Origin of the sequence: Bifidobacterium bohemicum DSM 22767 (assembly GCF_000741525.1) — a bacterium.
Taxonomy (GTDB): domain Bacteria; phylum Actinomycetota; class Actinomycetes; order Actinomycetales; family Bifidobacteriaceae; genus Bifidobacterium; species Bifidobacterium bohemicum.
On the sequence record NZ_JGYP01000002.1, the window covers coordinates 519,043 to 634,385 of the forward strand.

88 protein-coding genes, 3 tRNA genes and 4 pseudogenes (2 of these 95 only partly in view) are annotated in these 115,343 nt (G+C 58.4%); 41 read left to right on the forward strand and 54 right to left on the reverse strand.

Annotated features, from left to right (window positions below; genetic code table 11):
- From BBOH_RS04395 to BBOH_RS04425, 7 genes are all read right to left on the reverse strand, one after another.
- Positions 1-1,389, reverse strand: the 5' portion of a protein-coding gene (locus BBOH_RS04395; RefSeq protein WP_035140219.1) for a S9 family peptidase. 1,152 nt of this gene lie to the left of the window's left edge; only the first 1,389 of its 2,541 coding nucleotides appear in the window; it begins with the start codon at positions 1,387-1,389; its stop codon lies off the left edge, out of view.
- Positions 1,390-1,466: 77 nt separating this feature from the next.
- The gene (locus BBOH_RS04400; protein WP_237743129.1) at positions 1,467-2,819 is read right to left on the reverse strand and encodes an App1 family protein; all 1,353 of its coding nucleotides are present in this window, start codon (positions 2,817-2,819) and stop codon (positions 1,467-1,469) included.
- 121 nt (positions 2,820-2,940) lie between these two features.
- Entirely contained in the window at positions 2,941-3,372 is a 432-nt protein-coding gene (gene gcvH / locus BBOH_RS04405; RefSeq protein WP_143242458.1) for a glycine cleavage system protein GcvH, read from the reverse strand.
- A gap of 183 nt (positions 3,373-3,555) precedes the next feature.
- Positions 3,556-5,220 carry a L,D-transpeptidase gene (locus BBOH_RS04410; protein ID WP_052118215.1) on the reverse strand — a complete coding sequence of 555 codons (1,665 nt, stop codon included), beginning with the start codon at positions 5,218-5,220 and terminating at the stop codon, positions 3,556-3,558.
- 46 nt (positions 5,221-5,266) lie between these two features.
- Positions 5,267-6,436 carry an NAD(+) diphosphatase gene (nudC, locus tag BBOH_RS04415; RefSeq protein ID WP_033521914.1) on the reverse strand — a complete coding sequence of 390 codons (1,170 nt, stop codon included), beginning with the start codon at positions 6,434-6,436 and terminating at the stop codon, positions 5,267-5,269.
- A gap of 8 nt (positions 6,437-6,444) precedes the next feature.
- Positions 6,445-7,299 carry an alpha/beta fold hydrolase gene (locus BBOH_RS04420; RefSeq protein ID WP_033521912.1) on the reverse strand — a complete coding sequence of 285 codons (855 nt, stop codon included), beginning with the start codon at positions 7,297-7,299 and terminating at the stop codon, positions 6,445-6,447.
- A gap of 85 nt (positions 7,300-7,384) precedes the next feature.
- Positions 7,385-8,011, reverse strand: coding sequence for a DUF4916 domain-containing protein (locus tag BBOH_RS04425; protein WP_033521910.1), 627 nt, complete (start codon positions 8,009-8,011; stop codon positions 7,385-7,387).
- A gap of 136 nt (positions 8,012-8,147) precedes the next feature.
- Between BBOH_RS04425 and trxA the strand changes: the two genes are divergently transcribed.
- The 3 genes from trxA to BBOH_RS04445 all read left to right on the forward strand — a co-directional run bounded on the left by trxA (position 8,148) and on the right by BBOH_RS04445 (position 12,156).
- Positions 8,148-8,492, forward strand: a complete 345-nt coding sequence (gene trxA / locus BBOH_RS04430) for a thioredoxin (RefSeq protein WP_033521908.1) — start codon at positions 8,148-8,150, stop codon at positions 8,490-8,492.
- A 350-nt stretch (positions 8,493-8,842) separates the two neighbouring features.
- The gene (locus tag BBOH_RS04435; protein WP_033521906.1) at positions 8,843-9,823 is read left to right on the forward strand and encodes an aggregation-promoting factor C-terminal-like domain-containing protein; all 981 of its coding nucleotides are present in this window, start codon (positions 8,843-8,845) and stop codon (positions 9,821-9,823) included.
- 575 nt (positions 9,824-10,398) lie between these two features.
- On the forward strand, positions 10,399-12,156 hold the full coding sequence (locus BBOH_RS04445) for an MDR family MFS transporter (RefSeq protein WP_044098212.1): 1,758 nt from the start codon (positions 10,399-10,401) through the stop codon (positions 12,154-12,156).
- 147 nt (positions 12,157-12,303) lie between these two features.
- On the opposite strand, the gene BBOH_RS04450 is transcribed toward BBOH_RS04445, so the two are convergent.
- From BBOH_RS04450 to BBOH_RS04500, 13 genes and pseudogenes are all read right to left on the reverse strand, one after another.
- Entirely contained in the window at positions 12,304-13,140 is an 837-nt protein-coding gene (locus BBOH_RS04450) for an HNH endonuclease family protein (protein WP_081930331.1), read from the reverse strand.
- A 250-nt stretch (positions 13,141-13,390) separates the two neighbouring features.
- Entirely contained in the window at positions 13,391-14,200 is an 810-nt protein-coding gene (locus BBOH_RS04455) for an aldo/keto reductase (RefSeq protein ID WP_044098213.1), read from the reverse strand.
- Between the two features lie 437 nt (positions 14,201-14,637).
- A complete protein-coding gene (locus BBOH_RS04460; protein WP_033521902.1) occupies positions 14,638-18,528 on the reverse strand; it encodes a thiol reductant ABC exporter subunit CydD/CydC in 3,891 nt (1,296 codons plus the stop codon).
- Positions 18,529-18,678: 150 nt separating this feature from the next.
- Positions 18,679-19,001: pseudogene (locus BBOH_RS08535) on the reverse strand (substrate-binding domain-containing protein); the annotation flags it as partial.
- A 299-nt stretch (positions 19,002-19,300) separates the two neighbouring features.
- Entirely contained in the window at positions 19,301-20,818 is a 1,518-nt protein-coding gene (gene araA, locus BBOH_RS04465; RefSeq protein ID WP_033521898.1) for an L-arabinose isomerase, read from the reverse strand.
- A 190-nt stretch (positions 20,819-21,008) separates the two neighbouring features.
- Positions 21,009-22,640, reverse strand: a complete 1,632-nt coding sequence (locus BBOH_RS04470) for a xylulokinase (RefSeq protein ID WP_044098132.1) — start codon at positions 22,638-22,640, stop codon at positions 21,009-21,011.
- Positions 22,641-23,079: 439 nt separating this feature from the next.
- Positions 23,080-23,892: a copper homeostasis protein CutC gene (locus BBOH_RS04475; RefSeq protein WP_237743130.1), complete on the reverse strand. Its 813-nt coding sequence runs from the start codon at positions 23,890-23,892 to the stop codon at positions 23,080-23,082.
- 220 nt (positions 23,893-24,112) lie between these two features.
- A complete protein-coding gene (locus BBOH_RS04480) occupies positions 24,113-25,318 on the reverse strand; it encodes a homoserine kinase (RefSeq protein WP_035140222.1) in 1,206 nt (401 codons plus the stop codon).
- Positions 25,319-25,504: 186 nt separating this feature from the next.
- Positions 25,505-26,828: pseudogene (locus BBOH_RS04485) on the reverse strand (homoserine dehydrogenase).
- 178 nt (positions 26,829-27,006) lie between these two features.
- Complete coding sequence (locus BBOH_RS04490; RefSeq protein WP_033521896.1) at positions 27,007-28,719, reverse strand: diaminopimelate decarboxylase family protein; 1,713 nt, start codon at positions 28,717-28,719, stop codon at positions 27,007-27,009.
- A gap of 286 nt (positions 28,720-29,005) precedes the next feature.
- On the reverse strand, positions 29,006-29,455 hold the full coding sequence (locus BBOH_RS09560; RefSeq protein WP_420305093.1) for a DALR anticodon-binding domain-containing protein: 450 nt from the start codon (positions 29,453-29,455) through the stop codon (positions 29,006-29,008).
- Positions 29,441-30,967: pseudogene (locus BBOH_RS04495) on the reverse strand (arginine--tRNA ligase); the annotation flags it as partial. The gene BBOH_RS09560 and the pseudogene BBOH_RS04495, both read right to left, overlap by 15 nt.
- A 299-nt stretch (positions 30,968-31,266) precedes the next feature.
- Positions 31,267-31,340 (reverse strand) — tRNA-Arg (locus BBOH_RS04500).
- Positions 31,341-31,598: 258 nt separating this feature from the next.
- Between BBOH_RS04500 and BBOH_RS04505 the strand changes: the two genes are divergently transcribed.
- Entirely contained in the window at positions 31,599-32,228 is a 630-nt protein-coding gene (locus BBOH_RS04505; RefSeq protein WP_033521892.1) for a CYTH domain-containing protein, read from the forward strand.
- Positions 32,229-32,315: 87 nt separating this feature from the next.
- On the opposite strand, the gene BBOH_RS04510 is transcribed toward BBOH_RS04505, so the two are convergent.
- The 3 genes from BBOH_RS04510 to BBOH_RS04520 form a co-directional block, all read right to left on the reverse strand.
- Positions 32,316-33,278, reverse strand: coding sequence for a tetratricopeptide repeat protein (locus tag BBOH_RS04510; RefSeq protein WP_033521890.1), 963 nt, complete (start codon positions 33,276-33,278; stop codon positions 32,316-32,318).
- A gap of 131 nt (positions 33,279-33,409) precedes the next feature.
- Entirely contained in the window at positions 33,410-34,411 is a 1,002-nt protein-coding gene (locus BBOH_RS04515) for a DUF8094 domain-containing protein (protein ID WP_033521888.1), read from the reverse strand.
- Positions 34,408-35,994, reverse strand: coding sequence for a hypothetical protein (locus tag BBOH_RS04520; RefSeq protein ID WP_033521886.1), 1,587 nt, complete (start codon positions 35,992-35,994; stop codon positions 34,408-34,410). The genes BBOH_RS04515 and BBOH_RS04520 overlap by 4 nt, the downstream gene beginning before the upstream one ends.
- A 93-nt stretch (positions 35,995-36,087) precedes the next feature.
- On the opposite strand from BBOH_RS04520, the gene BBOH_RS04525 reads away from it, so the two are divergent.
- The gene (locus tag BBOH_RS04525; protein ID WP_081930333.1) at positions 36,088-37,056 is read left to right on the forward strand and encodes an FKBP-type peptidyl-prolyl cis-trans isomerase; all 969 of its coding nucleotides are present in this window, start codon (positions 36,088-36,090) and stop codon (positions 37,054-37,056) included.
- Between the two features lie 290 nt (positions 37,057-37,346).
- On the opposite strand, the gene nucS is transcribed toward BBOH_RS04525, so the two are convergent.
- The 10 genes from nucS to BBOH_RS04580 form a co-directional block, all read right to left on the reverse strand.
- Positions 37,347-38,129: an endonuclease NucS gene (nucS, locus tag BBOH_RS04530; protein WP_033521950.1), complete on the reverse strand. Its 783-nt coding sequence runs from the start codon at positions 38,127-38,129 to the stop codon at positions 37,347-37,349.
- 373 nt (positions 38,130-38,502) lie between these two features.
- Positions 38,503-38,856: a F0F1 ATP synthase subunit epsilon gene (locus BBOH_RS04535; protein ID WP_081930334.1), complete on the reverse strand. Its 354-nt coding sequence runs from the start codon at positions 38,854-38,856 to the stop codon at positions 38,503-38,505.
- Positions 38,856-40,355 (reverse strand): F0F1 ATP synthase subunit beta, encoded by a 1,500-nt coding sequence (gene atpD, locus BBOH_RS04540; RefSeq protein WP_033521884.1) that lies wholly within the window; start codon positions 40,353-40,355, stop codon positions 38,856-38,858. Before atpD ends, BBOH_RS04535 begins: the two co-directional genes overlap by 1 nt.
- Before the next feature lie 8 nt (positions 40,356-40,363).
- Positions 40,364-41,311, reverse strand: coding sequence for a F0F1 ATP synthase subunit gamma (locus BBOH_RS04545; RefSeq protein ID WP_033521882.1), 948 nt, complete (start codon positions 41,309-41,311; stop codon positions 40,364-40,366).
- A 3-nt stretch (positions 41,312-41,314) separates the two neighbouring features.
- Positions 41,315-42,943 carry a F0F1 ATP synthase subunit alpha gene (atpA, locus tag BBOH_RS04550; RefSeq protein WP_033521880.1) on the reverse strand — a complete coding sequence of 543 codons (1,629 nt, stop codon included), beginning with the start codon at positions 42,941-42,943 and terminating at the stop codon, positions 41,315-41,317.
- 80 nt (positions 42,944-43,023) lie between these two features.
- The gene (locus BBOH_RS04555; RefSeq protein WP_033521878.1) at positions 43,024-43,851 is read right to left on the reverse strand and encodes a F0F1 ATP synthase subunit delta; all 828 of its coding nucleotides are present in this window, start codon (positions 43,849-43,851) and stop codon (positions 43,024-43,026) included.
- Positions 43,852-43,904: 53 nt separating this feature from the next.
- Positions 43,905-44,423, reverse strand: coding sequence for a F0F1 ATP synthase subunit B (locus tag BBOH_RS04560; RefSeq protein ID WP_033521875.1), 519 nt, complete (start codon positions 44,421-44,423; stop codon positions 43,905-43,907).
- Between the two features lie 62 nt (positions 44,424-44,485).
- The gene (atpE, locus tag BBOH_RS04565; protein WP_033521873.1) at positions 44,486-44,713 is read right to left on the reverse strand and encodes an ATP synthase F0 subunit C; all 228 of its coding nucleotides are present in this window, start codon (positions 44,711-44,713) and stop codon (positions 44,486-44,488) included.
- Between the two features lie 129 nt (positions 44,714-44,842).
- On the reverse strand, positions 44,843-45,655 hold the full coding sequence (gene atpB, locus BBOH_RS04570) for a F0F1 ATP synthase subunit A (protein ID WP_044098133.1): 813 nt from the start codon (positions 45,653-45,655) through the stop codon (positions 44,843-44,845).
- A gap of 356 nt (positions 45,656-46,011) precedes the next feature.
- Positions 46,012-47,055, reverse strand: a complete 1,044-nt coding sequence (locus tag BBOH_RS04580; RefSeq protein ID WP_033521867.1) for a homoserine O-succinyltransferase — start codon at positions 47,053-47,055, stop codon at positions 46,012-46,014.
- Between the two features lie 178 nt (positions 47,056-47,233).
- On the opposite strand from BBOH_RS04580, the gene BBOH_RS04585 reads away from it, so the two are divergent.
- The 7 genes from BBOH_RS04585 to BBOH_RS04615 all read left to right on the forward strand — a co-directional run bounded on the left by BBOH_RS04585 (position 47,234) and on the right by BBOH_RS04615 (position 50,524).
- A tRNA-Met gene (locus tag BBOH_RS04585) sits at positions 47,234-47,307 on the forward strand.
- Positions 47,308-47,565: 258 nt separating this feature from the next.
- Positions 47,566-47,835, forward strand: coding sequence for a hypothetical protein (locus BBOH_RS04590; RefSeq protein WP_033521865.1), 270 nt, complete (start codon positions 47,566-47,568; stop codon positions 47,833-47,835).
- A complete protein-coding gene (locus tag BBOH_RS04595; RefSeq protein WP_033521863.1) occupies positions 47,835-48,209 on the forward strand; it encodes a hypothetical protein in 375 nt (124 codons plus the stop codon). Before BBOH_RS04590 ends, BBOH_RS04595 begins: the two co-directional genes overlap by 1 nt.
- Positions 48,203-48,619, forward strand: a complete 417-nt coding sequence (locus BBOH_RS04600) for a hypothetical protein (RefSeq protein WP_033521861.1) — start codon at positions 48,203-48,205, stop codon at positions 48,617-48,619. The genes BBOH_RS04595 and BBOH_RS04600 overlap by 7 nt, the downstream gene beginning before the upstream one ends.
- On the forward strand, positions 48,612-49,631 hold the full coding sequence (locus BBOH_RS04605) for a polymorphic toxin type 44 domain-containing protein (protein ID WP_033521859.1): 1,020 nt from the start codon (positions 48,612-48,614) through the stop codon (positions 49,629-49,631). The genes BBOH_RS04600 and BBOH_RS04605 overlap by 8 nt, the downstream gene beginning before the upstream one ends.
- The gene (locus BBOH_RS04610) at positions 49,585-50,010 is read left to right on the forward strand and encodes a hypothetical protein (protein ID WP_143242449.1); all 426 of its coding nucleotides are present in this window, start codon (positions 49,585-49,587) and stop codon (positions 50,008-50,010) included. The genes BBOH_RS04605 and BBOH_RS04610 overlap by 47 nt, the downstream gene beginning before the upstream one ends.
- 151 nt (positions 50,011-50,161) lie before the next feature.
- Positions 50,162-50,524 carry a hypothetical protein gene (locus tag BBOH_RS04615; RefSeq protein ID WP_033521856.1) on the forward strand — a complete coding sequence of 121 codons (363 nt, stop codon included), beginning with the start codon at positions 50,162-50,164 and terminating at the stop codon, positions 50,522-50,524.
- A gap of 123 nt (positions 50,525-50,647) precedes the next feature.
- On the opposite strand, the gene BBOH_RS04620 is transcribed toward BBOH_RS04615, so the two are convergent.
- On the reverse strand, positions 50,648-51,067 hold the full coding sequence (locus BBOH_RS04620; protein ID WP_033521854.1) for a hypothetical protein: 420 nt from the start codon (positions 51,065-51,067) through the stop codon (positions 50,648-50,650).
- Between the two features lie 104 nt (positions 51,068-51,171).
- Positions 51,172-51,816, reverse strand: coding sequence for a hypothetical protein (locus BBOH_RS04625; protein WP_033521851.1), 645 nt, complete (start codon positions 51,814-51,816; stop codon positions 51,172-51,174).
- Positions 51,817-52,641: 825 nt separating this feature from the next.
- Here BBOH_RS04625 and BBOH_RS09230 point away from each other — a divergent pair.
- The 3 genes from BBOH_RS09230 to BBOH_RS08540 all read left to right on the forward strand — a co-directional run bounded on the left by BBOH_RS09230 (position 52,642) and on the right by BBOH_RS08540 (position 54,113).
- Entirely contained in the window at positions 52,642-52,938 is a 297-nt protein-coding gene (locus BBOH_RS09230) for a hypothetical protein (RefSeq protein WP_237743132.1), read from the forward strand.
- A gap of 192 nt (positions 52,939-53,130) precedes the next feature.
- Positions 53,131-53,292, forward strand: a complete 162-nt coding sequence (locus tag BBOH_RS09235) for a hypothetical protein (RefSeq protein ID WP_237743133.1) — start codon at positions 53,131-53,133, stop codon at positions 53,290-53,292.
- A 245-nt stretch (positions 53,293-53,537) separates the two neighbouring features.
- Positions 53,538-54,113 (forward strand): Rep family protein, encoded by a 576-nt coding sequence (locus BBOH_RS08540; RefSeq protein WP_074428559.1) that lies wholly within the window; start codon positions 53,538-53,540, stop codon positions 54,111-54,113.
- A 345-nt stretch (positions 54,114-54,458) separates the two neighbouring features.
- On the opposite strand, the gene BBOH_RS04650 is transcribed toward BBOH_RS08540, so the two are convergent.
- Positions 54,459-55,691, reverse strand: coding sequence for a tyrosine-type recombinase/integrase (locus tag BBOH_RS04650; RefSeq protein ID WP_033521845.1), 1,233 nt, complete (start codon positions 55,689-55,691; stop codon positions 54,459-54,461).
- Positions 55,692-56,376: 685 nt separating this feature from the next.
- Here BBOH_RS04650 and BBOH_RS04655 point away from each other — a divergent pair.
- Entirely contained in the window at positions 56,377-56,916 is a 540-nt protein-coding gene (locus BBOH_RS04655) for a hypothetical protein (protein ID WP_052118214.1), read from the forward strand.
- Between the two features lie 297 nt (positions 56,917-57,213).
- Positions 57,214-58,524: a guanine deaminase gene (guaD, locus tag BBOH_RS04660; RefSeq protein ID WP_033521843.1), complete on the forward strand. Its 1,311-nt coding sequence runs from the start codon at positions 57,214-57,216 to the stop codon at positions 58,522-58,524.
- 788 nt (positions 58,525-59,312) lie between these two features.
- Here guaD and BBOH_RS04665 read toward each other — a convergent pair.
- From BBOH_RS04665 to BBOH_RS04680, 4 genes are all read right to left on the reverse strand, one after another.
- Entirely contained in the window at positions 59,313-62,696 is a 3,384-nt protein-coding gene (locus BBOH_RS04665) for an adhesin isopeptide-forming adherence domain-containing protein (protein WP_052118213.1), read from the reverse strand.
- Between the two features lie 133 nt (positions 62,697-62,829).
- Entirely contained in the window at positions 62,830-63,876 is a 1,047-nt protein-coding gene (locus BBOH_RS04670) for a hypothetical protein (protein ID WP_044098134.1), read from the reverse strand.
- A gap of 235 nt (positions 63,877-64,111) precedes the next feature.
- Positions 64,112-64,303 carry a hypothetical protein gene (locus BBOH_RS04675; protein ID WP_033522292.1) on the reverse strand — a complete coding sequence of 64 codons (192 nt, stop codon included), beginning with the start codon at positions 64,301-64,303 and terminating at the stop codon, positions 64,112-64,114.
- A gap of 26 nt (positions 64,304-64,329) precedes the next feature.
- Complete coding sequence (locus BBOH_RS04680) at positions 64,330-65,163, reverse strand: nicotinamide mononucleotide transporter (RefSeq protein ID WP_052118231.1); 834 nt, start codon at positions 65,161-65,163, stop codon at positions 64,330-64,332.
- A 417-nt stretch (positions 65,164-65,580) separates the two neighbouring features.
- Between BBOH_RS04680 and BBOH_RS04685 the strand changes: the two genes are divergently transcribed.
- Entirely contained in the window at positions 65,581-66,696 is a 1,116-nt protein-coding gene (locus BBOH_RS04685) for a zinc-binding dehydrogenase (RefSeq protein WP_052118230.1), read from the forward strand.
- Positions 66,697-66,924: 228 nt separating this feature from the next.
- On the opposite strand, the gene BBOH_RS04690 is transcribed toward BBOH_RS04685, so the two are convergent.
- Positions 66,925-68,136 (reverse strand): MalY/PatB family protein, encoded by a 1,212-nt coding sequence (locus BBOH_RS04690; RefSeq protein ID WP_033522290.1) that lies wholly within the window; start codon positions 68,134-68,136, stop codon positions 66,925-66,927.
- 109 nt (positions 68,137-68,245) lie between these two features.
- On the opposite strand from BBOH_RS04690, the gene BBOH_RS04695 reads away from it, so the two are divergent.
- From BBOH_RS04695 to BBOH_RS04720, 6 genes are all read left to right on the forward strand, one after another.
- Complete coding sequence (locus tag BBOH_RS04695) at positions 68,246-70,714, forward strand: serine/threonine-protein kinase (RefSeq protein ID WP_081930365.1); 2,469 nt, start codon at positions 68,246-68,248, stop codon at positions 70,712-70,714.
- Positions 70,715-70,791: 77 nt separating this feature from the next.
- Positions 70,792-71,766, forward strand: a complete 975-nt coding sequence (locus BBOH_RS04700) for a DsbA family protein (protein ID WP_033522288.1) — start codon at positions 70,792-70,794, stop codon at positions 71,764-71,766.
- A 215-nt stretch (positions 71,767-71,981) separates the two neighbouring features.
- Positions 71,982-72,058 (forward strand) — tRNA-Thr (locus BBOH_RS04705).
- 300 nt (positions 72,059-72,358) lie between these two features.
- Complete coding sequence (locus BBOH_RS04710; protein WP_033522287.1) at positions 72,359-73,819, forward strand: aggregation-promoting factor C-terminal-like domain-containing protein; 1,461 nt, start codon at positions 72,359-72,361, stop codon at positions 73,817-73,819.
- Positions 73,820-73,968: 149 nt separating this feature from the next.
- Positions 73,969-75,066: a 16S rRNA (adenine(1518)-N(6)/adenine(1519)-N(6))-dimethyltransferase RsmA gene (rsmA, locus tag BBOH_RS08785; protein ID WP_044098135.1), complete on the forward strand. Its 1,098-nt coding sequence runs from the start codon at positions 73,969-73,971 to the stop codon at positions 75,064-75,066.
- A 211-nt stretch (positions 75,067-75,277) separates the two neighbouring features.
- Positions 75,278-75,907, forward strand: coding sequence for a LytR C-terminal domain-containing protein (locus tag BBOH_RS04720; RefSeq protein ID WP_033522285.1), 630 nt, complete (start codon positions 75,278-75,280; stop codon positions 75,905-75,907).
- Positions 75,908-76,103: 196 nt separating this feature from the next.
- Here the strand turns inward: BBOH_RS04720 and BBOH_RS04725 are convergent, their stop codons facing one another.
- Entirely contained in the window at positions 76,104-77,522 is a 1,419-nt protein-coding gene (locus tag BBOH_RS04725) for a CCA tRNA nucleotidyltransferase (protein WP_033522329.1), read from the reverse strand.
- Between the two features lie 380 nt (positions 77,523-77,902).
- Between BBOH_RS04725 and BBOH_RS09405 the strand changes: the two genes are divergently transcribed.
- The 6 genes from BBOH_RS09405 (at position 77,903) to BBOH_RS04755 (ending at position 89,941) form a co-directional block, all read left to right on the forward strand.
- Entirely contained in the window at positions 77,903-78,736 is an 834-nt protein-coding gene (locus BBOH_RS09405; RefSeq protein WP_179855863.1) for an NUDIX hydrolase, read from the forward strand.
- Positions 78,733-81,453 carry a DUF6049 family protein gene (locus tag BBOH_RS04735; RefSeq protein WP_143242490.1) on the forward strand — a complete coding sequence of 907 codons (2,721 nt, stop codon included), beginning with the start codon at positions 78,733-78,735 and terminating at the stop codon, positions 81,451-81,453. Before BBOH_RS09405 ends, BBOH_RS04735 begins: the two co-directional genes overlap by 4 nt.
- The gene (gene murJ, locus BBOH_RS04740; RefSeq protein WP_074428594.1) at positions 81,450-84,044 is read left to right on the forward strand and encodes a murein biosynthesis integral membrane protein MurJ; all 2,595 of its coding nucleotides are present in this window, start codon (positions 81,450-81,452) and stop codon (positions 84,042-84,044) included. Before BBOH_RS04735 ends, murJ begins: the two co-directional genes overlap by 4 nt.
- 134 nt (positions 84,045-84,178) lie before the next feature.
- Positions 84,179-86,419 carry a protein kinase family protein gene (locus tag BBOH_RS04745; protein WP_143242491.1) on the forward strand — a complete coding sequence of 747 codons (2,241 nt, stop codon included), beginning with the start codon at positions 84,179-84,181 and terminating at the stop codon, positions 86,417-86,419.
- A gap of 757 nt (positions 86,420-87,176) precedes the next feature.
- The gene (locus BBOH_RS04750; protein ID WP_081930367.1) at positions 87,177-88,583 is read left to right on the forward strand and encodes an aminotransferase-like domain-containing protein; all 1,407 of its coding nucleotides are present in this window, start codon (positions 87,177-87,179) and stop codon (positions 88,581-88,583) included.
- A gap of 329 nt (positions 88,584-88,912) precedes the next feature.
- On the forward strand, positions 88,913-89,941 hold the full coding sequence (locus tag BBOH_RS04755; protein WP_074428597.1) for a D-alanine--D-alanine ligase family protein: 1,029 nt from the start codon (positions 88,913-88,915) through the stop codon (positions 89,939-89,941).
- A 229-nt stretch (positions 89,942-90,170) separates the two neighbouring features.
- On the opposite strand, the gene BBOH_RS04760 is transcribed toward BBOH_RS04755, so the two are convergent.
- Positions 90,171-90,926, reverse strand: coding sequence for a rhomboid family intramembrane serine protease (locus BBOH_RS04760; protein ID WP_044098136.1), 756 nt, complete (start codon positions 90,924-90,926; stop codon positions 90,171-90,173).
- Between the two features lie 219 nt (positions 90,927-91,145).
- Between BBOH_RS04760 and BBOH_RS04765 the strand changes: the two genes are divergently transcribed.
- Positions 91,146-91,361, forward strand: a complete 216-nt coding sequence (locus tag BBOH_RS04765) for a hypothetical protein (protein WP_033522281.1) — start codon at positions 91,146-91,148, stop codon at positions 91,359-91,361.
- 291 nt (positions 91,362-91,652) lie between these two features.
- Complete coding sequence (locus BBOH_RS04770) at positions 91,653-92,069, forward strand: sterol carrier family protein (RefSeq protein WP_033522279.1); 417 nt, start codon at positions 91,653-91,655, stop codon at positions 92,067-92,069.
- A gap of 148 nt (positions 92,070-92,217) precedes the next feature.
- On the opposite strand, the gene BBOH_RS04775 is transcribed toward BBOH_RS04770, so the two are convergent.
- Positions 92,218-92,589 carry a DUF3073 domain-containing protein gene (locus tag BBOH_RS04775; RefSeq protein ID WP_033522277.1) on the reverse strand — a complete coding sequence of 124 codons (372 nt, stop codon included), beginning with the start codon at positions 92,587-92,589 and terminating at the stop codon, positions 92,218-92,220.
- A 154-nt stretch (positions 92,590-92,743) separates the two neighbouring features.
- On the opposite strand from BBOH_RS04775, the gene trpS reads away from it, so the two are divergent.
- Positions 92,744-93,913, forward strand: coding sequence for a tryptophan--tRNA ligase (gene trpS, locus BBOH_RS04780; RefSeq protein ID WP_237743135.1), 1,170 nt, complete (start codon positions 92,744-92,746; stop codon positions 93,911-93,913).
- A 125-nt stretch (positions 93,914-94,038) separates the two neighbouring features.
- Here trpS and BBOH_RS04785 read toward each other — a convergent pair whose 3' ends face one another.
- The 3 genes from BBOH_RS04785 to BBOH_RS04795 form a co-directional block, all read right to left on the reverse strand.
- Positions 94,039-95,886, reverse strand: a complete 1,848-nt coding sequence (locus BBOH_RS04785) for a threonine/serine exporter family protein (RefSeq protein WP_033522275.1) — start codon at positions 95,884-95,886, stop codon at positions 94,039-94,041.
- Between the two features lie 226 nt (positions 95,887-96,112).
- A complete protein-coding gene (locus tag BBOH_RS04790; protein WP_052118227.1) occupies positions 96,113-97,672 on the reverse strand; it encodes a polysaccharide deacetylase family protein in 1,560 nt (519 codons plus the stop codon).
- Positions 97,673-97,924: 252 nt separating this feature from the next.
- Entirely contained in the window at positions 97,925-98,986 is a 1,062-nt protein-coding gene (locus BBOH_RS04795) for an ATP-binding protein (RefSeq protein WP_081930338.1), read from the reverse strand.
- An 809-nt stretch (positions 98,987-99,795) separates the two neighbouring features.
- On the opposite strand from BBOH_RS04795, the gene BBOH_RS04800 reads away from it, so the two are divergent.
- Positions 99,796-100,155 (forward strand): PadR family transcriptional regulator, encoded by a 360-nt coding sequence (locus tag BBOH_RS04800; RefSeq protein WP_033522273.1) that lies wholly within the window; start codon positions 99,796-99,798, stop codon positions 100,153-100,155.
- A 44-nt stretch (positions 100,156-100,199) separates the two neighbouring features.
- Positions 100,200-100,886 carry a hypothetical protein gene (locus BBOH_RS04805; RefSeq protein ID WP_152595391.1) on the forward strand — a complete coding sequence of 229 codons (687 nt, stop codon included), beginning with the start codon at positions 100,200-100,202 and terminating at the stop codon, positions 100,884-100,886.
- 140 nt (positions 100,887-101,026) lie between these two features.
- Here BBOH_RS04805 and BBOH_RS04810 read toward each other — a convergent pair whose 3' ends face one another.
- The 6 genes from BBOH_RS04810 to BBOH_RS04835 all read right to left on the reverse strand — a co-directional run bounded on the left by BBOH_RS04810 (position 101,027) and on the right by BBOH_RS04835 (position 109,540).
- Complete coding sequence (locus BBOH_RS04810; RefSeq protein WP_033522269.1) at positions 101,027-101,779, reverse strand: ABC transporter ATP-binding protein; 753 nt, start codon at positions 101,777-101,779, stop codon at positions 101,027-101,029.
- A gap of 80 nt (positions 101,780-101,859) precedes the next feature.
- Positions 101,860-103,530: an ABC transporter permease gene (locus BBOH_RS04815; protein ID WP_033522312.1), complete on the reverse strand. Its 1,671-nt coding sequence runs from the start codon at positions 103,528-103,530 to the stop codon at positions 101,860-101,862.
- Positions 103,531-103,685: 155 nt separating this feature from the next.
- Entirely contained in the window at positions 103,686-104,990 is a 1,305-nt protein-coding gene (locus BBOH_RS04820; RefSeq protein ID WP_033522310.1) for an ABC transporter permease, read from the reverse strand.
- A gap of 467 nt (positions 104,991-105,457) precedes the next feature.
- A complete protein-coding gene (locus tag BBOH_RS04825) occupies positions 105,458-106,732 on the reverse strand; it encodes a Fe-S-containing protein (RefSeq protein ID WP_033522267.1) in 1,275 nt (424 codons plus the stop codon).
- Positions 106,733-106,871: 139 nt separating this feature from the next.
- Entirely contained in the window at positions 106,872-107,516 is a 645-nt protein-coding gene (locus tag BBOH_RS04830; RefSeq protein WP_033522308.1) for an iron transporter, read from the reverse strand.
- 122 nt (positions 107,517-107,638) lie between these two features.
- Positions 107,639-109,540: an FTR1 family iron permease gene (locus BBOH_RS04835; RefSeq protein WP_052118224.1), complete on the reverse strand. Its 1,902-nt coding sequence runs from the start codon at positions 109,538-109,540 to the stop codon at positions 107,639-107,641.
- 598 nt (positions 109,541-110,138) lie between these two features.
- Between BBOH_RS04835 and BBOH_RS04840 the strand changes: the two are divergent.
- Positions 110,139-111,333: pseudogene (locus BBOH_RS04840) on the forward strand (ATP-binding protein).
- A gap of 358 nt (positions 111,334-111,691) precedes the next feature.
- On the opposite strand, the gene BBOH_RS04845 reads toward BBOH_RS04840, so the two are convergent.
- Positions 111,692-111,937, reverse strand: coding sequence for a hypothetical protein (locus tag BBOH_RS04845; protein ID WP_033522265.1), 246 nt, complete (start codon positions 111,935-111,937; stop codon positions 111,692-111,694).
- Positions 111,938-112,433: 496 nt separating this feature from the next.
- Here BBOH_RS04845 and BBOH_RS04850 point away from each other — a divergent pair, with 496 nt between their 5' ends.
- The 5 genes in view from BBOH_RS04850 to BBOH_RS08260 are tightly spaced (at most 54 nt apart) and all read left to right on the forward strand, a layout consistent with a single transcriptional unit that may run on beyond the window.
- On the forward strand, positions 112,434-112,919 hold the full coding sequence (locus BBOH_RS04850) for a YwqH-like family protein (RefSeq protein WP_033522264.1): 486 nt from the start codon (positions 112,434-112,436) through the stop codon (positions 112,917-112,919).
- Positions 112,919-113,224 (forward strand): hypothetical protein, encoded by a 306-nt coding sequence (locus BBOH_RS04855; RefSeq protein WP_033522262.1) that lies wholly within the window; start codon positions 112,919-112,921, stop codon positions 113,222-113,224. Before BBOH_RS04850 ends, BBOH_RS04855 begins: the two co-directional genes overlap by 1 nt.
- 32 nt (positions 113,225-113,256) lie before the next feature.
- Entirely contained in the window at positions 113,257-113,544 is a 288-nt protein-coding gene (locus tag BBOH_RS04860; protein ID WP_033522260.1) for a hypothetical protein, read from the forward strand.
- A gap of 54 nt (positions 113,545-113,598) precedes the next feature.
- The gene (locus BBOH_RS04865) at positions 113,599-114,771 is read left to right on the forward strand and encodes a hypothetical protein (protein WP_143242495.1); all 1,173 of its coding nucleotides are present in this window, start codon (positions 113,599-113,601) and stop codon (positions 114,769-114,771) included.
- A gap of 11 nt (positions 114,772-114,782) precedes the next feature.
- Positions 114,783-115,343, forward strand: partial view of a hypothetical protein gene (locus BBOH_RS08260; protein ID WP_052118223.1) — the 5' portion only. Its footprint extends 63 nt past the window's final position; only the first 561 of its 624 coding nucleotides appear in the window; its start codon is at positions 114,783-114,785; its stop codon lies off the right edge, out of view.

The window sequence follows — 115,343 nt, forward strand, 5'->3', positions numbered from 1 at the left end:
ATCGCCGACCGGTTTGACCTCGCGGAAGTTCCAAGGTCGCCCCGCCTGAAAATCAGCGAGCGCCTGGGCTTTGGTCATTACCGCGATGTGGGGCAGACTTTCGGCACGGTAGCTGAGAACCACGAAATGACGATACATGCCGATGCCCTCAATGACAAGCCCTCTCATATCCCGTAATATCGCGGGGTTTGCGCCATTGCGGTATGCGGTATTGATGGGTTTGGTCGAAGCGCCCGGTTCAACTGCATCCCCCAACCGACAACCATAAGGCGAGCCTTGTGCGACCACCACCCCCTCGTCGAGGGTATAAGGTGGCTTATGTGCATTCAGGTCGATCACATCGACTTCAAAATTCGGATTCCGGGCATTGTGGAATACCAACGCAAGTGGAATATCGGCGGCAAGCTTTCCGTCCGCCGTATCGTCACCGAGACACGGGTCGTCAACCGAACCGCTTCCGCGGTCAGCATCCGCCTCAAAACGTGCGAAACTGACATCGTATTCGATGCCTTCGCGACGCCGGATGAACGGCGTGAAAACGCCCTCGGGTTCGTCGGCAGGCAGCATGAGCACTTCGCTGGTGGTCTTTGAAGCCACGCTGATGACGATGTCGCGTTCATCGAAACTCATACCCACATCCACGGCGAAGCGCTCATCGGGTTCACGGAACACTTCCACATCGTCGCGCACGGGAGTGCCCACACGATGACGGAGAACGAGGTAGGGGCGCCAGGCATCGTCGGGCATCACATAGAAAACCCAGCGTCCGTCAGGCGTCAGACATGCTCCGGCGGCAGCGCCTTCGATCACCTCGCTCGACTCACTCTCGGTCTTCAGGTCACGGATGCGATAGTCATAACGCTCGTTGCCGGCCAGGTCAACACCGTAAAGCATCCAGCGGCCGGTCTTATCGAAATCCAACCCACCGATATTGAAGAAGTCGTGCCCTTCCGACTCTTTGTTCGGATCGAAGACCACTTGTTCGTCCGGCATCGCCCCGGGCGCATCGGCGGCGTTTACCTGCGGCGGATCCCAGTCGTCAGGGCTTGAAACGGGCCTACGGCACTGAATGGCGTACTGTTTGCCTTCGACCACACGCGTGAAGTACCAGTAACCGTCAATGCGGGTTGGCACCGACATGTCCGTTTGCTTGACGCGAGACTTAAGCTCTTCAAACAGGGTCCGTTTCAAATCGGCGATACCCTTCGTGCGATGCCGAAAATACGCATTCTGTTCAGCCACGAACCGTTGAAGATCAGGCGACTGCTTGTCGCGCATCCAATCGTAGGGATCCACGAACGTGTCACCATGAGCCGCACGCGGACTTGGCACATGCTTGGCAACGGGGACTTGTGAACGCTCGGAAGGGTCATGCATATCGTCTGTCATAAATACCAGACTATACCGTGATCTCACTAAATCACGCACATATCATGCAAGTGTGTCATGCGAAATTGTCGTATTGTTCAGTCAAGCACGTGGTGCAGATACGGTAGCATGGTGCGCATCAGGTTCGCGCCGGTGGTTCCGGTGAACACCGGTACGTCAACCACCGGCATGGGTTGGGTGGAGGTCAATCCCCTCGAGCTCAAGAGCGATGTCTCCCGTGGACCAAGCGAACGGATTGCGATGGCGAGGACCCGTCCGGGGTGACGGTGCGCGATTGTGGCATAAGTAGTGGGATCGCGCTGTCCATCATCCCCAATGAGAATGAATCGCATGTCGGGAAAATCCTTCATAAGCTGCTCGGCGAATTCGAGCTTGTGCGCCACGGCCGTGGGTGCGAAAGTCTTGGAACCTGGGTCGAAGTCCCTCAAAAGCAGAGGTCCGGCAGGAAAACCATGTTCACTGATGAAATGACGGATCACGCTTTCGACGTTCCACGGGGAAGTCGAAAGATAAAAGAACGGAGCGTCGGGCAGCATATCGCTCAACTTCGCATAAAGGGCGCTCATTCCAGGTACCGCATTACGTTTACGGGGATTCGTGAGCAGAAAGTTATAGGCGGCCTTCAACAGACTCGGGGCGTTGGTGACCATGATGGTGTCGTCCACATCGGAGATGATGCCGACTTTGGTGCCCGGCGCAATGACATAGAAGTCTGCGCTGACCGGCATTCTGTGCTCGACGGCGTATTGAACCCTATGCGCTCCGGGTTCAAGCCCTTGCTCCGCTATCAGCTCCAAGTAGCCCGAAGCATCGGAAACGGCACATGGACGGCCACCATCGAGTGGGGTTTTTGCCTGTCCCCCATCGTCCGGATCGCCGATCTGCACCGTTGCGGATGGAACGTCGTCTATGGCGACACGCACCCGTACATTCGGAGCAGGCACCGCCAGCATACCGTGGATGCCTCGCAGCACCGCTCCCGACTTGCTGCCCCGAGGAGCCATCAGCGTACGACAGATAAAACGCACATGGTCGTCGGTGCCGTAACCCGTGTACGAATCGACCTTCGGATACCAGCCCAGACCACGCGCCATTTTCATGCCGAACCGCATCCAAAGATCGAATGTAGCGTCAGCGACATGATGCGCGATGTGCGCAAACGGGATCGCGTTCGCCCGCTTCGGGTGCGCAACTGCAGTGGCGGAGCCGAAGGGCACGCGCGCTCTGTGCAGACGGATGGGCACCGTCGGCATATCAACCGCAGCGAGATGATCCTCCTGCCGCTCAGGGTCTTGTTCACCATCGAGAGATGTACGATCGCGAATCCGACGCGCCGCCCCGGCATCGTCTCCAGCTTCGACAGACGCATCATATCCGCCGGTCTGTCCGGTCAAAACATCATCATCGGCAGGCGCCAAAGAACGGCCCATGAGCTTTCCGCCTTTCCACCTCGAATGTCATACCAATCCGGTTCAATCTCCATGCTTCCCCCGATTGGCGACCTGAAACGAATGGATTCACCGTAGAGAGCAGACAACGGGAATGACCGTCCTAGTTGACGCTCTTGACCATCTGCGCGTACCGCGCCGCATCCATCAGCTCAGGCTCATCGTCCGAAGGCTCGATCTTGAGTATCCAGCCCTCACCATACGGGTCGTTATTGACGATGGCGGGGTCGTCGGCCACATCACCATTGACGTACAGTACAGTGCCGTCCACGGGGCAGACGAGCGATTGTACGGCCTTGGCGCTTTCCAACTCAACGACCTCGTCGCCGGCGCGAACCTCATCGGAAGGCTCAGGCAAATCGACGTACACCAATTCGCCCATCTGATTCGCGGCGTATTCCGTGATGCCTATGGTCAACAACCCATCCACGTCCTCGACCCATATATGATCGGCGCTATACCGCAACTGCGCCGGCACATCCAGACTGGCTGCGGCACCGGGAAATTCATCGGGCTGGCGTGGGGAATCATCCATCTTGTTTTCACTCATATCACCAAGGATAACGCATGACCCAGCCCATCATACGCACAATCGGAAAGCGCTTGCCCATCTGGATCGACCTGTCCGGTTCGGGACCCTATGCGGACCCAGCCAATGCCCATGTTCCCGTTTTCCTGGACACCGACGATCCAAGGACAGGCTCGGCCACATACGGGATTACCTAACCGGGCCTGAAGGCTGGGATCCGACAACCTCGACCAGAGTGCCCTTCGGACAGTTTTCATAAATCCATCGCGCATCCGCATCATACATATTGATGCACCCATGTGAACCTTGTCCCGGCGCATCGCCGTGCGCGATGCCGTCCGGGTTCCAATAAGCCGCATGGAAAGCGACGCCCCCGTTGAAATAACTGACCCAATTGACACCGGGGGTGACGACGACGCCGGAGCGGGTGGCAGTCCGCATGTCCTGAGTCGCATATCGCAGATATATCAAGAATGTGCCGTTCGGCGTCTCATATTCGCCGGTTTTGCCAGTGCATACCGGGAAGGTCTTCTGCGCGACATCATCCTGATAGACCGTGGCCGTCTGCTTGGTCTTATCGACGACCACGCGCGTATGGACCTCGGTCTGTTTGACGTCGAACTTGGTGATGTCGGCGGGAATTTGGACGCTCACGCCCTGAGCGTCCGTCACGGCGTCGTAGATCTGGTCCAGGACCGAATCGCAGTCTTTGACCCTCACGCCGTTGACGCCTTTGACGGAGGTGAGAATGACCTTGCCCGAATGATCCACCAGATCCTGCTGGGCGACTATGTCGTGGTTGAGCTGCCTGGGCACCTCAGCGTTGAGGTAATGCGAAATGGCCGGCTTGTCGAAGTCAAGCGAAATCCGGCCTTTAAGTAGGTCGGCCTCGGGTTTGATCCAACTGGCGACGACCTCATGCGGCACAGTGACGCTGCCCGTATCGCCGTCGGTCACCACGATGTCATGCTCAAAACGTTTGTTGGCCTCGGCGGCCGCCTGTTGCGCGGCATCGAGGGATATCGGCATGTCAATAGTCTCATAGGACACTTGGGCCCGCCGTACGTCACTCGGATCGGAAAGAGCGGCCGCTATGGCACGCCCAACCGGCGCCGTCCGCGGGATGCGTCCTCCATGGCCCTCGGAAGCCACAAAGACGCCCTTGCCTCCATCGAACGTAATGGACGAGGGCATGGCCGCATCATGCTCCGCGGCAAAATGCTTGTTCAGATAGCCGTTCAAGACATAGGAATCGGTTCTACCCACCAAGCCGACGGACCGCCGGCTGAACGGATTGATCTCCACAAAAGCGTTGTCGCGTTTGACTCCCATAAGGTTCTTGACCGTCTGGTTCTCATCCACCGTGACGCCCAAATCCTTCAGGCCGGCCGAAACCGAATGTCCATCGGCATCAGCAAGAACGATCTTCGACCCCTTCGCCTGCCGTGCGACGATCTGCCTAAGCTCATCAGAGGTTTTGCCTGCGACGTTTTGGCCGCCGATGGTCACGCCGGGCGCAGCCTTGTCTTTATAATACATATGAGCGCCAAGAATTCCCAACGCACATACAACCAACAGCAACGCCACCACGGAACCTACAATGACGGCTATCCTCTTTTTTGTATTATGCGCAATGACGGGTCCACCCAAAGGACCGAGCTCATCGTCGTCGGTCGTTTCCATTTCGGGCACAAAACCGGCTTCTGCGAACATGCCGCCAGCGTCGTCAACCCTCTCTGCTGGGACGTCTGCGGCAAAAGGGGAGGCGGGGCTGACAGGGTTGTTTACACCAGTTGAACCGACGGCATTGTTGGCAAAGCCTCCGAATTCAGGCGCATCGAATCGTTCAGACATGGTTCCTTCTCACATTGCTATTACAGGCATAGTGTAGCGCAAGGCCTCAATCACCGAAATACATCGGCAGCTCACCGCCGTACCACTGCTCCAACATGACACGCGCTATGCTCGAAGGCCCCGGCACCACAATGGCGCCCGATTCAAGATCACGCCGGAAATCCTCACGGGTGAAAAAGCGCTCCTCGATGGTTTCCGCGCCATCGGGATCCATCTCGCCACCCACGGCGACCCCCTTGAAAGCGACCATCAGCGAGGCAGGGAACGGCCAGGGTTGGGATCCCAAGTAACGAACCTGGCCAAGTTCAAGCCCCGTCTCTTCGCGCACTTCACGACGGCAGGCGTGCTCCAGATTTTCGCCCGCCTCCACAAATCCCGCCGTCACCGAGAACAGCTTGTGATCGTTCCAACAGCGGTTATGCTGCAATAGAATGCGGTTCTGCCCATCAACAACCGAAACAATGACCGCCGGTTCTATACGGGGAAACAGTGGACGTTCCAGCGCACACGGGCAGTCCGGATTCGTGCACACCTGCGCCCAGCCCGCCTGCGTGGGATGGACGGCCGAGCCGCAAACAGAACAATGACGTTGCGCAGCGTGCCAAAGGCCGAGGGCCACAGCCGTAACGGCTTCTCCCACCTCACGCGGCGAAGCATGCGAAGCGAATTCATCCAGCGAAACCCAATCAAAACGAACCGCCGCTTTGGCAAAGACGGAATCATCCGATCCCAATAATGCGGAAGCGGCCATCGCATGTGCAGAGCCGAATGACTTGGGACGGGCACGCAAGGAATCAGTTGGGCTGGCATGCTCAGCAGAACCAGCCAATCCCCGTCCATCAGCCGGCGACGCGCTCAGGTCGACGACCTTGGAAATGTCGACCGCCATGGCACAGTGCGAATCAGGCTCCGGGCATTGGCCCAAGTAAATCGGGACCGCTTGCGGAGCATCGGCCAATCCCTCGGCAGCATAACGGCCCGGCAGGGTGGCCAGTCGCATTCTCGCATGCTCGGCATGAGTCAAAGCCGCCTGCCCGCGAGGAACCGCCACGAGCCCGTCGCAGACCAGAATCACCGTGGTATGCGGTTCGGTGAAGGCCTCCGCAATCAGATCGGGGTCGGCTCGGCGGATGGTCTGATAATCAACATCCCCTTGGGACAACGGCAGAAAAGACAAGGTCTGGGTAAGTGCCAATGGAGAGAATGCGGGGATCATGAAAGCCGTCACCTTCCCTGCACGCGAGCCATAAGGTCGACCAACGCCGAGGCGACGCACCGAGGATGCTCGACCGCGCTGAAATGACCGCAGTTCGCAATGGCGGTGAAGTCCACATGGGTTTCAGTCATTGCGGCTTCGAGTTCGTGCATACGTTCTGGAGCACTCGACGGGTCGTTCTCACCGCTGACCATGGCGGCAGGCACGGTGACCCGGCACAGTTGGTCGGTCAAATCGGGTCTACCGGCCGCCATGCGCTCACGCCATGCCACGCCTTTCGGGGTCTGCTGGCATATCCAACCCGATAGAAGGCCTTGGAAACGCGGATCCTTTTTAATGGAGGAATCGCACTCGTTGGGACGCGCGAAATGCATAACCGGTTCAAGCGTATCCTCATCCTCACATCTGCTTGCCACCTCCAGCCGCCGGACGCGGGATTCGGGACTGTCTGCATATGTTGTGGTATCGCACAAAGCCAAGCCTGCCAACGCATCGGAATGAAGGCGCTGCACGTCCATCACCACATAGCCGCCCATCGAGAGCCCCACCCACACTGCCTGACGATGACCGGTCGCATGCAGCAACGAGACATACGCATCGGCAAGAACATCGAGGGCCTGAACATAGGCTCCATCCTCAGCCACCCGACCGGTCATCGCGGCATCCGGCACGGGGGCGCCGCCGGCTCCCGGCATGTCGGGAGCCCAGACAGGAAAAGGATCGAGCCCATGCTCGTCGGCCAACTCAATAATCTGACGCGCGCATTCATCCCACATCCTATGATCGACGGGGAAGGCATGCACCAGTACCATCGGCACGCCTGCGCCACCACGATATATCGTGTTCCGCAACCGAACATTCATAACCCTTACCCTCCATCCACAACGTGTCTACGACACCGCATCAACCCACTCAACAGCCATGCACGACAATATCAACATCGGTATGCTAGGCACCGACCCAAGCCAGTGCGCGCCGCACAATCCGATCATGACCGTCAGCCATCTGTCCGATGAACGTATCAAACCTGTCGCTTTCCACCCCGCACCACTCTACATCGAGCGTGGAATCCACGGGCTTGCAGTCACCGGAAATCTGCACTACATAGCACAAAGCTATGGCATGCTGACGAGGGTCATAGAACTCCGAAATCCCCGGGGTCGGGAAAAACTCCGCCACGGTGAACGGGGTCAGATCCACCGGCAACGTCGGCAGGGCCAATTCGCCCAGATCCTTGCCGATGTTACGTGCCAGGGCCTCGCGTATCGTCTCATGGAAAAGGATACGACCCGTGATCAACGTTCGCTCCACCGAACCGTTTTCTCGCACGCGCAGTAAAGAACCGACTTCGGTGACACGCCCCAGCTGGTCGCAACGCACCGGAACGACCTCTATATATGGCACCGGCATCTCGCCGCGCACCTGATCAATCCGCTCGCCGGACAGCCATCCGGGAGGGTTGCCGCCACCTGCCCCTCGAATGAAGTCCTCCGGCGTAATTCGGTCGAACTCACCTCGTTGACGACCCGCGTCGAAATCGTCGTCGTCCGGCACTTCATCATTCATAACTGGCATAGTCATTATTATAGATGAGAGCATCACTTTGGTCGACCGGCACGAGCGGTTTCATTACAGGCTTAGCCTTGTATGGGATTACTGCGAGAATTGACCAATACGCAACCGTCGTATATTTGTATGGCAAGGAGTCATCATGGCAACCACAACCTTGGACGCAAAGAATTTTGAAACCACGATCAACGGCAACGAGCTCGTGTTCGTGGACTTCTGGGCCACTTGGTGCGGCCCCTGCAAGGCATTCGGACCGGTGTATGAGAAAGCCAGCGAAGCCAATCCCGATATCGTGTTCGGCAAGGTCGACATCGACCAAAACCAAGAACTTGCCGCCGCCGCGGAGATTCAGGCCGTGCCGACACTGATGATCGCCAAAAAAGGCCAGATCATCTTCAAGCAGGCCGGAGCGCTGCGTTCTTCCGACCTTGATGAACTCATCGAGAAGGCTCGCGAAATCGACATGAATGCATCCGCACAGGACTAGAATATGCTATTCTGCTGCAACCGAATATGAAGAGCAAGGCGTACGTACGCCGAAACACGACGCGAGCAACGCAATTCCCATGTTCATCATGGGTTTTTCAATGGTGCAAAGCTCGAGGCAACGCGTCTATCGCCGTGTTCCCCAATGCTGGCAGCAGGTTCCAAAAGCCCGGTATCGCAAGCTTTTCCTTACCTCAAGCTATAATAAGCGCCGGTGTGCGATGTAACTCGAACGCTCAGTCGCAGTTTGCGTCGGGCGAGACTGCACAGCTGGTTGACGCAGTGCAGCGAGACAACTGAAAATCGATAATGCCGGTTCGAGTACCGGCGACACAGAACACAAGGAGAGGCATGGCCAACCATCGAAAGCAGACCAAGACCTTACTGTCATTGAGCAAGCGCCAATGGCTGAAGATCGCGGCTACCGCAAGCGCAGCGACACTGCTCGTTTGCGGCGTGGCCACGGCCAATCATTTCGGCACCCACAACCAATCCCCCGTAACCTCCTACTCCGCCACCGATTCCAACGCGCTAAGCGTTTCCCGTGGCGAGGATCGTACCGACTTGCGTGGCGGTAAAGGCGCCGTCTATGTGACCGTAAAAATCGGCGGCAAGAACCGAGCAGTCGTGGGCACGCATTTCACGGATGTCAAATCCGTGCTCGATCAGGGCGACATCACTCTTGAGCCCGGCGATATCGTAAGCCCTGGCCTCAAGACGAAGGTGAACGAATCCACCGTGATCACCATTGACCGCGCCGATTCCGGCGTGGAGACCTCTGAATCCCCCATCGGCTTCAACACCGTGAAGAAAGAGACCAGCGCTCTTCCTCGAGGCCAGGAGAAAGTCGAGACCGAGGGGCAGGAAGGCGTGATGGAGACCACGAGCCTGATCACCAAGGCCGGCAAGAAGAAGATCTCCTCCAACGTGTTCACCTCCTTCGTCAAGAAAGCTCCAGTCGATAAGGTCGTCCTTGTAGGCACCGGATCGACCGGCTCCACTTCTACCGCCGATTCATTGGGTACCACGGTGCCTGTCGGCGAGATGCAGCAGTGGGCGCACGACTATCTGCTTTCCAACGGAGGCACCGAAGACGACTTCTCAGCAACGGTGTATATCATCAGTCACGAATCCGGCTGGCGAATCAACGCCCAAAACCCGTCCGGCGCATACGGTCTGCCCCAGGCGTTGCCCGGCAGCAAAATGAGTTCGGCCGGCGCCGATTGGGCCACAAACTACCAGACTCAACTCAAGTGGTTCTGGAGCTACTGCGCCAAGTACGGCGGCGTTCAAGGTGCCTATCAGTACTGGCTGGTTCATCACAACTACTGAGTGGTGATCGTTTCAGATTTCGTCGAACGTCCCGTTATGCGTCAGGCATGGCGGGACGTTGGACGTATGTGCCGTCTACGCCAGGATGATGAACAATCGGAAACATGGTTTTTGGATCGGATGCGTTTCCCGTTGACGCCAGGTCAAGCACGGACATGGCGACATGGAATCAAGTCTCTCGTCGAACGAATCCACATAATACATGATTTCAAGCATCGGCCAAGCCTGCATCTTCATCGAAAACAGGCGATGGAGATGTCCGCACGAATAAGCAACCGACGATTGTTCGAAGATGGTGACGAGCAAACGACTTTGAAAAACGGTATCTGGCCCGAGGTGTACTCTTAACAGCATCAATTGGGTTGATTCTGTGCCTAAAAACGACCCAAAATCCTTGAAACAGTGTCCAAACAACACAACACACCGATACAGGCGACATAACAGAAAAGGAGTGATCACCAACCGTGCAGCAGCACAGCACCTCTAACGACATAGGACCAACAGAGCCTGCGACAACGCAGCAATCAGCACACAACGCAAGCTTCGAAACTTGCGCCAAACCCAACAGCACCAAAATGCCCGTCAACAAGGCAAAAGTGCCGTTGAGCAAAGTGCTCACCCGCAAGGAAGCATATCACGACGGACATTTGAGCCACGAAGCTTTCGTTTCCATCGCCATTCTCACTTTCATCACTTTCATCGGCAACTTCACGCAACTGCAACTGAGCGCGGCTCTGCCAACCATTGTCTCGGAATTCGGAATCAACGTGACCACTGGGCAATGGCTGACCTCCGTCATCCAGCTCGTGCAGGGCGTGATGGTGCCGCTGACCGCGTATCTGACCCGACGCTTCTCAACACGCCGTATCGTCACCACCTCCATGACCATCTTCACGCTCGGTTCCTTGCTGGCTTGGCAGGGCTCTACCTTTGGCCTCGTGCTGGCCGGACGCACGCTTGAGGCAATCGGTTCAGGCGTGATGTGGCCCGTATTGCAGATCATCGTCTTTTCGGTCTACCCCATGTCCAAGCGCGGGGTGGCCATGGGCACCGTCGGCGTGGCCATGAGTGTGGCCCCCGCAATCGGTCCGACCTTCGGCGGCTGGCAAACGGACGCGAACGGCTGGCGCTCAATTTTCCTCTCATTAACGATCGTGGGTGCCATCGCATTGACACTCGCCGTTTGCTTCATGCACAACTTCAATCAGAACGACAAGGACGCGAAGGCGGACTTCTTCTCCGTGTTCCTCTCGGTATTCGGATTCGGCGGCCTGCTTTTCGGCTTCACCAACATCGAAACCTACGCCTTCACCAATCCTCTGGTATGGCTGCCGATGACGATTGGCATCGTCGGCATCGTCTGGTTCGTAATGCGTCAGATACGTGGGCAGAAGCGCTATCAGAATGAATTACACAAGCTGTTTGTTGGTCTTGAAACCGATATTCACCAAGCCGCCGACACCTGCTCGGAACAGACCGTGGCGGAACTGCGGCAAGAGCTCAAGCAGCTCAAAGAAAATCCGGAAAGCGCGGACAAGATTAAAGGACTGTTGCGCAACCCGGCGACCCACGATCTAATAGGCAAGATCCGCGAATTGCAACCTCCGCTGCTGGATCTGACGGTTCTGAAGAACAGAAGCTTCCGGGTCGGCACCATCATTGCGGCAATGAGCTTCTTCGCTTTCAGCTCCATCACCGTGATCATCCCCCTGTTCATTCAGAATGACCGAGGCTACTCCGCCACAATCTCGGGATTGGTGATGTTGCCGGGAGCCTTAGGCCAGTGCATCTCACAGTTTGGCGGCGGACGTATGCTCGACCGTTACGGTGCGCGCCCCGTGGCCTTGACGGGTGCCAGCATTCTGTTCATCGGCACGGTGATGATGAGTTTCATCAATCCAAGCATTCCCATCTGGTGGGTTTCAATCTGCCAGTTCATCCGCCAAATCGGCATGGGCTTCGTGCTGATGCCAATTACCACTTGGTCGCTTAACTGCCTGCCGGTACGCTCGGTTTCTGCGGGGTCTGCAGTGACCAATACCATGCGACAGATCTCCGGAGCCATCGGTGCGCCTGTTCTGGTCATTCTGATGGAGGAGTTTGCAAAAGTGAAGCAGAACTCGCTCGGTGCCGGTTCTCAGGCCGCCAAGCTTGCCAGCATTTATGGCATCAAAGCGTCTTTGATCATCAGCTCGTGCATTGCACTGGGCATGCTGCTCATCGTTCTGTTCGGTGTGCGCGGGCAGGGTGCGGGTTCGGCGCGCGATCTCGCAGAACGCACGTTGCGCCATATCCCAGTGCCCCATCTGCATGCTCATTCCGCTACGAAATAGATCGAAACTAAGACCCTTCCCCGAACAGACAATGTCGTGGGAGGGTCTTGTCAAGGTCACGTTTTCACACCGCGACGCGCTTCATTTTCATGCAACCGCCAAACGGCGCACACAATCGAGCGAGTCCGCAATCGAGAACAACTCGTATTATTTCGTAGGCAACCGCTCGGCCGGACACGCATGCAACACCTCGGAAATCGACTGTTTTTCCAGGGTCGTAACGGTCAGGCCATATTTGGCCTTAACGGCAACCTGCCGGGCAACGTAGCCGCAACGGAAGGAGCGGTTGGAAGGCAACCAGTAGGCGGCCGATGCCGAGCCCTTCTCCTGATTGGCCGGACCGTCAACCGCCAACAGGTTCAACGGGTCGTTGCCATATTCCTGTCTTTCCGCAGCATCCCAATGTCGCGCTCCGGATTGCCAAGCGTTCTCAAGTGCCACGACGTGATCGATCTGCACCGCCTCACTGGTGTCTTTGCCACGTACAAAGTGTATCGTTCGCCCAGTGTACGGATCGTCCAACTGACCCGACTTAACGCGGCAGGAGCTGCCGGGCACCAGTCGGATCTGTGTTAGGTCACGGTCGAGGATATCGTCACGAATCGTGCACCCGTCGCCATCCGGGTCGATGGTGTTGTATGCGAACGAGTCGCGATGATAACCGTGGACAGTCGGATGATCGTCCACTTGCAGTCGCGCCAACGTATCGGCAACCGGACCGGTGGCCACATACCGGCCCGTCATCCGTCCGAGAGGACCACTCATGCGCGGCAGCAGCAACCCCGCAGTCACTCCAATCAATATCGCCACAATGACCAGTATGGAGAACCGCTCCGCCAGACCGCCGCGGCTCACCCACGATCGCTTACGGAAGCGCGAACGAGAACCTAGCAAGAAGCCGGAAATCCCCGGCCAGTCGTAGTCATAGCCCTGATGCCGTCGAGAACCGCGTCGACCGTGATTCCCTCCGTTGCCATCAGACATCCAACCATCATTCCGTTTCGTTCCCATACCGATCTTTCTTATCCGCTTTTCGAGAACCTTGATTATATAGCATGCCTATCGCCGGCGAAAGCCCGACACGTAGACAAAAATGCAATTCAAGGAAAAATGGATATCCGAAACAATACGGACCTGGTTTCCGGACATATCCTACGGCGCAAACCAAGAACCTTGACGCGTCTCGACGCGCCGATCCGTCAGACCCTCAAGGCAGGTTACGTATATCAACCTTTTACGCATACGTAAAGGTGAGCGGATCATGGCCCGCACGTGCCGGTCCATCAAGTGCGTCGATCGCGGCATGTTCGGCCTGCGTCAAGGCAAATCCAAACAAATCGAGGTTTTCGCGCTGGCGAAAGGAGTGCACGGACTTGGGAATGATGATGGTGCCGTTTTCGATATGCCAACGCAGAACGATCTGCGCGGCGCTGACGCCGTGACTCTGCGCTATTCGGGCGACGGTGCCGTCCCCAGCGTTCAAATCAGCACCACGCGCCATCGGGGAATACGCCTCTACGGCGATATCGTGAGCCTTACAGAAACCGACCACATCGCGCTGCTGCCATGTGGGATGCAGCTCGATCTGATTGACCGCCGGCCACTGACCGGTCTCGTCATGCAATCGTTCCAAGTGCTCGGGAAGAAAATTGCATACTCCCAATGTTCTGACACGGCCTTCGCCGCGCAGCCGTTCAAAAGCGCGCCACGTTTCAGACGAACGCCAGTTGAACGGTGTCGGCCAGTGAATCATGTACATATCGACATAATCGAGCCCCAAAAGACCCAACTGCCGGTCGAAGGCTCGCAGTGCGTCATCATACCCCTGCTCAGAGTCTCGAAGTTTGGTCGTGACCCATAGATTACGACGAGCACGGCCTTCATTGAAGCCGTTCGTAGCCAAGGCCCTGCCGACCCCCGACTCGTTGTTGTATCCCGCGGCCGCATCGATATGACGGTAACCTGCGGCGAGCGCATCAGTGACGACCCCCTCCACATCCTCGTCACTGATGCGTAGCACCCCCAGTCCGATCTGGGGAATCATGTTGCCATCATTGAGCTTGATCGACGGCACCGCGCCGGTTCCAGTCTCATCTTCACGCAAAGCACTTACAGTCTGTTCATAGTCTCGTTCGTTCATCACCCATTCCTCCTGTTGGCGTCCCCATCGACCTGTCGGTCATCGGACCATTGCTCACTGATCCAGCCTAATCCTGAGACGAGATGGCCTAGCGGCCCGAGTTTTGAGCCGTTTCGTCAATTGCCTTCCATAACATGTCATCACAGAATCCGGCAAGTCTTAGCTGTACGAGATCAAGAATTCGCTGGCGAAAGCGGAAGCCATCGTGGTCCTTCAAAACCGTATCAATGCCTGGAGGCGAAACACACCGTATGACATCACACCCGCAGTGTTGGACAGGAGCCACACGCAATCAGCATGACTCGATACCGTGCACGAATACCGCAAGCGGACGTGGATCACTAGAGATGAACGACACGGTCAACGATGCGCATTGTGGAAGCCCGATGTGAAACCAGAACGATGGAGACCTCGCGGCTCATAGCCAGGGTGTTAATCGAGCGCAGCACCACGGCTTCATTGAGCGCATCGAGGCGACTGGTCGGTTCGTCAAACAGTACTAACTCAGCATTCGTAAGGAAGATTCGGGCCAGTCCGATGCGCTGTCGCTCGCCCTCGGAAAGCCGGTCGCCGAGCTCGCCAACGCGAGTGTCGAGACCTTGCGGAAGACCGCATACGAAGTCGTCCACCGAAGCCTTACGCAGTGCGTCATGCAAATCGTTGTCACTTGCCGATGCGTTGGCGATCATTAGATTGTCGCGTATGGTCCCATCGAACAGATAGGTCTCCTGGCTCATCATGGTCTGCACGTTGCGACGATATGCGGCCTCGACCTGAGGCAGTGGCGTGCCCGAAAGACTAACGACACCATGCTGCGGGTCCCAGTAACGCATCAGCAGCTTAAGCACAGTGGACTTGCCCCGTCCTGATGGCCCTTGGATGCCGATGATACCCGATCTGGCAATATGCAGGTTGAAGCCGTCGAGCACGGGACGCGGCTGCACCGAATGGCTCCGAGGCGCGAATTGACTGGAATCGCCGGCATCGTGGGCGTCACGCACCGCGGACATGGCATTGGTCTGTTGGGTGTAGGAGAAGACCACATTGTCCATGGACATACCGGTGTAGCGTGGCTTGGCGGTACCGGTCTCCTCGATCAGTGGAACCTCATCAAGTAATGAGAACATGCGACGCGCCGCCGCGAAGGCCTGTGTCAGATCGCCGGGTAACGCGCTGAGGGCGAGAGCAGGCCCGAACGAGCTGCCGATCAGCGTTATGGCGGCCACCATCGCGGCACTCATGCCCACGGGATCGGCCTCGACCAAGCTCAGTGCCGTGCCGATGGCGCCCGCAGTGAAAGCTATGACCAGAATGCCGCTGATCCCGGCAAACACGCCGTTCTTTCGCCCTAAACGGGCATTAAGCAACCATAACGCACGGCTGCGTTCGCTCATTGACGCTAAGCGGTTACGCCCTTGATCGAAGCGGATAAGCTCATCGATGCCACGCATACTGTCAAGCATCTGATCGTTCAGCACAGCGGAATCTGCGCGAATCTGCGCACCGACGCCGCGCACGTTGGAGGCGAAGAGCCGAGGGACGATCACGCCGACAACCAAGTGAGCCGCGATAAGCAATGCGCTGAACCATGGATTGAAGGTCCACAACATCACCGCGTAGACAATGGTGGTGCACACGGCGATGGCCACAGACGATATGGTATGGGCGAAGAAAACCTCAAGCAACTCCACGTCACTGGTGACCAAAGCTATCAGGTCGCCTTTGCCGTGCCCGGCGAGCTTTGCGGGGGCAAGCCGACGCAAAGCCGCAAACGCTTTCGAGCGGAACGATGCCAAAAGTCGGAATGCGGCGTTATGGTTCATGAACTGTTCCAAATAACGGGTCGCACCACGCAATAGCGCGCATACGACCATGGCGGCGATCGATATTCCCGTTCCCATCGACCATAATGGATGGCCAAAATGGGCCATAAGAGCGAACACGCCGAAAACCGGCAGGAACGTGCCGGCCAGATGTCCGATCGTACCGAAAATGCAGGCCAGCACCATGAACACCGCCTGAGGACCGGCCTCGCCGAGCAAACGCAAGACAAGGTGGAAATCACCCATGTATTCGGCTGCGTTTGAACGCAAATCAAAGGAAGTCCTGTCCGTCCGAACGACCGGGCCGTCGGCATTGGGAGCAGAAGTCACAGCCGGATTGGCCACGTCGCCACGAACGGCCGTTTCGATAGTCATATCCGGCTCGCCATCACGGTTTTCCTCAAGTCGACTGTCGCGACCACGTCCGAAACCACCCACCGTTTCGAACGGATGGGAGTAATCGGAGCCCCATCCGTTTCGGTGAGAAACGCGTTCGACGGACTCCTGCGCACGATAGAGCTCGGCATAGCGGCCTCCCTCCTTCATCAGTGCGGCGTGGCTGCCTGTCTGCGCCACCTGACCCCTGTCGAAGACTACGATGTCGTCGGCTCCGGCGGCATGCGCCATACGATGCGTAATCATCAACACGGTATGGCTACGGGCAAGTTCGTGAATGGTTTTCAGAATCAGACGTTCACTTTCGACGTCGACACTGCTCGTCGCTTCATCAAAGACGTATATTGGCGTGTCACACAGCAAAGCCCGTGCGATCGCAATGCGCTGCCGTTGACCACCGGAAAGGTTGCTGGCGCCCTGCTCGATCGGCAGATCGAGACCCATGTGCCGCGAATACACGAAATCGTCGATATGGGCGCGTTCCAAAGCCAACCACATCTCGTTCGCCGTGGCGTCGGGCTTGGCCATCAGCAGATTGTCGCGCAACGTTCCTGCGAACAGATGACTTTGAGCTGACACCAACGTCACCGTCCGTGCAAGTGAACGATACGTCAGGGCACGCACCTCGCAACTGCCAACGCCGCCATAGACATGGTATCCGAAGCGCAGCGAACCCTGATAACCGCCACATGCCCCGGTCACCAGCCGGGCTGCAGTGGATTTACCCGAACCACTCGCACCCACGACCACGGTCAGGCAATTGGGGCGTACGGTGAAACTCACCCGATCCAAAGCATTCGTGGTTTGGGTCCGAGCCCGATCACCCCCGACTTGTGAACCGTGCCGAAGACCGACGCCTCCATCCGCGCCGTCAGCCTTTATCTTGCCGCCACGGCCCTGATCCGATGGAGCTTTCAGATCGGGGTATGAGTATGTGATATTGGAAAAAGTAATCGAGCAGTCACAAGCGCCAGCCGGAACCTGGGCATGGCCACCATCCGGCACAGGAACATCGAGCAGGGCGAAAATGCGACGGGAAGACGTCATGCCGTTCATGGCGACATGGAAATACGTACCCAACTGGCGCAATGGAACGAAGAAGCTCATGGAAAGCAACACGATGACCATCGCAGCCGGCAAACTGAGTCGACCTGCGACCACCTGCCAAATCGCCACCCCGATGCCCGCAGCCGCACCGCCGTAACTCACCAGATCCATTGCGCTCAGCGATTGGAGCTGGATCTGCAATACATTCATCGTGGCTTTGCGGAATTCCTCGGCCTTCGAGTCCATGCGCTCCGCCTCACGCTGATCGGCGTCAAATGTCTTGAGGGTTTCGAGACCTTCGAGATCGTCCAGGAAGCAGGCCCCCAGATCCGTGTACCTATCCCAGTACTTGGAAAAGAATCGAGAAGCACTCGAAGCGACAAGACCGACGATGACGACAATCAATGGGGCGCACACGAGTAGCACCAGCGCGGCTGGCACGTTGAGAGACAACAGCGTGACGAACAACGTCAATGTGGCTATGAGCGCGAAAAAAAGCTGTGGCACAAATAGCGAGAAGAAACTCTGTATCTGATCAACACCCTCACCCAACGACTGGATCACGTCGCCGGTGCGGACACGTTGCGAATAGTCGGGTCCAAGGTCAAGCATCTTTTGGAACAGTCTCTGACGCAATGAAAACTTGACACCCTCCGCAGCCTCGCCGCCGAAAAAGTTCGCGCCGCGGGTCGCCAGATATTTGACGGCCATAACCGCAATAAGAGCAAAGACAAAAGCGGAATAGTTGTCCGGAAACGCCTGAAAGCCTTTGAGCATCCTGGGCATCTTGCCGTTTGTAGTCGCCGGGCCTATTGATGCTATGACAGGAAAGATGTTGCCCAACAACCCCACTGCGACAAACGCGAAACCGATATCCGCCAGAAGCGAGCCCCACAGACACAGCACTTTCGCCACCACATACGCACCCGTACGTGGGGCCAGATCAAAGAGCCTTTTGTCAAACATCACAAAGCCTTTCCAGCGGGCAGATCATACGTTTCCATTCACAGAATATTTCTATTCACAGAATAACCGCTTGACAACATTCGATGGTGCGCGTTTCGTAAAGAAAACGAGCCGATAAACGCACCACACCGCCTTAAAGGGCAGAATTCATCATCCCGTCGTATTTCGTACAATGATTTCTGAATTCACAGTCAACACCTTAGGTGCGACGACCCGCCCATCGATACGTCCGATGATACGCTCGACCGCCTTGGGAACAGTCCAGTCAAGACATGAATCCATGGTGGTCGCGGAATCTGCAGATAAGCCGATTCCTCGATGTTGTCGAAACCGATGACCTGTACCTGACCAGGTACCGAAATCCCCTGAATCCTCAGTTCGAAGAGGGCGCCTATGGCCAACCGATCGTTCAATGCCACAATCCCGTCAAAGCTGACGCCATCCTCAAGCAAGCGCTCCGTGGCCCGTGCGCCCTATTTTGTTCCGAGGAATCGACACCGGTTACATCCTGTATATGGATGCCGTACCACCCGCCTGGCGTCCATGCCCCCATCCGGCGGAAATTCGAGTGACTCCATCTCCGGCAGGTCTTTGCCGTCGAGATTTCTTCCGATGGTTTTTTCTGTGGTTATGGGCGAGTCGTTTGGTGATCCGCACCGGGAAGTGCACTAAGTATTGCAGTGCACCTCCGCGCGCCCACCGATGCAACAAAAAGGGGTCGTCACCCGACGACCCCTTTCACTATACGTCGCGCAATATATCACGCGAGAATTTAGTTTCGATTGTCAAGGCGATGCAACATCTCGGAGAGCTCCAGATCGCGCTCGAACTGACGTGGCGTCGTATCCTCGTCGATGGTGGCGAGCTCCACACCGGCGATGCGGGCGAAGTCCTCCCACGCCTCACGGCCGACGGAGGTGGTCATGCACGTGTGGTGCGAACCGCCGGCGCGCAACCAGCACTCGGCCGAGACCTTGAGACTCGGGCGCGGCTTCCACAGGGCTCGGGCGCACGGCAGCGCTTTGAGACTGCCTTCAGGTTCGACCACGTCAACCACATCCATCAGCAGACGGAAACGCTCACGCATGTCGGCCATCGAGACCACGACCGTGCCTTGGTGAGGAGCCACCGTGAAGACCAGACGCACCGGATCGGACTTGCCGCCAATGCCCAGAGGATGGATCTCAAGCTTCGGCTTGGCAATCGAGCCGACGGAGGGCGAAACCTCAAGCATATGAGAGCCCATGTCCATCTCATGCCCCGCCACGAAGTTGTATGAATAATCCTCCATGAGGCTTGCACCGCCGGGCAGACCATAGCCCATCACGTTGCCGACGCGCACGAGCACCGAAGTCTTCCAGTCGCCTTCCGCGGAGAAGCCGTAGCCGTATTCGCTGGGCAGGCGCTGGGCCCCCACGCCCGGCAGCTGCGGCAAGGTGCTCAGGTCCTCGAAGTTATCGACGGCGGCGGTGGCGCCGTTGTCCTTCATCATGTTGACCATCGCAGCCTCTTCCTTGGCGGCGATGAACAGTTCGTCGTAGCGGGAGACCAGCAGCTCAGGCGCCACATCGTACTTGGTTTTGTAGTCCTCGATGATGGCCTTGACCTGATCGTCCTTGACCTTCTCGTAGTATCCGACCAGTTCGTTGACGGCCCAGGTGTTGACCTGGGTGCCGAACACGCGCTCGACTTCGGTTTTGTCGCCTTCCGTAACGGCCACGTTGCGCATGTTATCGCCCCAGCGCATCACGCGCATGTTCTGCGCGGCGTCCCAACCAGCGCAGGCACGAACCCATGTGGCGATCCGCTCAACGACCTCGGGGTCGGTGTAGTGCCCGACGACGATCTTGCGCGGTACGGCAAGGCGCGAAACGATGTAGCCGAACTCACGGTCACCGTGGGCAGACTGATTGAGATTCATGAAGTCCATGTCGATGGTCTCCCACGGAATCTCTTTGTGGAACTGCGTGTTGAGCTGCAAAAGCGGCTTCTGCAACGCCTCGAGACCACGAATCCACATCTTGGCCGGAGAGAACGTGTGCATCCACGCGATCACGCCGATGCAGCTGGGGTCCGCGCTGGCTTCGGTCATGAACTGCTTGACACCATCGGACGACTTCAGGGTCGGCTTCAGGACCAACTTGACCGGAATGGTGCCCGTGGCGTTAAGAGCATCCACAATCTTTGTGGACTGTTCGGCCACCTGCCGCAGTGCCTCGTCACCATAGAGGTCCTGCGAACCGACACCAAACCATACGGTCTTGCCGTCGTAGGGGTTTTCGAATGTCATTGTTATACTTCCTTTACTGTTTGATTGTTGTACTACTACGTTTGTCATCACTTCGACGGACTAACCTCGATCCGTTGCATCACCGAACCATCCGACCACTGCGAAGAAACGGAACCTTAGGCACTGTAAGAATCCGTTTCGTCGCAACGAAACGGGCCGAGCAACGCATGCCGTCGGGTGCCCTGCGACGTCAGCGCTCCAAGTCAATGGCTTGGATGGCGGCCTGTTCAATGGGCAAGGCCTTACGGAACGTTGCAAAGTACTCCTCAAAACCGGTCACATCCGCAGGATCCGGGTTTTCGGTGGTGGACCGGGCTCCCGCGAAAACGCGTTCGTCCAAGTACTTATCGAGCGGAGTGTCGGCATGCTTGAGGTAGTCCGCAAGAACGGCCATGCCCCACGCGCCGCCCTCAGCCGCCGTGGACATCACCTTGATGGGCGTGTTGAACGCAGCCGCAAGAATCTTCTGAGCGACCTGCGGAGTGGCGAAAATACCCCCGTGCCCGACCAGCGAATCGATCTTCACACCCTCGTCATGCGTCATGACATCCATGCCGATCTTCACGGGGCAGAACGCGCCGAAGAGCTGTGCACGCATGAAGTTGGCCAGATTCATGTCGGCTTCGGGACCACGCGCGAAGACGGGACGACCTTCGTCGAGCCCGGCCAGGAACTCGCCGGAATAGAAGCAATAGTTGATCAGACCGCCGGCATCCGCGTCAGCCTCGGTGCCGATGGCCATGCGGAAAAGAGTGCCATAAAGATCGGCCGTGTCCAACGGCTTGCCGACGGCCTTGGAGAACTCGCCGAACAGATTTACCCAGGCGTTGAGATCGGACGTGAAGTTGTTGGCGTGGCTCATACCGGCCGGGTCGCCAGCGGGAGTGGAAACCAAATCGACTTCGGGATGCAGCCGTTCCAGACGGTGGTCAAGCACGACAGTCGCGAAGATCGAAGTGCCGGCCGAAACGTTGCCGGTACGCACACGCACCGAATTCGTGGCCACCATGCCCGTGCCTGCGTCACCCTCCGGAGCAGCCAAAGGAATGCCGGGGTTGAGTACACCTGTCGGGTCAATGAGTTTGGCGCCCTCGGCGGTGAGCGTGCCCGCTTCGGCTCCGGCCACCAACGGCTCCGGCAGCAAATCCGCAATCCGCCACGGCTGCTCGGCCACTTCCGGCAAACCTGCGAATTGGGCGAGTATGCCCTGATCCCAGCTATGAGTGGCCGGATCAATGGGGAACATGCCCGAAGCGTCACCTACGCCGATAACCTTACGTCCGGTCATATGCCAGTGGACGTACCCGGAGAGCGTAGTGAAAAACGCCAGCTGAGGCACATGAGCCTCATGGTTAAGTATGCATTGGTAAAGGTGCGCGATTGACCAACGCTCGGGAATATTGTACTGGAACAGTTCGGAGAGTCTCTCGTGAGCTTCGTGCGTATTCGAATTGCGCCAAGTGCGGAACGGCACAAGTAGATTGTCGTCCTTATCGAAGGCAAGATAGCCGTGCATCATTGCGGAAAAGCCGATAGCACCAGTCGTCGTCAACCGTTCACCATACCGTGCCTTGACATCGGCGGCCAACGCCGCATAAGCACTTTGCAGACCCGACCACACCTCGTCGAGAGAGTAGGTCCAAAGTCCGTTTTCAAGATGGTTTTCCCACCCATGATCACCTGAGGCAAGCGTGGCATATTCGTCGTCGATCAGCACGGCTTTGATCCGCGTAGACCCGAACTCAATACCGAGCGAGGTCCTTCCTTTGCGAATTTTCTCGGCCGCCGCCCCGACGTCTCCTTCGGAGTTTTGCATCGTCATCGTCTCTGAAGCTCCTTTACCCCCTGACCCAGCACCCGTTGCGACAGAACACTACAAGTCATAGGCCCAGCAGAATATGAGCATCATCTGCCACGACCGCACCACAACTGATGTGAGCGCTAACAATTACCAGTTTATATTCTACCCTTAACGATGATCATTTCTCAAGTCGAGTGTGTTGTGAGTTGCGCCGATGCAGGACACTTGAGCCGACCGTTCCCGCCCCTGGGACATGCATCCATGCCGAAAAGTGGTCATTCGCAAACCCCAAATGAACCCTTTTCGGCACAATCAACCACTTATGCCGAAAAATGTTCATCTGGAAACGCTAAATGAACCCTTTTCGGCACAACAAACCGATTCTGCCGAAAATCGGCCATTTGGACGGTCACAATGAGCGATTTCGCACAAGTAGGAACATAAGGAAGGATATGACCGGTCAGCAATTCCGATTCCGGACCTGCCGGACGGCCGCGACGGCGGCACGGACGGTCGGCGGATCAGTGCGCTCGACCACAGCCTCGGCACCGCCGCCACCTGGACCGCCGGCAGAATGGGTGACGACCTTAGCCGACAGATGCACGGCATCCACTCCGGCCTCGACCAGGAACGGTAAAGCGGAAGGCGTCGCCCCGCCCCCCGCCATGATCTGGATACGCCCGGCGGACCAACCCACCAGCCTCCGCAGCTCATCGCACCCCTCGGACGCGCTCGGCGCCCCTCCGGACGTCAACACACGCGTATAACCCAATGATATCAAGGTCTCCAAAGACTCACGGCGATCCGACACCACATCGAAGGCGCGATGGAACGTCACATCGACACCCCTGCCCAACCGTTCAGCCTGAGCATGAGCCTCGTCGATAAGATCTCGAGCGAACGGCACGTCGATCTCGCCTTCTTCATCGACTCCGCCCACGACCACACCGCTGGCACCGGCTGCGAGCGCCGGACCGATTTCGGCAAGCTGCACGCGTTTCTCTTCATCGCTGAAGACGAAATCACCGGCGCGAGGGCGAATCAACACTTGTACACCGAGCGGCACGCCTGCCTGCGCACAGCATCCGATCAGCCCGGCACCAGGAGTTATGCCGCCGGTGGCACCCAGGGCCGCGCACAATTCGACACGATCGGCGCCGGCCTCGGCGGCGATACGTGCACCGTCGAGGTCCTGAACCGCAATCTCCAACGCAGGACGGTGCATGAATGCGCCATCATCCATTGCCGGCGTTCCGCTGCCTTCAGGTGTCATTATTCACTCCTTGACTCGTCGCATACCCTCTACCATATCGCACACGAGACCCCGAAGGATACGATCTCACCCCGACCGAAGAATCAATAGCCGATCCAAGGAAGACGTAAGAACCCGTTCGGAGCCAGTTGGTGAACGCCTGCCAAAAGCCCGGTCATTCGCCAGGGTTGTCGATTTTCGTTGGCGGGAAGGCACTTGTAACGGGCAACAGACTATTGGATTATTGCAGCTCCACGACAACACCGTTGGAACTGACCGGAAGATGAAGGACACGCCAATGACCGCCCGTAAGTTCTTCGGCGGCCACGGCGTCGATCCGCTGCGCTGATTCGCCGGAATCATCATAGTGCAGCACCAGCACGCAGGGACCGGCACCGGAAACGGCGGCCGCGAAACCCTGCGCGCGCAGCTTGTCAATCAAAGCGGCGGACTCCGGCATCAAGGCGGCACGGTAAGCCTGATGGAGCCGATCCTCCGTGGCCGCGAACAGCAGCTGGTTGGAACGCTTCGCCAGAGCTTCGCTTGAAGACGAAGTAGGAACATTACCCGACCATGCAACAGTGTTCGGATTCATCGCGGCAGGCAGCAGAGTTGCACGCGAAACGTTGAAAACAGCGTCTTTATGGGCGATTTTCTTAGGTATCGCTTGACGTGCACTTTCGGTGGAGAGCTCAAAATCAGGAATGAAAATCGTGACGGCAATTGCCGAATCCACCTCGTAACTGACTGAGTGGAATCCGCTCTGCATAGGCTCGGCTCCGTCAATCGCCACGGAGCCAACGCCCTCGGCCGTTTCGAAGTCCCATGAGACCGTAAGTCCACCGTATACCGCTGGTGCCACATTGTCCGGGTGTCCCTCAATCGTAGCCGCAAGGTCAAAAATCGCGTTGCGGTTCAGGTCGGCACTGCCCTGTGCAAACGCCGCCGCAGCCGCGATACCCGCGACGATCGCCTCGGCCGAAGACCCCATGCCACGGGCCTGCGGAATGGCGTTCCATGCTTCCAGAGTGAAACCAAAACGCCTCAAGCCGAAGGTCCGGCAGGCACGGCGGAAGGTCGATACCACCAGATGCGTCTCATCGCGCGGCAGAGTCCGCTCGCCTTCACCGTGAATGATGACATGCGCGGAGGTATCGGCTGAACCGTGGGCATTGCCGAAACCGAAATCGACAGAACCGGCACCCTCGCCAGAGCCGAGAGCGCCCCGCGTCGCGCCATCTGACCCGCTCCGGGCGATTCCTGTGCCGTTTGCGTCCGCCGCTACGCCGGTATCTGCCGCGACGGCACTGGCGGCGGATCCATCCGTCACCGTGAACGTAAGCTCATCATGATAGTCGAGAGCCAATCCCACCGTGTCGAAACCGGAACCAAGATTCGCACTCGTGGCCGGTACATGAACCTTGACCTGTCGTACTTTTGGCGCCATTCCGACCATTGCAACCCCCCTGCCTTCAACACCGCTTTGCCCGAATCGTCCACCAACCTCGTTTCGTAGGCACTCTATCCCATATCACCAAGACCATGCTTTCACCGAAACCCCGGAATTCCGACACGTCCAGAAAACACACATCATGCTTGGAACAGAAAGCGCCTACCAAACGAGATGGTGCCTTTATCGCTCCATCACCCGCAAAATCGACGGCTCGCCAATCACGAAGCTGAATTTGCACACATCTTCGACCGTTTGGCGCAAAGTGATTTCGTCGCAGGGATGCGTCACCACGCGCAACGTCTGCAACTCGCCTGAATAGCCAGGGTCGTGCGGGGTCGGCTTCAAATCCTGATTCACGCCATTGATGGAAATGCCGTGGTCACCGAACGTCTTGGAAATCGCGGCGAGTATGCCCGGGCGGTCGCAGATGCAGAATCGCACCGCGAACGGAGCACGCGATGCACTCAACGGAGCCATCGGCAGATCGTTGTATATCAACACCTGCGGGCCAGCGGTACCCTGCACCCGGTGCTGCGCCACGGTGACGATATCGCCCACAACGGCCGAGGCCGTGGCAGCCCCACCCGCGCCGCGTCCGTAGAACATGAGGTCATCGGCGGCTTCGGCGTGCACGAATGCCGCGTTGAAACTGCCGTGCACGCTCGCCAACGGATGTTCGGCATCGATCAGAGCCGGGTAGACCCGCGCAGAGACGCCGTTTTCATCGTTTTCAGCGACGGCGAGCAACTTGACGACCTTGCCTTCGGCAGTGGCCGCGGCAATGTCATCTGCCGTGATTTTCGTAATACCCTCCATGCTTACATCGTCAACGCTCACCGGGGCATGGAAAGCGAGCGAGGCTACGATGGCCGCCTTGTTGGCCGCGTCCTCCCCTTCGATGTCACCGGTCGGGTCGGCCTCCGCGTATCCTTTGGCCTGTGCATCCTTCAACGCCACGTCGAAGTCGAGCCCCTTGGTGGTCATCTCGTCGAGAATATAATTTGTAGTACCGTTGAGAATGCCTAGAACGCTGGTGACCCTGTCGCCGGTCAAGGACTCGCGCAACGGGCGTATCAGCGGAATCGCACCGCCCACGGCCGCCTCGAAATAGAGATCGACGTTCTTTTCCGCGGCTTTCCGGTACAGTTCCGGGCCATGTTTGGCCAGTAGCGCCTTATTCGCCGTGACGACGGACGCACCGCAATCAAGCGCCTTCAGTACTAAAGCGCACGCGGGCTCCAGTCCGCCTATCAATTCGACCACGATGTCGCTGTTCGTCGCCACTTTCTCGGTGTCCGTGGTCAAAAGGGTCTTGTCCACCCAAGGCGCACTGGACGGCTTCAGGATGCAGGCAGGCGATGCCGGAAAGCATGATCGGACGGCCGATACGCTGCGCAAGCTCCTCCTGCTGCTCGACCAGGAGCCGCGCCGTTTGCGAACCGACGGTGCCGACCCCAAGCAGACCGACGCGAATCACACGGTCATCCGACGATAAGCCGGCCATCGTGCCGAACTTTCCGGATTCGTTAACGCCACCCGCCATACGTTGCGCGGAATCAACCGCCTTCCCAGCCATCGGTGATTGTTGATCTGCCATAGTGTCCCCGCTCGTTCTTTGGACATCGCCTGCCGCGTGCCACCGGTGATTACATCCTAGAGAACGAATCCGACACCAGAGGCGGTCAACTCACATCAAGGTCAAGCAAGTCGTCGATGGTCTGGCGACGGAGCATCAGGTGCGCACCCTCGCCGCTTACCGCAACGACGGCAGGAATGAGAGCCTGGTTGTAGTTGCTGGCCATGGTGCGACCATAAGCGCCGGTGACGGGGACCGCCAGGATATCGCCACGTCGCACATCAGCGGGCAGCTGGCATTCACGGACGAGAATGTCGCCCGATTCGCAATGCATCCCCACCACGCGGGCCAGCACGGTTTGTTCCTCCGACTCATTGCCAACCGCGCCCGGACTTGATTCCGTACCAGATTGCGCGCCGACAGGCACGCGCCCCCCCAATTTCGAACGCCCGGCCACCACCGCCGTGTAATCCGCACCGTACAGCGCAGGGCGTATGTTGTCGCTCATGCCGCCATCGACCGAAACATAGGTCCGTTCCGCGATATCGCGCCCTGCTGCGTCCTTTGTGCCGGCGGGCAACGCGACGCGTTTGACGGTGCCGACGCGATACAGCGTGACTCCCGAGGGGGCCATGATCCATCGCCCCGGCTCGAAGGAAATCACCGGCGCAGGCATGCCCAAAGCCTTGTTGATGGCTGACACCGCAGCTGCCAGACGCCCAAGCTCGACCTCGATATCCATGGAATCCTCCGCGTCGGTGTATGCCACGGAATAGCCACCGCCCAAGTCGACCTCGGGCAGCGTGTAGGCGTCGGTGGCGTAGAAGGTCTTGCGAAGGAACATCATGCGTCGCGCCGCCTCGATGAAGGCATTGGCATCGTGGATTTGCGAGCCGATATGCGAATGGATTCCCACCAGTTCGAGGTCGCCCTGACGCGAATAGATGTCTTTTAACACCGCGATCGCCGGGCCGTTCGCCACCGCTTCCATCGCCTTGGCCAGAGCCCGGTCGGTGTCGGAAATCTCCGCGCCGGACAAGTCATAGGGGTATTTGACGGAGTGGTCAAGCTCCGCTCCGTACCCGGCATGACGCGCTGAACGTTCACTTGCGTCGGGACCGTAGCTACCTTCTGCATTAATGACAGCGGTTTGGAGATGCGCGTTCGCGATCGCGGGACTTACTTCGGCGCTCGCCCCTGCGACCGAACCAATCGCATCGAGAATCGCGAGAACCTCCGGACCGACGCCCGCCGGCAACAGCGGCACACCGAATTTCTGATCCTCGTGGGCCGTTGAGATGTATTCATGACCGCCGGCATGGATGCCGGAAGTGACACGCAGCATGACGCGAGCCGTCCTGCCCAGTCGGTGCGCAATGGCGGCTATACGGGCTGGCTCGTCGGGCGAATCCACCACGATCTTGGCAAATCCCTCTCGAATCGCCAGCTCGATCTCCTCGTCGGATTTGTTGTTGCCATGCAGCACCAACCGCCGCCCCGGCACCCCGGCCGCGAGCGCAATGCGCATCTCCCCCATCGAGCAGGTGTCGACGAACAGGCCCTCTTCGGTGACGATGCGCGCCACCTCCTTGGAAAGGAACGCCTTGCCCGCGAAGCTCACATGGGTGGTGCCCGTGGTGAACGCGTCAGCGGCCGCCTTCACGAACCGACGGGCACGAAGGCGCACTTCATCGGTGTCGACAAGGTAGAGCGGCGAGCCGAACTCGCTGAGCAGACTGGCCGCGCTACGCCCGTGGAATGTCAGTTCGCCGGCCTCGTTGAACGCCGTCGCCTCCGGCCAGATCCCAGTGATGCCCATAATCCACCCCTTTATATCGCCATATTCTATATCGCCGTGTTCGCTTTGCGGCATTGTTGCTCCGCCACATCCAACGATAGCGAATCGGCGCCAAAAACCCAAGAACCTTCTCAGATGGGCGATTGGACTCCCGCAAACAACGATGCACGACAAACATGATGTATCTCAATCCGACGTCGAGGCGTTCGGCCATCACATACCCGCATGGCGACGTTATCCGCCGCATACGCGAATCGGCCACACCGTCCCACAACGGAGAGCCTGGCCGATTTGTCGCCGGAATGAATCACATCTTGTCGGGCGCGGTGACGCCGAGCATCGCCAGGCCGGTGGCAATCACACGTTGCACGGCGTCGTTAAGTTCAAGACGTGCCGCCGCGCGGGCGGGCTCGGGGCACTTGGCGACGCGTTCCTCGTCGGTCATCTCACGTTCGTCGAGACCGGTCAGCTCCATCGGCACCACGCGCTCGACGTTGTACCACTTGTGGTACGTACCGGCCAAAGTCTCCAGATAGTGGGCTATCTTGTGAGGCGCACGCAGATCACCGGCTTCGGAGACCACGGACGGCCACTGGGCCAAAGCGCCCAGAACCTCACCGTCGGCGGCGGTGTCGAGCAACGACAGATCGGCCATGGCCGCGACCGCCTCTTGCAACTTCCCTTGCGGCGAATCCGGGCCGTACGCTCCCGAATTCCCCAGCACCTTGCCGATGTTGGAGATGGCGTTCCGGTCCACATTGCGACTGCGGGCGTATGCATACTGCACGTAGTACACCGGGTTTTCGTTGGTGTGCGAGGCGAGCAGGCCCAAATCGATGTCCACGCTCGTGTTGTAGTCGGTGCGGGCCAGCGAGTAACGCGCCGCATCCACACCCACGGCCTCCACCAGGTCGTCGATGGTGACGATGTTGCCGGCGCGCTTCGACATGCGCACAGCCTCGCCGTCCTTCATCACGTTGACCATCTGGCCGATGAGAATCTGCATGTTCTCGCCCGGGGTATCGCCGAAGGCGGCGCACATGGCCATCATGCGGCCGATGTAGCCGTGATGGTCCGCGCCGAGCATGTAGATCGCGACATCCGCAGGGTCGACGGCCCGATGACGCTTATCGTCGTAATATGCGATATCGGCGGCGAAGTAGGCATATTCACCGTTGGATTTGATGATGACACGGTCCTTGTCGTCACCGTGGTTCGTGGAGGCGAACCAGGTGGCACCGTCCTTCTCGTAGATGTCGCCACCCTCACGCAATTTGGCGATGGCCCGCTCCACGGCGCCGTCCTCATACAGGCTGTTCTCGTGGAACCACACGTCGAAATTGACACGGAACTGCCTCATCGAGCGCTGGATCTCCGCGAACATCATCGGCACCGCGCGCTTGCGGAACTCCTCGCGTTGCGGCGAGTCACCCTCGCCGAGCGCGTTGCCGTCCTTGTCAAGCCCGGCGTCGACCCGAGGCAGGGAAAGCACGTCCACCCCGTCGGCCGAAGCCTGGGCGATGACACGATCGGCGATTTCGTTGATGTACGCGCCCTTGTATCCATCGCTAGGCGCTTCCTCACCGTGGGCGGCCGCCACCAGCGACTTGGCGAAGCGGTTGATCTGCTCGCCGTGGTCGTTGAAATAATACTCCTTGACGACCTTCGCGCCGTTGGCCTCAAGCACGCGGGCCATCGAGTCGCCGGTCGCCGCCCAACGCACGCCGCCGATATGGATCGGACCGGTGGGGTTGGCCGAGACGAACTCAAGATTGAGTGTCTTGCCGCCCAAATGATCGTTGAGACCGAAGTTCGTCGCCGCGATCGTTTTGGACGCGGCGCTGGATTCGTCGGAATCTTTCGACCCGTCGGAATCGTCCTTGCTGCCCCAGTCCGGAATACCTTCGTCCACAGCCGGAATCTCAACGCCGGCATCCAGAATCTGCGAGACGACCGCAGCTGCCGAAGCTGAGTCAAGCGTGATGTTGATGAATCCGGGCCCAGCCACCTCCACGGCGGCGATTCCCGCGGCCTCGCGCAGCTTGGCGGCAAACGCATCGGCCAGGTCCCGCGGCTTCATGCCGGCCTTCTTTGCCAGCTGCATGGCCACATTTGACGCCCAGTCGCCGTGCACACGATCCTTGGGGCGCATGACGGCCAGTTTGTCTACCGACGGAATCAAATCGTCAGTCAGCTGGCCGGCCGCACCGGAGACGACCAGGTCATGCGCAATATCGGAAATAAGTTCACTCAACGCTTCAGGATTCATGTTCCATAGTCTAGCGTGTCTTGTAACCAAGCCGACACCGGTTTTTGAACATCGCGGCGTCGGACGGGACCCAACCACCTTCCCGCAACCGGAAGCGCACGGTCTTATGTCTGCCATAAAACCCCGATGCGATGAAAGAGGAGTATGAAGCATGCCAACGGTGACAATTCATACTAATCGAACAAACTCACCGCCCCCAACGGTTGTTCGATGCCCTCGACGGCTTCCACGACGCTTTTCTTATTCGGCATATCATGCCGCATGGCCTCACCAACGACACCATCGACGCAATCGCTCTGTGGGCCCGATGGGATTCGAACCCACGACCTTTTGCTCCGGAGGCAAACGCTCTATCCAGCTGAGCTACGGACCCAAACAACAAGACCCTAGTCTACACCGGTGCTTGACCAAGTGGTATAGGAAAGCGGTTTCAATCTCGGCGAATCCCGCGTTATGTCAGGCCAGACAAGGCTTTTACAGCGGTTTTTGCGATTTCAATCCGACGGCGTGGTCCCGTTGTCGAAAGTTCGCAAATTTGAAGCAGTGAACACGGACGAGTATTGATATTGACACTTGCCTCCGATTCAGACACAAGATGCCCTGTTTTCGCAAAATCCTCTACAATATGGTTATGTCACCTTTGATGAACGATTTCGAATTCGACCGGCGGTTTTTCTGCCGCGAAATACCGCAAGACCTGCAAGACGCCGACATACCCACACTCATTGTGCAGAGCTACTACGTCGACTCGGACAATTATGCGCTGAGGGTGCGGGTGCAAAGTCGGAAGACACGCCTGCCGATGGACAAGGACACCGATGCGGCCGAGGCGCTTGATAAGCACCGGGACGACTTCACTACAGCGTCCGTAACCGTCAAGGGTCCTTCCGTCGGCGGCACACGATACGAGGCAGAACGCGACATCGACGCGGGCATCGCCGCGGAACTGATCAAGCGCGGCGGCACGGACATCATCAAAAACCGGTACGACGTGTGGATCGGCGAGGATGGCTGGAATATCGACGTGTTCGGCGGGGTCAACGCGCCGCTGATCATCGCGGAGGCGAAGCGTTCACGACCCGTGACCAACCTGATCATCCCCGACTTCTGCGTCACCGAAATCACCGATCAGGCCCGGTTCTCCAACGATGGTTTGGCCGCACGGCCTTTTAGCGACTGGCAGGATGAATTTGAACAGGAACTGTCCGTCAGCGGCGCCCACTTCGAGCAGATCTACGGCACGAACCGTCATGAGTCCTGAACAAGGAAAGCGTCCCCTACGGCCATCGGCAAAGGGACGCTTTACGCTATGTGATTCAATCCAAGGCCGGTAAACGGCAACCGGCACCTAATACATCAGTGTCGAAAGACGCCGCCGCGCTATCTTCAGGCGCGGGTCGTCCGGTTCGGGAATCGCGAAATACTCAAGCAACCGCTCGCGAACCGGTTCCAGATCGGCACGATGCCCGGCCGCAAGGAAGTCCAGCAGTCGAGCGAAGGCGTCATCAATCTGACCGCCGATCATGTCCACGTCAGCCACTGCAAGCTGGGCTGCGACATCATCAGGCGCGTCGGCCGCAGCCTGACGCACCGCGCGTACATCCGCCTGCCCCGAACGCGCCAACAGCAAGGCCTTGGAACGCTCACGCGCTGCAAGCGCATCACCGGGATCGACCTTCAACACGTTCTCATAAGCCTTGGCGGCACCCGCATAATCCCCGGCATCGGCCAGCGCGTGCGCCTCAGCATGCTCGGGCGGCACAGCCCCTTGCCCCGAAGCCTCGCCGTCACCATCAGCACTCGGATCGCCGGAATACGGCGCGGCGCCGGTGACACCGGCCTGCTGAGCCAACTGCACGATCTGCGGCAAAAGCTCGCCGGTAATCTGCTGCATCTCCTCCGCGCTCGGCAACCCCTGCAGAATCGGCATGGGCTGTCCGCCGATCAAAGCAAACAACGCCGGAGCCCCATGCACCTGCAACGCCTGAGCGATGCTCGGATCCTCGTTGATGTCAAAACGCGCAAGCTGCATCTTGCCTTCGAGCTTGTTAACCGCATCGCCCAACGTCTTGGCCATGTCGAACAGTCGGTCGTCAGTGGGCACCCAGAGCAGCAGCAACACCGGGTAGGTGACGGATGTCTGCAACACAGCCTGGAACGTGGCAGCCGAAACGTCGATGACGTAGCCTCCGGCGCTCGGCGCTCCCCCGGCCTGCCCTGGCTCAGCCTTGACTTTGTGCTTCAGGGCAGTCAGGTCGACCGCGCCCGCCAACGAAATCCCCGGATTGACCTGAGGTTTGTTCTGTGCCAACAGTGCCTTCTTTCGTCGTATTGACTATCGTGCCAAATGCACCCAACCGATACCGCCAAGTCTACTCCCCGTCACGAAAGCCGATCATGTTTTACGCTTATACAGTGACTTCGTGCGCTCGGGAGCCGACTTTACAACGCTTCGACCTTGATCGGCTGACGCTCCACGCCCACCGCCGTAACCTTCGCCTTGGAACCCGCCGGCGGCACATAGAGGGCGACGAGGTTGACGTAGCTGACCTTCATCGTGCTCGTGGCCTTGCCACCGCCGAACAGAGCACGCTCGGCATCACTGGCCGGCTGCGATTCACGCCCTTCTCCGGCGGCACGTGTCCATTCCGAGTTGATTTGCGCGACGACAAGGTCACCGCCGTCCTCACTTGAACGCATGACGGCAATTTGCCCCTTGACCGGCTCGAAGGTCTGACTTTGGGTGCCGTGATTCCTCTGCATGCCCTCTTCGACCGCACTGACCAATTTCCTCATGTCTTCCCGGAAGAAGTCACTCGAGAATTTATCAGCATACTGGCTTTTAGAATCATTCTGCAGGACGTCGGCATATTGCCTTACCGCATCCTGCGGGGTCATCACCAGTCCTGAATCATCCGCCTCTCCGGCCGTGGCCCCGATTTGAGGAATCGGGAACTTCGGCAGTTTGGCTCCTTGGAACAAACGCGCCGCGCCCCACAGCCGGTAGTTGCTACGAGCATTTTCCTGGCGGAACACAAGCAGACGCTTGGACTGTTGATCGGCGGTCGTGGTCGTGATGGAGAAGACGTACCGCGGCCAGCCGGTCTGGGTGGGGATGATGGTCTGTGCGATGTCTTCGGGAATCGTGGCACGCGGATCCATGGAACCGGTGGCCTTGGCGATGGTCAGCTCACTGGTTCGTATATCGAGGGCAGGTCCCGTCACACGCTCCGAAAGACCGTCAGGACTCTTCGTTTCGTCCGCCTTGGACAACACCGCCAAGGTCTCCTTGCGGATTTTCTTCTCCTGCGCCTCGGTCAAATCAGGACTCTGAGCGGATCCCACCGACCCCGGCTGAGGCAGATCACCCTCACAACCGGTCAGACCGGCAAGCGTAGCCAAAACCAGCGCAGCAGCGCCGATTCGTTTAGTCATGCCTTTCATGAGCGCGCCTTCTTCACGGTCTCATCGGAATTGTCATCATCGGCCTGTTCGCCGCGTACCGCATCATCAACATCGTCCTTGCCGTCGCCGGCATCGCTTGGTTCAGAGCCGGCATTGCGGCTATCGCCACCATCTCGCCGTTCGTCCGTCCCTTCTTCATCCTTTGCTGAATCATGGCTTCCAACGGACTTACCGGAATCAGTCGACTGCTCGGGCGTTCCGTCGCTTTCCGCATCGCCATCCCGCTCCGACCGGTTCTCCAGTGTCGCATTGGAGGGATCCTGGGCTTCCCCGGACCCCCCGCCCTTCTGGTCCTCGTGCCTAAGCCGGGCGAAATAAGTCTCGAAATCGTCCTTGGAATACACCATGGTCGGCTCGTCTTCCCCTTGCGACGCTTCGGAAACACTGGACACCGACCGCGTCCGACCATCCTCGTGCATCACGCCATCATTCCGCATCGTCACCGAAACCGAAGACTGGACGACCGGCTGCCCAGCGTCGGCCACGTTCACGGAACGCGCTGCCGAATCACTGTCACGTACCACCTCGGCATCCCGAACACCAGTCTGTGCCCGCAACTCAGCGACCATATTCCGAGCGAAGGGATCAATGACCTGCGGTCGTTCCGATTGCCCGGACGGAACGGTTTCACCGTCGGCTTGCAACGTGTCTGCCATGTCTGGCTGAGTGGACGAAGCCGGCGAAGCCGCATGAGCGCGACGATGGCTACGACGACTGTGTCGGAAGCTGGACCGCAGCACAGCACAAGTGCCACCCAAAGCCTCGGCTATGGTCACTTCCTCAGCTTCACGAGGCTGATCATGCCGTCCGGCTTTCCATTTTCGGCTCAGCCGCCTTAGATCCATGGCAAGCACGGAAGCCGAAAACACTGCCAACAACACGAAAACGCCGCCCGCGACATACAAAGGCATCGCATAATTGGGCAACTGATGTCGCGTCCATTCGACGCTTATTCGCACCGGCGAGGCGTCGGCCGAGTGTTTGGAATCCTGAGCGCCTGTTGTCGTCTCCGGATGCGTATCGACGATCACCACCTGATCGTCGGTCAGCCCCTCAACGGATAGATGCGCCCGTCCCTCGCCGCATGTCACCTGCCTCCACATGTCGGAATGTGCAAAGGGGACGCCGCCACCGTCGTTCACCGGCTTGCCGCCTTGGTTCCGCCGCTCGTTTTTGACGGTAAAGGTTGACCAATCCTTAAGCCCCGTCAACCTTGTATAACTGGTGTCGGCAGTCCAGCCAGCCACATCCTTGGCGCTGCCCGTTGCCACGCATAGCTGCCGTTCCGTGGATTTGCTGCCGCTTGACGCAACAGTCACCTGTGCATCAGTGTCAACCATCTTCAGAACCCCCGGATCGGAGACGACATATCGAGCACCGGCCACAGACGTGTGCGCAACGACGAGGGCACTGGGCTTCCAAATTGTCGCGTTGAGTAAGCCAAGCGCGATAAACAGCACAGCAAGCAGACCGAAGACAGGCGTGACGACGCCACGCATCAGCATCGCCCGTTTGGTCGGTTTCTTAAGGCTTTTCGCCTGATCATCGCTAGTTGTTTCCATAACATCCGACATTTTAGCAAATTGCACTGATAGAAGTCTTAAAATCATGTGCAAAAAGCAATAAATCAAGGTTTCGCGATAGCCTTGTAAACTATGCATAACGTGACGAACAGATTCAGTATCATCAAACGTGCCGCGGCCGCCGGCTGTGCACTTGCTCTAGCCATAGGTCTGGCCGCGTGCGGTTCGGACAAGCCTTCCGAAGCCACCTCGGACACAAGTAAATATCCGCAAATCAGCGGCGTCAAAGCCACCGGTTCACTTGGCAAGAAGCCCAGAATATCCTTCCACACCCCAATGAAGGTCACCAACGACTCCTACGCCATATTGCAAAAGGGCAACGGCAAGGCACTCAAGGAAGGTGACGGGGTTTGCATCCAGGACGTTTCAATCAATGCCAAAGACGGCAGCGAATTGATGAGCACCTGGGAGAAGAACACACCGGATTGCTCACTTATTCTCGATAAAAGCAACCTGAAACCAATGTACTATGACATTCTCAAGGATCAGCGAGTCAACTCGACCGTCGCCTTCGGTGTCAATGATGGCAACAAGGAAAACACATCCTACATCATGGCGCTCACCATCGTCGGACAGCAACCCAAATACGAAAAGGCTACAGGCGCTAAAGTAAAGGGCGTCCCCTCGGACCTACCCAAAGTCACGCTGAACGGGAAAGGCGCCCCCTCCATCGATTTCAATGGATACAAGCCCACCGACAAGCTTGTCTCTCAGTCGCTGATCGAAGGCGAGGGTAAGAAGGTCGCCGAAAACGACACCATCGAGGCACATTATACTGGTTGGGTCGTGGATAAGGACGGCAAGCCTTCGGAATTCGACTCCTCATGGGATCGCGGCAAATCGACGCACTTCTCCCTCGAACAGGTCGTCGAAGGCTGGAAACAAGGCCTCGCGGGCCACACCGTCGGTTCGCAGGTGTTGCTGGTCATTCCCCCCGAACTTGGATACAAAGACAAGGCACAAGCCAAAATCCCGGCCAACTCCACGCTCTACTTCGTGGTCGACATCCTCTACGATTACGGCCCCGTCCAGATGAACTAAACATCTTCAGTGTGCCTACGGGATTCACCCCGTAGGCACACTGATTTTCAGCGGATACATATTATGCTCGAAAACCCCGGGATTCCGGCATTGTTGAGTATGGTAGCCATGCGCATCTCGTGCGATGTGTCCGCGCGCTAAACATGTCCGTCCCATGGCCTGTCAGACGGACACGTTCGTATATACCCAACCTCTTCAGACCATTGCGTAAACGTCAAGGTAACCCTGAAATTGACGCGCCCCTATGTTTGCGCTCCATCCCAGCACTCCCCTCTTGCGATTGCGACGGTTCAGAACAGGCGCAGACTGTCGTCCTCCGCCCCTTTCATCTCCTCGTAATCGAGGATGAGGCAGTCGAAACCGCGCTCGGTGGCGAGAGTGCGTGCCTGAGGAGTGATGGTCTGAGCGGCGAAGATTCCGCGGACAGGAGCCAGCAGCGGATCTTTGCTGAGAAGCTTCACGTAACGCGTGAGTTGCTCGACGCCGTCGATACCACCGTGACGTTTAATCTCAATGGCGACATGACACCCCTGACCGTCCACGGCCATGATGTCCACTGGTCCTATGGGTGTGGGGTACTCCCGCCGCACCAGTTTGGCCCCCTGACCGATACGGTCGATCTGCTCGGCCAAATACCGTTGAAGATGATCTTCCACTCCATCTTTGTTCAAACCTGGATCAAGACCCAAATCGTATGTATCGTCGGCATAGACGCGGTAGATCTTGACTTCAAGGATGTCAGCGGACTTTTGGGACGCCACACGGAACACCTTGATCGGCACAGCGGAACAATCGCCGGCGCTGTCGGCCGTATCTGACGTCCGTGTTGCCGGGACCTTTGATCTTGCCGTTTCAGCCGTTCCCGCATCGACCACAGAATCATTGTTCTTAGAGCTCACCTCGCGAATGGTGCACGGCGCGGCCATCCAATTCAATGGTTTATAGGAGCCCAGTTCGGAAAAAATCAACAAACTGTTGTCCGCTTTCACAAGCAGCACACGTTTGGCCGACGGCAGAGAGGCATTGAGCCTGCCGGAGTATTCAGCGGAGCAATCAGCAACAATAATACGCACGTTGCCACTGTACACGACAAACAGGCCAGAGACACAATCAACATTTTCACTGCATAAGTGCGATCCGATGATGCAAGTCCGGAAGGCTGGATGTACCGGCTATGCAACCCTTGATTGGACCTCGGTCAGGCTGACCTCGGTCTGAAGAATGTACCGCGCCGCTTCCCGTTCCCGATTTCAAGACGCCGTGTAAGCGGACACATGCGCTATATCCGCAAGGCAAACCTCTTGAATCACGAAACCTTTCATTCGATCCGCCCTGTTTGGCATCTTTTCGGATTTCGACAACTAATTTTGCCCCCATAAAACAAATTCGCGGTGGCACCTGATTGTTAAAATCAGATGCCACCGCGACCATTAATGCGAACGGACTCTACTCCGACGCGTTCTGGCTGGCGTTGAGTTCCTCGCCTCTCTCGACCGCCACCGTCAAGCGATTTGAGTCGAAGGATGCGAAGCCGTCATCCACCATGAACGAACGTCGTGTTCCATCAAGCTCGACGATGGTGACCCTGCCTTTTTCGAGCACCGTCAGAATCGGTTCATGCTGAGGCAAGATACCCATACCACCGCTGGTGGCGGGTATTGTTGCGGAACGAGCCTTCCCGTGCCACAACGGACGATCCGCAGCCACCACATTCACGTCGAGCAGTCCGTCCGACGACGCGCTGCCGGCCTGAGCCGAAGCGGGCTGCGCCTTTTGCGAAAACTCAACGTTATCGGCCATCACGCACCATATTCCTTCTGCATGTCATGCCACTTGCGCTCGAGATCCTCGATGCCGCCAATGCCGTTGAACGCCTGCTCAGGCACATTGTCGTACTTGCCGTCACAGATGCGCTTGAACGCCTCGACCGTCTCATCGGCAGGAACGTACGAACCTTCAAGGCCGGTGAACTGCTTGGCGACGTAGAAGTTCTGACCAAGGAACTGCTCGATCTTACGCGCACGGTTGACGGTGGTCTTGTCCTCCTCGCCCAACTCATCGATGCCAATGAGGGCGATGATGTCCTGAAGCTCCTTGTTGCGCTGCAAAATCGCCTTGACGCGGTTGGCGGTGTCGTAGTGCTCCTGACCCACATAGCGCGGATCGAGAATGCGGGAAGTCGAGGACAGCGGATCGACCGCAGGGTAAATACCCTTCGAAGCAATGTCACGCGAAAGCTCAGTGGTCGCGTCCAGATGGGCGAAGGTCGTAGCCGGAGCCGGATCGGTGTAATCATCCGCAGGCACATAAATGGCCTGCAACGAAGTGATGGAATGGCCACGGGTTGACGTAATACGCTCCTGCAGCGAACCCATCTCGTCGGCAAGGTTCGGCTGATACCCCACGGCGGAAGGCATACGGCCAAGCAGGGTCGAAACCTCGGAACCGGCCTGAGTGAAACGGAAGATGTTGTCAATGAAGAGCAACACATCCTGATTCTCGACGTCACGGAAGTACTCTGCCATCGTCAAAGCCGTCAGCGGCACACGAAGACGGGTCCCTGGAGGCTCATCCATCTGGCCGAAGACCAATGCGGTTTTCTCAAGAACCCCAGACTCACCCATCTCGCCGATCAGGTCGTTACCCTCACGGGTACGCTCTCCGACGCCCGCGAAGACGGACACGCCGCCGTGGTTCTGCGCCACACGCTGGATCATCTCCTGGATAAGCACCGTCTTACCTACACCCGCGCCGCCAAACAGGCCGATCTTGCCGCCCTCGACGTAAGGGGTGAGCAAATCGATGACCTTGATGCCCGTTTCGAACATCTTGGTGCTGCTCTCAAGTTGATCGAAGGCCGGCGGGTTGCGATGGATGGACCAGCGCTCCTTGACCTCGACATGCTCATCGGGTTCGGCGTTGAGAATATTGCCGGTTACGTCGAAGACATGACCTTTGGTCACGTCCCCAACCGGCACCTTGATCGGACCACCGGTATCCGTCACCGTGGCGCCACGAACCATGCCGTCTGTCGGCTTCAAAGCGACGGCACGCACCGTGGAATCACCCAAGTGCTCCTCAACCTCGAGCGTGACGTCCTGTACGGTGTCGCCCTCGGTGCCACCTTCGGATCCGATGCGGACCTTCAGTGCATTGTAAATATCAGGCAGATGACCTGCCGGAAATTCGACGTCGACCACCGAGCCCTGCACACGGGTGATACGACCCGCGCCCAGATTCTCGCTCGTTGGCTTTTCGGAAGTCGCTGTGGACTGAGCCGTGGACTGACTGTCTACCATATGCGTTCCTACTCTTCCTCTCGGTTCAGCGCGTCAGCGCTGCTGATAATCTCAGTAAGTTCCTGCGTAATCGAAGCCTGTCGCGAAGCGTTAAGCTGCCGGGTCAGATCATCAATCAGGTTGTTGGCGTTGTCAGTCGCCGTATGCATTGCGTTCTGTCGGCTTGCGGTTTCTGAAGCCGCGGCCGTCAATAGGCATTCGTGGATACGAGCCTGAACATACTTCGGCAAGATTGCGTCAAGAACCTTGCGCTCGCTGGGTTCAAACTCGTACAACGGAGCCGTTGTCCGAGCCGGAGACTGAACTCCGGGCTCAAGATCCTGACCGGAATTCCCGGATTGTTCCTCCCCGCTGTTACCACGCACGATTTCCACTGGAAGCATGCGCAGGACGCGAACCTTCTGCACTACCATGTTGATGAATTCCGTGAACACGATGTACAGTTCGGAAACCCCCCCATCGGCCGCGGATTTCATGTAATCGGCCAAGACCGTGTCGGAAATCTCCTTGGCGATGGCCACATCCGGCTTGTCGGTGTTGCCCTCCCAAGTCGCGGCAATGTCACGGTTCCGGTACTTATAGTATGAAACACCTCGACGGCCGTACACATATAACTCCGGCTCTTTGCCGTCCTCATCAAGACGAGCCAACAGGGATTCCGTCTCACGAATAATGGACGAAGTGTAACCACCGGCCATGCCGCGGTCCGCCGTTAAAGCGAGAACCGCGACTTTCGGGTTGGCTTCCGTTGACTTGACGATGGGGTGGTCGATGTCGGAATGAACCGCCAGCGCCTCAACGGCATCGAAAATCGCATCGCTATACGGCTTGGCGCTGAGCGCGACAGTCCTCGCCTTGGCGATGTGCGATGATGCAATCATCTCCTGGGCGTTGAAAATCTTGCCGAGCGAAGTCGTAGAGGCGATTCGGTTCTTCAATGCAAGTTGTGAAGCCATGGGTCACTTGCCTTTCGCGACGATCTGCTCCTGATCAATCTTCGTCAGCGGTTTCACCTCTGGCTTGGTGACGATCAGGGGTTTGCCGGCGCCGGTCACAAAGTTGCTGCGATATTCGTCAACGGCCTTGTCAAGAGCCTGTTCGGTTTCTTTGGTGAAATCACCGGTTTCGCGGATGGTCTTGAGGATATCGGTGCTGTGGGCGAGGTAGTCGAGCAGCCCCTTTTCAAACGGCAGGACATCGCTAAGGTCGAGATCATCAAGCTTCCCGTGTGTACCGGTCCAGACGGAAACGACTTCCTGTTCCATCGAGTAGGGCGAGAACTGCGGTTGCTTGAGCAACTCGGTCAAATGAGCGCCGCGTGTAAGCTGAGCCTTTGAAGCCGCGTCCAAATCGGAGGCGAACATCGCGAAGGACTGCAACGAACGGTACTGTGCCAGTGAGATCTTCAGGGTGCCGGAAACCTTCTTCAACGCCTTGGTCTGTGCCGCGCCACCAACTCGTGACACGGAGATGCCGACATCCACGGCAGGACGCTGGTTGGCGTTGAACAAATCGGACTGCAGGAAGATCTGACCGTCGGTGATCGAAATGACATTCGTGGGAATGTAAGCAGAAACATCATTCGCCTTCGTCTCCACAATCGGCAGACCGGTCATCGAGCCGCCACCAAGGTCATCTGAAAGCTTGGCGCAGCGTTCGAGCAAACGGGAGTGCAGATAGAACACGTCCCCGGGGTACGCTTCACGCCCCGGCGGGCGACGAAGCAGCAAGGAAATCGAACGATACGCTTCGGCCTGTTTGCTCAGGTCATCGAAAACGATCAGAACGTGTTTCCCGTTGTACATCCAGTGCTGGCCGATGGCCGAACCCGTGTAGGGAGCGATGTACTTGAAACCTGCGGAGTCTGATGCGGGGGAAGCCACGATGGTGGTGTATTCCATGGCGCCGGCTGATTCAAGGCTCTCACGCACGGATGCGATGGTCGAACCCTTCTGACCGATGGCCACGTAAATGCAGCGCACCTGCTTGTTGGGGTCACCGCTTTCCCAGTTGCTCTTCTGGTTGATGATGGTGTCGATGGCGATGGCCGTCTTGCCTGTCTGACGATCACCGATAATCAACTGGCGCTGGCCGCGACCAATAGGCGTCATCGCATCGATCGCCTTGAGACCGGTGGACATAGGCTCGTTGACCGGATGACGGTGCATCACGTCAGGGGCCTGTGCCTCCAGGATTCTGCGTCCTTCGCTCTGGATTTCACCCAGACCGTCGATGGGATGACCCAAGGGATCGACCGTACGGCCGAGGAATCCATCGCCAACCGGCACTGAAAGCACCTCACCGGTACGCCGAACCTCTTGGCCTTCCTCGATGCCCCCGAAGTCGCCGAGAATCACGACGCCGATCTCACGGGGATCAAGGTTGAAAGCCAGACCGAGCGTACCGTCTTCAAACGTCAGCAACTCGTTGGCCATGCAACCAGGCAGTCCTGTCACATGCGCGATGCCATCTCCCGCCGTCTCGACATACCCGACCTCCTGGGTGGGCGTGTCGCTGGGCTTATAGGACTCGACGAAATGGTCGAGAGCCTCGCGCACATCAGCAGGATCAATGGTAAGTTCTGCCATGATCACTCCTTATACTTCTTGTTTGTTACTGGTAAGTCCTTCAACGCAGATTCGCAAGGAAACTGCGATCATACCTTGTGCTACATGGCGGACTCCAGCCGTCGATTAAGTTCAGAAAGCTGTGCGACCACGGTGTTGTCGGTCACCTCGTCCCCAACCTGAACACGCATGCCACCTATCACTTCGGGATCGACCAAAGAATTGATGTAGGCAGGACGTCCCAGTTTGGCGCTGTAGAACTTGGTCAAACGGTCAATTTGATTGCTTCCCAAAGCAACCGCGGTAATGACGGTCACCATAGACTGACCCATATGGTGAGAGAATTTCGCAATCAGCCACTGCAACGCCGACAAATACCTACGATGACGCGGGTTCCACGTCAGATGTTCGGCCAGCCTCATAGTCACCGGATTGAGCCTCGAATTATGCAAAACCTCGTGCAACAAGTCGATGCGGGCCTGTGAGGATGCCGTCTCATCAGTAAGCTTCGAACGAAGCACCGGCAACATCACTAACGCAGAATGTAATTGTGCAAGCTCCGTCGACACTTCATAAGTGTCACCGGCCATATCTGCGTAGTACATCATTGCGTCGACGCCGAAGTCCTCAACCGCGTTCGCGATATCGCACACATGACTCCACTTGCGACCCACCAAATCCGAAAGAATCTCAATGGTAAAAGGATGTGCGCTAGAGCCCAGCATCTCCTTCACCAACGTAATCTTGTCGGATGTCGGACGAGATAAATCGGTAAGTGCACTCTCTACAGCCCGGTTATGGTCAAGCAAATCGGTGATGATGAACAAATCCTCACCGATGCGCCATGTATCCTTCCCCTGTGCCTTAAGTCTGGGGGCAAGCGCATCACGCGATGTGTGATCCGCACTCAAGGATGCCTCTCCTCGCATCGCTCACCTCACTTCCTTCACGAAATTCATGGGACCCAACTGCAAAGTCATACCTATTTGCTCTGCTCCAATTCGTCGATCACGCTGTCAATCATTGTCGACTGCACGTCGCCGTCTTCGAGTTTCGCACCTAGAATCTTGCCGGCCAAAGCCGTAGCCAATGTACCAACCTGACCCTTGAGGCTGACAAGCGCCTGTTGCTGCTGCGAAGCGATGGAACGCCGAGCATTCGTGGTAATCTGGGTCGCTTCGGCATCAGCACGCTTGTGGGCGTCAGCAATAATACTGCCTGCCTCATCGCGCGCATCGTCCCGGATCTTCGCAGCGTCCACGCGGGCGTTGTTGAGCTGATCCTCGTACTTCCGCTTAGCGGCGTCAGCATCTTCTTGGGCTTTCTGAGCCTTCGCCATGCCGCCTTCAATTTTCTCGGCCCGCTCGTCAAAAACGGACTGGAACTTAGGGAGGATGAACTTGTAGAAGGCTACCGCAATCACTACGAGAATGACCAATGACCACACAATGTCATATGTCTCTGGCAGAAACAGCCTTACCCCATCTGTTGCCTGTGGCATGGACTTCTCCTTTCTTGGCTGCCTGTTCGGTTACTCGTTCCGATATTCGGGTCCAACGCCTATCACACAATGAACAGAGCCACGAAGCCCAGAAGACCCAAAAGCTCGATCATAGCCAGCGCCACCATGAGGAAGGTCTGGATGGTTCCCTTGACCTCAGGCTGACGAGCCATGCTCTCAAACGCCTTGCCAGCGAGAATGCCCATGCCCAGGGCCGGGCCGAGAACGGCCAAGCCGACGCCAATAATCTCAATGTTGCCGGAAACCGCGGCTAGAGTGATGAGACCCATTTCTTTTCCTTTCGTAGGAATTGCTTCCTTTGGTGACGACGGCACAACCGAAGCCACAAATATCTCTCTCGTTTGAACGAGCATTCAATTATACGTTTTGATCTCACGCAATGTGAAATCTTTTTTCCACTATTCAGCCTGCGGATAGCTCTGGCTGATATAGACCGTGGATAACGTCGCAAAGACATATGCCTGCAACGCCGCCACGAAAATCTCGAAGCAGACGAACACCAGCCCGGCGATCAACCACACGCCGCCCACCAATGTCATCAATTTGTTGGACATCTCAATGATGTAGAACTGCCCCATAGCCAAACACGTGCCAACCAACATATGGCCAGCGAGCATGTTGGCGAACAGTCGCAAAGTCAGCGAAAAAGGACGCACAATGGCAATCTCGAAAAGCTGAATCGGAGCGACGATGACGTACATCGGCCACGGAACGCCCTTGGGGAACATCTCTTCCTTCAGATAATGTCCAAGCCCCTGTTCACGAGCTGCGGCGATCCAATATTGGCACCACGTCCACAAAGCGAAGACCAACGGAGTCGCGATAGTAGCCGTCGCGGCCATATTAGCCCCTGGAATCACGCCACACAGATTGAAAACGAACACCGTCATGAAAATGGTGGTGATCATGGGCACATAACGCTTGCCCCGCTCCGAACCCAACACCGAATACACAATGCCGTTGCGGACGAAATCAAGCACCCATTCCACGGCGCTTTGCCAACGCCCCGGGATGAGCTTGACTCGCGAAGCAGTGACACACATCACCGTAAGCAACACAATCGTTGCCACGATACGTATGAAGATGATGCGGTTGATGGCGAACGGCGTGCCTTGGAACAGAATTTCCGGAGGCAGAAAGTCCTTAATCGTCGGCAGACTCGGCCCAGACGCTTCGGACAACAGCATAGTCATACTCCCCACTTGACTCATCTCACCTCCTCAAATCGCTCTACCACCTTACCAGTTTATGCCCAGGAAAGGAAATGGAGCAACACGTTATCATAACACGGAAAACCGTTGAATTATCTGTCCCTGACATCGCCGGCTGCCCAAACCCCCAGCATGACAAGGCTCAGGGCCAAGCTAATCTTCAAATGACCAAAGACCAGATGTCATTGTACTTCTTTTTCTTTCGAAAGGTTCGTCTCCGCCGTTTTTTCCGGCTTCTAGAGCCCCCAATTACCCACCGTTTGAGGGCGTTTCCCACAAATAAGGAAAATCACACTCATGGCGTGTCGGAATCATCGACCAACATGAGCACACGAACAATTTCCATATACAGATAATCAACTCAGGCCAGAGGGAATCAACCCGTAACCATCCCCCATGATCGGCGCAAACCCATCGCCACGAGGACCGCCTGGAGTGTGGCGAATCGTCCGATCGGTGCCAAGTCTGCCCTCGGCTTTAAGCTGTGGCACCTCATGAAGATCGTAAGGCGTCGTCTGGTACACCCAGTTGGTCCAATTGCGCCACAGAAGATTCGCGTGCGCACGCCAAGAGAAAACCGGCTCAATCGTGGGGTCATCATGCGGGAAATAGTTTTGCGGCAACGGAACGTTCGTCATTCCCCTGGCCCTGTCCCTCTCATATTCGTCACGTAGAGTGTATTTGCCATATTCCCAATGGCCGATAGCAAAAACCTCTGAAAAATCGCGGGATGCAATAAGACCCGGACCCGACTCCGGACCCCAAGTAAGCACCTGAAGCGTTGAATTCGCAGCGATATCGTCCTCGTTCAGCGCGGCATGTCGAGAGTGGGGTTGTAAGGCCACCTCATCGAAACCGTTGGTCAGAAAACAGTACTCGTCTTGAAGATACTGTGGAAAAACACCGAATTTCTTGGAATTCAGGTTAATCTTACGCACCCCATAACGATAGTTGAGCGCTGCCATCGCACCCCAACACAGATACATGGTCGAAAACACGTGCGACCGTGACCAGTCGAAAATCTCGGTGAGCTCATGCCAGTAATCCACCTGTTCGAAGTCCAGATGCTCGACAGGCGCGCCCGTAACGATGAAACCGTCGTAGTAGTTGTCGGCGAAAGCTTCGAAATTCTCATAGAACTTGACCAAATGATCGGCGGAAACATGGGTCGATTCATGCGTCGAAACCTTCATGAAGTCCACCTCAACCTGCAAAGGGGTCTTGGAGATCAGGCGCAACAGCTGGGTCTCGGTCTCGATTTTCTTGGGCATCAAATTCAGCATAGCGAATTTCAGTGGCCGGATGTGCTGGTCTTCAGCGTCGGGCTTCTCGATGGCGAATATCCGCTCGGAATCGAGGATGGCTCGGGCAGGCAGTCCACTGGGGATCTTGATAGGCATGACTCCATTATCCCCGAGACGCCGTATATTCACTTCAGGACTCATGCCCGTGAATCGATGAAGGCGCGCGGGGAGATTCATGCGACCCACGCCTCTCACCTTTGAGCGAAAACACACCGCCGATTTGACTTTCGTTTAATTATACGTATAGTAATAGCTTGCTGTTAGAAACAGCCGACGCGGGGTGGAGCAGCTCGGTAGCTCGCTGGGCTCATAACCCAGAGGTCACAGGTTCAAATCCTGCCCCCGCTACCGATAGGAAGCCAAGAATCACAATGGTTCTTGGCTTTTGCTGTTCTTGCCGCAAAACTATGTTGATAACGAATCTGGACAAAATCTGGACACGCGGCAGAATGAGGAACATACCGACGCCGATTATTCACTCTGCTATTCGTTTCCTTTTGTAGCGACGTGACGCTCCCCGAGGTGGGCGTGGGAACCGTGATTTCGTATGCCGCTGATATAGTTTCGTATATCGTTTGCTGAATCCTCGTGTTGGAGGTAATTCGTATGGCGATAAAGTCGAGTGGCGTTGAGGCCCAAGGGGCGATTGCCGAGTTGACGGGCCTTGATGCGTCAGAGTACGCGAACCAGTCAGTTGATTTCTCGTCGAGTACGGTGCCGAGCATGCTTGCCGGCCAGTTGATATGCAACGCGTTGATGGGTGACACCTCAAATGTGGTCTCGTGCGTGCTGACTCAGGCCAACAAGTTCCCGCAGCTCGCACACGTCTTCGAGGAGCGCGACCAAGAGGCCGCACGGGATTGGAAGGGACAGTGATGGGATACTATTCGGGCCCTTCAACGTCGTGGGACGATGATGATTTGGAGCGTGCCGAACGTCTTCAGCGGCTTGCCCGCCAGCAGGAGGACATGGAGGAGCTGCGTCACAGGTCGGCTTCTGAGGACGAGCGGTTCACGGAGGAGTTCTCGTCGTATGCGCGTCAGGCGCGCCAGTTGTGCGAGAGCGGCCCGGGAACCCCGTCCAAGCGCATGCGGGAGCAGTTGGAAATCATCGAGGACGTGGAGCGGAACGTGCGGGCCTCGGTAGACTCCCACCGCGACGGGCTGAACAGATATTGCACGGAGGCATCGATGCGGATGCAGGACGAAGCCGACGCTTTGCGCCGGGGACGGGAGAACCAGCCATGGTAGTGTACAACGCCGACGATTCCGACAACCTGATGGAAGCTCTGAAAGCCAATCTAGCGGGCGCGAAGGAGATCTTCCAACGGGCCTCGCGGGGCAGCAAACATCTCGTGCAGACCATTGACTCCGGCACGCTTTCAGGCGCGGCCTACAAGGCGGGCAAGCAGATATTCGTCTCCTACGTCGACCCGCTGGTGCAGAAGCTGAGTCTGGCCGTCGAGGACATTGAGAACGACCTTGGCGCATACCGCAGCGCCGACGCGGAGATACGGCAGGTGGACACCCATATCGACGGGGAGCGCGTCCGCCAACAGCGTGACGCCACGAACCGCTTGATCGATTCCCTGCAAGGTAGGATAAGCACCGAACGACAGACACTGCGGTCGCTCATTGAATCCCCCCTATGGTATGGGTAGCGCGCCGAACACGGGGAACCTGGCCGATTCGCTAAACAACCTGAACCGGCAGCTCGACAAGCTACAAAAGCTCAAGGCGGACTATGATCAGGAACTCGCCGCGCTCCAGGCCTTCGTGGACGACACCGCACCGCTGTTCAAGGACAGCTCACAGACGTTCAAGGACGCGATGCGCGGCGTGGCCGCCATCAACAGCTCACGCGCCAGCATCGACGGGTCAATCGCCTTCCCCAAGGGCACGGACATGAAATGGGCGAAATCCCTGAAAAACGACAAGCTGGACTCGGGGCTGGACCCGAACACCCTGCCGGTCTCCTACCGGGTCAAGGTGACCCAAATCCAGAACGACACCACCCTCTCAGCCCAGCAGAAGGCCGACAAAATCGAGAAGGTCTACGAGGACTGGCTCTACTCCCTAGACCCCAAGGGGTTCACGGAATACGCCGCCGCCAGGAAAAAATACAACAAGGCGAAAGAAAAATACGAAAAGGATAATCCGGGCAAAAAATACCACTTCGTAAGCGAGGACCCGGATATGATCGCCGCGGACAAGAAGCTGTCCAAGAGCCTGCACAACACCCATGTCAACATCCGGACGGTCTCGCAAAGCCTCGGGGACGACGTCGCGAAAATCTCCGATACGAAGAGCTACACCCAGTTCTACGGGATGGTGCAAACCGACCACCCACTCGACCTGAAGAACAGGACGCACGGAGATGACACCTATTCCATATGGTCACGCGGTTGGGACGGTAACCCCAAGGAGAAAAACGGCTATCCCTCCTCGGATTTTCTGGGAAACTACCTCTACGGCTATTACGGCAGAAGCGTCGGATTCGACGCCGACACCCTGCACAGCGGCGCAAGCCTCGCCCAAATCGGCTCCGACCTAGGGAAGTGGAAACTGAACCTCCACGGCGACAACGCCGGAGACGCGGCCGACATTGACAAAGGGATAAAAGATCATGACGACAAAGACAAGAAAAAAGCAAAGAATAAGAAACACGATTAAACGACACAAGGTCGCGACCACAATCATCGCCGTCATTCTAGTGCCCATCCTGCTTATCGTGTTCTGGTTCGCGTTCCTAGGTATCAAATACTATACGTTCGATGCCATATACTCCCCGCACCAGGAGAAGCAGTTCAGCGTGACGAACAGCACCAAGCTCATCGAGGGTGTATCCCTCTACGTCAGCAGCGACAGCCCAGACGTGACCATCACGATTCGCAGTGACGACGGCTTGAGTTACGGTTCCTTCCGCGGCGTCAAAAAGAACTGGCGGACGGTTGTGGGCGAACACTATATCGTTGCGGTCAAGAACGATACCGACCGTTGGATAACCGCGCACATCGACTACTCGGACGATGTCTGCTCCCCGATATGCTAGCGACTGAAACCAGTCAGCAACAATCACTCGATTAGTGCATATCTCCAACAAGCACATAGCCCCGTGAAGAGGAGGAGCTTTGACTATTCCGCATACGCCAGGACACCAGGAAAATTGCAATCAGAAACATGAGCACAAACATGCAACTACCATGCGCAAAGTGGCGATCCTAGTCATCGCCGTCATCTCGGTACCCGTCCTTTTGGCTGTGTCGGTGGCGGTCAAACAACCGATGTTCGACCCGATATACTACCCGCATCAGGAGAAACGGTTCAGCAGGACGGTCGAGCTCAGGGGAAAGGAAGCGATTGTTAACATTGACGTGAGCAACGACAGCCCGGACGTAACCGTCACCGTCATAAGCGGCAACGGCTCCGACCAAGACTCGTTCCACGGGGTCAACAAGGACTTCAAAGCGACCTCAAACGGCCAGTACACAATCGTAGTCAAGAACGACACCGACCACTGGGTCCGAGCCAACGTCGGCGACTGGGCCGCCGCCAGCGTGGGTTAAGACCACAGAGGCCACAGGTTCGAATCCTGCCTCCACTACCAATGAAAGACAAGAATCACAACGGTTCTTGTCTTTCATCTTCCTTGACAGTGTCAGACGGGGCCAAATCCCGACATGACCGAATCATTGTTGTTCGTTCTTCTTAGCCTGTTCCTGTTCATAGACGTGCACAAGCAGCGGCTGCCCACCAACACTCATATTTAGGCGCACTCCACTTGAACGCCTTTGCGAGACAATACCCGATGGTGCTTGAGCAATAATGTCCTCAACGCTTCTTGTAATCTTGTCAAGAGTTGAACCCTCAATCCTACTATCTCGGCCCATTCTCGCTTTTCCTCCCGGCACAAGACGAGATAGGGTATTTTTTGTCCATCGCTTTGAAAGCAGCACGTCTCTTTTCTGTTCGACACCATCATTCAAGACTGCCATTGTCGCCGATATGAGAAGTAAATCGAGTTCAACATCAAGTAAAGAACCCCGCTCAGGATGAAGAGCGAGATTGATTTCTACATTCTCGCAATGCTTTAAGGCGAAAATCCTCAACGATTTTTTGAGCGCAACGATTGAGCTCGTCTCTCCTTGCCAGAATCCTGTCTACGGTCTGTGCAGAAGGCGCGTCACATGGAGGCAGAGACGGTATCTTGGCCTCACCGAGACCTGTCATATCGAAATCGACAATTGGGTAATACTCCCCCGATGCAAAAGTCATTCACAAGAGTTTTATCCTCTGTGTAGCCTTTCACCGTTTCTTCATTAAGCCCGTCGCCTTCCATCTGAGTAGCTTCACTGATCGACTTATTCGAATAGCCATATCTGAAAGCTTTGACTACATAATCTTTACGTAAACCCCTCAGCAAGGCCACTACCTGTCCGGATAGATACAAATCAATTAAATCACCGACCCCTTTTCGCCCGCGTAAATCCCCACATTTTTCGGCAAGCCAATACCCGCAAGCAGAAGCAACATTCGCCTCATATCCAGACAAAACCTCAAGGGCATTTCTCGTATAGCCCTTTTCGAATGCGGCATGAACATCATCGTTCTGAAAGTCGGAGTTCTTGCCGATGATTTGGCCATGTTCCACATCCAGTTCAGTTCCAAAACGAGTGTCATCGACCATCTTCTCAAAATCAGCAGCGCATTGGCGGCACTCGCCGAGGAATTGGGCAAAAGCGTCATCGCTCATAACTCGTGCATTGCTTTGGAACTGCGCAGCAAGAGATGCAAATACAGGATGGATGGGCTCCCGATAGTAGGTCTGAAAATAGTAGTCAGCTAAAAATGTTTCCATTCCGATTCCTTCATGACTCAAGTATATCAAGACGAAATGCTTGAAAAATCAACGCAAACAAAAGTGGTATAGGAATCCCCCCCCCCAGATAAAAATGGCTTCACGAGCTTCAATGGAGATATCACGACAACATCGTGAACGGCACCGCTCCCGACGAACGGAATACACAACGAAAGTAAGTGAAGATATGGACACAGAAGCTCAACAGTTAACTGTCCACGTTATATCTGCCATTTCGAAGGCAGGTAGAGAATACGAGTGCCTCGAGATACGCCTAGGTGACGTATCGGTCGGTCGCCTGTTCCCGACCCCCCTTGGAAATGGCTGCTATACGTGCCGCCACTCAAGAATGACGGTGTGGCGGGCGCTGCTAACGCCCGCCATCTTGTCCCACACAACAAACCCCAAACTCGAATTGAAGGAAAATATCATGAGGACAGTGTCCATCCTAGTCGCCTATCTGGCGCAGCATACAGCGTAGAGCGTAGCAATAGCCATAGCTCTTATCGTTTCAGCACTCGCAATCTGGCTGTACATCTGGTGGCGACACGACCAGAAGCACCGCGTCTTGACTGCACACCCGCTTGTCCTGAATGCTGAACAGGAGCAAAAAGTAAGAGTTCGGCACTTGTACCGGCCCTCTCGAATTGTCTACGTGATACCAGCGGACTTGGCGAAAGACGACGAATCCATCGGCCAATGGGCAGAGACTGTCGGTCCAAGGCTGGGGAAGGGATACCAGGTCGTTGACACGACGTTGATTTCGGATCGCCCATTCAGACCAGCTCGGTACAACGTCACATTTGGTAAGTTGGAGGCTTTGCGATGATAAGAATGCCATTCCGCCACATAGCAGAACCGACCTGCAATTCATACGTGCTGGGAAATGAAATCGCCCATCCTCGGAAAGAGGTTTCAGTTCCCCGTTCATCACACCTGCTCATCGTGGGTGAGTCGAATTCAGGTAAAGGTTCAGTCGAAGCCAACGTCATTGAACAGGCGATTGAAGACGGCAGTGAGATTTTCTTCATCGACCTCAAGGGCGGCCTTGAAGCCGAGAACTACTCTCACGTTCTTACCCGACATGCGTACACGCTTGGCGAGGCCGAGGAGCTGCTGTAAGACTTCAACACCGAGGTCGACGCACGCGCTGAATGTTGGCGAGGTAAGACGCGAAACCTGAGTGACGAGCAGGCCATTCACCGCCTTCTCATGATTGACGAGGCTGGCGATATCATGCGTACAGGAGTCGAGAAGAAACAGTCCGACTCGTGTGTGTCTCTAATCCGTTCAGTGCTTTCTCGCTCAAGAGCATTGAATTGTACCGTTGTCATCAGCACTCAGAATCCGAGGGTCAGTAACTCGCTGCCATATCGAAGCTTGTTGCAGACCACCGTGGCGTTGCGATTGAACTCGAAGGCTGAGGCGGTTATGGCTCTGGGCGAGGATGCGGTGCGGCGAGGCGCGGGGCCTTGACAGATTCGCTATGACCGCCCAGGGGACGCTTACCTGTGGGACCCTGAAACGAACTCAGTCCGTTTCCTGCACGTTCCGTACATTGCGGACGAGGAGATTCACGCACTCCGGTACCAAGACGGCAAAGACCCGCGTAGGCGAAGCGATAGCGAGAGCCGAAGTGGGTCTCAGAATCAGTCAGACATCGAAGTGCAGGGGGCTACTACGACAGCCCCCCTGTGAGATGAGGGATGAGGGAAACTGCCATGAGCACTAAAGATTACGGTAAAGGGAGGTATTGGTCAGGCCTGGTATATCCCGACAGCTGTCCAGCTGACTGGGAGGAGCGTATGCGCCTGAGCGGTCTGCAGATACTCGTCTCACCCTTGCATGACTCCGATGTAGCCGACGAGAAGACTGGCGAGTTGAAGAAGCCTCATCGTCATGTCATCGCCATGTGGAGCAACACGACCACCAAGGCGAGTGCCGAGAAGTTCTTCGCCCAATTCAATGGTCCAGCAGTTGTTCTAAGGCTCGAAAGCCCAAGGGGCATGGCCCACTATCTGATTCACTTGGACGACCCGCAGAAGGCCCAATATTCACGCGAGGACATTATTGAAGTTAACGGCGCAGACTGGCGGAAGCTGGCACTGACCGACGGCGCAAAAGATGAAGCGATGTCCATCGTAAAGCTGGTCGAGAACGAAGAACCGGACGGCTACTTCACTCTGCTGAAACTCTGCCAAGAAAACCACAAGGAGCTTCTGGACTTCGCAACACGACAGGTCGTGTTCTGCCGCGAGGTCATTTGGAGTTACTGGCATACGTTGAGGAAGGAATAACCATGGGGGAAAACACAGCATCAGTACAGACCAATTCACAAGACACTGGCGAGTTCTTGTATGTCCAGGATCTAGCCAAAATGTTCCGAGTCGGCCGTTCCAAGGCTCGACTCATGATGGATGTTTTGCCTTCCTTCGCTGTTGGCCGCAGAGACTGCATTACGCGATCAGATCTAGACGTCTACATTAGGGAGCACAGCGGCATAAGAGTCAAATGGCCGAAGCGCCCACACCGACACTGATACAGTCAGCACCTTACCTTAGAAACTGGCTTCGTGATGGAACACGAGGCCAGTTTTCGTTTGTTGACGAGTATCCACTGCCACAGGAGTGAAAGCGATTCCATTATTCACTTGTCGTCTCGAAGAGACGTCCCATGAAGTCAGCAGCCTTCCTGTCATTCTCGCCGACTTCCTCGGCGTAGATGTTCAGGGTGGTGTTGAGGCTTTCGTGCCCAAGCCTTGCCTGTACCGTTTTGGGGTCAATTCCGCCCGCGACGAGCAGCGTGGCTTGGGCATGACGTAGGGCGTGGAAGTTCGGGCCGACATAGCCCGAGTGCTTAATCCGCTCCACACCTCGGCTGTCCACATATTTCTTTTCCATGGTGTAGTGTGCAAGTCCTTCCTTGACGAAGAAGTTCCTGCGCCATCGGCTGAAGTTATCGGGGTCGAGGAAGTCACACAGCTCGTTGCTGCATACCGGCGATGAATCCGCCTGCCTTACTCCCGCATGATTGAAGTACGCCGCCTGCTTCGTCTTCCAGCGGCTCAGGAACTCGACGGTTTGGCCGTCTATGGATATCGTCCGATGCGATTTTACGGTCTTGGGGTCTTTGAGGATTTTCTCTTTGCCGTATTGTTTGCGAATGTGAAGCTGCTGCCTGTCAAGGTCTACATCCTCCCACACCAACGCCAGCGCCTCGCCTCGTCTAAGCCCTGTGGCGACTCCCAACCATACGGCTACTATCCGCCCGTCCGCCTCCTCGTGCCTGAGCTTCTGGATGAACTCTATGGCCTGTTCCTTGGTGACTCTACGTTCGCGCTTCTTCTGCGGGTTGGGCTTCGGACGGGTGATGCCCTCCACCGCATCGCATGGGTTCCTATCAATAAGCCCTTCGAGATACGCCTTCCGGAGCATCTGGGAGAGCTTCATGTGGACTTTGTGAATGCCGTCCGGTGACACTCCATCTTCTTTGGCCATTTTCAGGTAGGCGTTCTCGATTTCGGCGGATTCCAGATCAATCAGCCGCCTGTCCCCGAGATATTTCGCGATTCGGCTCAGCTCATGTCTGTCGCGGTCAAGCGTTAACGACGACACCTTGCCTAAGGCTTTCCGATTGGCTTGGAACTGCTCGGCGTATTCCTTGACTGTTACGTTCTTGCCGCTCGCGTCGTCACTCAGCTCCTGTTTATAAGCTACAAGCGCCGCTACGGCCTCGTTTTTGTTGCCTATCACCTTCCGCGACTTCGACCAATGCCATGAAGCGTGAGTGCTATCCGGCGCAAGTCTGACCCTGATTGAGTACTTATGTCCGCGTTCCAATTCCGTAACCTGCCCGGATGCATCACGTTTCGTCATTGTCTGCCTTTCTTTGGATGCTTGCTATCCTAGCAGAGATTGGACAAATATGGACAAATACTTCTGGACAAAACTTGGACAAAACTTACAATCAGCATCAATCGAAAACAAACAACACGCCGAGAATTACAGTGTTTTTACAGCGTATACTAAACAATACCAAATCAGAACAACACAGAGAAACGTGGGCTCATAACCCAGAGGTCACAGATTCAAATCCTGCCCCCGCTACCAAGAAGCCCGGAATCTCAACGATTCCGGGCTTAAATTTTTTCACGAAAACATAACTGGCAACGTAAGAATCAGCGATGGAGATTTCCGTAAGACTCAGTGGATCTGCCGTCATCAGACATGTCGGCTACGTCAATTAGGCTTACATACCCCGACCCAGATGAATCACAAGTCATGACACGCTTCGCCATTTTAGACAAGACCTGAGTAATAGGGGCATTCTGCGTGACGAGGTAACCTGTAAGCCTCGCACGGAAGTGCATCCGACATTCATCCGGGACTCAGCCGGGCAATGGCGATGACGTTGAGCGGAAAATGTCTCCAACATTGACAAGCATATGATCATAAGCCGAGTAACTACGGACTGTCATCAACCCAGTAGTACAATCGTCGGGTCGAAAAGACAAACCCAATTCACGCCTATGCAACTATATAACATGTAAAAGGACTGACCATGAAATTCGTTTCCTGGATAAGCTTTATCGGCGCCTGGCTACTCTTCGCCGGCCCCGTCTTTCAATCGGCCATTGAGCTGAGCGAAGAACGGATTGACCTTAATGAGGCCGATGATTTGCGCAAACATCTGCATAACCTGGGCAAGCCTCCCCGCATTAGCGTGTGGTGGTGGCTCTTGCCTCCGGTGGCCTATTTCAAAAACCGTCGAGAGGGCGAGCAGTGGAGGATCGCCGTACTGAAGACCATTCCCCACCACAAACGTGAGGAGTTTCTTTCTTTTCAGCGGAAGGCTTCTGGATGGATGCTCGTGGCTATGGGCGCACTTTGCATTGCAATCAAGGAAACCGCCGACCTTGTGGAGAAATTCGAATGGCCTCTGTGGACGCTAATACCGCTCCTGCTCATTCCCTTCCTCCTTTCCGTAGGGTTGACCGTCAACCAGCTCCAACACCAGCGCAACATCGAAGATGGCATCCGGAACGCCAAAAAAAGCAAACACCTGCAGCGATATCATCGACGCCGAACCCCACGCAACTAGTGCCCTTCAATTCCGATCATTGGAGATAGGACAGGGGGATATTCAGGCATTCCCGCCCTGCCGCGATTTCAAGACGGAACGACATCACCCTTTCGAAATACATCGACACAGGGGGGGGGGCATGATAGGTTGCGAAGGGCAAGTGCCGTTCAACTTACAGGGAAGGCACCATTCAATAATGACCACCGAAGTAACACGCGAATTCATCCAAAACCTGCCTAAGGCCGAACTCCCAAAATTACTTTTCAACACAGTGGAACCCTTGATAGAATCGACTTCAGAGAGGATCAGATCGACATGACCAAAACAGCCATTGAGGCAGCGACACTTTCATTCGCCAAAGACCCCTTCCTGAATGACGTGGAGGACTGCTACCACTTCGAAGAAGACGCGGTGATCGTCATGGAGGATGGCACCATCACGCAGATCGGCAAACCAAGCGACATCCTGCCGACGCTCGGCGACACCAAGGTAACCAAGTATGACGACAGCATCATCGTGCCGGGTTTCATCGACACCCATGTGCATTATCCGCAGACCGAGATCATCGGAGCGTACGGCGAGCAACTCATCGACTGGCTGAACAACTACGCGTTCGTCGCCGAGCAGAATTTCTCTGATTCCGATCACGCGCAGGAGGTGGCTCGCGTCTTCATCAACGAGCAGCTACGCAACGGCGTGACCTCCTCGGCGGTCTACTGCACGGTTTACCCGCGCTCGGTGGACGCCCTTTTCGCCGAGGCGCAAAAACACGGCATGCGTCTGATGGCAGGTAAGGTCTGCATGGACCGCAACGCTCCCGAACCCTTGCTGGATACCCCGCAGCGGGCCTATGACGAGTCCAAGGAGTTGATTGAGAAGTGGCACGGCAACGGCCGTCTCGAATACGTGGTCACGCCGCGGTTTGCCCCGACCTCCAGTCCTGAGCAGTTTGAAATGTTGAAGACATTGGTCAATGAGTATCCCGATGTGCTCATCCAGTCCCACGTCTCGGAGAACCTTAACGAGGTCGAGTGGGTCAAGGAGCTGTTTCCTGGAGCGAAGGACTACACGGATGTCTACGACAAGTACGACCTGGTGCGCAAACGTGCCATCTATGGACACGGCGTGCATCTGACCGAGCGCGAGCTGGGGGTGTTCCACGATACTGGCGCGGCCGTGGCGCACTGCCCCACCTCCAACTTCTTCCTGGGCTCAGGTTGCCTCAACGTCACCAACCTCAAGAATCCGGCACGGCCGGTCAAAGTCGGCATCGGCACCGATTTGGGCGCCGGCACCAGCTTCTCCATCCTGCAGACACTTAACGAGGCATATAAGGCAGCACAGATGAACAGTCTGCCTTATACCTCACTGCACAGTTTCTACCTCGCCACCCTAGGGGGAGCCGAAGCCCTTGGGCTTGAGGACAAGATCGGCAGCATCCAAGTGGGCAAGGAGGCCGATCTGACAGTCATCAACATGAAATCCACCCCGATTATCGACTATCGCATGCGCTACGCCGATTCTCTCGAAGAAGCCTTGTTCGTCCAGATGATCCTCGGCGACGACCGGGCAATCGCAGCGACCTATGTCGCAGGTAGCAAAGTCTACGCTGCGCAAAACCACTGACAGAGACAGGAAGAATCACCCCGTTTTTCAGCTGTTCGAATGGACATGTTTTGTGCAACGACCGGCCGGTAGCAATCCTTCCGTCACTCCAAGACCCGGCCTTGTGACGGTCATACGAAACATGGCGCCTTCAATGATTCATCTTCCGAGACACCGGTTCCTTTCTTCGCCACCGACACCAATTACCGGCACCTGCGATTTGGAACCCCATCTCGTCCGATTCCTCCCGGCTCCATTCTGGCTCGACTGAAACAGGGTCATGAACGGCAGCCATAAGAAGGCACCATGTCAGGGCTTTGATTGACCATCCACAATCCGAGGACAGGATTGCCCTGGATACGATAGGTGAACGATTCGCTTTTCATAAGGAATCGATACTCATAACATAACAACCTGCTTCCCGAGTAAAATGCCTATTCCAACGCTCCGACATGCATCATGGCTTCCAAACCAATCCGGTATGCGATGACGAAGCATCCGACGCCTTGCCGGAATTGCACAAAATGCCCTATCAACGGTTTGCGGATTAAACCAGCAAACTATAATCGTCAAACCGGCACGGACCTTTCCGCGTCAGTTCAAGCCCGAAACCAACTGGCGATACGCCGCTCGGCCTATGCATTGGTTTTGGTCGAGTCATTTGATGCATGCCTTTCAATAATTCAAACCTTCCATTCATGCATAAGCCAAGTCGGATCGACAATTACATTATTACCGGGGACGGTAGCGAAACCCCATCCGACCGAAGCGACGAAACTGGACAGATCATCAACATTGTGATCGGTCGTTCAGTTGGACGACACGGTTTGACCACGGCGACAAACACATATGACACCTGCGCCGAGAATGGCAGCAAGAACGGCTATCAGCGGCATTAACACCGACGAACCGGCTTTGGGCAGCGGGTCGGACGGCAATGGCATCGATACTGGTGTCGAAGTATGCACCACATTGGAAACGCGATCGACCGAATTGATGGTTTCGGTGAACCGGTTGTGCACCTCGTCCGCTGGCGCAATCCGCTCGAACTGAACGTAGGCAGTCCACGCCTGCTCGCGTTCTTCTTGCTCCGAGACCAAGGCGAGGTAACGCTCAGTCGGCTTGATGCACAACCCGTCGGTCTCACTGTTCTCAATAGTGAACAACTCACCACCGAATGCAGCGGCATCAACATCATTGCCGGCTATGGGCTGACCAACCTCCGCCAATACGGCACCTCCAGCTCCGATTAGCCGACGCGCCGCGACCACCGACCAAACCTTGGTGTATTTATCCGCAGATCGATCATACTTATCACGAACTATCCACTCCCGTACCTGCGGGTACGCCCGATGGGCGGGCAAGACGCTTGAATCGATACGGTAGAAGAAGCGTTCGCCCAGTTCGACCTTCCCTCCATTGATACTCGACGTACCAATGCGCTCCACAACATCCTTATGCGGCTTCATATCCCCGATTGGGTTATTTACCTCATTGCTCACGCGCGACTGGCCATTGACCACTTGAGTGGCTACATTATGCACCACATGACCCGCAGAGGCCTTAATAACACGGTATGGCAAAGTGATTCTATACACATGTCCCAAAAGTGTCTGATCGATTGCCGGATCGCGCAGCGGATCGTGGTCAGACTGGGTCAAATGGGCATATCGATCAAGGTTGGCAGGCTGCGGATCGCCGCTGACCGTCTCTCCAGTGGCGGAAATGAATGTATTGACGGTTTTCGCGAACATATAGAACACCCCGCGCTCTTGGGCAACGTTGAAGCGATCGGAATAATCCCGATTGTCATCGCCGGTAATCTTGATTTTACTCGCATCGATGCGCAGATATTCGTCATCAACATCATCAATTATTCCCAAGCGCCACACTCTATATGCCAGATCACTCTGGGCCGCATCCAATTCCAGCTCATATTCGCCGGTGTCACCCACCATCAGTGTGCGCCCATCGATGGAGACAGCAGCACCACTCTCATTGGTTTTATTGTTGCGTTTGACAGGGCGAAAATTGGGAGGCAGGTTGAAAACCGTGTTGCTGGGTGTCACGCTGTTATTGACTTCCAGTATCCAACGGTTCTCAATACGACGGTCTGTTGGGGCATCAATACGCACCCGCCCTTCGAACCGCAGCTGGAGGCGCGGCACGGCACCCGCACGCCACTGGGCGACAAGCGCCGCATCTTTGATGTCGACACGCACCAAATGTCTCACATCATCCCAGTGGGTATCATATTTTGATTTGCCGATACTCCTTCCCGCCTCCAAGTCCATCAACTCGAAGGTCTGCTTGTCGACTTCAAGGTATTGGTCGTATTGGTCGGTGAAACTTACGGACTTGACCTGATAGGCGAGGTCGGCGGGCAGATGCGGCTGTGTGTCAAGTTGGTACTCGACCTTCTGGCCGGGATAGACGACCTTCCCATCGACGCCGGACTGGTCGCCACCCTGGCCGGCCTCGCCTACCACATCCTTCCTCACCGGCGGCACGTACCCGCAGATTCTGGGTTCGTTCGTAGGCACCTTCTGGCCGCCGATCGTCTCCGAACCGCCGTTGGTCAGGTCCCGGCCCGACTCGTCGTCGCAGAACGTAAGCTCGTCGCCCGGCTGTTTGCCGTGGTCCTTCCGGGCCTGAGCCGCGCCCTTGCCGTGCGCGAAGTCCACCGTCATTGGCACCAGCAGCGTCACCTGCAACGGCGTGGCACGGCCCTTGAGGGTGCCCAGATACGCGGTCCTGGCCCTGGCGACGGCCTTCGACCCGTCCACCGTCACCTCGAACATCGCGGTCACGTCACGGCCCACACGGGTGGCGTCGTCGATGCTGGCCCGCTCGTAATGCCCGTTCCCGCCGACCTGGGCGTCGGCCTCGAACACCTTGATATCACCGACCTTGGCCGGATCGACGAGATAATCCGCCTTGCTCCAATCGTCCGCAAGCGACAATGCGGTGGGCGCGTCGATCAGATGCGCGTCCACCGTGCCGTTCACGACGCTGGCCACACGGTCCCCGTCAAGGAACTTCATGTTGTCGGCGCCGGTCGCGTTCGAACGCGACGGATCCACCACGGCCTGCCACTTTCCGGAACCATCAAGCTTCACCCAGCTCTTGTCGGGAGACGGTTTCCACGTCGGGAACCCGCGCGAAGGCGTGTCCTGGTCGGTCGACCGGGACTTTCCCTTCCAATGCGCGTGCCCCCGGTCGTCGACCCTCGAGGTCGAAGGCGCACGCACCGTCACGTCCAGACTCCACTCGAACGTGTGACCGTCGGGCAGGGCGCCGCCCCTCCACGTCGCATGCGCCACATCCCCCGCCGGCGTCGCGCCGTCCGCCGTGTCGAACACGAACCGGTCCGAGACGTCCCGGCCGACCGTAGCGTCCACGACCCGCTGGTTCGACACCGTGTACGCCTGCCCATGCGAATCGAACGAGTCCGAGAACACGAACCCGCGCCCGTTGGAACCCGTGCCCGAGGAGACCACCGTCCGGTTCGTCATCGAATCCGCGCTCACGCCATCCCGCACCGTCTTCTCCGGCGGCGCCGGCGGCACATCCACCGGCGGCTCATACTGGTTCAACACCACGACGACGACCGCGACATCCTTCACCGTCTCACGAGCGACCAGGGAATTAATCGTCGTGGAACCATCCGAGAATGCGTAGCCCGTGGTATATGGCACCCCTTTATAATTATATGTCTTGCCTCGGGTCTCGGCATTCCAAGCGTCCGCCCATTGCCGTTGCTTGAATCCTGCGGTGTTCCCGGTGAAGGCATTGTCCGGCGACGGCGTATAAATCGCGCCCACCGACACCAGGCGACAACCCGCATCGCCCTGACCCGGATGCTCGGCGGCGTAACGCTCCCGGCATTCGCCCACGGCCGAGTCCACCGCCTGACTGACGGCAGCCGACGCGGCCGAACCGTAGGGCTTCATTCCCATGCCTCGGATCACACCCATCACGTTATCCACGGTCGGCTCGCCGAATGAGTCCCGGTAGGTCCACTTGATCACGCCGCCACTGCCGTCGGCCACGCCGGAGCCACCCGACCCCGCGCCGCCACTGGCATACGCCACTACCGGGCACAAAGCCACCGCGGCGGAAGCCAATACGGCTCCCGCGAATGCCACGAGGCCTCTGAGGCCACCGCCATGCAAACCGATATGTGTCACCATTTTCTCCTCCAATTCGGATAGGATGGAGGAAGGAGACCCCAACGGGCCTTCTTCCAAATATTGGAGCCGCATCCTCCCGCCCGAATCCGCCAAGATCAACAGCGGGAGGACACGACAAAAACTCAAAAACCAGTCACCCGATCGGGCACAAACCTGTATGACCAGGAGCGCAAGCAGGATTCGGCGTTACAGTTAGGTCAAATCCTGAGTTACCTGACGGCTGCCCCGACGGCGCCGGGGCCGGACGCGCGGCAGGCGCGGCGGGAACGTACCGACCCTGGCCACCCCCGTACGACGGGCGCGACGGGACGGCGGACCGCCGGACCGCCTGCCGCTGAACCGGAGCCGACTGGGCCGACTGTGCCGACTGTGCCGCCGCGGCGGCGGCCGCGGCCTGCGCGTCCGCGTCGGCCTTCGCCTGCACGCTCGCGTTCACGGCCGACATCGCATCGTCCAGCGCCTTGCCCGCGGCCCGCACGTCCTTCAGCGTCGAACCCTTGCCATCAAGCAGCCCGCCCGCACGGTCCACCGCGCCCGACAACACATCGCGCGTGCTCTCGTCCGCCACGCTCCCCGCCGACGAATCCAGCAACGCCCTGCCCGCGTCACGCCTCGAACCAAGCGAGGCACGCGCGTCGGCCAGCATCTTCGCGTCACGCGACGCCAACACACGCCTCGCCCGACGCACGACCTCCGACCGGGCCCCACGCAGCGAATCCACGGCCCTCGCGGCGCCATCCGACTCCGCCCGCGCCGCACCCGGCGAACCCGCCGAACACGACGGCAACGGGGCCTTCACCGCCTTCGACAGTTTCGCGTCCGCCCCGGCGAACGCGTCCACCGTGCCCGCATCCGCCACATCCGCCCGCGCCACCCTACGCGCCGAACCCACCCCGGCACCCAAACCACGCGAACGCAACAAGCGAACCTCCGACACACTCCCACGACACGAACCATTCGCCGAACCCACGGCCGAACGCCACCACCACCCGACACCCGCCGCCACGGCCACCAACACCAGCACCACCACACCGACAACCCAGACACGACGCCCACGCCACCAACGCCGAGGCAGCACACGGCCACCACCCTCCGGGCCAACCCCCGACCCGTCACCGACAGGAGGCGGTAATGTCGTCTCGTTCTCGACGTCGACGTTCTCATCTTTCGTTCCAGTCATTTTCCCTCTTTTATCAACATTGCTTGCAGGACAATGGTACAAAACGCCAGCACTCGACAGCCAAAACACTGTCCATCCAGCGCGAAAAAGCAAAAACCATGCTAAATCAGGAAGCGCAGACTGCATTGCAGCTTTCACGTTGCAGATCCGAATACAAATCCTACCAGCAGCTCCGCAGCGGCATGACCCCTAAAATGGTCGGTCAGGTCGACCCCGACGTTCCGCTGCATACGCATCAGGCGGCGTCGCAGCGGAACGAGCGGCTCCACTCGGCGAGCGTACACCTGCCCAGCAGGCAGGCCACGAACGAGTGCAACAGCCCCAGCATCGCCGCGAGGCTGGGTCGGCTGAACGCAACTCTGTCGTCCGAGCACTCGGGGTGGCGCCAGTGCTGCGGGCCGTTGCCGGCACGCCAGTCCTTCTTCATCCGCCATCAACCACCGGCGAAGCATGTCACCGCGAATCACGACCGGGGTCGCGTCCGGACCAAAACGCCAGACCGGCCACCGAGTTGATGATGTAATAGACGTATTTACCGACGTTCGCCCAGTTGCCCTGAATGGCGGCCTTCGACAGTTGCCCGAGGTTGTAGACCGCCCAGAACGGCCACTGCACCGTCAGCTTGAGAACGTTGATGGCATTCGACGCCATCGAAAGCGCGAACGTGAACACGAGCAGCCAGAACAACACGCCTTTGGAACCCGACGGCACCTGCCACTCGTAGCCAAGCAGGTTCGCCACGAGACTGAATACGCCGGATACCACCAGCACCGCGACTAATTCGATCACGGCCTTACGCCCCTGAGGCGCCTTGCGGGCCTTGCCACGGTCGCTGTGCCGCGCCCACACCCAAACGGCCGCCGCCTCGAGCAGAAACGACACCGGATAGGTCAGCCACGCCGCCTGATTGCCCAGCACCCAGTCGATCAGCCCCGCAAGGACCGCCTGAAACACACCGATCCAATTGCCTGCATTGCGCATCGAGGCGGTCAGCCTCGTAGACAGCAACGACAACACGGACGAAAGCGTGGAAATAAGCCCGAACGCAAGCGGGGCCAGAAAGCCCCACGACGTCACGCCAAGCGCTTGCAAAGCCGACGGCACCGGATAGTCCCCCAGCGAATTGAGCATGTAACCGCTTCTCCACGCCAGAAAAACCACAATGGCCACACCAAGCAGGGTGAACCACACCGAGTGCGCCAAACGATCCAGCGCGTTGGCCGACGAGCGGAAGAACGAATCGCCGGCACCTCGTTCCGCATCACCACCATGGGTCGAGAGTACCATAATTGCCTCCTTGTTGTTTTGATGACGCAGGCGTGACGGCGCAAGCCGCCTTTCGGAATGAAACCCTGCGGGAAGAGTCCCCCTCGCCAACATGCGCTAGCGCACGCACTAAACGCGTGCAGGCCGACGCGAAAGCCGGAATTCGAACCGAACGGACACCCCGACAGGCACACCCGCACCGCACGATTCCCGTGCCCACTATTGTACTCTTCCGAATCGGCCCCAGGGGCGACAAGCAAGGGACTGTCGGGAGTATCTCATTATCGCAAACACGCCTTCTCGACGTTCGTCGCACGGCGTCCGACCACAACGCCCGCACACGTAAAAAAAACGCGCAGAACGAACAGGTTTGCGACCAACGGGAGCAGGACTGTAATATTGATCACGTTACGTTAAGATGCACAAAAAGGAGCAAATATGCCTCAGAAAATCAAGGCTTCGGTTGCCTACGGCATCGGCAAGGGCTTTGCCCAACCCGAAGAGATCATCATCGACGATCCGATTGGCGCGGAGGTGCTGGTTGATGTTCAGGCCAGCGGTTTATGCCACTCCGATCTGCATCTGGTGGAGGACGACGACCAGTTCTTCCCGTTCCCGGCCGTGATCGGGCACGAGGTGGCCGGCATCGTCGAGGCCGTGGGGCCGGAGGTGCAGGGCATCAAGGTCGGCGACCACGTCATCGCCTCCCTCGAGCAGGTGTGCGGCCATTGCGCCAACTGTCTGAACGGCCACCCGCAGTCCTGCACGCAGCAGCAGGAGTGCGTACGTAAGCCCGGCGAGAAGCCGCGCCTTTCCTTCCCGGACGGACGCCCGATCACGCAGGCGTTCGGCACGGGCGGTTTCGCTGAAAAGGCGCTGATCCACGAAAACCAGCTGGCCGTGGTCAACAACGAGGTCCCGTGGGACCAGGCGGCCTGCATCGGCTGTGCCACCATCACCGGCGCCGGCGCCGCGATCAACTCGGCGCATATCCGGCCCGGCCAGACCGTGGCCGTGGTGGGCACGGGCGGCATCGGCCTGAACATCATCTCCGGCGCACGCATCTGCGGTGCGAAGAAGATCATCGCCATCGACGTGTTCGACAACAAGCTCGAGTTCGCCAAGAAGTTCGGCGCCACCGACGTCATCAACTCCAGCAAGGAGGACGCGGTCGCCAAGGTGCGCGAGCTGACCGACGGCGGCGTGGATGCGTCGTTCGAGGCCATCGGCCTGCCGGGCACGATGAAGCAGTGCTGGGACATGCTCGCCGTGGACGGCAACGCCTACTGCATCGGCCTGGCCAAGCCGGACGCGACGGTCGAGCTTGAGATCAACCCGGCCGACTTCCTGGTTCATCAGCGCGGCTTCAAGGGCGTGTGGATGGGTTCGACCAACATCAAGTACGACATTCCGATGTACGCCGACATGGCCGTGGACGGTCGCCTCAACATGCACGACATCGTCACCCAGCACATCAACCTCAGCCAGATCGATGAGGCTTACGTGCAGTTGAAGAAGGGCGAGGTCATCCGCTCGGTCATTACCGAATTCTGATATCCGATTCGACTGACAGCTCGTTCCATCTCAATCAGCCGGCACAGTCGACATGGACGACGGCGACCCGTCGCCTGCATCGAAGGCATCCCTTCGGTTGCGGGTGGCGGGTCGCCGTCGTCTTATCGGAGCGGGCACTTGCGAGCGCAACGGCTCGGTCCGTCAGCTTTTCCACGGCAATGTGCCTACGGAGTGAATCCGCGACTCAAAACCGGTTTGCGAGGCGGTTCAGTCGGTGAACACGTACCGCGACAGGCGGCTCATGGCCTCCTCAACTCGCGAGAGCGGCAACGCGAGGTTCATGCGAATGGCGCACGGCGCCTTGAACTGGCGGCCGTCCTGCACGGCCACGCCCACGCCCCAGGCCCGACGCAAGAGTTCGTCAAGGGTTACATCGTGCTCCCGGCACCACTGCGAGCAGTCCAAGAACAGCATGTAGGTGCCCTGCGGCTTGGAGAACGTGACGCCCGGGAAACGCAACCGTATGAACTCGGCCGCATAGTCCACATTGCCCGTAAGCACGTGCCGCAGCTCATCGAGCCACTTCTGCCCCTCGGGCTTGTACGCGCCGATCAGCGCATGCATCGAAAGCACGTTCATCTCGTTATAGATCGCCTTGGCACTGTGGGCCGTGACACGGTCGCGCAAGGTCTTGTTGTAGATGATGTGGTACGAACCGACCAAACCGGCCAAGTTGAAAGTCTTGCTGGGCGCATAGAGCGCGATGGTGCGGTCACGGGCGTCCTGACTGACCGATTGGGTCGGAATGTGCCGGTGACCTTCGAGAATGAGGTCCGACCAAATCTCGTCCGCTATCACCACGCAATCATTACTACGGTAAACCTCCATCGCCTTCTCGATCTCCCAGCGCTCCCAAACGCGGCCGCAAGGGTTGTGCGGGCTGCAGAAGACGGCGACGTGAATGTTGTTCTCGCGCAGCTTCCGGTCCATATCCTCAAAGTCCATGCGCCACACGCCCTCCTCATCGCGCTTCAACGGCGTGTGCACGATACGGAATCCATTGGACTCGATGGAATTGGTGAACCCCACGTAGGTCGGCTGATGCACAAGCACACCGTCACCCGGCTGCGCGAAGCACGTGAGCGCCGAAATCAGCCCACCGAGCACGCCGTTCTCATACCCGATCGCCTCAGCCGTCAGTCCCTTGACCCCATTGCGCGTCTTCTGCCAATTGATGATGGCGTCATAGTATTCGTCGGTCGCACGGAAATAACCGAAGGCCGGGTGTTTGGCACGCTCGATAATCGCATCCGTGATCGTCGGGACGGTCGCGAAATTCATATCCGCAATCCACATCGGAATAACATCGAACCCGTCTTTAGGCGGCTGCGGGGCGAAGCCGGGCTCGTTGCCTAGCCCATCGACCGCAACGGCGTCCTTACCGTGCCTGTCCATGATCGTCGTGAAATCGTACGTCATCGCGTGCTCCTTTTCGCCCTGGCCGCCTATCGCCGTCCGCATCGAATGCCGGCTGCGTCCATACTAAGCCATGCACCTCACGATTGAGGCATCGAACGGCCTCGCTAATATGGCAAGCATGAGCGATTTGAACGCGTTGGATCTCGAACCGGGGCAGATCGTCGGCGGATACACACTGGTTTCGCGCCTTGGCGGGGGGGCGATGGGCTCCGTTTGGCGTGTGCGCGATGACGGCGGACAGTTCTACGCGATGAAGATCCTGCGGGATTCGCTGAATGAAGACGACGAGACCAACACCGGCGCCCGTGGCATTTCGCAAGGCGACGGCGCCGCGGATGACACGACGGGCGAACACCACCGCAGCCACGACCCACATGTCACCGCCCGCGAGCGCATGCGGCGCGAGGCGTTGGCCATGCGCAGGGTGCACCACCCCGGCGTGTGCGCGATCGTGGACATGGAGCTTGACGATTCGTTCGCGTTCCTCGTCACCGAATTGATTGAGGGTCGTAACCTGCGCGACGATGTGGCGACGAACGGACGATATACCGGCGACGACCTCGAACGGCTTTCACGCAAGCTCATCGAAGCGGTGCGGGCCGTGCACGAGCAGGGCATCATCCACCGCGACATCAAGCCTACGAACGTGATGGTTTCGGCGTCCGGCCCGGTACTGGTCGATTTCGGCATCGCCATGACCGCCGGCGAAAGCCATGTGACCCGCACCGGTTTGGTGATGGGTACACCGGGCTTCATCGCGCCGGAAATCATTGACGGCGCGGAAAGCGACGAGGCAACGGACTGGTGGTCACTAGCCAGTGTGCTCGCGTTTGCGGCCACCGGGCGGCCGGTGTTCGGTTCGAAACCGATGATGGCGGTGTTGGAGCGTGAGGCTTCAGGCAATGCGAATCTGGCAGGGTTGCCGTCACGCACGCTTGCCGCCTTCCGCAGTGCGTTGGATCCGAACCCGTCCAAGCGTTGTACGCCGTACGAGCTGTTGGAGGCGATTACGCTCGATGCGCTTAATCCGATGGCGCAAGGCGGGGATTCATACTATGGCGACGATTTTGGTGGCGACCCCGTGGGTGGTACTGAGGACGACGCGACCATCGGCACGAATATCGGTGCGTCCGGCACGGAGGTGGTGCGCCCTTTTGACACCGCCGCGACCCGCCCGGTCGCCGGCAGCCGGGCGGGTCGCGGCGCATGTGGCGCGTCCGGCGTCCTGAGCGGCTTAGGTGATGCCGACATTTCAGATGCACCCGGCGGCCACGGCGGCGAAACCGGCCAGGGCACACCCGATAATCCGCGCACGCTATGGACCGCCGCGGTTCCGCCCGCAACCCAAGCGACAGCAGCCTTGGCGACCGCCGGCGACGACGGCACACAGGTTTTGGCTCCGCTGCCGGCACACGCCACAACCCCGACGAATGGCGGGTCGACAGCGACCGTTACGGGGCGCGCACGAGGCAATGATTCGACGAGCGTCCTGTCGTCTTCGGATGACCAGCCGACCGTCGCTGAGCCGCTGCGTTCAACCGACCGACGGGCGCCGTCGGATGTGGACCCGGCCGATGATTCATCCACACGGATCTTGCCGGTCGCACCCGACGCCGGCGTGGGCACGGTTGCCCTTACTCAGGCGATGCCATCAGATTCGTTCGGGAGCACCCAATATGCCGAATCTCCTACGGCCGTGTACCCGGGCGCGCCTGACCGGCATTATCTGGCCCCGACCGCGCAACCGCAGCTCCAAGCCGCGCGATCTGACCCGATGCCGACAACCCCACGGGATCTGAACACCGATCCCACGGAACTCAAACGGACAACCCTGATCAGACGGGGCGCACTGCCGTCGTGGCTCATCACCATTCCGCTGGCGCTGCTGGCCGCAGCGGCCCCCATCATCGCCATGATCGTTTTCGCGGTGATCACCTGGCTTCTTCTTACCCTCGGCAACAGCGAAAATGCGCAACTGCAACGCGAAGGCAAGCGTGGCGGTCAACGTCTGCGCCGCGACGCTGTTTTCCGTGTCACCGGTCTGCCTTGGCACCTTGTGTCCGGACTGGTTCAAACGTTGCCGCGCACGATTGTTATGGGCCTGATCGTAGGTGTGATCCCGCTGTTGATCAGTGTCATCTCGGGGCTGCCCACCAGGCCGGCGCCAATCGTGGTGGGCCAGTGGACCGTGCATGTGCCGCTCAACACCGATTTTTCGTTCTCATTGGCCGGGCTTTTTTTCGCGTTGGCGATGGTCGCCGCATGGCTGCTCAACGCACTCGGCGCGCGATCCACCGTGCTGAGGCTGGGCATGGGTTGGCTGCGCGGCGCGAAACGGGCCGGAAAGGGCAAACCCGTCTCCGAAGGGGGATTCGTCTGCAAGGACGAGGACAACGGTATCGGTAATGAAAACGACACCAACGAGGGTCGGACGGCAGACAGGCAGCAGCGCAATTTTCGCATTCCGCGAAATTGGGTGTTCTTGGCCTTATGGCTTCTTTCAACTTGTCTGATGGCTTTTTATATTTTGCAAGGGCATTATATTGATTGGACGCCGCTTCCCGAACCGCAGTTGTGACAAGCGGTAGGGACGGTATCATACAATGAGCATACCCATCAGATTATTCAAAGCCCTGAACGGGACTAAGGAACGTCATGGCGAACAACAACGGTAAAAAGGGCGCAAAGCAACAGCGGGCGCAATCCAACCGAAAAGCAAGAGAAGAGGCGGCGGCCAGAGCCCGTGAGGAGCAACTCGCACGGGAACGCAAGCAGCAGACCATCATCGGCGCGGCCGTGGTGGCAATGGTCGTCGCCCTGATCGCTTTGATTGTCGGGATTATCGTTTATCAGTCGCACAAAAAGGCCGAGGAGGCCAAAATCACCTCATCACAGACCTATGCGACGCTCCAGAAGGTGAAGACCAAACCCGCGAAGGCCGACGACAAGGGCGGTTTCCTGATTTCGAAGAACGGCATCGCCAAGAGCGTCAGCGGGGCACCGACGGTTGAGATCTACATGGATCCCATCTGCCCTGGCTGCGGGTCGCTCCACCGCCAGATCGACGACGACCTGCAGAAAATGGTGAATGCGGGCCAAATCAATCTCGTCTACCACTCCGCCAGTTTCCTCGACGGCAGTTCCACCGACAAATACTCCACCCGAGCCTCCGGGGCGGTGGCGTACATCGCCAGCCACGACAACGACAAGGATCACCTGATGCGGTTCGTGGCGAACCTCTACAGCGAAGATTTCCAGCCCGGCGAAGCCTCCGACTACAAACCCACCAGCAACGACCAGATCAAGGCCCAGGCCATCAAGGCCGGGGTGCCGAAAAACGTGGCCGACAAGGCCTTCGACGGCCGCTACACCGCGTGGCTCGACGCAGTCGACAACTATACGATGAAACGCAATGACCTGCTCAACACGGATGGGCAGCTCAAAGGCCAGATGTCGACGCCAACGGTGACCATCAACGGCAAATTGCTGAGCATGAACCGGCTTTCGGAACTGAACCTCACGCAGAAGACCGGACTGCTCAAGTCCATCGGGCTCAAGCCCTCGGATGTCGGGCATGCGGGCGTGATGCCCAAGATCGGGGAAAAAGGCAAACCGATAGACCTCGGCTGAAACCCCGGTCAAGAGGAAACGGTGCGTTTGACGTCGGACAAGACGGCGGACGCACCGTTTTTTCGATACGACGAATTGGCGGACGGAACAGTCGGCCGCATCTCACCGCCTCCAGACCTGCAACGCCAGCGACGCGACGGAATCAAGACTTGCTGATAGACTGGTTACCGGTGCCCCCGCCACGAGAGTCATGGTTCCGAACGGCGGATGGCAACGCCTCCTTAGCTCAGATGGCCAGAGCGGCCGCCTTGTAAGCGGCAGGTCGTCGGTTCGATCCCGACAGGAGGCTCCATGACGGCGATTGCCGTAGCAGGCTGCGGATGCCGCGTTGTTGCGGCCTTGTGATTTTTACGTACTGCACTCACGATGATTCTCCGCACTGGATTCACATTTCCCTACAAATGTAGCCATTATGCCAACAATTCGGCCTTAACCGAACACTGCCATCCCCGTCGATTACAATAGGACGCAAGACATAATGTAGGCATTCCGGCGGCAAGCCGGAACGCCAGCCTGCGATAAAACGACACAATCTGATCAAGTGTGCAAGAAACACGCAATAGACCACCAAGCATGACGAGAGGTGCAGTTAATGGCACGTCGATGGACCCCGCAACACTTCGTAACATTGCGTCGTATTCGCGTGGCGGTTTGCGCCGTGGCGGTGACGCTCGCCGGCGTGGGAGCGTTCGCGGTTGGCGAGCGCAAGGCCGTGGCCCTGACGGTGAACGGCGAGACGAGGATGGTCACGACCTATGCTTCCAGCGTTCCTCGCCTTTTGCAGGAGCAGGGCATTGCGACCAAAAGCCATGATTTCGTGCAGTCTTCGGCCGGCGACCTCAATCTGACGGATCATGATGTGGTCACCGTGCGCAGCGCATATCAGACGACCATCAACATCAACGGCCACGAGGTGCCGTTCTGGACGTATGCCACAAGCGCCGATCAGCTTCTGGGCTTCTTCAAGGAGAACGATGCGGCGGCCGCGAAAGTCACTGTCAATATCGGCAATGTCTACAACCAGCTCACCGGCGGACTGGTCATCAACAAGAAAGGCCCGGTGACGGTGATCGCCGACGGGAAAAGCTCCGTGGCGCCCAATGGCAAGCTGACCGCCGCGACGATTCTGGACTCTAAAGGCATTACGCTCGGCAAGGAGGATCGGGTGAGCGTCGGAGAGGAGGACGGGCATACGGTGCTTCGCGTCCGGCGCGTCAAGCACGGCGACGAGACCCGAAACGTCGAGATTCCGTATGGCACCCGGACGATGGTCGACCCCACATTGGCGCCCGGGCAGACCAGGGTCGTGCAGGCCGGGGTCAATGGGAGCAGGCAGGAAGTGTATGACGTCACTTACGTCGATGGCGTGGCCGAGGGCGAGACGCTTAAGTCGCAGAGCACGATTGCGCAGGCCGTCGACGAAGTGATCGCGGTCGGGCCGGCGGCACCCACGGATAGCGGAGCCGACAAAGGAAGCGACAAGGCGACCGGCAGCGGATCGGACAAGAAATCGGATAAGAAGTCGGATAAGAGCACTCACAATAAAACCGATTCCGGCGATAAGGGCAACGGCGGGGACTCCGGGCAAGCGGCCGGCGGCAACGACGGCAAAGGCAAGGACGACGCCAACGGCGCGGGGGCCAACACGACACCCGCACCCGCCCCGGCCCCGGCGCCCGCGCCCAAACCTGCACCCGAACCCGCACCAACGCCGCCCCCGGCTTCGAACAACAACCAGCTTCCCCCCGCTGAAGCGCAGATTTACGCGGCCGGGGCAGCGGCCGCACGAGGCTGGACCGGGCAGCAGTGGAACGATTTGGTCACATTATGGGACCATGAATCGGGTTGGCGCTGGTGGGCGGGCAACCCGTCCGGCGCCTACGGCATTCCACAGGCACTGCCAGGCTCGAAAATGGGACCGGGCTGGCATGACGACGCCATTGTGCAGATCAACTGGGGTCTAGGCTATATCGCCGACGTCTACGGCAACCCATCGAAAGCATGGGCCACCTGGCAGTCCCGTTGCAGCTCTGGTTTGGGCTGCTGGTACTGAATGGTTCGTCGCCGGTTCGCAGCTTGGTCGGCGGTCGGCGGCCAGTTCGGCTTCACTGCCTCGTTCGATGCGGCGACCCGGGCATCACTTCAGCCTTCGGGCGCGCTAAAGCGTGAGCACGTCGTATCCTTGGAACCATGAGCGCAACCATGAACGACGAGACAACAGGGCGACTGCTGGGCGCGGCCGACATTCGGCGGATCGCGGCCGAGGCAGGGGTAAGCCCCACCAAAAAGCTCGGGCAGAATTTCGTGATCGACCCCGGTACCGTGCGGCGCATCGCGCGCGAAGCCGGGGTGAACGCCGGAACCAACGTGCTGGAGGTGGGCCCGGGATTGGGGTCGCTCACCCTGGCGCTGCTTGAGACCGGCGCGAACGTGACCGCCGTGGAGATCGACCCGAAACTGGCAGCGCGACTGCCCCAAACGGTGGCGGAGTTCATGCCGCAAGCCGCGTCCCGGCTTACCGTAGTACAGGCGGACGCGCTGACGGTGACGCCAGGGCTGCTGCCGGGACTGGCATCAGGGCCGTTCACTCTGGTGGCCAATCTGCCCTACAACGTGGCGACGCCGATCGTGCTCACGCTGTTGGAGCGTTTCAACGGACTTGACCGCTTCCTCGTAATGGTGCAGAAAGAGGTGGCGGATCGCCTCGTAGCCAGTCCGGGTTCGAAAACATACGGCTCCCCCAGCGTAAAACTGGCGTGGTATGGACATGCCGAACGCGCAGGGCTGGTGGGTCGCAACGTGTTCTGGCCGGCGCCGAACGTCGATTCCGCCCTGGTGTCATTTGCGCGATGCCCCCTGATGCGACACGACGGCCTGATGCGGCACGAAAGCGGACAGCCTCGGCCGACGGAAGTGCCTGATGCGCGGACGCACAGCGGTTCGCGCCAGAGGAGAGCGGAGCCGCTTGTCCCCAATCAGCCCTCAACCGAACCCACATCCCAGATGGCGTCCCCGCCGGCGGCGTCAGCAGAAATAGCGGCGCGGCCCGGCATGAATTCCCAAACCGGTTTCATGCCTACGGAAGCCTTGCGCGAACAGACGTTCCGGCTGATTGACCTGGCATTCGGCCAACGCCGCAAAACGCTTCACGCGGCATTGCGCGATGCGCTTTCGGCTCAGGATTTCGAAAAAGCCGGCATAGCCCCGACCAGACGCGGCGAGACGCTGACCATTGACGAGTTTGCAGCCCTGGCCTCAGCTCACCAACCGCCAAGCAGCGGTGGCGCCCGGAATGCATGATTATCCAGGCGACCTTAGACGGCTTGCCGTATAAGACCGGTCCGCACCCTGTCGACGCCGCTTGCGAGCCGATTTCCTGCTTCATCAGACAACCGCGGCGAATGCACACGAACACGGCCCCGCCGCGTCACACTTACACAGTAGAATAAACACAGTGATTCGTGTGCCTGATGGCGCACACGAAGAGTGACGAGTTGACGGGATCAGAGAGATGCCACAAAACATGGATGAGCTTCAGGCGCGCAGACAGTACGTGCGGCGCCGCCAGAAGCATGTGTTCTCGATTGTTTCGGCCGCGCTTGTTGCGGCGTTTGTCATTTCACTGCTGTTCGTCACCGGCGTGGTCGGCAACAGGAAACACGCCGCACCGTCCGCCCGGCCCAACTTCGGGGCTCCTTCGGTGTGCGCTCCTGCCGCGCAGGACGGTCAACCCGCGAAATACCTCCAACCTTCCATCGTGCGGGTGCGCGTATTGAACGGGACGAAGTTCGTCGGCTTCGCTCGGGCCGTCGGCGGGGCGCTGGAAAACCGCGAATTCCAGATAACGGACATTCTCAACTACAAATCCAATGCAATCGAACGCACCACCATTTACTACGGCGTCAACGCAATCAACCAGGCGTACACGGTCAACGCCAATTTCAATGACGCGAAAATGGTGATGGACAACCGGCAGGACGACCTCATCGATGTCGTCGTAGGCGCGAGTTTCGACGACCTGACACCGAAGAAAAGCACGCCGACCGTCAACACGCAGATCGCAAGCATCAACGGCTGCACTCCGATCGACAAGGTGGACAAGGGCAAGCTGCCCGCGGTCACGATGCCCTATCAGGGCTGACCCACGAGACCTTGTTTTGGGTGCCAAACCCTACGTTGACGAACTTCAGAAGACGCCGAGACGCGGGACGATGATCGCGGGGCGCGTCCAATGGGCTTCCAACCGTCACGCCTTGTCCCGCATCGTCAGCAGGCCAAGCAGTCGGCAATCGCCCATCGGCCGTACCAATCGAAGCCGTGCGCTATGTTCTGGTCGCTTACAGGCCTTCGTCGGCGGCCCAACGGTTCAGCTCGGCAACGGCCTCATCATGGTCCGCCGGCCCGTGGTCAAGACGGAAATCGAGCATGTGCCTGTATGCGCGGCCGACCTGCGGACCGGGTTTGATGCCCAGTATTTCGATAATCTGATTGCCGTCCAGGTCGGGACGGATCGCGTCGAAGTCCTCCTGCTGCTTGAGCTTGCGCACACGCGCCTCCATCTCATCCATCGCGGATGAAAACATCAGCTCCTTGCGGCGGTTCTGCGTGGTGGCGTCGGCGCGGGTCAACCGGTTCAGACGTTCGTAAAGATGACCCGCATCCTTGACGTATCGCCGCACGGCGGAGTCCGTCCACGGCTCGTCGACATAGCCGTGGAACCGCAGGTGCAGATTCACCAACTCGCTCACATCATCGATCAGATGACGGTCGAACCGGAGCGCTTTGAGGCGTTTACGCGCCATCTTCGCGCCGACCGCGTCGTGGTGGTGGAAGCTGACTTTGCCATGGGGCTCGAAACGGCGGGTGGCCGGCTTGCCGATGTCATGCAGGAGCGCGGCCAGACGCAAGGTCAGGTCCGGAGCAGGAACCGGTCCGTCGGATCCGGTTTCGAGCGCAATCGCACGGTCAAGCACCATCAGCGTATGCTCGAACACATCCTTATGACGATGGTATTCGTCGATTTCAAGACGCAGCGCCGGAATCTCGGGCAATACGATATCCGCAAGCCCCGAATCCACCAAGGCCTCGACCCCCTCGTGCGGGCGGTCGGAAAGCAGCAGCTTAATAAGCTCGTCGCGTACCCGTTCGGCCGAAACGATGGAGATGCGATCGACCATGTCGGTGATGGCCTCGGCCGTATCCGGCTCGATGCGGAAGCCGAGCTGCGCCACGAACCGCACCGCGCGCATCATGCGCAACGGGTCATCGTCAAAGGACTGACGGGGATTCACCGGCGTACGCAATACGCTCTTGGCTAAATCGTTCGCGCCGCCGAATGGATCGACGAATTCAAGGTCGGGCACCCGCAGGGCCATTGCGTTCACGGTGAAGTCACGCCGTGACAGGTCGCCCTCCAACGTATCGCCATACTGCACTTCGGGCTTGCGGGAGTCGGAATCGTAGGTATCCGAACGATAGGTGGTCACCTCCACCTGCACCTCGGTCCCGTCCGGACGACGACGCATCGCCCCAAGCGTGCCGAACTTACGACCCATATCCCAAAAACCGTCATGGCCGAAACGCCTTAGAATCGGCTCGAACTGTTCCGGCCGCGCCGAAGTGCAGAAATCGAGATCGTGATTGGGGCGACGCAGCAAAAGGTCGCGCACGGCCCCACCGACCAGTGCAAGCTCGTACCCCTCCTCGGCAAACATCCGGCCTAATTCAACGGCCTCAGGCCACACCTCAAACTTCACGATTCCCTCCGCCCGGTCGAAATTCAACTGTCCACAAGCATACCGTCACCGTTGCACCCCCGACGGCGGAGACCGGCAGAAGCAGGTCGACCGTCGCAGAAAACGCTCATTCCACCGACCGCAGACATACGAAATCCGGCACCCATGACCCGTTCCTGCCGCGCGGCGCCCAACCTCTCGTCCCACAGATGCATCCCCCTGCCGAATCAGTCCCGTTGCCGTCACGCCGAGGACGGGTTGCCGCTAAGGGGTTTCGTCCAGGGGCTGCATCGTCGCGCCGCACCGGCGGAAAAACATACTACATTACGCGGTGAGGCAAGGAGCGGCTTTTATTTATGGTCGTCACCCGACCTGCACACCCTCTTGAGTAAGGTGGAGGTATGATCACGCCCGCAGACCTGGCCCACATGATGGCCAACGCCTCAGGCGAGCATACCCAAAATGGCCCCACACCCGGCCAACCGCTTTACACCTCGGAGTCGAACAGGATTCGACGGAACGCGCGGGGCGATTGCCGACAGCTGACCGAGGCCGACCTGCTCGACGGTTATGCCCAATGCGTCGATTCCGACGACGGCATCGCGGCACGGGCCGTAATCACCGAAGTCTCACGCGACGCTCACGAGCAGACGTCGCACCCCCTTGAGACCCACGAAAATGGGCAGCCATCCAAGCATTCCGCCTATTCGGACGGCGCGCCCACCCCTAAAATCATGCCGCACCATCGCAACACGGAATCCCCGTCCAAGTTCGCAACCCTTGACGCCCAGGAGCTCCCGGTCGAACGGGAGTACTCGGCGGGCGGCCTGATTTTCGACGAGCACGGCAGAGTGGCTTTGATCGCGCGGCACTCACGCAATGGCCATCTTGAGTGGTGCCTGCCGAAAGGCCACATCGAAAAGGGCGAGACCCCGGAGCAAACGGCCGTGCGCGAAGTGCATGAGGAGACCGGGATCCTCGGAGAAATAGTCGACTCAATCGCGACGATCGATTACTGGTTCACCGGCACCTCACAGCGGGTCCACAAACTCGTCCATCATTTCGCACTGCGCAGAATCGGCGGCGAACTGACCGTCGAGGGGGACCCGGATCATGAGGCGGAGGATGCCATTTGGGTGAATTTCGACGATCTCGAAAGCGTGCTGAGTTACCCTAACGAGCGTAAGATCGCATGGCTGTGGGCCCGAAAGCAGAACAAGCGGGGTAACGAGTGAGCAAAGCTATCACACATTCTCGTCTCGGAATCGGAAACACCATGCACGCGATCGGCACTTTCGAAATCGCACACGATTTCTTTCGAACCACGAACGGTCCGGTTAGGCCCGCGGACGACCCGGATCAACCCCGATACGACGCACGTGCCAACGAGACGGCAAAACCACCGAAGCATGTAATCCCAGCGGTCAGCGCACTGCTTGCATCGCTTGTCCTGCCATTATCCCTGATGTTCGGCGCGACCACGGCAAACGCCACCGAACCGCAGGGCCAGGTTGCAGGGTGGCCGCAAAATCAGGGCATGGCCGTTACGCAGAAATCCGAAAGCAAGGCTCCGGCGACGGTCGTCATCACCGAATCGACGCCTGTGGTCACGGCAAGTTCCGGGTACCATATCAAACTGTCCATCACCAATCACACCGGCGAAAGCCTTCCGGCAGGCAAGCTTCAGGTGTCCACCAACCAGCATTACAATTTTGCCTCCCGCACGGATTTGCAGGATTGGGCGGAAGGCGACACGGCGATTCCCACGACCAACAAACTCGGCGAGGCGGACGTCCCAGCAATCGGACCCGACTCCAAGGTCGAAGCGAGCGTCGACACGCCGGCCGACAATCCGACTTTGGCTTCGATACTCAGCTGGGGCCCCAAGCCGGTGCTCGTGACGTACCTCGCCGGGCAGGACGGGGCGGACCATGAGCCCATAAGCGCGATCCGAACCTTCATGACCCGTTCCGGAGACGGAATCCCCACGGCCGACACCCCCCCGATGGACATAACAATCGCCATGCCGCTGACGACCAGCACATGGAACGTCGACCCGGATACGGTAACAAAATATCTCACATCCGGCGACGACGAATCAAAATCGACGGACACCGCACACGACACGTCCGCCAACGGAGCGAACGGCAAACCCAACGCGCAGGGCACGGCTCCCGGCGCAACGAGCGCATCGAAAACCGGCCAAAACCCCGGTGGAACAACGCACGAAACCGATCAGACCGACTTGGAACGTCTGGCACTGACCCCTACGGCCGCGCAGTCCGCCAACGGGACGAACGGCGACGGACAAAGCGATGCGGCCAAAACCACGCTCAAACCGACAGACAGACTGCCGAAAAGCGTGGAACAGCTGATTGCCAAACACACCAAGCTTCAAGTCGTCATCGATCCCGCATATGCCATGCGCCTTAAGATTCCGCCTCAGTCAAGCGGCATCATGCAGCCCGGCGCGTTCGACATCACCTCATACTCGGCGTTGGGCGACGACGCGGCCTATCGCAGTGCCGGCATAACACCGGGGCTCTGGAACGAGGCCGGCGCGCAGGATCAATGGCGCAATGCGCTCGGAGAGGCCAAACAGGGGGCGGCCGCCTATGCCTGGCAAGGCGACACGAAATGGACCGTTGCGGCCCTTGCGGCGGCACGCAGTCAGGGGTACGGAACGGTCATCGCGCAGGGCACGGTGGACGAAGGCAACACGGACACGACCCAGACCGCGAAATACCTTATTCCGACCCCCTCAGGCGACGTAACGCTTCTAGCCGCCCAGAGCGTGCTGACCGAGCTGGCACAAGGCCACAGCACCGCAAAATCCGCCGAAGGCGAGACCAGCGACGCCGGACGACTCGCCCGGTTCATGGCCCAGACGGCCTTCTACCAGATGGAACGGCCCTACACGGCACGCAATATTCTGGTATGCTTGGGAACCTCGGCCGGCACCGCTTCCGGAGCGCAAGACGCCGACGCGCTCATGCACGCGGTGGAACAGGCGCCATGGCTCAGGCAAAGCGATCTGAAAACCCTGAATGCCAGCCAGACCGCAGAGCATCTTACCGACGAACGGGCACAACGGCTGTTGCCGTCCTCCGGTGCGCTAAGCAGTCAGAACCGCGGCCGCCTACAACGGGATTTGACCAGACTGTCCGCAAGCCGGAACGACATCGCTCGATTCGAAAACTCGATACTCTCCAAACCCACAGAAAACGGCCCAAAAGGCGCCACAGGCGCCAAAACGGACGGCCACGGCATGGGCCATCCCAGAAGCTCAAACACCGCCAACGACTCCGGCGACGCGCAATCGTTGGCGCGGCAGGACGCGCGAGATACCGCGAAACGTTCAAAGAACGGCGCTTCATGGATTCATGAAATCCTCATGTTGCATGACGCGATTGGTCTGAACGCGCTGTCCATCAACAGCAACGTCAGCGACCCGCCATCAGGCGATGTCGGGGCGGGAGCCACCGGTGCCCTTCTGGGCGATCGCATGACATCCAGTGCCGTGAGCGTTGCATCGCAGCTTGTGGGCGGCGTGTCGATCACCCCTTCGGAACCCATCACCATTGTGAGCGAATCCGCCACGATGCCTGTCACCATCCGCAACAACCACCCTTATCCCGTACAAGTGAAGGTCTCCTCAATCACCGACTCCATGGAAATCGTGACTTCCCGCCTCCAGACCGTCACGATACCGGCGAAAAGCGAGACGCAGACCACCTTCACCATCCGCGCCTCAACTTCCGGCTCCACAGACGCGCACCTCAACCTGCTGGACCGCAACAGATCAGCGTTCGGGTCGCCACAGACCACACATATCACCTGCGCCATGCGCCTAAGCGACAAGAGCGGCCTCGCGTTCATCGGCGTCTCGCTGCTTTTCGGCGTTCTGGGGCTTTGGCGCCAGTTCCACATTAAGAAGGACCCGGATCAATGAGTTCGTCAGTGCGTCATAATTCGCTCGTCATGGCCGCAGGCACGGCGGCGTCCCGTATCACCGGTCAGATACGTACGATTCTTCTGGCTGCGGCAGTGGGCACGACCGGGCTGGCCGCGAACGCCTACCAGGCCGGCTCGCAGATTCCACAGGTCATCTTCACGCTTGTCGCCGGCGGCATCTTCAACGCGGTGCTCGTGCCGCAAATCGTGCGCACCCTCGAAAACGAGGATGCCGAAGACAGGCTCAACAAGCTCATCACCTTTGCAATCGCCATGCTTTTGGCCGTTACGGTCGTGGTGGCGGCATTCACACCCCTTCTGACACGCCTGTACGTCAACGGCGACAGCGATATGTTCGCGCTTTCCACGGCGTTCGCGCTGTGGTGCGTGCCGCAGATATTTTTCTACGGCCTTTACACCGTGGTCGGGCAGATCCTCGCGGCCAAGGACCATTTCGGAGCCTACGCATGGAGCTCGGTGGGCGCCAACCTGATCAGTTGCGCAGGTTTCGCGGCCTTCATCGCGCTGTTCGGACGCGCGGACCGCCAGCCACTGGAGTATTGGACGACCGGCAAACTTGCGCTGACAGCCGGCACCTGGACGCTCGGCGTGGCCTTCCAGGCTCTGGTGCTGTTCGCTCCCCTCGCTCGCACCGGACTGCATTACAGGCCGAGTTGGGGGCTGCGCGGCATCGGTCTACGCATGATGGGTCCCGTGGCGGCCTGGAGCCTTGGCATCGTGGTCATCGACCAGTTGCAGACCATCGTCAACCAACGCGTCATGACCAGCGTTCCGGACGCCGCCATGCGCATGCTGCATCTGAGCGAGTTCGACGTGGCCGGCAACGCCAGCTTCCAAAACGCCTACACCATTTACATCCTGCCCTATTCCCTCATCGCCGTATCGATAGCGACTGCGGTTTTCCCCAAAATCTCGCAGGCCATCTCGGTGGACGACATCGACGATGCGCGGCGAACACTCAGCGATGCGATGCGAAACTCCTGGCTGCTCATGTGCTTCTTCACCGTCGCCTTCCTCGTGATTCCGGTACCCATCACTCGCGCGCTGCTGCCTTCCGTGAACATCTCCGAGGCCATATTGATTTCGGGACCGCTGACCACGCTTGCATTCGGGTTGCCCGTGGCGGCCGTTACCCTCATCGTGCAACGCACATTCTACGCCTTTGAGGATGGTTGCCGCCCCTTCATCTTCACAGTGCTGGTCACAGGCTCAGAGATAGTGCTACTGCTACCTGGCACGTTGATGTTTTCACCGGCAAACTGGGCCACGCTGCTTGGGGCGACGATGTCAGCAGGGTATGTGGTGACATTCCCTGTGTTGCTATGGCAGATCGTCAAACGCTTCGACGGCCGGCTTGACGGCCGGCAGGTCAGCGCCACGTTCGTCAAAGCCATCGCGGCCTCGCTTGTTTCGACCGTCGGTGGTCTGCTCCTCCGACACCCCGTATATCGGTTGTTCGGAGCAAGCCTCGAAGCCGGGCATGGTCATCACGGCGGACACATGAGCTGGATGCAGGCCGTGGGCATCTGCGTGGTGCTGGGTGCGGCGATTTTGGCGCTGTATGTGACGGTGCTTTGGGCGTTGCGCACACGTGAACTGGACTCCGCGGTACGTGGCTTGGCTGCACGGTTTGGGCGAAACAAGACGAACGCTTCGGAAGTCATCCCAACGGTCGAATCGGATGCGGACAAGCAATCCGACAAGCCGCTGGCGACGAAAAGCGCCACGCGCACCATACGTTCGCAGACCCCGACACCCGAGGCCCCCGAAACATCTGGACACTTGGATTTCAACGCCACGCCCGGTCGGCCTTTCGGCGAAACCGAACAGGGCCGTCATCGGTGCGACGATCGCGCCGAGAATCCGAGCGCGCCGAACGAATCGAAGCAGGGCAGCATCGCACACGACGCTTCGCATCACGCCGAATCCGCCGGCAACGCCCTATGGTACGAGACTCTCAATGATTTTGAACTACCCGAAAACCTCACACCACCGACCCTTACCCCGTTTGTACCGTATGATTCCCAAAGTGACGACACTTCCGGTGGCCCCGATTCCCATACGGACCGGAACGTGAACCAAGGCGTTCCAGGACAAGGGAACGTGGCGGACGACAGCCACACCGTCGGCACTGCCTACCCTGCCGATACTTTCAGTCCGGGCTTGAGCGGGCTTGTTCTCGGAGACGACGCCTCCTCCAGCGTTCCCGATGGCAAAAGCCACACAGGTGACTCAAGGGGCACGAGCGCCTCAAGCGCCATGAGCGCCGCCGACATTACCGATGGCGTAAGCCGCATGGAATCCGGCTCCCCAGTGTTTGCGCTGCCCTTGGAACCCAAGGAGTCGCCCGTTCCCGTAAATGCCACCCCACGATCACTGTTCGCCGAAGCAGACCCTACCGCGGCCGCAGTGCAACCGATGGGTCCGTTGCCCGAGCAAACGCACGTTCGAGGCGACATCAGCTGGATTCCCGACGATCCGGCCGGCACGAGGCGCCACCGCGAGCCGGTCGAATCGCCCCACATTGCCAGACACCGCCATCGGGCGCAAAACAGCGAACAATCATAACCGCGTCAAAAAACCGACACAAAACTTTGCCACAAAACCTATCCAGGTTCTCCCAGAGCCGGTTAGAATGAATAAGGCGGATCCAGTATCCGCGCACTGAATTGCGTTTAGCCGAAATCGACAATCGGGGTATCATGAGGCCACAGCTGGGAGACATCGCCATCAATCGTTACACATTGGTGTCGCAGCTACGTAGCGCCGCAGGCATCGAGGTCTGGAAAGCCAACGACAGGATTCTTGCGCGGGATTGCCAGCTATTTGTCGTAACCGACGAAACGGCGTTCTCCAGCGTCGAGGCAATCGCCTCATCCCTGGCGCTTTCACGCAATTCCCGATTCACCCGAATCATACAGATGCACTACGTCGACCGAGTGCCCGTACTCATTACGCAACTGGATGGCGGCGATACGTTGAGCAGCTATTTGAGCGACGATTCCCATCACACGTTGAGCCACAACGCCATGCGTTCCATCGTGGGAGAGTGCGCCCAAGCCGCGCAGACTCTGCTCGAAGACGACCTGACACTCAACTGTCTGAATACCGATGTAGTACGTATCACTTCAAAAGGCGTCCAAATCGCCGACGCCCCGGTGAACGCTCTGCTCGCACAGAAGCCTCAGATACCTCAGCCCCGCAAGCTGAACGCGGAGCAAACGGTCGTGCGCCAGTTGTCCCTGTTGCTGTATGCGATGGTCACCGGTCGGCCGAGCTCGGCAATCAACGGCATCGACCTATCGGCGATGGACGAACGAACACCTGAGGAATTCCTGAGTATTTGCGGACGTGGACTGACCCCAAGCGGGGAAATTAAGCCGACGAACAACGGCAAGCGGAGCGACGACAACCACGGGCAGAAAAAAATGCCCATCATCTCCCTGAATGAATTCTTGGCGTTACTGGGCGATTGGACACCAATGACGGATCTGCCCGCTGAAGATCTGACCCGCCCAACCGCAGACGGACAGGCCTCCATCGTCTCCGCGGCGTTACGTACTCCTAAGCCGAAGGACGTCCTCGACTTCCCGAATGCCCTGTTTCAGAACCAGCTGCAATTCCGAGCATTGCAACAGTCGTCCCCAGGGCAAACCGAGCACACAACAACGTCAGGACCGAACAAAACAGAGGCCTCTACGCCCGATGAGCTTCCCGCACCATCCGGCTCCGGCACACCTTCCGCACAGAGTCGGCACCATAAATGGTGGAACCATCACCGAGACGCAAGTCCGAGATCGGAAGACGCACCGGTTCCCGGCCGGCCTTTCGCCTCTGAACTGCCTTCGCCCGACCTGCATGACCTGACGGCCGCCGAGGTCGCAGGCGCGTTCAAACCGCTGGACCCTTTAGCGGACAATGACTTGTTCGGTGAATTCAACCAGGTACCGGGCTCTTCCGCCAATGAAACGATGCATTTCGATTTCTCCACGACCATGCACGGCGCACCCGACGTATCCGGGGGTCAGTCACACGGACTCGAAGCCACCAGCCGTATTCCTCTGTTTGACAGTGACGGCGAAGTGATCGAACCCGGCCAAGAGTCCGCTCGCGCACTCGCCGCCGAGGAGCAGGCTCAGGCGGATGCCCCTGCTGCGGCGCTACCCCCCAGCTTCATACCGCAGCAAAACGCGCACAACACGGCACAACGCGAGGAATCGGAGGACGACGAAAGCATTGCCGACACCCCGATCCTGGGCAAACTCACGACTAAAGTGGTCGCCATCGTGATTGTGGCACTGCTTATCATCACGGCGGCATGCACGGCGTTCTACGCTTTGGGCAAGAGCCACGGTACCGCTGAATACAAGCAGACCAGTTCGAACCCCTGGCCGAACATGAACCTCAACGACGTCCCGTTCGGAGATCAGGGCAACGGCGGCGAAACGGCACCTGATCAATCAAAGAATCCGGGCAATCCAAGCAGTCCAAATAGTCCTTCCGGCCAGACGGCCTCCAACGCTGACGGGCAATCCGGTTCAAAGGGCAGGAAGCGCGCGGTAAGTGCCACGAAAAACGCCGGTCGTGTACCCGCCCCGGCGATTCCCGCCAACACCACCCCGTTTGCGATCGACAAGCAGGAGTTCCTCGAAAACCCATCAGGTCAATCGGGTTTGGCGTATTATATTCATCTTCAGCAACCGGAAAGCGCGTACCGTTTTGTCATTCATGCCCGGTCTTCCGGCGGGAAGGGCCACCTGATCGCCGGCACCACCAAAGATCCGACGCAAGGGCAGGAACTCGTGGAGTTCACCTTCGACGCAAATGGCACGACGGACGTCAAATTCAAACAGCAGTCCAAGACACAGGACTACATGCTCTGGGTGCCGATGGACTCGTTGCCGGGCAACCAGCTCTACATCGACAAGGTGCAGCTGTACTGACTCGGCGCCGAGACGCGGGAATGTACCAGCGGCCGCCAATAGCGGATGAATCTAAGTCGGTCGTCGCTTGCCTAACGACCGGCAACAACGCGTTCGCCAACGTAAAACAGAACGTCACGTGGCAGGACAAGAACGACCCGAACAACATCGTACGAATCGGCGGATAGCCGGGCTTTATCTGACCTCTTTTCGGCAGAAACGGTTGAACATGCCGAAAAAGGACCATTTGGAAGCGCTAATTGGCCCCTTTTCGGCAGAATCATTCAGCCATGCTGAAAAACAGCCGCTAGAATGCACCGCAGACACCGACGAGACAACCGGCAGCGCAACCGGCAGCGCAGAAACAGTCGGCAATCCCACCCCCGCCAACGATGGACGACGGGGATCTGGCACGGCGGTTACCTACATCTTTACGACACGGGACTGGCTCCGGAAGGCTGGTTCCCAAGTTACCTCAGCACTTACATCGAATCCGACGTGCGCGGCAAGCTGGTGGGGTGAGGCGGCACACTCACGCAATGCATGCCACGCCTGACCCAACCGTGGCGGCGGCACTGGGCGGCGGACGGGATGGCTGCACGTACGGCGACAACACAGGAATTCCGGTTAACGCATAATTTGCACCAACCGTGACGAAGCAGTGCTCGTTCAGCATCTAAGGTGAACGAAACAACATAATCCGACTAGAATGTCTCCGTATATCTTCTTCGGGATCAAACGCGCAACCGGTCGGGACGAGCGCAAAGAAAGGACACGTATGTCAGTATCCGAAAATACACCTTCCAAGCCGACGGCGCGCACAGGTTCACCGGCCGCCGAAAACACGCGAAAAGGGGCGCACGCCGCGGGTTCAGCAGCCCGAAACAACGCCGGTGCAATCGCCCGGTCGAAGGTCATCAAAAGCGACCCGTGGATGGATTCGTACGCGGCCCGTGCCGACAACATGCGTGCCTCCGAGATCCGGGCGCTTTTTTCCGTCGCGTCTAGGCCGGACGTGGTCTCGCTGGCTGGCGGCATGCCCTACCTTGAGTACATGCCGTTCGACGAGCTTTCGGACCTGATCGCCAAAATGATGCGTGACAAGGGTGACGTGGCCTGGCAGTACGGCTCAGCCCAAGGGGACCCGCATCTGCGCGAGGATGTGCTCCAAATCATGGCGCTTGAGGGCATCAAGGACGTACAGCCCGACGACGTGGTGATCTCCAACGGTTCCCAGAACGCCCTGGACCTGATCACCCGCATCATGTGCGACCCGGGCGACGTGGTGATCGCCGAGGCACCGAATTACGTGGGTGCGCTCGGGGTGTTTCAGTCGTTCCAGGTCGAGGTGGTGAATGCGGCCACGGACGAGAACGGCCTGATTCCGGAATCGTTTGAGGAGACCATCATTGCGGCCAATAAGGCCGGGAAAAAAGTCAAATTCCTGTATACCGTGCCTAACTTCCATAACCCGGCAGGCGTGACGATGAGCGTGGAGCGCCGTCCGCGCATCCTTGAGATCGCGCGCAGGCACCATGTGCTCGTAGTGGAGGACAACCCGTACGGACTGCTCGGTTTTGACGGACAGACCTACCCCGCCCTGCGTTCGATGGACGCCGAGAACGTGGTCTACCTGTCCAGCTTCTCGAAAATCATCGCGCCCGGCATGCGCATCGCGTGGATGGTCGCGCCCACCGGCATCCGCAAGAAGCTGATCCTGGCGAACGAGGCATCGATTCTGTGCCCGCCGAACATGAGCCAAATGACCATCACCACCTACCTTGACAACTTCGACTGGAAGCAGCAGATCAGCCAGTACCGCGGCATGTACAAGGAACGCTGCGATACCATGGACGCCGCGCTGAGGGAGTTCCTGCCGTATTGCTCTTGGAACAAGCCCAAGGGCGGCTTCTATATCTGGCTGCAAATCCCGGAGGGCCTCAACTCCAAGGAGATGCTGCCCCGCGCGATTACCGCGAAAGTCGCCTACGTGGCCGGCACCGGCTTCTACCTCGACGGGCGCGGCACGCACCACATGCGTCTGTCGTTCTGCTACCCGACCCCGGAGAACATCCGCATCGGTATCGAACGGCTGGCGTCAGTGATGAACAATGAGCTGAGAACGGCGCGCTTGTTCGGCACATCACCCGACGAGCGAACCAAACAGGGGATCAAGCGGCGATGACGGCACGAGGGAATGACGGCACTGCGAGTTGAGAAGACTCGCATCGAGACCATCCATCTGAGCCCAACCCGTTTAGGACGATATTCCAATACCGCACGTTCGAGGCAAAACGTTACGAAAACGCGAAGTATCGTAATGCGTCCTGGGATCCCAAACAGCCGAGGCGGCTACGGTTCAGGTGACGGCGAGGCGGCACCGGCAAGGTTCTGCAACCGAACACAACGACCACCAACCCGATGCTACGTTTTATATAATTCAATCAATATGACGATTCAACAATGACGGAATCATACAATCACCTGATCCGGCAATTGAGAGGGAGCGATATCATGGCAAGGCACACCAAAGCAGGCAATGGCGCGACAAAGGCCACGCGGCAGGGCACCACCAGCCGTGCGGACACCACACTGCTGATTATCTGCGGAGGCATGAGCCACGAGCGCGACGTCTCCCTAGCCAGCGGACATCGAGTCGGCGGCCACCTCGAGGACGCTGGATGGACGGTTCGGTTCCACGATATGGACAGCGACCTGTTGCCGTATCTGGCCGACCCCAAGACTCGCCCCGACATCGTCTGGCCACTGTTGCATGGGGCCAACGGCGAGGACGGTTCGATCCGCGACATCCTCGAAATGGAGGGACTGCCGTATATCGGATCGCGCGCCAAAGCCTCGCGCACGGCGTGGAGCAAACCCATCGCCAAAAACGTGGTGCGTAAGCTCGGCGGGCTTTCGACGCCCCATTCAGTGACACTGCCGGAATCGACCTTCCGGGAGCTGGGCGCCAAGAAGGTCGTGGACCTTCTGGTTTCGGCGCTGAAGCTACCGCTGTTCGTCAAGCCGACCCGTGGCGGTTCCGCGATGGGCTGTTCGCGCGTGGATCGCGCGGATCAGTTGCCACAGGCGATGGTGGACTGCTTCGCATACGGCGACGTGGCGCTGGTGGAGCAGGCCGTGACCGGCACGGAGATCTCGGTTTCCGTGCTCGACATCGACGGCGAGCCGCTGGTGCTGCCGCCGCTGGAAGTCACTACGCCGGACGGCTCCTACGACTTCGAGGCACGCACCAACCCCGGTCCGGCCGACTTCTACGTACCGGCGCGACTGCCATCCGAAGTGCTTGAGGCAGCGCAGAACGCGGCGCTTGCGGCACACGAAACCTTGAGTCTGCGCGACATTTCACGCACCGACTTCATCGTGGATGAGTCCGGCACCCCACAGTTCCTCGAGTCGAACGTCGCGCCCGGCATGACGGCCACTTCCATGCTACCTGAGGCCGCCGTCGCCGCCGGCTACGACCTACCCGACCTGTACTCCAGCCTGGTCGAGTCCGTGCTGCGCCAGAATCGGGCGGCGTGACACAAGCCTGCGGCTGCACCGATACAGCTCCGGTCTCGCACGCAGGAACCCGACCACCGCGGACAAATCCTAAACGGTGTTCCAACCGCACAAACCCACAGCTGCCGCAGACGAAACGACATATAGTGAAGCAAAACGACGGTTGGCTCGCACGTCGATCAGATAGTGCGAACCAACCGACACGTGCCGACACGGGCGCAGACTCACCTAGTCAAGTAAGCCCGAAAAGCTAGTGACCAAGTCCAGCAATGAGCCCGCCGCCCGAGGCGAACGGCATCAGCGCCAGCCCAACCAGCAGCAGGGCCATCGGGACGCCGTAAACCGCAATCCGCACAGGCAGCGAGCGCCGCCGCAACGCCGGTACTCCGTCAAGCAGAAGCCAGGTGTACACCAAACCGACCACGAATCCGCCCACATGCGATTGCCATGCGATATTGGGGATGACCAGCGGCATCGCGAAATTGATGGCGATGCATACAGCCATGCCTCGCACGTCCATGCCGGTGGTGTGCCGGCCCACAATCAGCACTGCCGCGAACAGGCCGAACAGCGCATCCGAAGCTCCATATGCCGAGATGAACCAGTCATTGGTCAGAGCGCTGTATACCATCAGTCCGTCGGCTCCACCCAGTCCGCACATTAGGTACAGTGCCAGAAAACACCAGTGCCCCATCAAGCCTTCCATGAACGGGCCGATGACGATGAGCGTGAGCATGTTGAACAGGACGTGGGTGAAATTCGGCGCATGGAGGAACATCGAAGTAAGCCACGTCCACGGTTTTGCGACGGCGAGCGCCGGCATGAATGCACCGTTCGTGATCAGCCAGCTGAAAGCGAGAGGCGACAGGTTTCGGAGGATGACCTCGACCAGCCAGATCACCGTGCATAGCGCAACAATCACCCATGTCACCACGGAGTCGCCCACGCGCCAGTGATGTCGCAGTGCATGCCACCAGTCGTTGAGATAACCTCGGAAATTGATCATTGTTTTACTTTAGTCCCTCATCGGCACAATATGTTGAGACGTTTGCGTCAGGATCGAGGTGCGTTTTGGTGGACGGTAAGGCGCGTGGGGTTTATTGTGGGAGAAAATTGGGTGAGTGGGTTTTACGCTTTGCACTCAATTGTCACAAATCATCGACTACGATAGGAGTAAGGTTGACTTTGACGCGCAAGTCAACACCTACTTCAGAAAGGAGCCGTCATGGAGAACAAATCTTCTAACGGTTGGAAGTTCTTTGCATTACTGTTCGGTGGGTTGCTTGCGGCGGTCGCGTGCTTGTACGTCTACAAGCAGCGCAACCCCGACTACGACCCGTGGGAGGAGCCTTGGGAGAACAGCTCCTCACCGGTTGATTTGGGTCTTGAAAAGGATGCGCCTAACGATGGGGACGTTGCCGTTACGCCCGAAATCGCTTGATTTTCCTTCAATATCTTATTTGGCCTGCGTCGGGTTCGGCGCGGGTCTTTTTGATGTGCGATATCGTGTTTGACTCCAACGGGTCTGATAAGCGTTCGTGTCTCCTTCGGCAATCAGCTTCTGAACGTTGGGCAGTGACCGCGGCGTTGGAATGTTCAGAAGTGGCTTGAGTGTCGCAACCCGCTCTTCGGATTTCGTTGTACTGACGGAGTCGGCTTGCGTGCTACGAGGCGGATATGTTGTGGCGTAGAACGAACATGCAGGTTGGCCCGGCTTCTATATAATGGCAGCATGGCGGCAATCAGGGAACAAGACATCAGCAAGGGGATGCGGGCGTTCGACGCATGGCGCGAAGCGGCATCGGCGCACTGCAACGAACCGTTGGAGGCGCGACTGACGTTCTCGCCGGCGGCTCTGTCTCGCTCCACATGGGCGATGGCGGTGCGGTACTCGCTGTATCTGTTGGAAAACAAGGCGCCGGGACCGGGCGTGGAGGTGCGGGTGGCGCCGTGGAGCGCCGTCAAAATCCTCGACGGCCCGGCTTCGGATCCGCATAACCTCACACCACCTGACGTCATCGAGCTGGAGCCGGACGTGTGGTTGCGCATGGCTTGCGGGCTGACCACTTGGGTGGAGGAAAAGGCGGCAGGGCATATCACCGCGATTGGGGAGCGGGACGATTTGAGTGCCCTCCTGCCGTTAGAATAGGCTGAATCGGCCTGATTGGACTGTCGTACGCGAACACAATCACGGCAGAGTACGCTCGAACACGCAATCGCAGCAACGCCCGTGCGGGCATGCCGACAGGAACACGGTCGCCCTTCCCATCGATTCAGACGCGACAACGCGCCAAAACTCAGTCCTTCTTGGATTGCGGACGATGCAAAACGCTGGGGACGGGCATGTGAATCGGCTTATGGGGCTTGGGTCTGACACTTTTGGCCGATGCCCCCTCGGCGCTCGTCGCCTTGGCCGCAGCCTCGGCGGCCCACTTGGCGTAATCGTCCAAATCATCATCAACCGAAGCGGAAGCGGCAGTCCGCGCGGCAAACGACGTTGCCTCCTCGCCCTGCTCCAGCTCGACATCGCCGAAGGAATCAGGTGATCCGATGCCAGAATCTCGGGCACTCAGCTCTTTGGCAAGCTCATCGTAATTGGTATCGGTTGTCAAATACTTTAGCTTACGGGCTATTTTCTGCTGTTTCGCCTTCTGACGTCCGCGGCCCATTTGACCCCCTGCAAAATTTCATCACAATAGTTCCATCAATAGAATAGGATAGCACCCCTTGAGTTCGCTTTACATTGTCTGCTCAGACTTTTACGATAAAAACAAGATTTTATGCGTTTTTGGACCACGGAGTTAAACGATTCGAAAGGTAGTCATGGCGGATATGCAGAGCATCACGGACACAAGTCAGGCTACGCCGATGGACAACGCGGATGGTTCCCATGTATTGCATAAGCAATCGGACTTGCAGCATTCCCCAACGACTCCCGGAAATCCCGGAAGTTTCGAAACCGCCAAGAAACGGTCGGACGCGACCAAGACCGAACTTGAGGCGAACCCGGACAGGTTCACCATGCTCACCGGCGACCGGCCGACGGGACGCCTGCACCTGGGGCACTACTTCGGCACCCTCAAGTCCCGCGTCGAGATGCAGAACAAGGGCGTGCACACCAACATCCTGATCGCGGACTATCAGGTGATCACCGACCGCGACACCACCGAGCACATCGAGGAGAACACCCTCGGCTTGCTGCTCGACTACCTGGCCGCCGGCATCGACCCGGCCAAGACCATGATCTTCACGCATTCCGCGACCCCCGCGGAGAACCAGCTCATGCTCCCGTTCCTGTCCCTGGTCACCGAGGCCGAACTGGAACGCAACCCCACGGTGAAGGCCGAGAAGGAGGCCAGCGGCCACGCGCTGACCGGCCTGCTGCTGACCTACCCCGTGCATCAGGCGTGCGACATCCTGTTCTGCAAGGGCAACGTGGTGCCGGTGGGCAAGGACCAGCTGCCGCATATCGAGATCACACGCACCATCGCGCGCCGTTTCAACGAGCGGTACGCCAAGAAGAACCCCGTGTTCCCCGAACCGGTCGCGATCCTTTCCGAAGCCCCCGAGATTCCCGGGCTCGACGGCCGCAAGATGAGCAAGTCGTACGGCAACGCCATCGCACTGTCGGCCACCCCCGAGGAAACCGCGAAACTCATCAAGAAGAGTCCGACGGACTCCGAGCGGCGCATCACCTTCGACCCGGTCAACCGCCCGCAGGTTTCGGCCCTTCTGACCACCGCCGGTTTGGTGACCGGACGCGACCCGGCCGAAATCGCCGAGGAGATCGGGGATGCCGGCGCCGGCGCGTTGAAGCAGTACGTCATCAGGTCCGTGAACGACTACCTCGCACCGCACCGCGAGCGCCGTGCGGAACTGGCGAAGGACATGGACTCGGTGCGCGACATCCTGCACGACGGCAACAGGCGCGCCAACGCCGTCGCTGAGCGGACGCTCGAAGAGGTCCGTGAGGCGATGGGTATGAAGTACTGAGGCGTCCGCAGGCGGATTATCCGGCTGCCGTTCAGCTTCGCTTTGGCTTTCACTCGGTGCAACAAAGTCGGGGGTTGCTTTGCTCGCGACTGCCGCGAATGTTGGAATTACCGGGTCTCATCGTCTTAAATGTCATAGCGCCAGGACTTGTCGGTGATGACGCGGGCCATCGCCAGGCCGATGGGCAGGCACAGGATCACCATGAACGCGCGGAAGCCCCAGTCGAGGGCGTTGGCGGTGTTGAACTGACCCAGGTAGAACATGGCGCGGTACATATACAGCCCCGGCACCATGATCACGATCGACGGCACCGTCAGACAGATGCGCGGATAGCCCAGATGCGGCGGGAGCATGCCGTGGCGCACCATCGAACGCCAACCCGATGCGAGCAGACCGGCCAGCAGTGCGCCGATGAACGCGGCGGCTTCGGGCGGCATGCCGAAATCGGTGAGCGTCAGGCGCAACGTGTCCGTGATGGCGCCGATAGCGGCGGCGGTGAAGCACATGCGCTGCGGCGAATTGAACAGCACCGAGAACCCCCAGACACCGCCGAACGCGGCCGCCGCGCGCAACGCCGTGTTGAGCCACGGATTGAGGCCCATCGGTTCGAAACCCTGGGGGTTCAGGTGCACGACGGTGGCGACCATCCAGCCGGCGAGAGTGGCCATGAGGATAATCGAGAGCGTGTAGGTCAAGCGTTGAATGCCGGACGGGAAGTCGATTTTGGCGATGTCGAGGCCGCCGGTGATCAACGGGAAGCCGGGGATGACGAACAGCATGGCACCGATATAGGCCGTGTCGTGACTCAAGGCGGCCGGGTCAATCAGCCCCACGAAACGCAGTGTGCCCACGCACGCAAACGCCGCGACCGCGACCGCCACAAAGGTGACGAAGAACTGGTTCAGGTGGTGCGCGAACATGCGCCTGCGAACCCACTGGCCGATTCCGGCGCCCACGAACGCGCCCAGCATGTCGAGCGGGCCGCCGCCGAGCAGGAACACGAAGCACGCGCAGGCGACGGCCGAGGCCAGCCCGGAGAACCAGGGGGAGTAAAGCGGTCGGCGGCGTTCAATCAGATTGAGCCGTTCATGAACCTGGCCCACGGTGACGCCGTGCGTGGCTGCGGGGAACGCCTCAGAGGCGGCGGGAGCGGTATCAGGGGCGATGACGGGGACCGTGGCCGCATCAGCTACCGCTTTTTCATATGACGCTGAAGCGCGCGGATTCCTTGCCGTTGGATCGTCGGCTAGGCCGGCCGCATGCGCCACGTCCTCCGGCTGATCCGGCGAGCGCGGAATTTGGCCGAGGCCTGTCGAATTAGCCCCGTCTTTGACCGTCTGTCCGATATGGTCAAAATACTGTTCGTATTCGCCTTTTGGCGCCTTGTAACCCCGGGTCTGAATGCGCTCGTCCCTTTTGGCCCGCACCTTCTCATTACGATCCCGCATCCGCCTGACCTTCTTCACGGCCCGCAGCAGGGACTTCTGCGCCTCCGGATTGCCCAGCTGTTCCACCAGCTCCTCGGAAACGCGAGGTCGGGCGTGGTACATCGAGGTCTTGCCGAGATTGACGCTGAACCAATCCGCGAAATGTTCCAGCAGCCAGATGCGCTCCGTGTTCACGCCCGTTGTGGGCAGATCGACGACCTCGGTGACACGGCTTTTGCCGTCCGTGCAGGTCGCGTCGATGTCGGTAAGGTTGATGTCGGCCCGTACGTGCACGCCAAGCGGATAGGCGATGCGGTGCATCATCTCACGCACCCGGAAACTTCCGGTACCAGCGCCAAGATCCAGCGCACCGACGCGCATGATGACGCTCGTCTTCGCCGCCAGCCCGGCATCCGCCACAGGCCGGTCCCAGTCGCGTTCGATGTCCTCCATGTCCAATGGAATCGAATGCGTATGATACGCAGTGACCGCAGCCGCAGTGTCGTTGATGGTTCGTTCTTTGGGCTGATGGTTTTTCACGTTCATACTTTACATTAATAGCCTCACCCGCGACTTACGGAAGCGGTCGGAGTTTTGCACCAGTGGCTGTCGTGAATCAATATGGCATCGTCTTCCCGCAGTCATTTCGGACCTTTGGACATTAAAAACGTTTCCGACACTATGCAACGGTCTTTTGGCGACCATATCCGCATCGGCCAAAAGACAGGCAAGGTCAGCGTCACTTGATTTGCGATCAAGGTTGCGGCGGCCGTCACCGACCATTCATGGCAATCAGTTCGTCGATGGTGACGAACTCGAAGCCTTGGGCCTTGAGGCCATCGATGATCGAAGGCAACGCCTGGACATCCTCCGACCGGTCCCCGCCGCCGTCATGCATGAGCACGACCGCGCCGTTGGATGCTTTGGAAAGCACCGCGTCACGTATCGACTGCGCGCCGGGAAGCTTCCAATCCGCCGTGTCGATGGTCCAGATCACGTTCGCATCGACAAGATCGCTGACCTCTCGCCACTGTTCCGCGCCGAAATTACCGTAAGGCGCCCTGACGACCTTGGTCGTGACCCCTGACGCCGCCCTGATGTTGGCGAACCCCTGGATGATGTCCGTTCGCAAATCATTGGTGTTGAGCCGTTTCATATCAGGATGCGTGTTGCTGTGACTTGCCACCTGATGGCCTTCGGCGACCATCCGCTGCTCCATCTGCGGTTGTCCTGCCGCGTTTCGCCCCACGTCGAAGAACGTGGCCTTGACGTTTTTCGCCTTCAACTCGTCCAAGATGGAACCGCTGAACTTGCTGGGGCCGTCGTCAAAGGTCAGTGCGATCACCTTGCGTCCCGACGGTTGCGGGGAGAACGTGTCGACGACGACATCCTGCGGTTGTTCGACGATTCCTTTATCGACCTTCTCACCGGAAATTTTGCCGGTCCATGTCTCGCTGACGCCCGGCTTACCTTGCTTCCTGAGCTTTTGAATCACTCCGTGGCCATTCATGGCAACGCCGTAAGGAATCTCGGCGCGCTTGACATCGTGCCCCTCGGTAACGTCCTTGCCGTTTTCCGCGGTTATCGTTGCGTTTTCGGTCAAATTCATCGAGTAGAGACTGTCGGGAATGGCCATTGACGCTTGCCTGCCGGAATCACGATTAGCGACCGGCCTGGAACGGGCGGTATTCTCGACGTCCTTACCAGCATTCTTGGCACCATCGGCAGAGCCGTCACTGATTGATATTAGGTGTCCATTGAGGCTGTACCGTACGGGCCCGCCGCCGACCTTGTCGAGGACCCTGCCCGACAACGACAGCAGTCTGCCCGGCTTTGCGCCAAAATTTCCAGTGCTCTTCGCCAGCTCTCCCAGCGTCGCATCGACGCGCACCATCCGCGTCTCACCGTTGACGTTTACGGGAATACGCCGCCAGTGACTCCACCATTGGAAGCAGCTCCAACCGCCCATGCACAGTGCAACGGTCGCCACGACCAGTGTCACCAGCACCTTCCGCAGGACTCGCGCCCCACCGCCATAATCGCCGGTCAGACCATGGCGGGCACGGATTGCATTACGCCCCCCCCCGCCATTACCGACCCCAGCGACCGGCGCATCCCCAAGCCCGTCGAGCATCACCGAAAAACCATCCGGATCAGGCGAACGGATGGCGGCATCGGCAACGTTCAGATCTTCGGGCTCAAAACGGTCAGCGGAACCATTCATCAACGGAATGGCCTGTACATCACCCGGACCGTTCGCAGGCCCGCCGTTCACGGAACCGCTTGGCGACGTTTGCCCATAAGACACGGAATGTTCGTCTTCACCGGCCATCAGCTCCCCTTTGCACCGCTCCGATACGCGCCCCTCCACCGACAAGGATAGCCCGAACAGGGAAAACGCGCCGAACCGACCGTCCAAAACGTGGAATCGGGCAGCAGCAAGAATCACCTGGCCCGCGTCTTAGGCTTCCGAGGATGCATCGGGCTCCCATCAACAACCCTTGTGGAGCAAACGTCACCGGGCACAGACACGGTGATTCATCGTAGCCGCAGACCCGCAAAGATGCTCATGCCCCTGAAGAACTCATGCGCCTAAAGTCGTAATGGGAGCGACATAAACGCCCTCTTCGGTTCGATATGCAAATGCGCCATTGCCTACGACGACCATCAAAAACGACGGCTCCTGCTGTTGGGAGTATGGATTCGCCATGATTTTGTCGCGAACCTTCATCAACGATCGGACCCCATCAGGCACTCCGTTTTCACCCAACTTGATTTCAATCGCACTCCAACGCCCGTCGGCCAACTCAATAATCGCGTCCGCTTCGAGCCCCTTGTCATCGCGGTAAAAATACACATGAGGATTATCCACACCAATCCATGCGGAGGTGTAAACCAACAGGTCACGGATTACCAGATTCTCGAACATATCACCGAAAATCTGCCCCTCGCCAAGAAGCCTCCGCGGGTTGATACCCAACGCCGAAACCGCCAGCGAAGGATCGACGAAATAACGTTTTGGCTTGACACGCAAGCGATTACGAGACTTTACGGGACCATCCCAACACGGCAACTCTTCGATAATGAATTCGCGTTGCAGCATGTCTATGTAGCTCTGAGTCGTACTTCGTGCAGGACTGCTTTCAGACGTTACGTCATCACCGCACATATCGCGGCTTAACGTCGTGATGGTCGCCGCCTTCGTATTATTTCTGGCCAGAGAGGCGATAACGCGTCGTGTCATGGCCGGGGCTTTGCCCGACCGTGGAGCGTTATCTTCAGCGACGGCTTCCAAATACTGCCCCGGAAGGTACAGCGCGTCCTCGAGGGAACGGGTAAGGGAAGAAGGCCAGCCTCCGCGACAAACCCACTGCGCGATGCTGCTTAGCGAACCACTCGCCGCCGTACGCGTGAATTCTCCGTCAAACAGGCCATGCAGTGAAATCTCGCCGTTCGATAACCCTTGTTCCACAAGGCTCATCGGGCGCAGGCGCAGGTGAGCTATACGGCCAGCACCACTATGCTCATACTGCTCGAGCGGCGGTGCGCTGGAACCGGTTAGGAGGTATTGACCTGGACGATTGGCAGCTTGGTCGACAGCATGGCGCACCGCATCGCGGACGGTGGGGGGCGATCTGCCATTCATCGATTAAATGTGGTTGATCCCCGACCAACGCAACGGTGGGGTCAGCTTGCGCCAATGGTCTGACCCGATAATCGTCCAAACTAACCACACTGTTTGCATGTGCCAAACCGGACCAGGTTTTGCCGCACCCTTTGGCGCCGTCGATTTGCACGGCACCGAACACCTCTAAGAGTTTAGCTATCTTTGCGTCGACAAGCCTAGGCCTGTACTCGCCAGGTTTCAGAGCCATTATTCACCTCCATCATACATTTTACGCCGTTTCTATCTTACATTTTACACCATTTTGAACTTATATTTTACACCATTTACATCTTACATTTTACGCTTTACTGTTTGTCGAAATGCTTACACCGTTCCGCAAAGTGCCAACCTTGGAAGTCAAAACGGTCCAAGTTCGGAAACAAAAACGATCCGACTCCGGAAACGAGACGCGTCCAAGTCAGGTATTGGAAATGGTTCAATTCAGGAAGTAAAAACGGTCCAATATTGGAAACAGGACGGCGCAAACGCTTGATAATCCAGGAAAACTAGTTTATTGAATTATATGAACAAAACCGACGATACGAGCAATCCGGCCTACCTACGAGCATGCAAATACACATTCAACCGACAACTGGTTCATGCTATCACGTCAGGGTAATTGCCTCACACTCGACGGTCTGAACTTGAGAGCAAAAACGTTTTCATATCCGAAGACAGTCAGTCGAACAAAACTATGACAAAAGCGATACTATATTATATAGTACTCTTATCGAGAGTAGTTTCGCTGAAAGTTGGGATGAACACGGCCACGACTTCTCCGACTATCGATGGTGCTTGGCGCGCTCAAAGATCATCCGATGAACGCCTACGATATCAATAAATTCCTGGCTCCACGCGGCACGGGCAACTGGGTGAAGGTCAGCGAGCAATCCGTATATCGCATCACACTCAGGCTGTGCGAGCACGGATTCACCCGTATCGACAGTTCCGAAAGCGCTTCGGCGTCAAAGCGGATCTATGCCATCAACCGCGCCAGGCCAGGCGCGATTCCACGCGATTCCAGCCCTTCAGCGAGGCCCGGGAAACACTGCTGCTCTGCGCGGACAGTTACGACCTCATCGCCCGTTGGGCGCGTCATTTCCAAGATAATTTTTATGGTGAAGCACCCTCCGAACCCGACTTGGTGACAACGGCGACGACGGATCAGGCTGGCGGGGAACAGAATTCCACGATGCCGCAGTGCAACCAAAGCCAAAGTACGCACACGAAACGATACGGCACCACCGACAGCGCCGACAGCGCGGTTGATAGTCAAGCGAACGGCTCAGCCGACGAACCACTATCAATCGACGATATGGCCGAGCGAGCAAACCAACACAACCCGCATCGCAACCGCGATTCCGCAAGCAAAACAGGTAGCGCAACCGTCGTGGTGCAAGGACAGCGTCTCACCGGTTCGTTGCCCATTTCCCGTTTGGATATTCATCTGCAATCGATGGCCGGCCGCGGCCGCATCGCCGACACCGAAGATTTCGAGGTACGCTTGCACCATTGCAAAGCGGCAGATTTCCGAATCGTCAACAAAGCGGGAACCCTGAGCGTGGCCAACATCGGCACGCCGTGGGACAGCTTCTCGTTCGCGATGTTCAACCCCGCGCAATGGAACACAGGCGTCGAAGTGGCGGACGTCGAGATTCACAGCGGCTCCATGAAGTGGGACGGCACGGCAAGCAAAACGTTCAATTTCGAGTGCCACAGCGGCTCCGCGCAAATCACAGGACTGCCGCAGGGCTACGGCTACACGACCCAAATCAGCGGAAGCACGGTTCTTATTGACGGCGAATCAGCGCTCAGCAGCCGACCAGGTTCGCCCATGCTCAACCTCGATCTGCGTTCCAACAGCGCGTCGGTGCAGTGACGGCCGACGCTCCCCGGCGGTCATCGACGTCCGACCGCGAGATTCCGGCCAAGACCCGCTATGCGACGGACTGGAACCGCTGAACATTGGCCGCCACCGAATTGCCGAGGTCAACCCCACGACCGAAACCGCTTAAGTTGTTATGCCCGTACTTTCGCCGCTTTCGTAGGGTCGTTGAAGACCACGGCACCCTCGACGTCCCCTCCGGCGGCCACATAGGCCTCACGAGCCGCATCGTCATTCCACCGCTCACCCACGAGCACGCCATGGTTGAGCATGATCTCACGCTGGGCGCACGATGCGACAAGCGCGTCGTGCGTCACCACGATGATGGTAGTGCCCCGGGCGTTGAGCTCGCGGAAGAGATCAAGCACGATCTGCTCGTTCTTCTCATCAAGATTGCCAGTCGGCTCGTCGGCAAGGATGAGCTTGGGATGGTTGATCAGGGCACGGGCGATGCACACGCGCTGCTGTTCGCCGCCGGAAAGCTGGCCGGGCAGGTGTCGGGCGCGGGTCTTGAGGCCCACATGGTCGAGCGCCTCAAGCGCCTGGCGCTCGTCGACGACGGAATGGTAGTACTGCGCCACCATCACGTTCTCGACCGCCGTCAGATGTGGGACGAGGTAGAACTTCTGAAAGACCAGACCGATGACGTTCTTGCGCACGTCGGCCAGCTGCGAGGCGTTCAAATCATCGAGCCTACGACCTTCAAGCTCCACGGTGCCGCCGGACGGCTTATCCATGCAGCCGATGATGTTCATCAGCGTCGTCTTGCCGGAACCGGACGAACCGACGATCGCGAGCCACTGGCCTTCGGGAACGCTGAGCGTCAGGTCGTCCACGGCATGAAGATCGCCGTATGTCTTCGAAATATGGTTGAGTTCAAGCAGCATTGCCGCCCCTTTCCGTAAGTATTGAAACAAAAGTCAAGTCATTCGGTTTTGATGCATGGGGTTTATGAGTCATCCCGTATTCACTCCTCGCGCAACACAACAGCCGGATCGATGCGCACGGCCGAGTGAATCGGCAACAATGAAGCCACAACGGCTACGAGGGCGGCAAGCAGAACGGAAGCGACGGCAAGCGGCCAGTTCACGGCCAGATGCTGACCGAATACCGACGAGCTGAGTTCCCGTGCGAGCAGATAGCCGGCCACCGTGCCCACGAGACCACCCAACAAGCCATAAATCGCGGATTCCACCGTGAATTCGAGGGCGATGTCGCGCGAGGAGGCGCCAAGGGCCTTACGCAAGGCGATTTCCCCCTGCCTCTGCGCGACGATTGATGAGATCGTGGTGCCGACCCCGACCAGCGTCAGCGTCAGCACCACGAGCGTGACGATGAGGAGCAGCGTGCGCAGCATGGTGACGATGCGCACGTTCGAGGCCGTGATACGCGTGACTTTCTGAGCCTTCGCGGCCAGAGACGGCCGCCTGTTGATTGCATTGGCCAAGGCGCCAAGGGCGGCGTCCGGGGCATTGACCGAATACTCGACCACGTCGGCGCCACGCTCAAAACCGGTCATTTTGGCGACGTCGGCGTTTGAAGCGTAGACTATCTCATCCTCACTGCCACCGGTGTCGACGATGCCGGCGACGCGAAATTCCATGCCACCGGCGTTCGGCGCGGTCGGATGCCATTCGGCCGGCGAGACGCACGGGTTCTCGTATCGCATCACCGCTGAGGAGACGTGGCCGCCAGCGGGCTCGATATAGGACATTTTCATGCCCGCCATGCCCCTGCTCATACCTTTTTCGGAATCATGCGACATACCGGACATATCGCCACCTGATCCATCCGACGAATCAAGCGACATACCAGCCATGCCACCGCTCGCAGTATTCCCCGAGCCGTGCGACATACCGGACATCCCGGAGTGCTTGTCCCCGGATTCGTCGGAACCATTGGAACTGTTGGAACCGCTGGAATCATGGGGCGAGGCGGGCACCGACTCGGCTTTGCCCGGGCGATATTTCATGGTGATGACCGAGCCGATCTTGACGTCGAGCTTGGTGGCGGCGTCACGCCCCAGCATGACACCACCGTCGCCGGGCCACTTGCCTTCGATGCTCCAGTGGCGGTTCAGCGCCTTTACATCATGCGGGTCGACGCCAGCCGCGACGAACGGCAGTGAGTTGATCTGCACGTTCTCGTAGCGATAGGCCGCCGACTTCGCAGAGCCAGCTTCGTTCACCATCGCGCTCAGCGACTTCACCGCGGCATCGCTGAAACCGCCACCGGGCACACTTGCCTTGTCTCGCACGCCTGAATCACCGGTTTGAACGGAGCCGGACGAATTGGACTGGCCGGAACCGGGGTTATCCGTATTCGACATCCCGGCATCAGAGCCCTGTGAACCCGCCGTGGCGCCGCCCATTTTCATGTCGTTCATACCGCCCATACCACTGCCGCCACCGGCCCCGGAATCAGAATCGGCCAGCTGCCGATTGGGAATGACGACGAGATTGGCGCCGTACGAACGCATCTCGTCGTTCATCTGCCGCGGCACCGCAATGCAGATGGTCGCGAGACAGAACAACGTGGCCGCGCCCACCAGCGAGGCCACAACGGCCATGACGGCTCGCGAGCGCCGCCGGAAGACCGCGCCCCGCAGCATTCGCATGAACATGCGTCGGTTGGTCATTTGCCGTCTCGAGCGGCTTTGCAACTGGTTTTGGTCGTCGTCATCCGCAACGACGGGTTTGCCGTTCCTGACGTCACTCATGCCATCCTCCAGCAATACACGTATTACGATTCTTGTTCGCGGGCCGCGTCTGCGCAACGCGCCTGTCTTCATGCTCACCTGCCATGCAGCACCTCCGCGGGTCGCACACGCAGTATTGCGCGGATTGACGAGAACGAGGCGATCAGTATGGTGATGGCCAGAAGTACGAACACCAGAACAAATACCATCGGCCGCATCGCGACGCCGGAGCCGAACACGACGTGCCCGATCACCTGCGCGACCAGTGACCCTAGGCCGGCGCCCAGGAGACCTCCGGCCAACGAAATGACCGCCGTTTCGGTGAGCATGAGCCTTGAAACCGCACCGTCCGTGGCTCCGATCGCCTTGAGCAACGCCAGTTCGGAACTGCGCTCACCTATCGAGGAGGCCATCAGGTTCGCCACGGCGATGGCGGCCGCCACCAAACTCAGCGCGGTCATCAGAATCATCACCGCCTGCGTCTTGCGCAGCACGTCACCTTGCAGCTCAGCCACCTGCCGTACCTGCTTGGCGACCGCGTCGGGCATCACCTCTTCGATCTGATAGGCGATGGAGGAGGGGTAGGCCGTGCAATACCACGTCTCCCACTCCTCCTGGCTGAGCGCGGCCGGGTCTTTCTCGGCCTTGCGGGCCAACGCGTTTTCGGGCGTGGTCAGCGCTTTCACTTCGATTTTGTTGACCGAATCCGGTAGGTCCGCCAGGCGCTGGGCCGACCATGAGGGGACGTAGATGCTCTGTGCGTCCTCGTCACCGGAATCGAAGATGCCGACGATGCGCACGCGCTGGGTGCGACGCCGGCCAGAGGCCGTGTCCTTGGCGAGGGTGACGGTGTCGCCTACCTTGGTGCCTGTGGCGCGCGCAAGGTCCCGGCCCATCATGCCCTGCGGCAATCGGCCTTCGGCGCCATCCCTGGCCCAGGCCCCGTCGACCTTCCACCATGAGCGCATGCCCCGCACGCCTGCCGTGACCGAGGTGCCGGTGGGGAGTTTGATCGTCTTGTGGAACCACGTGCCGTTCACTGGCACCTGCCGCTTGCCGAGCGTGGCGCGGATGTTGAGTTCCGGCGCGAAATCGGTGATGTTGTATGCCCAGAACGTCGTCTTGATGTTGGCGGCGTCCGACTCCTTGAGGAACGCGGTCGGATCGGCGCCCGCATCATCCGTGTTGTAAAGATCCGACACCACCGCGTCTGCTTTGGGTTGCACCACGATATTCGAGCCGTATGTGGACAGCTCCGCGTTGAGTTTGTCGCCCACGTCGAACACGACGCCGAGCATCGCCACGCAGATCGTCGCCGAAAGGCACACGGTCACCGCGATCAGCAGCCGTCGTTTGAACTGCCGGGAAAACGAGCGGAACACCATTCTCAGGAGGAACATCATTCTCCCCTTCCATACGACATACCGACCAAGTCATCCACCCGATCCGCCGAACCACCCACGCGCTCAAACTGGCCGACCGGCCGGTTCATCAAGCAATCCGCGCAGCGGTTCGAACCAACTGTCCGACCCCGCAAACCAGTCGTCCAACCATCCGGTTCAGCACAACCAACCAGCCCAACCGTCCAACCAGCCGGGCCACTCACCCAATCAACGCGACTGCCCGATAATCCGACGGTGCCATTCACCTGGCAGCCAATCCACGTCCGAATCCCGCGGCCTCTAGCGGCCCCTTTTCGGCAATTTCCTGGCTCCCCGCCGAAAAGAGGCCATTTAGCCGTGCCTCGTGGCCTTTTTTCGGCATAACCATGCATAACTGCCGAAAAGAGGCCATTTGGGTCCCGTAAACGGCCCCTTTTCGGCATAAACCGGGTTGCGCACACGTTCGACGTCGACATCGCGACCCCTCAATCCTTGAAATGACTCGACAGCGCGTCGAGGTCGGGCGTATGGATGGTGATTTTGCCGTGCGCCGCCCGGTACGGGAACGGGATCGGGTTGCAACCGCCCTTGAAGCCGATGGTGGCGACGTTCATCTCCACCTCGCAACGTTTGCAGATGATTTTCCCGTTCTTTTCGTAATATCCGGCATCACCGCAGGTCATGCACGCGTCGAGCCCGACGCCGTACGCGCCGCCGTTCTTCTTGATGATGATGAAACGCATCACGGTGCCGTCTTTGGCCTTGTATTGGAAGCGATGCAGATGGCCGTCGTCCACCTTGCTGAACGGGATGGTGGCGGTGGCGCCGTGCAACGAGTATCCCTCGGGAGGGGAAAGCGTGGGCTGCTCGTGGAGCTTCGCGACGCCGGCGGTCAATGCCGCGGCCACGACGATCATTCCGACCAGGCTCCACACCGCGGAGGCCATCGCCCGACGGCGGAACGCCTTGTGCGTGCGGATCACGGCGTCGTTTTCACCGACCGGTTTCATCCGCAAGCCCGCCACGACCGACGCAATTACGGGAATGATGAAGACCAGCGCCTGCGCGATGACCATTCTGGTGTCGTTATTGGCCGCGGCGATGAGCACCGTGAAGGAGGCGCCGTCGAACTCGACCAACATAAGCGACATCAGCAGCGAACAAAGCTGGGTCGCATGGCAAACAAGCAAAATCAGAAGCATGAGCATGGATGCGGTCAGGAAGCTGCCATGCACCGCCGTCGTGCGCATCGTGCGGAAGATCGCCGCCACCGCAACCGCGGTCCCGACACCCAGCGCGAAGCCGAGCGCCCGCAGCAGCATTTTGGAGGTGAAAGCCGATTCGCCGGTCTCCACAAAGCTCGTCAGCTGCATGATGACGTCTTGCAGCGCGAAGAAGGTGGTCAGGGCGATACCGATCGCCGCGACACCGTTGGCCGCATGCAGACGAATCGGGTGTTGGTGCCATTCGCGCCTGAACCTGCCCGACCCGGCCATCACGACGAGCATCAGCACATCGCACGACACCGCGCCGATGAGCACCGGCAGATTCACGCCGGAACGGCGGTCCACAATGACCAGCAGACGCAACACGGTGAAGACGACGACCGCACCAAGCCCGACCAAAAGCCCGTAAAGCCGCCAGTTTCGGCTCAGCGGCACATCACGCCCCTCGCCCACACCGAGCAGCACGCTGAGCGTCATCACCAGCAGGGCCGGAGCCAACGCCCCCGACAGAGCACCCACAAACTGCTGTAGCATCGCACTACCTTTCCATATGCATCCATGCCGTCTTGGCCGAGGACACAACCGGCTTCGGACCCCTTACCGAATCAGCCGTCAGGGGTTCCGAAGCAATATGGTTCTCACGACACGGCGATATCCACCGGATCGGCCGATCTCACCACTGATGCACGACGTAGTTCCAGTCGAAGGTGGCCACGATGGGCTTGGTCCAGAAGCGACCCTTGACGCCGGTGTCCGGATCGACGTGAAGCGTCCACCCGTTGGTCTCCGGGCTGTAGATCGTGTAGGTGAGCTTGTACTGGCCGGCCTTGTCGAGCTTTATGTTGGCGCCGTAATGCGGGCCGTCGTCCGCGTTCATCTCCATGAACGTGCCGTCCTGCTTGTTGTTCGGGTCGTTCTTGTCTTCGATCTGGTACTTGACGGTGAGCTTGGGGATGAAGTCGCCCGTGCCGTAGCCCAGGTTGTTGTCCTTCAGGGCGTGGATGTCGGCCTCGAGGTGCAGGTTCGATTCTGCGGCCGAAAGCCCCATGCCCGCCGGGTACATGTCGACCGGCTGGAAGTAGACGGTCGCGATGTTCAGCGGGAAGATCTGCTGGTCATGGCCGATCGGGATCTCCTCGAACTTGGCGCCGTTGGCGTTCTTCCTGTTGTCGTCCTTCTTGTCGGCGGATTTGGAATTCGAAGCGTCGGACTTGGGGTCGGACTTGTCGGCACCGTTAGAGCCGCAAGCGCCCAGAGAAAAGGCCAAAGCCCCTGCCGCCACGGCCGCCAGAAGAGCGGTGATTCTCCTATGTATTATTGCCATTTTTTCTTCCTTTTGTACTGCGTTTTCTGGTATTTTGTTATAACGAATCCTTGACCGGCCGCACCAGCCGACTCTCGAGGCTGTCTACGCCATCGGTTGACGGGTTGACATCCGACTCATGCGGAATTCTCGGAGGCGCCCGGATCCGGCATTGACGCCGGTTCCGTCGGAGTGCCGGCCGCCGTCGCATTCCCGGATGGCATTGAAGTCCTGGATGCCGTGGGCGGAACCGGCACCTTCGACGCCGCCGAAGCCGCAGACGCGGGCACGCTGCCGGCAGCCCCGCGCCGCCGGTGCCGTCGAACCCCGAACCACGCGTAGAGCGCCACCATCACCAAAGCCGCCACGCCTTGCGCCGCAAGGGTCTGAGCGTATGGATAGATGCCGAGCCACTCGTTGGTGGGCATGGCGGCCAGGTACGTGCCGTTGATGGCGTCGCCTTCGATCAGCGCGTGGACGCCGCCGCCCGCGAAGGTGACGGCGAGCACGGCCAGCAGCACCGAGGTGACGCCGAAGAACGGCCCCAGCGGGATCTTGACGGAGGTGAAACGGATGAGCGCGAAGACGACCACCAGCACCACCGCGGCCGCGACGCCGCCGATCCACATGCCGCGCACGTCCCGCGTCATCGAATAGACGCTTTGGTAGAACATCACGGTTTCGGCGCCCTCCCGGAACACTGCCAAGAAGCTGAGCATCGCCAGTGAGACGACGCCGGCGAACGTCATCGACTGAGCGGAAGCCACGCCGGAAACGACGTTCCGTGTTTTCGAGCCGATATATGCTCTCCATGCATCGGTGCCGGACTTCGACAGCATCCAGTTGCTTGTGTAGACCAGCATGCACATCGCGATCAGAGCCACGATGCCCTCCAGGTTCTCCTGCTGAGGCCCGTTGCCGTCGAACAGCAGCGCGAACAGCACGGCCACGACCCCCGATCCGAGCAGACCGACAAGCACGCCGAGATAAATCCACTTGATCAGTTTTCTGTTGCCGGACTTCGCTAGGTACGCGATGATCGCGGCGACCACCAGGAGCGCCTCAAGCCCCTCGCGCACCAGGATGAGGAACGCCTGCCCGATGGAACTGGTGGCGAATCTGGTGGCGCCGCCCACCTGGTCGGCCGCGCCTCCGTCGAGTCCCTTGGCGTCGGTGACGAGGTTCGCCTTAAGGTCGTCGGCCTGCTTGACGATGCCGGTCGAGGCGTCTCCGCGAACCATCGCCTTGCGCAGCTCCTTGAAGCAGCTTTCCATGTAGGAGACGCGAGAACCGGAGATCGCGTTCATCACGTTCTTCTCGAAGCCGAGCTTTTCGTAGTACTGGTAATACGCCTCGTTGACCTTGTCGGAGCCTTTCTCGCCGTCGCCGGCCTTCGCGGCCGCGACGCCCTGATCGAGCACCTTGCCTATCTGCTGCGCGACCTGAACCCAGGTGCGGTCGCCTTTGCCGTGGAACTTGGTCTTTTTGTTCTTTTGCAGCACTTTGCGTTGCGCTTTGGTCCGTTCCGCGAGCTGGGCGGCGTATTCTTGCGGTTTCGCGAGATTCGGGGACGCGTCGAGCCGGGTCGCCGCATCGATCAGCTCGCCGCAGAGCGCGGCGGTTCCGGACTTCAGCTCATCCGCATGCCCGTCCGAATAGGTCAGCTGCTGGACGGCTTGGAAACCGTTGGCCTCGTTCTGCTGGCGGTCGGTCCCTAAGGTGTCGCGTACGGCCCGACTGAAATTGCTGGAGGTATAGCGCGAGACGGCCGCGCTCATCTGCGAGGAGGCGGTCGGACGGTCGCCCGCGGCATAGGCATCGACCGCCTGCTTAAGCTGTGCGCCAAGCCCGCTGGCGACGCCGCCCCAAGTCGCCTCGGCGGAGGCGGTCACGGAAGCGTCGGCGGCCGATCCGACGGCGACAGCGTCGTCATCCCGCGGAGCGGCGAAGGCATACGAGGCCGGCACCAGCATGAACGCCAGCGCCAACGGCACCAGCACGGCATGCCACCGTCTCAACATCCATACTTTCGCCTTCATACGATTCGCCCTTCCGCCTCCGTCGCACCTCACGGCATGGCTTCGCAACAGGGTAGGGCAAATTCGTCTCGGAAAAAAGACTTGTTTTTAAAATCTTCTTGTGGTATATAGGCCGTCCGTTTCATATTCAATGGTTACCAAAGTAACAATTGGAAATAGCCATCGGTTGCTTTTGGCGACTACCGGATCTGAAATGCTGCGCCGATTCAAACCTTAGGCGAGCCTGCAAGCAACCGGAATCCTCCATCCGAAGTCTATGGCGAAGGACTTCTTGCAGGCCGTCCCCGAATCTGCGGACCATTTACGGACCAAATCGCAATTCCTGGGTTGCTTACCGGTCGAGGAATTCGCCACTCAATGACAAATTCAATCTAATGCAATACAACCAACGGCAAGTCATCCACTATCGCCGAACCAAAATCTGGCTTACCTTTCAGTTTTTTATTTTTTATATTTCTTTTTATCTTTTTTATTTCTTTTTATCTTGCTGCTATCGTCATACCAGTGACAAGCAAATAGTTACGTCAGATGCGGGGTGGCTTATGAAGAAAACCACAAACCGACAATCTCGAATCCCTTCAAGCCAACGGCCGGACGCATGCCGCCGGCTCTTATCGGCCGGGATTCGGTCATCGAGGATTTCAACGAGGGACTGGACGATGGCCCGGGCGCCCCGGGCCGTCTGATGCGCGTGACCGGCGCCCGAGGTGTCGACGAAACGGTGATCCTCACCGAATTCGGCCGCATCGCGAAGGCACGCAGCTGGGAAGTGATAGACGAGACGGCTTCGGCCGGTCTGACCAAGCGTTTGCTTGACGGACTCTCGACGCCGAGCCACGGCGTCGGCATCACCGCAAAACCGACCTTGCAAATTCCCGCGTTAGGCACCGTTTCACTGGGCGAAGCGGACATAAGCGCACAAACCATGCCGATGACGCCGCGAAACGCGATGAGCAGACGCTTGGACAAGCTGGAACGCAAGCACGTGGGCCTAATTGATCACCATCGATGAGACGCAGGCGGCGCAACGCGACGACATGGTCGCACTCGCTACGGCGATCCAGCACCTGACACGCGAGGAACGCAATATCGCCTTCGTCTTCGCCGGACTGCCTTCGATATCGTCGAAATGGCTTAATGACCAGCTTCTTACATTCCTACGCCGCGCCCAGCCGGAACTTCTGGGGGACATACCGCTTGCCGAAGTACACGACGCCTTTGCGGACACATTCGCGCTTTCGGGAATGCCCATCGACGGCGAGGCGCTGGACCTGGCAACGAATGCGACCGAAGGCTATCCTTTTATGATTCAACTAGTGGGCTATAACATTTGGCGCGTGGCCCGTAAGGAGCAACGCAGACCTGACGAGACGAATAACGGAAATGGCATAAATACCGAATTCGAACCATCAGGACCTGCCAAATCAAAACATTCAGAAGGCCAAAGCAAACCGACAGTGAGCGTCGAAGCCGCCAAGACCGGCGTAAGAGACGCCCTTGCAAGGCTCGGCGACACGGTTCACAGTCCAGAACTCGACGGACTTTCCGCAGTCGACCGCACCTATCTTCTCGCCATGGCCCAGGACGACGGCCCGTCTTCCACATCCGTTGTCGCCGAACGGATGCACAAGAGCGCAGCATACGCGAATACGTACCGCACGCGGCTCCTGGAAGCCCAAGTCATCAAGGAAGCGGGTTTTGGACAGGTCGACTTTGCCATACCGTATTTAAGGCAGTATCTACGCGAACACGCGGCCTACTATCTACCGAAGTCGGAGAACAGCAAGGCCTGACTCCCTATAAGTTACACCGAATTTTCGCGGGTGACGCGCCTGACTGCAAATGCAGATGCAGAAAAGCGACATCCCACCGACCGAGACGGAAATCAGTATGACAGGATATCGGCATGACACTGGACGCGGCGGCGTAGGGCATTGACCAGGGCGACGCCGGTGGCGGGACTATCGCCGACCGTCAGGCTCGCATCACCCTGTTAGCGCAAGATGCGCATGGTTTAAAAACAAGAGGTCTTCATGCCATTTTTGCACTGCATTCTGAATGCGTTTGCCTTGCCCGGGTGTGACTGCTTCATGGTTTCCGATGGTGCGTATGTTGCCGTTGCGGTTGGATTGCAGGAAACGTATTGGCCATTCATGCATGACTCAATGCCGGCTGAGCCGGTATTTCGGTGATGATGCCGTTGGGCCTGCGATCGGTATCAGGCGTCGCGTCATAATCGTAACCGTCGCGGCAGGGTCGCTCGAAACCACCGGACGGGTACAGCTTCCTATAGAAGTCCATAGGCTTAAGCTCATCACCGAAACGGCACGTCAAATAGGCACGTTTAACCCGATAGAACTCTCCAGCGGAACGATCGTCACCAAAAAATCTCATCATGAAGCACTTTCACCGCTACGGCGCTACCCTATCAATAGGTTTAAATGAACGCTTTGGTTCCCGAGTTCAAGTTAGAAGTGCAGCATCCGTGGAACGATGCAATTGCTTATGTCCCACCAACGGGAAGAGTGCCGCACCCAGCAAGCCGTCTTACAGACATTTGTCGAAAGAGAAAGGAAACCGCATAGCCGAGCTGCGGCCGAGGGACTGGAAGGCGCGCGACAGCGGGCGAGCTGGGACCTGCGCCGTCGACGGCGAGCCGGGACCCAAGACGCGGCGTTGGTTCGCATCGAACGAGGACGAGTCGTACCTGCCCTACCGGCCCGCCCAGGCCTTCGCGCCGGAAAAGGACAGGCTACCATCAAAGGAACGACCAATACCGCACTTCCGACTCGAACCCGGAATCAATAACCCCCTGTGTGCACTATGATATAATACATATCAACTTTATCGGTCCCTTGCTCCTCCCGCCAGGAGGAAGAAAGCGACTACGCAAATGCCGTATTCAGAACGGATCAAAGGCGATATCTCACGCATAGACGATCAGCGCGCCAGCCTAACCGGCGAAATCGCAAGCACCAAGAAGCGCCTCACCCAACTTCGCGCGGCCCTCGAACATGTCCACAGAAAGCAAAACCATTTCGAGGATGAACAGGCCAACCGACGAGCCGCTTTGCGAAACCTGCAATGGTCAGGCCTGCAGAACCGCAGCGCCCAACGATATGCGGAAATGATGGGCAACATGATCTTAGGCGGCGCTTACACCAACGTCAACGACACCTTCAACGAATGTATCCGCCTGATCAAAAACCAGATCGAGGAAGCCGAACTGCAGATTCCTGATCTCGAACGGATCATCGGCAACCTCGATACGGAACGGGCCGCATACCAACAAGACCTGAACCATGCGCTCGCATGTGAACAGGAGGACAAGCAGAGGGAGAACCTCCGCATGGAGGCCCGCAGGAGAGGGGAGTGGTGATGGCTGGGGAAGATCCAAATCTAGTCATCGTCGACAACTACGTAGAAGGTGTCGGGAGTGGCCGCAAAGACTATGGTCTGTCGCTTGACGACCAGATGAAGCAATACCTGTCCATCATGGACAAAGTATGCTCCGAAGCAATACCCTCCGGAACGATACATGACGCCCTGGTGGCCTTCGTCACCGACATCAGAACCCTGTACGGCGAAAAATCGGGAAAACTCAGCTCGATTTCAAACACATTATCCGACACCTGCGCAAACTTCATTGCACAGGTGGACGAAGACGACCAGTTCCTGTATTAAACGGATAAAAGCACAGAGGGAGGAGGGCAAGAATGGCACGGAAAATAGAACTCGCTCCGGATAAGCTTGAGAAACTCATCCAGGAGCTCGGAGAGTTGAACGCCCATCAGAACGAGTATTCGCATTTAAAAACGTATAGCATGGACGGTTCCGGATCGGCGGTATCCGCATTGCAGGACGTCGCGCGGGAGTACGTCGCATTAGGGGATTCTTTGCAGTCCTTATTCGACAAAACCCGGGAGTTTCTAACCAAAGCGAACTCATCCATGAAAGAGGCGGACCGTGCCGCCGGCAGCCAATTCGGCGAACACGCACACTGACCGGAAACACCGAGTCACGAGCAATTCAGGCAACCGTACAAGAAGGTGCGAATGATGGCAGAACGCAGGGATTTCACAGCGAACACCAAGCAACAGCTGATGCATTGGGCTGAAGAGATCGAGGCGGAAAGCGGTTGGGACAAGTTTGCCGACTTGTCCGAAGAATCTTTCGAGATGGGACTGCTGCCAATATTGCTCAGAGATACGATCGAAACAAGTTCAGACACCACCGACAAATACAAGCGCACCCTCCTTGAGATCAACGATGCCTCGAAACGACAGATCGTGGGGATCTGGTCGAAAGTGAATAACGACGCGAGCACTGCACTGACCAATTTCGTGGCGACCCAGTCAGACCTCGAGGGTTTCCGAAGGCAGGTCGACATCCTTGCGCAGGCAATGGGCGCCGGTTCCACAACCGGAACGTTGGACCTCTCCTATATAGCCGGAGCCCTCAACGGCATCGACGATTACAACAAGAAAAGCAAGCTCTTCCACGAGATGGCCAGCACGAAGGGGCTCGCAAGCAAGACCGCTCATGACACCAAGACAGCTCCGGCGTTACTCGAAGCACTCAAGACGATGGGAGGTAAGTTCGCCAAGTACCTGCCGAATCTGGAAGTCGGACAGGAGTGGAGCATACCCGTCGGCCCGGGACTCGAGCTGACCTACCGGGTGTCAGCGAGAGACGGCGACGGCAGAACCACCCTCAGCGTGCCGGGATACGTCGCCAAAGACCAGCGCGGCGAACTGCTAAGCATGATTTCGGAAAGCCAGGACCTCAGCTCCGTTCGCATCGACGATAACGGCCGCCCCGTCAACACGCCGGGGAACAAGGACTATACCGAGTGGACCAGCGGCATCAACGCCAATCCTTCCGCCGGATTAGGTGGCTCTTGGAGCCGTAAGCACGGGGACAAGACACAAACATTTACGCTCAACGTCAATCGAAAATCACTCACGGTCACCGTAGGCGTATCCCAAGACGTCGGCAATAGCTGCTCCGTCGCTTCGGAACTCGGACTGTCCGCCGCGTTGGAGAATCATTGGGTGCACTTCCGCAAACCGCAACCAGTGCGACAGCCAGTATCCATACCATCACTGAACCTGAATTGGGAGGTTCAGCCGCTGCCACCAGCAACTAAGACCGCCATTGAAACCGAAATCCTTGTTACCGGCGCCTTGTTGCTACTACTCCTTCTCCTTCTAGGATTTACACTCGCTTAATCGGAACCACCATGACACACCGCAACCGCACACGCCGCACCGACAGGATCCTCGCACTCCTGCTCTGCATCGCCGCCATCCTCACGCCGCTGGCCGCATGCGGACCACACCGACCACAACCCACGCCCGCACGGCCCAAAACCGAGAAAATCACCTACCCCGCCGACTTCGTACGACGGTGCATGTACGACAAAAATATCCACACCCCGAAGGCCGTCGCCAAGGACATGAGGGAGCGCCAAAAGGAGTTCTACACCGACGCCTACGCCACCAAAAACGGGGACGTGGTCGGCATCGTCACCGAACAACAACGCCAGGCCAACATCAAGGACAACGACGAATGGATCGGCAGCGGCGAAAGGACGTTCACCGACCAGAACCCCGACTACCACTACGAGGTCAGCCCAGACGAAACCGAAATGAAAATATGGGCCAACAAGGACCTCGCACCCCTCCCGGGTTTCGGCATCATGGGGCAGACACCCCTCTACTACGGGTACAACTACTACATGAAACGCCACACCGGGCCATGGGACATGCGGATCACCATCTACAACTGCCACACCAACCAG

Coding starts and splice junctions, on each gene's coding strand:
- BBOH_RS04695 (WP_081930365.1), top strand. CDS start 68,246: ATGGCAAGCATGAGCGATTTGAACGCGTTGGATCTCGAACCGGGGCAG.
- BBOH_RS04580 (WP_033521867.1), bottom strand. CDS start 47,055: ATGCCTATCAAGATCCCCAGTGGACTGCCTGCCCGAGCCATCCTCGAT.
- BBOH_RS04460 (WP_033521902.1), bottom strand. CDS start 18,528: ATGTTTGACAAAAGGCTCTTTGATCTGGCCCCACGTACGGGTGCGTAT.
- BBOH_RS09230 (WP_237743132.1), top strand. CDS start 52,642: ATGATAAGAATGCCATTCCGCCACATAGCAGAACCGACCTGCAATTCA.
- BBOH_RS04800 (WP_033522273.1), top strand. CDS start 99,796: ATGGTGCTTGGCGCGCTCAAAGATCATCCGATGAACGCCTACGATATC.
- BBOH_RS04515 (WP_033521888.1), bottom strand. CDS start 34,411: ATGAAAGGCATGACTAAACGAATCGGCGCTGCTGCGCTGGTTTTGGCT.
- BBOH_RS04775 (WP_033522277.1), bottom strand. CDS start 92,589: ATGGGCCGCGGACGTCAGAAGGCGAAACAGCAGAAAATAGCCCGTAAG.
- BBOH_RS04450 (WP_081930331.1), bottom strand. CDS start 13,140: ATGTCTGATGGCAACGGAGGGAATCACGGTCGACGCGGTTCTCGACGG.
- BBOH_RS04795 (WP_081930338.1), bottom strand. CDS start 98,986: ATGAATGGCAGATCGCCCCCCACCGTCCGCGATGCGGTGCGCCATGCT.
- BBOH_RS04595 (WP_033521863.1), top strand. CDS start 47,835: ATGGGATACTATTCGGGCCCTTCAACGTCGTGGGACGATGATGATTTG.
- BBOH_RS08540 (WP_074428559.1), top strand. CDS start 53,538: ATGAGCACTAAAGATTACGGTAAAGGGAGGTATTGGTCAGGCCTGGTA.
- BBOH_RS04655 (WP_052118214.1), top strand. CDS start 56,377: ATGAAATTCGTTTCCTGGATAAGCTTTATCGGCGCCTGGCTACTCTTC.
- BBOH_RS04470 (WP_044098132.1), bottom strand. CDS start 22,640: ATGACGATGCAAAACTCCGAAGGAGACGTCGGGGCGGCGGCCGAGAAA.
- BBOH_RS04520 (WP_033521886.1), bottom strand. CDS start 35,994: ATGGAAACAACTAGCGATGATCAGGCGAAAAGCCTTAAGAAACCGACC.
- BBOH_RS04605 (WP_033521859.1), top strand. CDS start 48,612: ATGGGTAGCGCGCCGAACACGGGGAACCTGGCCGATTCGCTAAACAAC.
- BBOH_RS04425 (WP_033521910.1), bottom strand. CDS start 8,011: ATGCCAGTTATGAATGATGAAGTGCCGGACGACGACGATTTCGACGCG.
- BBOH_RS04490 (WP_033521896.1), bottom strand. CDS start 28,719: ATGGGCATCACTGGGATCTGGCCGGAGGCGACGGCGTTCAACGAGGCC.
- BBOH_RS04765 (WP_033522281.1), top strand. CDS start 91,146: ATGGAGAACAAATCTTCTAACGGTTGGAAGTTCTTTGCATTACTGTTC.
- BBOH_RS04760 (WP_044098136.1), bottom strand. CDS start 90,926: ATGATCAATTTCCGAGGTTATCTCAACGACTGGTGGCATGCACTGCGA.
- BBOH_RS04700 (WP_033522288.1), top strand. CDS start 70,792: ATGGCGAACAACAACGGTAAAAAGGGCGCAAAGCAACAGCGGGCGCAA.
- BBOH_RS04865 (WP_143242495.1), top strand. CDS start 113,599: ATGGCAGAACGCAGGGATTTCACAGCGAACACCAAGCAACAGCTGATG.
- BBOH_RS04615 (WP_033521856.1), top strand. CDS start 50,162: ATGCGCAAAGTGGCGATCCTAGTCATCGCCGTCATCTCGGTACCCGTC.
- BBOH_RS04480 (WP_035140222.1), bottom strand. CDS start 25,318: ATGGCGCCAAAAGTACGACAGGTCAAGGTTCATGTACCGGCCACGAGT.
- BBOH_RS04455 (WP_044098213.1), bottom strand. CDS start 14,200: ATGATTCCCCAGATCGGACTGGGGGTGCTACGCATCAGTGACGAGGAT.
- BBOH_RS04535 (WP_081930334.1), bottom strand. CDS start 38,856: ATGGCCGATAACGTTGAGTTTTCGCAAAAGGCGCAGCCCGCTTCGGCT.
- BBOH_RS04835 (WP_052118224.1), bottom strand. CDS start 109,540: ATGAAGGCGAAAGTATGGATGTTGAGACGGTGGCATGCCGTGCTGGTG.
- BBOH_RS04825 (WP_033522267.1), bottom strand. CDS start 106,732: ATGCTACAGCAGTTTGTGGGTGCTCTGTCGGGGGCGTTGGCTCCGGCC.
- atpD (WP_033521884.1), bottom strand. CDS start 40,355: ATGGTAGACAGTCAGTCCACGGCTCAGTCCACAGCGACTTCCGAAAAG.
- BBOH_RS04670 (WP_044098134.1), bottom strand. CDS start 63,876: ATGACTGGAACGAAAGATGAGAACGTCGACGTCGAGAACGAGACGACA.
- BBOH_RS04785 (WP_033522275.1), bottom strand. CDS start 95,886: ATGAACGTGAAAAACCATCAGCCCAAAGAACGAACCATCAACGACACT.
- araA (WP_033521898.1), bottom strand. CDS start 20,818: ATGACATTCGAAAACCCCTACGACGGCAAGACCGTATGGTTTGGTGTC.
- BBOH_RS04820 (WP_033522310.1), bottom strand. CDS start 104,990: ATGTTCCTCCTGAGAATGGTGTTCCGCTCGTTTTCCCGGCAGTTCAAA.
- BBOH_RS04400 (WP_237743129.1), bottom strand. CDS start 2,819: ATGGGCCGTTCTTTGGCGCCTGCCGATGATGATGTTTTGACCGGACAG.
- BBOH_RS04420 (WP_033521912.1), bottom strand. CDS start 7,299: ATGAATGTTCGGTTGCGGAACACGATATATCGTGGTGGCGCAGGCGTG.
- BBOH_RS04685 (WP_052118230.1), top strand. CDS start 65,581: ATGCCTCAGAAAATCAAGGCTTCGGTTGCCTACGGCATCGGCAAGGGC.
- rsmA (WP_044098135.1), top strand. CDS start 73,969: ATGAACGACGAGACAACAGGGCGACTGCTGGGCGCGGCCGACATTCGG.
- BBOH_RS04675 (WP_033522292.1), bottom strand. CDS start 64,303: ATGAAGAAGGACTGGCGTGCCGGCAACGGCCCGCAGCACTGGCGCCAC.
- BBOH_RS04850 (WP_033522264.1), top strand. CDS start 112,434: ATGCCGTATTCAGAACGGATCAAAGGCGATATCTCACGCATAGACGAT.
- BBOH_RS04560 (WP_033521875.1), bottom strand. CDS start 44,423: ATGCCACAGGCAACAGATGGGGTAAGGCTGTTTCTGCCAGAGACATAT.
- BBOH_RS09405 (WP_179855863.1), top strand. CDS start 77,903: ATGATCACGCCCGCAGACCTGGCCCACATGATGGCCAACGCCTCAGGC.
- BBOH_RS04445 (WP_044098212.1), top strand. CDS start 10,399: ATGCCCGTCAACAAGGCAAAAGTGCCGTTGAGCAAAGTGCTCACCCGC.
- BBOH_RS04710 (WP_033522287.1), top strand. CDS start 72,359: ATGGCACGTCGATGGACCCCGCAACACTTCGTAACATTGCGTCGTATT.
- BBOH_RS04790 (WP_052118227.1), bottom strand. CDS start 97,672: ATGGCCGGTGAAGACGAACATTCCGTGTCTTATGGGCAAACGTCGCCA.
- gcvH (WP_143242458.1), bottom strand. CDS start 3,372: ATGGATGATTCCCCACGCCAGCCCGATGAATTTCCCGGTGCCGCAGCC.
- BBOH_RS04410 (WP_052118215.1), bottom strand. CDS start 5,220: ATGTCTGAACGATTCGATGCGCCTGAATTCGGAGGCTTTGCCAACAAT.
- BBOH_RS04610 (WP_143242449.1), top strand. CDS start 49,585: ATGACGACAAAGACAAGAAAAAAGCAAAGAATAAGAAACACGATTAAA.
- guaD (WP_033521843.1), top strand. CDS start 57,214: ATGACCAAAACAGCCATTGAGGCAGCGACACTTTCATTCGCCAAAGAC.
- BBOH_RS04805 (WP_152595391.1), top strand. CDS start 100,200: ATGCCGCAGTGCAACCAAAGCCAAAGTACGCACACGAAACGATACGGC.
- BBOH_RS04665 (WP_052118213.1), bottom strand. CDS start 62,696: ATGGTGACACATATCGGTTTGCATGGCGGTGGCCTCAGAGGCCTCGTG.
- BBOH_RS04650 (WP_033521845.1), bottom strand. CDS start 55,691: ATGACGAAACGTGATGCATCCGGGCAGGTTACGGAATTGGAACGCGGA.
- BBOH_RS04770 (WP_033522279.1), top strand. CDS start 91,653: ATGGCGGCAATCAGGGAACAAGACATCAGCAAGGGGATGCGGGCGTTC.
- BBOH_RS04860 (WP_033522260.1), top strand. CDS start 113,257: ATGGCACGGAAAATAGAACTCGCTCCGGATAAGCTTGAGAAACTCATC.
- trpS (WP_237743135.1), top strand. CDS start 92,744: ATGGCGGATATGCAGAGCATCACGGACACAAGTCAGGCTACGCCGATG.
- BBOH_RS04720 (WP_033522285.1), top strand. CDS start 75,278: ATGCCACAAAACATGGATGAGCTTCAGGCGCGCAGACAGTACGTGCGG.
- BBOH_RS04815 (WP_033522312.1), bottom strand. CDS start 103,530: ATGACCAACCGACGCATGTTCATGCGAATGCTGCGGGGCGCGGTCTTC.
- trxA (WP_033521908.1), top strand. CDS start 8,148: ATGGCAACCACAACCTTGGACGCAAAGAATTTTGAAACCACGATCAAC.
- nudC (WP_033521914.1), bottom strand. CDS start 6,436: ATGATCCCCGCATTCTCTCCATTGGCACTTACCCAGACCTTGTCTTTT.
- BBOH_RS04600 (WP_033521861.1), top strand. CDS start 48,203: ATGGTAGTGTACAACGCCGACGATTCCGACAACCTGATGGAAGCTCTG.
- BBOH_RS04555 (WP_033521878.1), bottom strand. CDS start 43,851: ATGCGAGGAGAGGCATCCTTGAGTGCGGATCACACATCGCGTGATGCG.
- BBOH_RS04845 (WP_033522265.1), bottom strand. CDS start 111,937: ATGATGAGATTTTTTGGTGACGATCGTTCCGCTGGAGAGTTCTATCGG.
- atpB (WP_044098133.1), bottom strand. CDS start 45,655: ATGAGTCAAGTGGGGAGTATGACTATGCTGTTGTCCGAAGCGTCTGGG.
- BBOH_RS04810 (WP_033522269.1), bottom strand. CDS start 101,779: ATGCTGCTTGAACTCAACCATATTTCGAAGACATACGGCGATCTTCAT.
- BBOH_RS04435 (WP_033521906.1), top strand. CDS start 8,843: ATGGCCAACCATCGAAAGCAGACCAAGACCTTACTGTCATTGAGCAAG.
- BBOH_RS04690 (WP_033522290.1), bottom strand. CDS start 68,136: ATGACGTACGATTTCACGACGATCATGGACAGGCACGGTAAGGACGCC.
- atpA (WP_033521880.1), bottom strand. CDS start 42,943: ATGGCAGAACTTACCATTGATCCTGCTGATGTGCGCGAGGCTCTCGAC.
- BBOH_RS04745 (WP_143242491.1), top strand. CDS start 84,179: ATGAGGCCACAGCTGGGAGACATCGCCATCAATCGTTACACATTGGTG.
- BBOH_RS04545 (WP_033521882.1), bottom strand. CDS start 41,311: ATGGCTTCACAACTTGCATTGAAGAACCGAATCGCCTCTACGACTTCG.
- BBOH_RS04855 (WP_033522262.1), top strand. CDS start 112,919: ATGGCTGGGGAAGATCCAAATCTAGTCATCGTCGACAACTACGTAGAA.
- BBOH_RS04750 (WP_081930367.1), top strand. CDS start 87,177: ATGTCAGTATCCGAAAATACACCTTCCAAGCCGACGGCGCGCACAGGT.
- BBOH_RS04590 (WP_033521865.1), top strand. CDS start 47,566: ATGGCGATAAAGTCGAGTGGCGTTGAGGCCCAAGGGGCGATTGCCGAG.
- BBOH_RS04625 (WP_033521851.1), bottom strand. CDS start 51,816: ATGGAAACATTTTTAGCTGACTACTATTTTCAGACCTACTATCGGGAG.
- BBOH_RS04505 (WP_033521892.1), top strand. CDS start 31,599: ATGTCACCTTTGATGAACGATTTCGAATTCGACCGGCGGTTTTTCTGC.
- BBOH_RS04475 (WP_237743130.1), bottom strand. CDS start 23,892: ATGACACCTGAAGGCAGCGGAACGCCGGCAATGGATGATGGCGCATTC.
- BBOH_RS04525 (WP_081930333.1), top strand. CDS start 36,088: ATGCATAACGTGACGAACAGATTCAGTATCATCAAACGTGCCGCGGCC.
- murJ (WP_074428594.1), top strand. CDS start 81,450: ATGAGTTCGTCAGTGCGTCATAATTCGCTCGTCATGGCCGCAGGCACG.
- BBOH_RS04680 (WP_052118231.1), bottom strand. CDS start 65,163: ATGGTACTCTCGACCCATGGTGGTGATGCGGAACGAGGTGCCGGCGAT.
- atpE (WP_033521873.1), bottom strand. CDS start 44,713: ATGGGTCTCATCACTCTAGCCGCGGTTTCCGGCAACATTGAGATTATT.
- BBOH_RS04755 (WP_074428597.1), top strand. CDS start 88,913: ATGGCAAGGCACACCAAAGCAGGCAATGGCGCGACAAAGGCCACGCGG.